Annotated in this window: 95 protein-coding genes and 1 tRNA gene (1 of these 96 cut by a window edge); 63 read left to right on the top strand and 33 right to left on the bottom strand. The window is 52.6% G+C overall.

The features are described 5' to 3' along the window. Nucleotides 1-172: 172 nt before the first annotated feature. The gene (locus BZK40_RS10270) at nt 173-2071 is read left to right on the top strand and encodes a methyl-accepting chemotaxis protein (protein WP_079934590.1); all 1899 of its coding nucleotides are present in this window, start codon (nt 173-175) and stop codon (nt 2069-2071) included. Nucleotides 2072-2147: 76 nt separating this feature from the next. Here BZK40_RS10270 and BZK40_RS10265 read toward each other — a convergent pair whose 3' ends face one another. Continuing rightward, on the bottom strand, nt 2148-2756 hold the full coding sequence (locus BZK40_RS10265; protein ID WP_079934589.1) for a DUF1062 domain-containing protein: 609 nt from the start codon (nt 2754-2756) through the stop codon (nt 2148-2150). Nucleotides 2757-3099: 343 nt separating this feature from the next. Next, nucleotides 3100-4131, bottom strand: coding sequence for an isoaspartyl peptidase/L-asparaginase family protein (locus tag BZK40_RS10260; protein ID WP_079934588.1), 1032 nt, complete (start codon nt 4129-4131; stop codon nt 3100-3102). A gap of 327 nt (nt 4132-4458) precedes the next feature. On the opposite strand from BZK40_RS10260, the gene BZK40_RS10255 reads away from it, so the two are divergent. Further along, complete coding sequence (locus BZK40_RS10255; RefSeq protein WP_048234804.1) at nt 4459-5091, top strand: ECs1377 family protein; 633 nt, start codon at nt 4459-4461, stop codon at nt 5089-5091. Between the two features lie 46 nt (nt 5092-5137). On the opposite strand, the gene BZK40_RS10250 is transcribed toward BZK40_RS10255, so the two are convergent. Beyond that, nucleotides 5138-5212: transfer RNA gene (locus BZK40_RS10250), tRNA-Arg, on the bottom strand. Between the two features lie 75 nt (nt 5213-5287). Continuing rightward, on the bottom strand, nt 5288-6229 hold the full coding sequence (locus tag BZK40_RS10245; protein WP_048215842.1) for a formate/nitrite transporter family protein: 942 nt from the start codon (nt 6227-6229) through the stop codon (nt 5288-5290). Between the two features lie 288 nt (nt 6230-6517). Here BZK40_RS10245 and mlaA point away from each other — a divergent pair, with 288 nt between their 5' ends. Then, a complete protein-coding gene (gene mlaA / locus BZK40_RS10240) occupies nt 6518-7273 on the top strand; it encodes a phospholipid-binding lipoprotein MlaA (protein ID WP_003028190.1) in 756 nt (251 codons plus the stop codon). Between the two features lie 59 nt (nt 7274-7332). Here mlaA and fadL read toward each other — a convergent pair whose 3' ends face one another. Beyond that, entirely contained in the window at nt 7333-8664 is a 1332-nt protein-coding gene (fadL, locus tag BZK40_RS10235; protein WP_020996688.1) for a long-chain fatty acid transporter FadL, read from the bottom strand. Between the two features lie 371 nt (nt 8665-9035). On the opposite strand from fadL, the gene BZK40_RS10225 reads away from it, so the two are divergent. The 4 genes from BZK40_RS10225 to sixA all read left to right on the top strand — a co-directional run bounded on the left by BZK40_RS10225 (nt 9036) and on the right by sixA (nt 13649). Further along, nucleotides 9036-9320: a YfcZ/YiiS family protein gene (locus tag BZK40_RS10225; protein WP_003834838.1), complete on the top strand. Its 285-nt coding sequence runs from the start codon at nt 9036-9038 to the stop codon at nt 9318-9320. Between the two features lie 177 nt (nt 9321-9497). Further along, entirely contained in the window at nt 9498-10808 is a 1311-nt protein-coding gene (gene fadI / locus BZK40_RS10220) for an acetyl-CoA C-acyltransferase FadI (protein WP_008785369.1), read from the top strand. Beyond that, nucleotides 10808-12955, top strand: a complete 2148-nt coding sequence (fadJ, locus tag BZK40_RS10215) for a fatty acid oxidation complex subunit alpha FadJ (RefSeq protein WP_079934587.1) — start codon at nt 10808-10810, stop codon at nt 12953-12955. Before fadI ends, fadJ begins: the two co-directional genes overlap by 1 nt. Nucleotides 12956-13163: 208 nt before the next feature. Beyond that, nucleotides 13164-13649, top strand: a complete 486-nt coding sequence (sixA, locus tag BZK40_RS10210; protein WP_003028179.1) for a phosphohistidine phosphatase SixA — start codon at nt 13164-13166, stop codon at nt 13647-13649. Between the two features lie 74 nt (nt 13650-13723). On the opposite strand, the gene smrB is transcribed toward sixA, so the two are convergent. Next, nucleotides 13724-14275: an endonuclease SmrB gene (smrB, locus tag BZK40_RS10205; RefSeq protein WP_003839296.1), complete on the bottom strand. Its 552-nt coding sequence runs from the start codon at nt 14273-14275 to the stop codon at nt 13724-13726. A 166-nt stretch (nt 14276-14441) separates the two neighbouring features. Here smrB and prmB point away from each other — a divergent pair, with 166 nt between their 5' ends. From prmB to BZK40_RS10175, 6 genes are read left to right on the top strand one after another with little or no spacing between them, the layout of a single operon-like run. Then, nucleotides 14442-15374 (top strand): 50S ribosomal protein L3 N(5)-glutamine methyltransferase, encoded by a 933-nt coding sequence (gene prmB, locus BZK40_RS10200; protein ID WP_038642381.1) that lies wholly within the window; start codon nt 14442-14444, stop codon nt 15372-15374. 39 nt (nt 15375-15413) lie between these two features. Beyond that, the gene (aroC, locus tag BZK40_RS10195) at nt 15414-16499 is read left to right on the top strand and encodes a chorismate synthase (RefSeq protein WP_079934586.1); all 1086 of its coding nucleotides are present in this window, start codon (nt 15414-15416) and stop codon (nt 16497-16499) included. A gap of 3 nt (nt 16500-16502) precedes the next feature. After that, complete coding sequence (mepA, locus tag BZK40_RS10190) at nt 16503-17327, top strand: penicillin-insensitive murein endopeptidase (RefSeq protein ID WP_032944099.1); 825 nt, start codon at nt 16503-16505, stop codon at nt 17325-17327. Further along, nucleotides 17327-18136, top strand: a complete 810-nt coding sequence (locus BZK40_RS10185) for a sulfite exporter TauE/SafE family protein (protein ID WP_003834821.1) — start codon at nt 17327-17329, stop codon at nt 18134-18136. Before mepA ends, BZK40_RS10185 begins: the two co-directional genes overlap by 1 nt. Next, on the top strand, nt 18136-18684 hold the full coding sequence (locus BZK40_RS10180; RefSeq protein ID WP_079934585.1) for an elongation factor P hydroxylase: 549 nt from the start codon (nt 18136-18138) through the stop codon (nt 18682-18684). Before BZK40_RS10185 ends, BZK40_RS10180 begins: the two co-directional genes overlap by 1 nt. 32 nt (nt 18685-18716) lie before the next feature. Next, complete coding sequence (locus BZK40_RS10175; RefSeq protein ID WP_003028163.1) at nt 18717-18992, top strand: YfcL family protein; 276 nt, start codon at nt 18717-18719, stop codon at nt 18990-18992. 114 nt (nt 18993-19106) lie between these two features. Here the strand turns inward: BZK40_RS10175 and mnmC are convergent, their stop codons facing one another. Beyond that, nucleotides 19107-21107 carry a bifunctional tRNA (5-methylaminomethyl-2-thiouridine)(34)-methyltransferase MnmC2/FAD-dependent 5-carboxymethylaminomethyl-2-thiouridine(34) oxidoreductase MnmC1 gene (gene mnmC / locus BZK40_RS10170; protein WP_079934584.1) on the bottom strand — a complete coding sequence of 667 codons (2001 nt, stop codon included), beginning with the start codon at nt 21105-21107 and terminating at the stop codon, nt 19107-19109. 159 nt (nt 21108-21266) lie between these two features. Here mnmC and fabB point away from each other — a divergent pair, with 159 nt between their 5' ends. Beyond that, the gene (gene fabB / locus BZK40_RS10165; RefSeq protein WP_046670107.1) at nt 21267-22487 is read left to right on the top strand and encodes a beta-ketoacyl-ACP synthase I; all 1221 of its coding nucleotides are present in this window, start codon (nt 21267-21269) and stop codon (nt 22485-22487) included. Nucleotides 22488-22539: 52 nt separating this feature from the next. Here the strand turns inward: fabB and BZK40_RS10160 are convergent, their stop codons facing one another. From BZK40_RS10160 to BZK40_RS10150, 3 genes are all read right to left on the bottom strand, one after another. Continuing rightward, the gene (locus BZK40_RS10160) at nt 22540-23058 is read right to left on the bottom strand and encodes a YqhG/Tai3 family protein (RefSeq protein ID WP_071445205.1); all 519 of its coding nucleotides are present in this window, start codon (nt 23056-23058) and stop codon (nt 22540-22542) included. Between the two features lie 2 nt (nt 23059-23060). Next, nucleotides 23061-23426 (bottom strand): CHAP domain-containing protein, encoded by a 366-nt coding sequence (locus tag BZK40_RS10155; RefSeq protein WP_079934583.1) that lies wholly within the window; start codon nt 23424-23426, stop codon nt 23061-23063. A gap of 150 nt (nt 23427-23576) precedes the next feature. Further along, nucleotides 23577-23834 carry a helix-turn-helix domain-containing protein gene (locus tag BZK40_RS10150; protein WP_060683488.1) on the bottom strand — a complete coding sequence of 86 codons (258 nt, stop codon included), beginning with the start codon at nt 23832-23834 and terminating at the stop codon, nt 23577-23579. Nucleotides 23835-24002: 168 nt separating this feature from the next. On the opposite strand from BZK40_RS10150, the gene BZK40_RS10145 reads away from it, so the two are divergent. Beyond that, nucleotides 24003-24377, top strand: coding sequence for a MerR family transcriptional regulator (locus BZK40_RS10145; protein WP_079934601.1), 375 nt, complete (start codon nt 24003-24005; stop codon nt 24375-24377). A gap of 179 nt (nt 24378-24556) precedes the next feature. Continuing rightward, entirely contained in the window at nt 24557-25735 is a 1179-nt protein-coding gene (locus tag BZK40_RS10140) for an MFS transporter (protein WP_079934582.1), read from the top strand. Here BZK40_RS10140 and flk read toward each other — a convergent pair. Further along, the gene (gene flk / locus BZK40_RS10135) at nt 25732-26733 is read right to left on the bottom strand and encodes a flagella biosynthesis regulator Flk (protein ID WP_008785362.1); all 1002 of its coding nucleotides are present in this window, start codon (nt 26731-26733) and stop codon (nt 25732-25734) included. The genes BZK40_RS10140 and flk overlap by 4 nt on opposite strands. Nucleotides 26734-26841: 108 nt before the next feature. Here flk and pdxB point away from each other — a divergent pair, with 108 nt between their 5' ends. The 15 genes from pdxB (at nt 26842) to hisP (ending at nt 41122) form a co-directional block, all read left to right on the top strand. Then, nucleotides 26842-27978 carry a 4-phosphoerythronate dehydrogenase PdxB gene (gene pdxB, locus BZK40_RS10130; protein WP_032944094.1) on the top strand — a complete coding sequence of 379 codons (1137 nt, stop codon included), beginning with the start codon at nt 26842-26844 and terminating at the stop codon, nt 27976-27978. A gap of 68 nt (nt 27979-28046) precedes the next feature. Beyond that, entirely contained in the window at nt 28047-29060 is a 1014-nt protein-coding gene (locus BZK40_RS10125) for an aspartate-semialdehyde dehydrogenase (protein ID WP_008785360.1), read from the top strand. Then, nucleotides 29060-29872, top strand: a complete 813-nt coding sequence (truA, locus tag BZK40_RS10120; protein WP_003028142.1) for a tRNA pseudouridine(38-40) synthase TruA — start codon at nt 29060-29062, stop codon at nt 29870-29872. The genes BZK40_RS10125 and truA overlap by 1 nt, the downstream gene beginning before the upstream one ends. Nucleotides 29873-29896: 24 nt before the next feature. Next, nucleotides 29897-30556 carry a DedA family protein gene (locus BZK40_RS10115; protein ID WP_003028140.1) on the top strand — a complete coding sequence of 220 codons (660 nt, stop codon included), beginning with the start codon at nt 29897-29899 and terminating at the stop codon, nt 30554-30556. A gap of 149 nt (nt 30557-30705) precedes the next feature. Continuing rightward, nucleotides 30706-31620, top strand: coding sequence for an acetyl-CoA carboxylase, carboxyltransferase subunit beta (gene accD / locus BZK40_RS10110; RefSeq protein WP_003834797.1), 915 nt, complete (start codon nt 30706-30708; stop codon nt 31618-31620). A gap of 192 nt (nt 31621-31812) precedes the next feature. Continuing rightward, a complete protein-coding gene (gene folC, locus BZK40_RS10105) occupies nt 31813-33081 on the top strand; it encodes a bifunctional tetrahydrofolate synthase/dihydrofolate synthase (RefSeq protein WP_079934581.1) in 1269 nt (422 codons plus the stop codon). Then, nucleotides 33071-33739, top strand: coding sequence for a cell division protein DedD (gene dedD / locus BZK40_RS10100; protein ID WP_008785357.1), 669 nt, complete (start codon nt 33071-33073; stop codon nt 33737-33739). Before folC ends, dedD begins: the two co-directional genes overlap by 11 nt. Before the next feature lie 213 nt (nt 33740-33952). Then, nucleotides 33953-34441: a colicin V production protein gene (gene cvpA, locus BZK40_RS10095; protein ID WP_003028129.1), complete on the top strand. Its 489-nt coding sequence runs from the start codon at nt 33953-33955 to the stop codon at nt 34439-34441. A 33-nt stretch (nt 34442-34474) separates the two neighbouring features. Next, nucleotides 34475-35992 (top strand): amidophosphoribosyltransferase, encoded by a 1518-nt coding sequence (gene purF / locus BZK40_RS10090; RefSeq protein ID WP_003028127.1) that lies wholly within the window; start codon nt 34475-34477, stop codon nt 35990-35992. A 96-nt stretch (nt 35993-36088) separates the two neighbouring features. Continuing rightward, nucleotides 36089-36658: a UbiX family flavin prenyltransferase gene (locus tag BZK40_RS10085; RefSeq protein WP_003028125.1), complete on the top strand. Its 570-nt coding sequence runs from the start codon at nt 36089-36091 to the stop codon at nt 36656-36658. A 287-nt stretch (nt 36659-36945) separates the two neighbouring features. Next, on the top strand, nt 36946-37728 hold the full coding sequence (gene argT / locus BZK40_RS10080; protein ID WP_006683634.1) for a lysine/arginine/ornithine ABC transporter substrate-binding protein ArgT: 783 nt from the start codon (nt 36946-36948) through the stop codon (nt 37726-37728). Between the two features lie 247 nt (nt 37729-37975). Next, the gene (gene hisJ / locus BZK40_RS10075) at nt 37976-38758 is read left to right on the top strand and encodes a histidine ABC transporter substrate-binding protein HisJ (RefSeq protein ID WP_003028120.1); all 783 of its coding nucleotides are present in this window, start codon (nt 37976-37978) and stop codon (nt 38756-38758) included. 186 nt (nt 38759-38944) lie between these two features. Continuing rightward, nucleotides 38945-39631 carry a histidine ABC transporter permease HisQ gene (locus BZK40_RS10070; RefSeq protein ID WP_003028118.1) on the top strand — a complete coding sequence of 229 codons (687 nt, stop codon included), beginning with the start codon at nt 38945-38947 and terminating at the stop codon, nt 39629-39631. Further along, a complete protein-coding gene (gene hisM, locus BZK40_RS10065; protein ID WP_003028116.1) occupies nt 39628-40335 on the top strand; it encodes a histidine ABC transporter permease HisM in 708 nt (235 codons plus the stop codon). The genes BZK40_RS10070 and hisM overlap by 4 nt, the downstream gene beginning before the upstream one ends. Nucleotides 40336-40348: 13 nt before the next feature. After that, the gene (gene hisP / locus BZK40_RS10060; RefSeq protein WP_003028114.1) at nt 40349-41122 is read left to right on the top strand and encodes a histidine ABC transporter ATP-binding protein HisP; all 774 of its coding nucleotides are present in this window, start codon (nt 40349-40351) and stop codon (nt 41120-41122) included. A 33-nt stretch (nt 41123-41155) separates the two neighbouring features. Here the strand turns inward: hisP and BZK40_RS10055 are convergent, their stop codons facing one another. The 4 genes from BZK40_RS10055 to yfcG form a co-directional block, all read right to left on the bottom strand. Then, on the bottom strand, nt 41156-41671 hold the full coding sequence (locus BZK40_RS10055) for a GNAT family N-acetyltransferase (RefSeq protein ID WP_079934580.1): 516 nt from the start codon (nt 41669-41671) through the stop codon (nt 41156-41158). A gap of 72 nt (nt 41672-41743) precedes the next feature. Beyond that, a complete protein-coding gene (locus BZK40_RS10050) occupies nt 41744-42637 on the bottom strand; it encodes a TIGR01777 family oxidoreductase (protein WP_079934579.1) in 894 nt (297 codons plus the stop codon). Nucleotides 42638-42657: 20 nt separating this feature from the next. Further along, a complete protein-coding gene (gene folX / locus BZK40_RS10045; protein WP_003028107.1) occupies nt 42658-43020 on the bottom strand; it encodes a dihydroneopterin triphosphate 2'-epimerase in 363 nt (120 codons plus the stop codon). Nucleotides 43021-43074: 54 nt separating this feature from the next. Continuing rightward, nucleotides 43075-43710, bottom strand: a complete 636-nt coding sequence (yfcG, locus tag BZK40_RS10040) for a GSH-dependent disulfide bond oxidoreductase (RefSeq protein WP_020996685.1) — start codon at nt 43708-43710, stop codon at nt 43075-43077. Nucleotides 43711-43844: 134 nt separating this feature from the next. Between yfcG and yfcF the strand changes: the two genes are divergently transcribed. From yfcF to yfcD, 3 genes are read left to right on the top strand one after another with little or no spacing between them, the layout of a single operon-like run. Then, a complete protein-coding gene (gene yfcF, locus BZK40_RS10035) occupies nt 43845-44489 on the top strand; it encodes a glutathione transferase (RefSeq protein ID WP_079934578.1) in 645 nt (214 codons plus the stop codon). 55 nt (nt 44490-44544) lie between these two features. Then, complete coding sequence (yfcE, locus tag BZK40_RS10030) at nt 44545-45096, top strand: phosphodiesterase (RefSeq protein ID WP_008785353.1); 552 nt, start codon at nt 44545-44547, stop codon at nt 45094-45096. A 56-nt stretch (nt 45097-45152) separates the two neighbouring features. Next, nucleotides 45153-45707 carry an NUDIX hydrolase YfcD gene (gene yfcD, locus BZK40_RS10025; RefSeq protein ID WP_003834775.1) on the top strand — a complete coding sequence of 185 codons (555 nt, stop codon included), beginning with the start codon at nt 45153-45155 and terminating at the stop codon, nt 45705-45707. A gap of 56 nt (nt 45708-45763) precedes the next feature. Here the strand turns inward: yfcD and yfcC are convergent, their stop codons facing one another. From yfcC to ackA, 3 genes are all read right to left on the bottom strand, one after another. Further along, nucleotides 45764-47284 carry a putative basic amino acid antiporter YfcC gene (gene yfcC, locus BZK40_RS10020; protein WP_079934577.1) on the bottom strand — a complete coding sequence of 507 codons (1521 nt, stop codon included), beginning with the start codon at nt 47282-47284 and terminating at the stop codon, nt 45764-45766. 199 nt (nt 47285-47483) lie between these two features. Then, the gene (gene pta / locus BZK40_RS10015) at nt 47484-49628 is read right to left on the bottom strand and encodes a phosphate acetyltransferase (protein ID WP_008785351.1); all 2145 of its coding nucleotides are present in this window, start codon (nt 49626-49628) and stop codon (nt 47484-47486) included. 75 nt (nt 49629-49703) lie between these two features. Next, nucleotides 49704-50906, bottom strand: a complete 1203-nt coding sequence (gene ackA / locus BZK40_RS10010; protein ID WP_003834770.1) for an acetate kinase — start codon at nt 50904-50906, stop codon at nt 49704-49706. Between the two features lie 339 nt (nt 50907-51245). Here ackA and yfbV point away from each other — a divergent pair, with 339 nt between their 5' ends. From yfbV to BZK40_RS09990, 4 genes are all read left to right on the top strand, one after another. Further along, nucleotides 51246-51701, top strand: coding sequence for a terminus macrodomain insulation protein YfbV (gene yfbV, locus BZK40_RS10005; protein ID WP_003028087.1), 456 nt, complete (start codon nt 51246-51248; stop codon nt 51699-51701). A gap of 83 nt (nt 51702-51784) precedes the next feature. Continuing rightward, nucleotides 51785-52279: a YfbU family protein gene (locus BZK40_RS10000; RefSeq protein WP_003028086.1), complete on the top strand. Its 495-nt coding sequence runs from the start codon at nt 51785-51787 to the stop codon at nt 52277-52279. Continuing rightward, entirely contained in the window at nt 52272-52949 is a 678-nt protein-coding gene (locus BZK40_RS09995) for a sugar phosphatase (RefSeq protein ID WP_008785348.1), read from the top strand. Before BZK40_RS10000 ends, BZK40_RS09995 begins: the two co-directional genes overlap by 8 nt. A gap of 77 nt (nt 52950-53026) precedes the next feature. Continuing rightward, the gene (locus BZK40_RS09990) at nt 53027-54859 is read left to right on the top strand and encodes an SLC13 family permease (protein WP_048224738.1); all 1833 of its coding nucleotides are present in this window, start codon (nt 53027-53029) and stop codon (nt 54857-54859) included. 63 nt (nt 54860-54922) lie between these two features. On the opposite strand, the gene yfbR is transcribed toward BZK40_RS09990, so the two are convergent. Continuing rightward, complete coding sequence (gene yfbR, locus BZK40_RS09985; RefSeq protein WP_003028083.1) at nt 54923-55522, bottom strand: 5'-deoxynucleotidase; 600 nt, start codon at nt 55520-55522, stop codon at nt 54923-54925. An 83-nt stretch (nt 55523-55605) separates the two neighbouring features. Continuing rightward, nucleotides 55606-56823: an alanine transaminase AlaA gene (gene alaA, locus BZK40_RS09980; RefSeq protein WP_003028082.1), complete on the bottom strand. Its 1218-nt coding sequence runs from the start codon at nt 56821-56823 to the stop codon at nt 55606-55608. 926 nt (nt 56824-57749) lie between these two features. Here alaA and lrhA point away from each other — a divergent pair. From lrhA to nuoN, 14 genes are all read left to right on the top strand, one after another. Beyond that, nucleotides 57750-58688, top strand: a complete 939-nt coding sequence (lrhA, locus tag BZK40_RS09975; RefSeq protein WP_003834760.1) for a transcriptional regulator LrhA — start codon at nt 57750-57752, stop codon at nt 58686-58688. A 627-nt stretch (nt 58689-59315) separates the two neighbouring features. Beyond that, nucleotides 59316-59759, top strand: a complete 444-nt coding sequence (gene nuoA / locus BZK40_RS09970) for an NADH-quinone oxidoreductase subunit NuoA (RefSeq protein ID WP_003028077.1) — start codon at nt 59316-59318, stop codon at nt 59757-59759. 15 nt (nt 59760-59774) lie between these two features. Next, complete coding sequence (nuoB, locus tag BZK40_RS09965; protein ID WP_003028075.1) at nt 59775-60437, top strand: NADH-quinone oxidoreductase subunit NuoB; 663 nt, start codon at nt 59775-59777, stop codon at nt 60435-60437. Nucleotides 60438-60522: 85 nt separating this feature from the next. Continuing rightward, nucleotides 60523-62325 carry an NADH-quinone oxidoreductase subunit C/D gene (nuoC, locus tag BZK40_RS09960; RefSeq protein WP_003834757.1) on the top strand — a complete coding sequence of 601 codons (1803 nt, stop codon included), beginning with the start codon at nt 60523-60525 and terminating at the stop codon, nt 62323-62325. A 2-nt stretch (nt 62326-62327) separates the two neighbouring features. After that, entirely contained in the window at nt 62328-62828 is a 501-nt protein-coding gene (gene nuoE / locus BZK40_RS09955) for an NADH-quinone oxidoreductase subunit NuoE (protein WP_003028069.1), read from the top strand. After that, nucleotides 62825-64162 (top strand): NADH-quinone oxidoreductase subunit NuoF, encoded by a 1338-nt coding sequence (nuoF, locus tag BZK40_RS09950; protein ID WP_079934576.1) that lies wholly within the window; start codon nt 62825-62827, stop codon nt 64160-64162. Before nuoE ends, nuoF begins: the two co-directional genes overlap by 4 nt. Before the next feature lie 80 nt (nt 64163-64242). Continuing rightward, the gene (gene nuoG, locus BZK40_RS09945; protein ID WP_079934600.1) at nt 64243-66969 is read left to right on the top strand and encodes an NADH-quinone oxidoreductase subunit NuoG; all 2727 of its coding nucleotides are present in this window, start codon (nt 64243-64245) and stop codon (nt 66967-66969) included. Further along, entirely contained in the window at nt 66966-67943 is a 978-nt protein-coding gene (gene nuoH / locus BZK40_RS09940; protein WP_079934575.1) for an NADH-quinone oxidoreductase subunit NuoH, read from the top strand. Before nuoG ends, nuoH begins: the two co-directional genes overlap by 4 nt. A gap of 14 nt (nt 67944-67957) precedes the next feature. After that, on the top strand, nt 67958-68500 hold the full coding sequence (gene nuoI / locus BZK40_RS09935; RefSeq protein ID WP_003028062.1) for an NADH-quinone oxidoreductase subunit NuoI: 543 nt from the start codon (nt 67958-67960) through the stop codon (nt 68498-68500). Nucleotides 68501-68511: 11 nt separating this feature from the next. After that, nucleotides 68512-69066: an NADH-quinone oxidoreductase subunit J gene (nuoJ, locus tag BZK40_RS09930; RefSeq protein WP_003028059.1), complete on the top strand. Its 555-nt coding sequence runs from the start codon at nt 68512-68514 to the stop codon at nt 69064-69066. After that, nucleotides 69063-69365, top strand: coding sequence for an NADH-quinone oxidoreductase subunit NuoK (gene nuoK, locus BZK40_RS09925; RefSeq protein ID WP_000612644.1), 303 nt, complete (start codon nt 69063-69065; stop codon nt 69363-69365). The genes nuoJ and nuoK overlap by 4 nt, the downstream gene beginning before the upstream one ends. Then, complete coding sequence (nuoL, locus tag BZK40_RS09920; protein ID WP_003834744.1) at nt 69362-71203, top strand: NADH-quinone oxidoreductase subunit L; 1842 nt, start codon at nt 69362-69364, stop codon at nt 71201-71203. The genes nuoK and nuoL overlap by 4 nt, the downstream gene beginning before the upstream one ends. Before the next feature lie 251 nt (nt 71204-71454). After that, nucleotides 71455-72984, top strand: a complete 1530-nt coding sequence (gene nuoM / locus BZK40_RS09915; RefSeq protein ID WP_003027692.1) for an NADH-quinone oxidoreductase subunit M — start codon at nt 71455-71457, stop codon at nt 72982-72984. Nucleotides 72985-72990: 6 nt separating this feature from the next. Next, entirely contained in the window at nt 72991-74448 is a 1458-nt protein-coding gene (nuoN, locus tag BZK40_RS09910; RefSeq protein WP_003027689.1) for an NADH-quinone oxidoreductase subunit NuoN, read from the top strand. Nucleotides 74449-74506: 58 nt separating this feature from the next. On the opposite strand, the gene BZK40_RS09905 is transcribed toward nuoN, so the two are convergent. Then, nucleotides 74507-75511 (bottom strand): chemotaxis protein, encoded by a 1005-nt coding sequence (locus tag BZK40_RS09905; RefSeq protein ID WP_032944079.1) that lies wholly within the window; start codon nt 75509-75511, stop codon nt 74507-74509. A 64-nt stretch (nt 75512-75575) separates the two neighbouring features. Beyond that, nucleotides 75576-76493: a ribonuclease BN gene (gene rbn / locus BZK40_RS09900; protein WP_079934574.1), complete on the bottom strand. Its 918-nt coding sequence runs from the start codon at nt 76491-76493 to the stop codon at nt 75576-75578. Nucleotides 76494-76560: 67 nt separating this feature from the next. Between rbn and BZK40_RS09895 the strand changes: the two genes are divergently transcribed. From BZK40_RS09895 to pmrD, 9 genes are all read left to right on the top strand, one after another. Beyond that, nucleotides 76561-77022: a GNAT family N-acetyltransferase gene (locus BZK40_RS09895; RefSeq protein ID WP_008785342.1), complete on the top strand. Its 462-nt coding sequence runs from the start codon at nt 76561-76563 to the stop codon at nt 77020-77022. A gap of 63 nt (nt 77023-77085) precedes the next feature. Further along, nucleotides 77086-77391 carry a stress response protein ElaB gene (gene elaB, locus BZK40_RS09890; protein WP_003027683.1) on the top strand — a complete coding sequence of 102 codons (306 nt, stop codon included), beginning with the start codon at nt 77086-77088 and terminating at the stop codon, nt 77389-77391. 104 nt (nt 77392-77495) lie between these two features. After that, the gene (gene menF, locus BZK40_RS09885; RefSeq protein WP_008785341.1) at nt 77496-78794 is read left to right on the top strand and encodes an isochorismate synthase MenF; all 1299 of its coding nucleotides are present in this window, start codon (nt 77496-77498) and stop codon (nt 78792-78794) included. Nucleotides 78795-78881: 87 nt separating this feature from the next. Continuing rightward, complete coding sequence (menD, locus tag BZK40_RS09880) at nt 78882-80552, top strand: 2-succinyl-5-enolpyruvyl-6-hydroxy-3-cyclohexene-1-carboxylic-acid synthase (RefSeq protein WP_079934573.1); 1671 nt, start codon at nt 78882-78884, stop codon at nt 80550-80552. Beyond that, nucleotides 80549-81307 (top strand): 2-succinyl-6-hydroxy-2,4-cyclohexadiene-1-carboxylate synthase, encoded by a 759-nt coding sequence (menH, locus tag BZK40_RS09875; protein WP_079934572.1) that lies wholly within the window; start codon nt 80549-80551, stop codon nt 81305-81307. Before menD ends, menH begins: the two co-directional genes overlap by 4 nt. Nucleotides 81308-81321: 14 nt before the next feature. Beyond that, on the top strand, nt 81322-82179 hold the full coding sequence (gene menB / locus BZK40_RS09870; protein WP_003027671.1) for a 1,4-dihydroxy-2-naphthoyl-CoA synthase: 858 nt from the start codon (nt 81322-81324) through the stop codon (nt 82177-82179). Then, complete coding sequence (gene menC, locus BZK40_RS09865; RefSeq protein WP_079934571.1) at nt 82179-83141, top strand: o-succinylbenzoate synthase; 963 nt, start codon at nt 82179-82181, stop codon at nt 83139-83141. Before menB ends, menC begins: the two co-directional genes overlap by 1 nt. After that, nucleotides 83138-84562, top strand: coding sequence for an o-succinylbenzoate--CoA ligase (menE, locus tag BZK40_RS09860; RefSeq protein WP_060683505.1), 1425 nt, complete (start codon nt 83138-83140; stop codon nt 84560-84562). Before menC ends, menE begins: the two co-directional genes overlap by 4 nt. A 95-nt stretch (nt 84563-84657) precedes the next feature. Continuing rightward, entirely contained in the window at nt 84658-84921 is a 264-nt protein-coding gene (pmrD, locus tag BZK40_RS09855; RefSeq protein WP_079934570.1) for a signal transduction protein PmrD, read from the top strand. Nucleotides 84922-84923: 2 nt separating this feature from the next. On the opposite strand, the gene arnF is transcribed toward pmrD, so the two are convergent. From arnF to nudI, 8 genes are all read right to left on the bottom strand, one after another. Continuing rightward, on the bottom strand, nt 84924-85310 hold the full coding sequence (gene arnF / locus BZK40_RS09850) for a 4-amino-4-deoxy-L-arabinose-phosphoundecaprenol flippase subunit ArnF (protein ID WP_048224714.1): 387 nt from the start codon (nt 85308-85310) through the stop codon (nt 84924-84926). Then, nucleotides 85310-85645 (bottom strand): 4-amino-4-deoxy-L-arabinose-phosphoundecaprenol flippase subunit ArnE, encoded by a 336-nt coding sequence (arnE, locus tag BZK40_RS09845; RefSeq protein WP_003834709.1) that lies wholly within the window; start codon nt 85643-85645, stop codon nt 85310-85312. Before arnE ends, arnF begins: the two co-directional genes overlap by 1 nt. Beyond that, entirely contained in the window at nt 85642-87300 is a 1659-nt protein-coding gene (gene arnT / locus BZK40_RS09840; protein WP_079934569.1) for a lipid IV(A) 4-amino-4-deoxy-L-arabinosyltransferase, read from the bottom strand. The genes arnE and arnT overlap by 4 nt, the downstream gene beginning before the upstream one ends. Then, complete coding sequence (gene arnD / locus BZK40_RS09835; protein ID WP_079934568.1) at nt 87297-88199, bottom strand: 4-deoxy-4-formamido-L-arabinose-phosphoundecaprenol deformylase; 903 nt, start codon at nt 88197-88199, stop codon at nt 87297-87299. Before arnD ends, arnT begins: the two co-directional genes overlap by 4 nt. Next, entirely contained in the window at nt 88196-90178 is a 1983-nt protein-coding gene (gene arnA / locus BZK40_RS09830) for a bifunctional UDP-4-amino-4-deoxy-L-arabinose formyltransferase/UDP-glucuronic acid oxidase ArnA (RefSeq protein ID WP_079934567.1), read from the bottom strand. Before arnA ends, arnD begins: the two co-directional genes overlap by 4 nt. Further along, entirely contained in the window at nt 90175-91158 is a 984-nt protein-coding gene (gene arnC / locus BZK40_RS09825; RefSeq protein ID WP_079934566.1) for an undecaprenyl-phosphate 4-deoxy-4-formamido-L-arabinose transferase, read from the bottom strand. Before arnC ends, arnA begins: the two co-directional genes overlap by 4 nt. A gap of 2 nt (nt 91159-91160) precedes the next feature. After that, nucleotides 91161-92300 (bottom strand): UDP-4-amino-4-deoxy-L-arabinose aminotransferase, encoded by a 1140-nt coding sequence (gene arnB, locus BZK40_RS09820; protein ID WP_079934565.1) that lies wholly within the window; start codon nt 92298-92300, stop codon nt 91161-91163. Between the two features lie 284 nt (nt 92301-92584). Next, complete coding sequence (gene nudI / locus BZK40_RS09815) at nt 92585-93010, bottom strand: nucleoside triphosphatase NudI (protein WP_048215870.1); 426 nt, start codon at nt 93008-93010, stop codon at nt 92585-92587. 317 nt (nt 93011-93327) lie between these two features. Between nudI and BZK40_RS09810 the strand changes: the two genes are divergently transcribed. Then, on the top strand, nt 93328-93870 hold the full coding sequence (locus tag BZK40_RS09810) for a YfaZ family outer membrane protein (protein WP_048215871.1): 543 nt from the start codon (nt 93328-93330) through the stop codon (nt 93868-93870). 79 nt (nt 93871-93949) lie between these two features. Further along, nucleotides 93950-95146, top strand: coding sequence for a nicotinamide mononucleotide deamidase-related protein YfaY (locus BZK40_RS09805; protein ID WP_079934564.1), 1197 nt, complete (start codon nt 93950-93952; stop codon nt 95144-95146). Between the two features lie 38 nt (nt 95147-95184). On the opposite strand, the gene BZK40_RS09800 is transcribed toward BZK40_RS09805, so the two are convergent. The 3 genes from BZK40_RS09800 to glpB form a co-directional block, all read right to left on the bottom strand. Beyond that, nucleotides 95185-96114 (bottom strand): Rpn family recombination-promoting nuclease/putative transposase, encoded by a 930-nt coding sequence (locus BZK40_RS09800; RefSeq protein ID WP_079934563.1) that lies wholly within the window; start codon nt 96112-96114, stop codon nt 95185-95187. 183 nt (nt 96115-96297) lie between these two features. Next, nucleotides 96298-97488: an anaerobic glycerol-3-phosphate dehydrogenase subunit GlpC gene (gene glpC, locus BZK40_RS09795; protein WP_003834686.1), complete on the bottom strand. Its 1191-nt coding sequence runs from the start codon at nt 97486-97488 to the stop codon at nt 96298-96300. Beyond that, nucleotides 97485-98597: the 3' portion of a glycerol-3-phosphate dehydrogenase subunit GlpB gene (gene glpB, locus BZK40_RS09790; RefSeq protein WP_071445255.1), read on the bottom strand. The gene runs 147 nt beyond the window's last position; only the last 1113 of its 1260 coding nucleotides appear in the window; its start codon lies off the right edge, out of view — the gene reads right to left on this strand; it ends in the stop codon at nt 97485-97487. The genes glpC and glpB overlap by 4 nt, the downstream gene beginning before the upstream one ends.

The following is a 98597-nucleotide window of genomic DNA, read 5'->3' as shown; positions in this document are numbered from 1 at the left end:
GGTTTACAAATCCGTATTAGTCAGGGTTTTATTCTGATTGAAGTAATTAAATAGAGTTATTCTGGCAAAAATTTAATCTAAAAAACAAACGGTTGCCCATTGTTCAAATTTAAAGAGCCGCTTCTTTACGCCGATAACCATAATGAAAATATGGATAATGGAGGGAAGTGGCATGTGGTGGGTTTATCGAATGCCGATGAAAATGAAGTTAATAATTGCGCTACAACCATTATTACTGGCGTTATGTTGGTTTGCTGGTTCAGGAATATTAACGCGCATTGAGACAGAACGGCAGATGGAGAATATTGCCCAACTGACAGCGCTCGCACGCAGTGCCGGAAATGTAGTGCATGAATTGCAAAAAGAACGCGGCATGAGTGTCGGGTTTCTGGGGGCTGAAGGGAAGACGTTCAAAGATGAGTTAAACGCACAGCGGGCTTTGACCGATCGCGAGATCGAGGTATTTGTGCGGTCACTGTCCGATACTGCCTTACCGGAAGGGGATGTCGCCACTTCTGTCGCTGCGTTTAAGAAAAATATTCTTTCGCTCGCTACCATCCGCGAAAACGTCACGCAGTTGGGGCTTCCGGCTTCAGATGTGGTTAAGTTTTATACCAACGTCATTGCTGATGTACTGAATTTTGTGGGTAGATTGGGGCAGTTGACGGATTCTGGTGAGATGGCAAACGCATTCGCCGCCTACTACAACATGCTGAATTTGAAAGAACAGGCAGGTATTGAACGGGCGCTGTTATCAAATATCTTTTCCTCCGGTCATTTCGCCGACGGACAGTTACATCAACTCAGTGATGTCGTCAGTAAACAGAACGTTTGGTTGGCAGAATCGTTACGCCTGAGTTCACCGGAACAGGCGGCCATGTTGAAAAGCCGCTTACAGTCAGCAGAAGCGTCAAAAGCCCTCTCATTTCGCGAGATCGCGTTTAACCATGTCGAGAACGGTGGATTTGGTATCGATCCTACTACCTGGTTTAAAGTACAAACCCAGCGTATTGAAGTGATGCGGCAGATAGAAAATGTGACGGCGAATCGTCTGTTGGCGAATGCAGAAAAACTCGCGCAGGATGCACGAAAAAACTGGCAAATATATATGGCTGTTAGCCTGTTAGCGCTCCTGGCATCATTGACGTTCGCTGGGGCCATCGCAATCAATATGCACCGTCAGTTTAGTGACACGCTACGCAAGATTGCGGGTATGAATGGCGATCTGACTCAACGTCTGGCGACCCCGGGCAAAGATGAGCTTTCCTCACTTAATCGTGCCTATAACACGATGCTGGAAAGTATTCAGCATATCGTACAGGAGATTAAGCAAGGCTCCGTGGTTTTGTCCGATGCCAGTAGCAGTATTACGGCGGGAAATCAGGATCTGGCTCAACGTACAGATGAACAGGCTGCATCAATAGTAGAAGCTGTGGCCAGTATGGAGCAGTTATCAACTGCGATTACGCAAACGGCGGATAATGCCCGCGAAGCTGAGCATCTGACAATCAGACTGGAAAAAGAGGTCCGACAGGCCAGTAACGTTGCCAGTGCGGCGAACCAGAGCATGGGGGATATTCGCGCTTCCAGTGAGAAAATCTCGAATATTGTGACCTCGATTGATGATATTTCGTTTCAGACTAACTTACTGGCGCTGAATGCGGCAGTGGAAGCTGCTCGGGCAGGAGAGATGGGCAGGGGGTTTGCTGTCGTAGCCAGTGAAGTGAGAAATCTTTCGCAGCGTTGCGCCAAAGAGGCTAACCAAATCCGTGAGTTGGTCGCGCACAATATGGTCAAAATTAGTGAGGGCGTTGAGCGGGTTACTGCATCTGCTACCGCGCTGGAAGCCGCGGCGGATAATACCACCAGTATGAAGCAATATATTGCGGATATCGCTCGTGTGGCGACGGAGCAGTCGCAAGGGGTAACCCAGATAAACCTGGCATTGCGACCGATGGAGCAGGTAACACAGCAAAATGCGGCGTTGGTATCACAGGCTGCGAGCGACAGCCAGCGGCTGGACAATCTGTCGGCAACCATGAAGGATCTGGTTAACCGTTTTGTTGTCTGACGTGACGCCCTTTAACCGACCCGGACAACATACCGGGTTGGTTAAGTCTCATCGCCTTATTGTAAGTTGCATACTGTTAACGCTGGCTCAGAACAACTTTTCGCTGAGCACATAATATGACTACTGACAGCTTAAAATCCAATTGTCTTGTCATGAGTTTTCGGGATTTAAGTTCTTTCATCGTAACACCGCGAATATGACCTTCATCTATCAGTTTCTTTATCTCCGCAGTGCTGAGTAAAAGCTGTCGCTTCAATATCGATAGCACATTAATCTGAAAAGAATGGGAAAGTCTGATGCTGACGGTGACGTTCTGGCCGCTGTTGATGCTGACCTGCCACTGTTCCTGAATACGAAAATCAGGTTTACCTGCAAACTCAGCATTATTCCGGTTCAGGGTCGCTTTATCATTGGCAAAATAGTGAACTGTACTGGCATCGTTAGTGATAAATCGATGATACAGCTCGCGATTGATTTTGCTGACGTGAAGCCGTGAAAACAGCGAGATGTTCCATGTGTATTCGCAGTGGATGCATTTATAAATGCTCCAGATATCGAGCACTTTCTTTTGCGAATTGACTCTGAATGCTCCGGAAGGTGCGAATTCGCGTTTTACATTACATGATGGACAACGCTTAGCTATGCGCTGGTACCCGACAGGGGTGACAGTCCATGTGACTTTCATACCATACCTTTTTTAACCCAAATAAATTCGGATCCGTTTTGAACGAACCATCGTTTTTATGTGAGAAAAATATTTTTTAAATATTTTTCAGTGGGTTAAGAAAAGATTTCTAACACAGTGACCCTTTCTGCCAACAAATGAATCTCGCGAGATTATCAGTGTGGATACACTCAAGTATATGAGTTCAATCAATATTTATTATGTTGCCCGGAGGGAGTGCAACTTATGGTGTCGGTCATCCTGGTAATTTCTTCCTGTAGGTATTCGAGGGGAGGTTGTTGAAAAGAGAAAGGGACTGACGTGAGTCACAGAGCATCCCCGCCTTTATGGCGGGGAAACATCATTAACGATAAATGGCTACAACAGGTTTTCCGTCATTACCTATGGTTCCCCGGTACATCCCTTCAGAGTTGAAGGACATGGTGTAATTACCTGCTTTATCAAGCACAATAACCCCACCGCTGCCATTCAGCGCCTTAACTTCATCCAGGGCATTCTGTGCTGCGTCCTTTAAAGGGATATTGCGGTATTTCACTTGGGCTGCAATGTTATAAGCGGTAAGCGTGCGGATAAACATTTCTCCTGAACCGGTTGCGGATACCGCCACGGTTTCATTGTCGGCATAATTACCTGCGCCAATGATAGGTGAATCTCCTACTCGTCCGTAACGTTTGTTGGTCATTCCGCCTGTAGACGTTCCGGCAGCCAGATTACCTTCTTTATCCAGTGCAACAGCACCGACAGTGCCATATTTATAGTCATACATCATCGGATCAGCAAACAGAGCTGCGCTCTTTCCGTCGTGATCCAGGATCACTTTTTCTTTTTTAATTGCATTCTGTAATTGCTGCCAGCGAAAATCAGTTTTGAAATAAGCCGGATCAACGATTGCGAGTCCCTGTTCTTTTGCAAAGGTATCCGCGCCTGTCGAGACCATGAGAACATGTGGACTTTGCGTCATAACGGCATACGCCGCATTAATTGGGTTTTTAACAGTGGTTACACCGGCAACGGCACCGGCTTTTCGGCTTTTCCCGTCCATAATGGACGCATCCAGTTCATTGCGGCCATCGTGGGTAAACACGGCGCCTTTACCTGCGTTGAAGAGAGGGGAATCCTCCATAACATTAATCGCTTTCTGAACGGCTTCCAGGCTGCTACCGCCTTTATTCAGAACGGCATAGCCAGCATTCAGAGCTTCAGTGAGTTTTTCTGTATACTGCTTTTCTTGTTCTGGTGTGATGGTATCTTTTGTAATAGTACCGGCACCACCATGGATCACCAGCCGTATCGGCGATTGCGTGTCTCCCCATGCGGGAGTAGTTAGTAAGGTACATAGGGTCAAGGTAGCGATACAGGTCTTGATTCTGATCATATGAATAAATTCCTTTTTTCTAGGCGATGAATCATTTCGGACAATGTCACCGGTAATTTTTATTATTACCGGTATTAATCAGCCTGCTTGGGAGAAGTTCCCCTGATGAGCTGGCTAAAAATTAATCATGACTATATTTCAATAGTCATAACTCATGTGAATTGATTTTAGTCATAAAATATTTTTAATGATTGATTTACCAAATAATGAAGCGTTTCCGCAGAAGTTTCTCTTATTCCACTGACAATGCCTGCAGGCTTCTGGTTGCAGCCTGTCGCTGGTAAAGTGAGCAACCAATACCGAAATCTGGCCAGAAGGGAATTCAGTGTGACCGAGCGTATTGATTATCAGGCTGAAAAATACAGTTTTACTGAGGCGAGAGAGTGTTCCCGTCTTACCGGCCAGTGGGCTGATGTTATTGCTGAATGCCGGGAAATGAAGGCGGGGCCCCAAGAACGTCTGCGTATTGCTTTATTGAATGTGGACTACGTGACCAGCTTTGAGCTGCCTTTCCGCCTGTTATTACTCCGTACCCCGCAACTGATTGCCAGTGTGCGTGAAGAGCTGCAGCTTAGTCAGAAAAACGTCATCTTTAACGGCAAACGCTTTGGCTGTGTTTACAGCCTGAAAGCGAGTCTCGGCGGGATCCCGGATGAATTTCAGTACCACCTGTCACATCGCATCCGGCGCATTAGTCCTGCAGGTTCAAGCGAAGCGCCATATCAGCAGATTGCTAAAACAGTAAAAGCGCCGCGTGAACGTCTGAAGCTGGCACTGGAATCGGGCCTTGATGTCACTGCGCTGGACGGGCTTTTCTGGTTTGGCAGCCAGCGTATTGCCGCTGATGTGTTGAGGCTGAGAAAAGCAGGGATGCGGATAGCGACAAAGCAGACAATGGTGTCCGACAATCTTACTGCAACAGTGAGGAATGTGCCTTTTTATCGCCTGGCACAGGGATGAACTGACTGGTAAATGAAGGAATTATAACGGGGAGCATAAGAATTCATGGTGTCCCCTGCAGGAATCGAACCTGCAACTAGCCCTTAGGAGGGGCTCGTTATATCCATTTAACTAAGGGGACGAAGCGGCACGAGTATAGCGTTTTTTACTCACAACGGTAAGTCTCAGGCCGCCCGACTGCTCAAACAGTCACCATTCAGGCCTGTTTTTTCTGGTTTTTCTGCGTTTGCTCATCACGCTTTGCTTGCAACCGGGCTTCTTCCTTGCGTTTGTTGCTCATATCATTGCGGATCTGCGCATGGCTCATCAGCGCGAAAATAAACGTTCCGCCACAGATATTCCCGGCGAGCGTTGGTAGCGCAAAGGGCCAAAAAAAATCACTCCAGTGCAGCGTGCCATTAAAGACCAAATAGAGAATTTCCACCGAGCCGACGACGATATGCGTGGTATCACCGAGGGCAATCAGCCAGGTCATCAGAATAATGACCACAATTTTTGCCGCTCCGGCAGCCGGAAACATCCACACCATGGTGGCAATTAACCAGCCAGAAATGATGGCGTTGGAAAACATCTCTGTTGGCGTATTTTTCATCACATCCATGCCGATTTTGACAAAAGCATCGCGGGTCTCTTCATCAAAAATCGGCATATGTTCAAACGCCCATGCTGCAACCCCAGTGCCAATAATATTACCCAGCAGAACCACGCTCCACAGGCGCATCAACAGGCCAAAATTGCCGAGGGTAGGGTTTTGCATCACCGGCAGTACAGCGGTGACGGTATTTTCGGTAAAGAGTTGCTGGCGGGCCATAATGACAATAATAAAGCCGAAGGTATAACCGAGGTTCTCGAGTAAAAATCCCCCTGGCACACCTTCCAGCTGTACGTGAAAAATCCCTTTTGCCAGTAGCGAGGCGCCCATCGACAGTCCTGCTGCGATGGCTGACCACAGTAGCGCCATCGCGTCACGCTCCATCTCTTTCTCCCCATCCTGGCGAATATGTTCATGGATTGCCATGGCGCGGGAGGGGAGTCTGTCCTCATCAAGCTCTATCTTTTTCCCTGTTAGCTTTTCATCGCTTTCCACCTCGAGTTCGTCGCTGTGTCGATCGATCTTATCTTTCTTGATGTCATTCATGGCCGAATCCTGAATAAGCACGTATTGCTAAAGCGTAGCGGCTTTTGTCTGAAAATCAGCGGGAGAAAGTCTGAGATAGCAAAAATAGTAACGTTTGTTTTTATCGGGTTAGTTAGAATAGAACCGCCGCGGAGTGCGCATTACCAGGCTATGATCAAATCAGTAAGACAGGGTATATAGACATCATTTGACGTGCTGTTACAATCGCTCACATCTAAACAGGCGGATACGTCATCGTTCCGTCATGGATGGCAATCAGCGATAGCCATAAAACACAGGGAGACACTTATGAAGCTTCGCCTGTCGGCGCTTGCGCTGGGAACCACACTTTTGGTGGGGTGTGCGAGCTCCGGTACTGAACAGCAGGGGCGTTCGGACCCATTTGAAGGGTTCAACCGCACCATGTACAACTTCAACTTTAATGTTTTAGATCCATACGTTGTTAGACCCGTAGCTGTTGCCTGGCGTGACTATGTTCCGCAGCCGGCGCGTAATGGTTTAAGCAACTTTACGGGGAACCTTGAAGAGCCGGCCGTCATGGTCAACTATTTCCTGCAAGGCGATCCTTATCAGGGGATGGTGCACTTTACCCGTTTCTTCCTGAATACCCTGTTAGGTATGGGCGGCTTTATCGATGTGGCAGGTATGGCTAATCCGAAGTTGCAGCGCGTTGAACCACACCGCTTTGGCAGTACGTTAGGCCACTATGATGTTGGTTACGGGCCGTATATGCAGCTTCCGTTCTACGGTAGTTTCACGCTGCGTGATGACGGTGGTGATATGGTCGATACGCTGTATCCGGTACTGTCCTGGCTGACCTGGCCGTTGTCGATAGGCAAATGGACGGTTGAAGGGATTGAAACTCGCGCGCAATTGCTCGACTCTGACGGTCTGCTGCGTCAGTCTTCCGATCCTTACATCATGGTGCGTGAAGCTTACTTCCAGCGTCATGACTTTATTGCGAACGGCGGGAAACTCAAACCAGAAGAAAACCCGAACGCGAAAGATATTCAGGATGATTTAAAAGAGATCGATTCTGAGTAAGGAATTGGGCAAATAAAAAGGTGAGCTAAAAAGCTCACCTTTTTTACGTCTGAAGAAAATCAGAATGCGTAGTTCAAGTTCATACCGTACAACCAGGCTTTCCCTTCAGATTCAAAGGAGTATGGGCCTTCTTCGAATTTCACTTTCTGACCGTGCATATAAGAGATACCAACATCCAACGATGCATCCTTATTAAAGGCGTAGGTTGTACCCGCGCTCAGCCAGAAGCGGTCCTGATCCGGAATAGAGATGGAACGACGGTTTGCCGGAACCGGGCTATCATCAAAGGCGATACCGGTACGGAACGTCCAGGTATCATCATAGTAATAGGTAGTACCGAGCGCGATGCGATAGGAGTCTTTGAAGCCTTCTTCTTTATAGAACAAGGTTTGGCCGTTGTTGCCTTTTGCTTTCAGCTCCTGGAACTGACTCCAGCTGGTATAAGCCATGCTGTAGTGAACCGCCCACTGTGGTGCAACGCGGTTATAGCCTGAAAACTCCCACATTTCTGGCAGGTTCAGATCAAGTGAACCATCGATCGTACTGCCGTTGGTTCCTGCTGGCAGGCTGGCGAACACCGGACGCAACTGCGCAGGAATACGGTCCATTGATGGCAGATTGCTGCGGTAATCACCGTTGAAGTCAATTTTTACTTCAGAACGGTAGGTGAAACCGTAGCGGTTATCTTTATCTACTTCATAAAGAAGGCCAGCATTCCAACCGAAGCCCCACTCGTCACCTTTCAGGCGCGCAATCTGTGTATCTGCCGGATATTGCGCGGCCAGTGATGGAGGGATTCTGCCCCCGGAGCCTGCAACGATCTGCTGTGGTAAATCGCCAGCATAGCGTTCAAGCTTCGCTTTTGCATAGACGGCGTTTAAACCGAGACCGAAGCTAAAATGATTATTCAGGCGATAAGCACCGCTCAGGTTTAGATTGAGCGTTTCCAGATCGGTTTTCCCGCCCATCGAGCCTGCTGTGTAATTATTGTTAAACTCCGTAGCCAGGCCGTAGTTAGAGGTGACTGAGGCCCCCCAACCAAACTGATCGTTAATTGGAGCAACAAAATGCACGTTCGGTATCCAGGCTGTTGGGGCGATATTATCCTGGCTGGCGTCATTGCCAATACGCGAGCGACCGGAAATATCTACATCCGGGTCAACGAAAATTGCACCTGCTGAGAAAGTAGGGCGATCGAACATCATAATCAGTGCCGGGTTACGACTGGCGTTACCTGCATCATCTGCAATTGCGCCTTCACCCGAATATGCCCGGCCAAGGCCAGAGGAAGAAAATTCGTTTAACTGAAAGCCTGCAGACCAGGCCTGTGTGGAGATAATTGCCACTGCGACTGCGAGAGCAGACTTTGTAAACAGGGTTTTCTGGCTCATGACCATAACCTCATAGATTTATTTTTATACAAACAATGTTACATGCCGTAACAGGAGCGCGAAGTGTAGGGTCTGAGGTACGACTTAGAAATCAGACCAGTGGCGTGAGTATAGGTCGGACCAGCTGGAATGTTGCAAGTATGTTTATAAATATTTTCAAATTTGATCAGAGAAACGCGATCCAGCTGGCAAAATTGCGGGGGTGCGCACTCACCTGTTTGGGCGATTTTTGTTTTAGATCATTTTTAAGTGTGATTTCGGTCACTTATCGCATTTCATACAATTAACGACTGGAGAGGCGAATAATGGGAGCGTAAAATATCCCTATCGTTTATCTGGCACCTCAGGTGCGAATACAGAGGAAATCTACAATGAGTAAATGCAGTGCTGATGAAACCCCGGTTTGCTGCTGTATGGATGTTGGCACCATCATGGACAACTCCGATTGCACCGCGTCCTACAGCCGTGTGTTCGCGAACCGCGCAGAGGCAGAAGAAACGCTGGCTGCTCTGACCGAAAAGGCGCGTGGCGTGGAATCTGAGCCTTGCCAAATCACCTCGACCTTTACTGAAGAGTCAGAAGGTGTGCGTCTGGATATCGACTTTGTTTTTGCCTGTGAAGCTGAAACGCTGATCTTCCAGCTGGGCCTGCGTTAATCCCCCTCTGCAAAAGCCCTTGCTATCAGATAGCAAGGGCTTTTTCGTAACTGTCAGTGATTATTCACTGTGTCTTAGCTCCCACTTTCTTTTCTCTCCGCTTGGCTAAATGTAAAAAATTGGTTAAGACTATGATCAGGTCAGACCACTTATTTTATTTTTTTACAGGGGAGTGTTATGAGTCAGGCTTTACCGCTGGTTACCCGCCAGGGCGACCGTATTGCCATTGTAAGTGGGTTGCGTACGCCATTTGCTCGTCAGGCTACCGCGTTTCATGGCATTCCCGCCGTTGATTTAGGAAAAATGGTCGTCGGTGAGCTGCTGGCGCGCAGCGAAATACCTGCTGATGTGATTGAGCAACTGGTTTTTGGTCAGGTGGTGCAAATGCCTGAAGCGCCAAATATTGCTCGTGAAATCGTGCTGGGAACCGGCATGAATGTGCATACGGATGCCTATAGCGTAAGCCGAGCCTGCGCGACCAGTTTTCAGGCAGTGGCGAATGTCGCGGAAAGCCTGATGGCGGGGTCTATTCGTGCGGGAATTGCGGGTGGTGCGGACTCCTCGTCAGTCTTGCCTATTGGCGTTAGTAAAAAGCTGGCGCGGGTGCTGGTGGATGTTAATAAGGCCCGGACTACCGGTCAACGCCTTAAACTCTTTTCCCGACTGCGTTTACGTGACCTGATGCCTGTGCCGCCAGCCGTCGCTGAGTATTCCACCGGTTTGCGTATGGGGGATACGGCTGAGCAAATGGCCAAAACCTATGGTATTACCCGAGAACAGCAGGACGCTCTGGCGCACCGCTCTCATCAGCGTGCCGCTCAGGCGTGGGCTGAAGGAAAGCTGGCAGATGAGGTAATGACTACCTACGCGCCACCGTTTAAAGATCCTTTTTCAGAAGATAACAATATTCGCGGTAACTCTACGCTGGCCGATTACGCCAAACTACGTCCGGCGTTTGACCGCAAGCACGGCACTGTCACCGCAGCAAACAGTACCCCGCTGACGGACGGTGCAGCCGCCGTGATCATGATGACGGAGTCGCGTGCGAAAGAGTTGGGGCTGGTGCCGCTGGGATACCTGCGTAGTTTTGCTTTTACCGCCATCGATGTCTGGCAGGACATGCTGCTGGGACCTGCGTGGTCAACGCCGCTTGCCCTGGAGAGAGCGGGTCTGACCATGGCAGATTTAACCCTAATCGATATGCATGAAGCCTTTGCCGCTCAAACGCTGGCGAATATTCAGTTGCTGGGTAGCGAACGTTTTGCCCGCGACGTGCTGGGCAGAGCACATGCCACTGGCGAAGTTGATGACAGTAAATTTAACGTGCTGGGTGGATCGATTGCCTATGGACACCCCTTCGCCGCCACTGGTGCGCGCATGATTACCCAAACCCTCCATGAGTTACGACGTCGTGGCGGTGGTTTTGGTTTAGTGACCGCCTGTGCAGCTGGTGGTTTGGGTGCAGCCATGGTTCTGGAGGCGGAATAATGGAAATGGCATCGGCTTTTACACTAAACGTACGTCTGGATAACGTTGCTGTTGTCACCATTGATGTGCCCGGAGAGAAAATGAACACCCTGAAAGCGGAGTTTGCTTCTCAGGTACGGGCCATTCTGAAACAAATCCGCGATAACAAAGCATTGCGTGGTGTGGTGTTTATTTCGGCTAAACCCGATAACTTCATTGCCGGGGCAGATATCAACATGATTGGTAGCTGTCGCAGCGCGCAGGAAGCCGAAACGTTGGCCCGTCAGGGGCAGCAGATGATGGCGGAAATCAATGCCTTGCCGATCCCGGTTATCGCCGCGATTCATGGCGCATGCCTCGGCGGTGGCCTGGAGATGGCGCTGGCGTGCCACAACCGTATTTGTACCGATGATGTTAAAACCGTTCTGGGTTTACCGGAAGTACAACTTGGCTTGTTGCCCGGCTCCGGTGGTACGCAGCGGCTGCCGCGCCTGATTGGCGTCAGTACCGCACTGGATATGATCCTCACCGGAAAACAATTACGCGCAAAACAGGCGCTGAAAGTTGGTTTAGTGGATGAAGTTGTACCGCATTCCATTTTGCTGGAAGCAGCCGTTGAACTGGCTAAAAAGGACAGTTCTGCGCATCGAACACTGCCCGTGAGAGAGCGAGTGCTGGCGGGGCCGCTAGGGCGGGCGCTGTTGTTCCGCATGGCCAGTAAAAAGACGGCGCAAAAAACGCAAGGTAACTACCCTGCAACAGAACGTATCCTTGAGGTTATAGAAACCGGGCTAGCGCAAGGCAGCAGTAGCGGTTACGACGCTGAGGCACGCGCGTTTGGTGAGCTGGCGATGACATCCCAGTCTCAGGCGCTACGGCACATCTTTTTTGCCAACACCGATGTGAAAAAAGATCCCGGAAGTAATGCAAAACCTGGCCCGCTAAACAGCGTAGGTATTTTGGGCGGCGGTCTGATGGGCGGCGGTATTGCCTACGTGACGGCCTGTAAAGGCGGCTTGCCTGTGCGCATCAAAGATATAAACGCTAAGGGAATCAACCACGCGCTGAAGTACAGCTGGGATCAGCTTGAAACGAAGGTTCGCCGCCGTCATATCAAAGCCAGCGAACGCGATAAACAGCTGGCGCTGATTTCGGGATCAATCGACTACCGTGGCTTTGCGCATCGCGATCTAATTATTGAAGCCGTGTTTGAAGATCTGTCGCTAAAACAACGGATGGTGGCAGAAGTTGAGCAAAATTGCGCACCTCATACCATTTTTGCTTCTAACACCTCATCTTTGCCCATTGGCGATATTGCTGCGAACGCTGCAAGGCCCGAACAAGTGATTGGTTTACACTTTTTTAGTCCGGTGGAAAAAATGCCGTTGGTCGAAGTGATCCCGCATGCCACGACCTCTGAGCAGACGATTGCAACTACCGTTAAGTTAGCGAAAAAACAGGGCAAAACGCCGATAGTGGTCAGAGATAAGGCCGGCTTTTACGTTAACCGCATTTTAGCGCCTTATATTAACGAAGCGATTCGCATGTTGACCGAAGGCGAGCGGGTCGAAACCATAGACGCCGCGCTGGTTAAGTTTGGTTTTCCAGTTGGGCCAATCCAACTTTTGGATGAGGTCGGAATTGATACGGGCACTAAAATTATACCAGTGCTTGAGGCTGCATATGGAGAACGTTTTAGCGCGCCTGCAAATGTTGTTGCTTCAATTTTGAATGACGATCGCAAAGGTAGAAAAAATGGTCGGGGTTTCTATCTTTATGGTGCGAAAGGGCGTAAAAGCAAAAAACAGGTCGACCCTGCAATTTATACGCTTATTGGCGTCCAGGGTCAGGGCCGACTTACCGCTGCGCAGATAGCAGAGCGGTGCGTTATGTTAATGCTCAATGAAGCAGCCCGTTGTTTCGACGAGAAGATAGTCCGCAGCGCACGTGATGGCGACATAGGCGCTGTATTTGGTATTGGTTTTCCGCCATTCCTCGGCGGCCCGTTCAGGTATATGGACTCTCTCGGCGCGGGTGAAGTGGTTGCGGTTCTGCAACGGCTGACCACGCAGTACGGCTCGCGGTTTACACCGTGTGAGCAGTTATTGCAGATGGCGGAACGCAGTGAAAGATTCTGGAATATTGGGGAAACTGACCTGAATTCATGAGGTCAAACGTAGGATGAATCCGCACTGAATGTATGGGGCGCGCTCAAAATGTAAACAGAGATTGACTATACTTACGCCGTTGAGGTAAAAAACAGCGTTTCATTCGGTGAATGGATAAGGCACAATGCCGGCCACCATATCGTTACTACAGCCAATAGGGGCTGTGAATAAAGGTAGTGGTGATTCTGGTTAACAAAAGCGGTGCAATATGCAAGTTTTTATCATGCGTCACGGCGACGCGGCCCTCGATGCCGCCAGTGATTCGGTTCGTCCCTTAACCTCCTGTGGTTGTGACGAATCTCGCCTGATGGCGAACTGGCTGAAAGGTCAAAAAGTGGATATCGAACGTGTTCTGGTGAGCCCGTTCCTACGAGCCGAACAAACGCTGGATGTGGTGGGGGAGTGTATGAACCTGCCAACCGGTGTTGATGTTTTGCCGGAGCTGACTCCCTGCGGCGATGTCGGTCTGGTCAGCGCCTATTTACAGGCTCTGGCCAATGAAGGTATCGCCACCGCACTGGTTATCTCTCACTTGCCTTTAGTGGGATATCTGGTGTCTGAGCTTTGCCCAGGTGAAACACCGCCGATGTTTACCACATCAGCGATTGCCAGCGTTACGCTTGATGAGAGCGGGAAGGGTACTTTTAACTGGCAGATGAGCCCGTGTAACCTGAAAATGGCAAAAGCGATTTAAACAGGCCGGATAAGGCGCAGCCGCCACCCGGAAAATCAAAGAGCCGCAAATGCGGCTCTTTTTGTTTTTTTGCATCACGGAAGTTCGGGCGGTAGCCACTCTTCCACTTCAATCAGCACCAGCAGCGCGGCGTCGCCACCGTACTCTTTCGGTGCCTGATGAAAGGCCATTACGTGCGGATGCTGGGCCAGCCAGAGCGGCGTCTGCTGTTTCAGAATATGTTTTCCGTGGCCATGCATCACGCAGGCGCAAAACACATGCTCACGGCGACAGGCGGCAATCAGCGCGCCTAACTCTTGTTTGGCCTGTTGCTGGGTCAGCCCATGCAGATCGAGAAACAGCTCCGGAGAGTAATCGCCACGGCGCATTTTCTTCAGCTCGAAATGGCTGACGTCGGCGCGCAGGTATCTTACCGGGCCGTCCGTATTCAGCAGCGGCTGAAACTCATCCGAGAAATAGTGGCTGGCATCAGCCTGCTCCTGTAGCAGTCTTTTAACCGGAACCTCGGCAATTTTTTTACGTGGAGGTCGGTGAACGATGGTGTCCTGTTTAATTTTACGCGTGCCGGTCATCAGCTGGCGAAACAGCGTCTGATCCTCCTCGCTGAGCGATGTTTTCTTTTTCATTCGAGAGTCTCAACTTTTATTTTCCGTTAGTTTAACCCGACTCGGCGGGCATCCGATCGCTTAAAACGCAATTTTCGCGTTCAGGCCCCGTGTGAATGCTGATTTATCGCCGTCTTCGTGGCAAACTAGCCGCCGAAATTAATACGAGCATGCCCTGGAGGAATACGTGGATAAAATTTTCGTCGATGAAGCAGTGAGTGAACTGCATACCATTCAGGACATGTTGCGTTGGGCGGTCAGCCGTTTTAGCGCGGCGAACATCTGGTATGGCCATGGCACGGATAACCCATGGGACGAGGCCGTACAACTGGTGCTGCCGTCACTTTATTTGCCGTTGGATATTCCAGAAGATATGCGTACCGCGCGTCTGACCTCCAGCGAGCGTCATCGTATTGTTGAACGCGTGATTCGCCGCGTCAACGAGCGCATTCCGGTTGCTTATCTGACCAACAAAGCCTGGTTCTGCGGGCATGAATTTTATGTTGATGAACGCGTGCTGGTTCCACGTTCACCGATTGGCGAGCTTATCAATAACCGCTTTGCGGGCCTTATTAATGAGCAACCGCAGCATATCCTCGATATGTGTACTGGCAGCGGCTGTATCGCCATTGCCTGCGCGTATGCCTTCCCGGAAGCCGAAGTCGATGCGGTGGATATTTCCACTGACGCGCTGGCGGTGACCGAACACAATATTGAAGAACACGGCCTGATCCATCACGTCACGCCGATCCGTTCCGATCTGTTCCGCGATCTGCTGAAAGTCCAGTATGACCTGATTGTGACCAACCCGCCGTATGTCGATGCGGAAGATATGTCCGATCTGCCAAACGAATATCGTCACGAACCTGAGCTGGGTCTGGCGTCCGGCAGCGATGGGCTGAAACTTACCCGCCGCATTCTGGGGAACGCCCCGGACTACCTGGCAGATAACGGTATTCTGATTTGTGAAGTCGGAAACAGCATGGTACATCTGATAGAGCAATATCCGGATGTACCGTTCACCTGGCTGGAGTTCGACAACGGCGGTGACGGCGTATTCATGCTGACCAAAGAGCAGTTAGTTGCTGCTCGCGAGCACTTCAGCATTTATAAAGACTAATTACACGCGCACATACACAACACGCATAACGGAGCCGTGATGGCAGGAAACACAATTGGGCAACTCTTTCGCGTAACCACTTTCGGCGAATCACACGGGCTGGCGCTCGGTTGTATTGTCGATGGTGTTCCGCCGGGCATTTCTCTGACAGAAGCTGACCTGCAGCACGATCTCGACAGACGCCGTCCGGGCACATCGCGCTACACTACGCAGCGTCGTGAGCCGGATCAGGTGAAAATCCTCTCCGGGGTGTTCGAGGGCGTTACCACAGGCACCAGCATTGGCCTGCTGATCGAAAATACCGATCAGCGTTCACAGGATTATGGCGCGATTAAGGACGTTTTTCGTCCGGGACACGCCGACTATACCTATGAGCAAAAATATGGCCTGCGCGACTACCGTGGCGGCGGACGTTCATCCGCACGTGAAACGGCGATGCGCGTGGCGGCCGGAGCGATAGCCAAAAAATATCTGGCGGAAAAATTCGGCGTTGAGATCCGCGGCTGCCTGACGCAGATGGGTGATATTCCGCTGGAGATCAAAGACTGGCCCCAGGTGGAACTTAACCCGTTCTTTTGCCCGGACCCGGATAAACTCGAAGCGCTGGATGAACTGATGCGCGGGCTGAAGAAAGAAGGTGACTCCATCGGAGCGAAGGTGACCGTTGTTGCACGCGGTGTACCTGCGGGTCTCGGCGAACCTGTATTCGACCGCCTGGATGCCGACATCGCCCATGCGCTGATGAGTATTAACGCCGTTAAGGGCGTTGAGATTGGTGATGGATTTGACGTTGTTGCGCTGCGCGGCAGCCAGAACCGTGACGAAATCACCAAAGAAGGTTTCCAGAGTAACCATGCGGGCGGCATTCTGGGCGGGATCAGCAGCGGGCAACAAATCATTGCTCATATGGCGCTGAAACCGACGTCCAGTATTACCGTTCCTGGGCGCACTATTAACCGCTTTGGTGAAGAAGTCGAAATGATCACTAAAGGTCGCCACGATCCGTGCGTTGGGATCCGCGCCGTACCGATCGCCGAGGCGATGCTGGCGATCGTATTGATGGATCACCTGCTGCGTCAGCGGGCGCAAAATGCGGACGTGAAGACTGATATTCCACGCTGGTAAGAGATGAAAAAAACGGCACTTGCGGCGCTGGCTCTGTTTGCCAGTACCGCCTGTCTGGCGGCGACGCCCTGGCAGAAAATTACCCATCCGGTTGCGGGCAGCGCGCAGTCTATCGGCGCGTTTTCCAATGGCTGTATTGTTGGTGCAGATACGCTGCCTGTACAGTCAGAACACTATCAGGTGATGCGCACCGATCAGCGTCGTTACTTTGGCCATCCGGATTTGGTGAGGTTTATCCAGCGTCTGAGTTATCAGGCCAATAGTCAGGGACTGGGCACGGTGTTAATCGGCGATATGGGTATGCCGGCCGGTGGGCGATTCAATGGCGGTCACGCCAGCCACCAGACGGGACTGGATGTGGATATTTTCCTGCAACTGCCGAAAACGCGCTGGACCCAGTCGCAACTGCTGCGGCCGCAGGCGTTAGATCTGGTCTCACAGGATGGTAAACGTGTTGTGCCGTCACTGTGGAAACCGGAGATTTTCAGCCTGATCAGGCTGGCTGCAAAAGATAATGAAGTAACGCGTATTTTCGTGAATCCGGCGATTAAGCAACAACTTTGTCTGGATGCAGGGACCGACAGGGACTGGTTGCGTAAAGTGCGGCCGTGGTTCCAGCATCGTGCGCATATGCACGTGCGGTTACGTTGTCCTGCCGACAGCCTTGAGTGCGAAGATCAACCGTTACCGCCACCGGGTGACGGCTGTGGCGCAGAGCTGCAAAGCTGGTTCGAACCTCCAAAACCTGGAACCACCAAGCCTGAGAAGAAGACACCGCCGCCGTTGCCGCCTTCCTGCCAGGCGTTACTGGACGAGCATGTACTCTAATGGATCATTTTGCCTCTCTGTTTATGGTGTCGCCACTGCTGTTAGGTGTGCTTTTTTTTGTGGCGATGCTGGCAGGTTTTATTGATTCTCTGGCCGGAGGTGGTGGTCTACTCACCATCCCGGCATTGATGGCGGCTGGGATGCCACCTGCGCAAGCGCTGGCGACCAATAAGCTGCAGGCCTGCGGGGGATCTATCTCTTCCTCCCTCTATTTTATTCGTCGTGGTGTGGTTAATCTGGCGGATCAGAAGCTCAATATCTTCATGACCTTTATCGGCTCAATGAGCGGCGCGCTGTTGGTTCAGCACGTGCAGTCAGATGTTCTGCGCCAGATCCTGCCGGTTTTGGTTATCTGTATTGGCCTTTACTTCCTGTTGATGCCGAAAATCGGGGAAGAGGACCGACAGCGCCGACTGCACGGTTTGCCTTTCGCGCTGGTGGCCGGGGGCTGCGTCGGCTTTTACGATGGCTTTTTTGGTCCGGCGGCAGGGTCGTTCTACGCGCTGGCTTTTGTCATGCTGTGCGGATACAACCTGGCGAAATCGACGGCCCACGCCAAAGTATTAAATGCCACATCGAATATCGGTGGGTTGTTGCTGTTTGCCCTCGGCGGCAAAGTGATTTGGGCGACCGGGTTTGTGATGCTCATTGGCCAGTTTATTGGCGCACGGATGGGCTCTCGACTGGTGCTCAGCAAAGGACAAAAACTCATTCGGCCAATGATCGTTATTGTCTCCGCCGTGATGAGCGCAAAGCTACTTTATGATAATCATGGACAGGAGATTCTCCACTGGCTGGGGATGAACTAATGAATAATACGCATCACTACGAACAGTTGATTGAGATTTTTAACGGCTGCTTTGCCGATGAATTTAATACCCGTCTGATTAAAGGCGACGACGAACCGATCTATCTTCCAGCGGATGCGGAATTACCGTATCACCGTATCGTTTTTGCGCATGGTTATTACGCCAGTGCGTTACACGAAATTTCACACTGGTGTATCGCCGGTAAAGCCCGTCGTGAACTGGTCGATTTCGGTTACTGGTACTGCCCGGACGGACGCGACGCGAAGACACAATGCCAGTTTGAAGATGTGGAAGTGAAGCCGCAGGCGTTTGACTGGTTGTTTTGCATGGCGGCGGGCTACCCGTTTAACGTCAGTTGCGACAACCTGGAAGGGGACTTTGAACCGGATCGCGTGGTATTCCAGCGCCGTGTTCATACTCAGGTGATGGAGTACCTGGAAAAGGGGATCCCTGAACGTCCGGCGCGTTTCATTAACGCGTTACAGAATTATTATCACACGCCTGAACTTACGGCGGAACAATTCCCGTGGCCCGAAGCGCTCAACTGAAGCCGCTGCCACGTTTACAATGAGGAAATAAGATGATCGCGGAGTTTGAATCACGCATTCTGGCATTAATCGACGATATGGTAGAGCACGCCAGCGATGATGAGTTGTTTGCCAGTGGCTATTTGCGTGGGCACCTGACGCTGGCTGTGGCTGAGCTGGATGCTGGCGAGGACCATTCCGCTGAGGCATTGTACGCCAATGTGACCAGCAGCCTGGAAAAAGCCATCAGCGCAGGCGAACTCTCGCCGCGTGACCAGGCGTTAGTGAAAGAGATGTGGGACACACTGTTCCAGAAGGCAACGCAATAATAATTGCAGTGGATTGTGCCGGATGGCGACGCGAAGGCGTCTTATCCGGCCTACGCGGACGGGGGTTGTAGGCCGGATAAGCGTAGCGCCATCAGGCAATGGCGAGATGGTATCTTATTTCACCGCTTTACCCTTCAATAACTTCCTTACCCACAGACGATTCGGATTCAGCGCTGCCAGCGTGTTGGCATCCATTGGTAGGGGTTCATTGCTCATTTGCGATGCCAGAATTTCTGCACACAGCGGGGCAGTACACAGCCCGCGCGAGCCCAGTGCACCTAACATAAATAAATCGGAATACACCGGGGCGTTTACGGCGTGCTCTTTGTCTTCGGCAAGAGTGGCATACTGGCTGAGCGTGGCGTCATAATCCGCGACGTTGCCGACCATTGGCATGTGATCGCGCGTGGCGCAGCGCACTCCACAACGGGCGGCATTGCCACTAACGTCTACTTCTTTTGCCCACGAGGCATTCGGGAAACAATCTATTAAGCGCTGACGGTTTTGCTGCTGATCGTCCGCGCGATACAGCGTTTCTTCACTTCCGCGATGATAGCTGGCGCCAATGCAGTGCTGCTGGTTTTGCGGGTTATGCGGCGTGAGGTAGCCGTCATAGCACAGCACCTGACGCAGCGCTGAAAGCGAAGGCGTGGTAGGAATGTGACTCACCTGACCGCCTACGGAGTACACCGGTAGCGACTGCGTTTGCTCAACGCCATTAATGCGATGCCCGTTAGCCAGAACCACCGCAGCGTGAGTGGCGGTTTCGCCACTGGCAAACGTCAATTGCCAGTGTTCTGTCTGCCGAGACAGCGAGGCCAACGTATGTTGATACCGGGTGCGTAATCCCAGCGTTGCGGCGTAGTCGAATACGGCGGCGGTTAATTGTGCCGGACACAGCCATCCTCCGGCAGGGTACTGAATCCCGCCGCATCCGGTTTCTACGCCGGTCGTTTGTAAAACCTGCTCTGCGTTAACGCTGACGGCGAGCGCATCAGGCAATTCAAGGGACAGCATTTGGTCGATTTTTTGCTGGCTTTTTTCATCCCACGCCAGTTGTGTCACACCGCACCAGTCATGCGCGAACTCAACGGGGAGGGCGTCATACAGTCGACGAGCGAAGGTAAACGCGGTGGGGAAAAAGAGATTAATAGCCGCGTCATGCTTGCTGAGTAGCGGATAAAGCGCGCCCTGGCGATTGCCGGATGCCCCCCCGGCTGGATTATCGTCGGTGCAATAGAGTGTGACCTGCCAGCCGCGACGCAGTAACGCCAACGACAGCAATGCGCTGGCAATCCCCCCACCAATAATGGCGGCCTCACGTTTATCTGTTCCGGAACGTGCAAACCAGGGAGCCGAGGAGGGGCGCGCCAGCGTCTGTTCCATTACGCCACAGAGCATTTCGCGTTTGCGACCAAAGCCTTTGCATTTTTGCATCGTAAACCCGGCTTCCTGCAACCCCCGACGCACAAAGCCCGCTGAGGTGAAGGTCGCCAGCGTACCCCCCGGACGAGCCAGACGGGCCATTGCGTTAAACAGCGTTGGCGTCCACATATCCGGATTTTTTGCCGGTGCGAAACCGTCCAGAAACCAGGCGTCCACTTTTTGATTCAGGGAGTCATCGAGCTTACTGGTCAGTTCGTTAATATCGCCAAACCACAGATCCAGCGTGACGCGTCCTTCATCAAGGAGCAGGCGATGGCATCCCGCCAACGGCAGCGGCCATTGCTCTTGCAGCGCCGTGGCCCATGGGGCAAGTTCTGGCCAGTGCTGATGGGCTAAGGTGAGATCTTCACGCGTTAGCGGATATTTTTCAAAACTGATGAAATGTAATCTTTCCAGGGTAGCTTCAGGATGGGTATCGCGAAAATCGGTAAATGCCTGCCAGAGCGTCAGGAAGTTAAGTCCGGTGCCAAACCCGCTTTCTGCCACCACGAAGAGGGGACGTGAATGCGCAGGGAATCGCTGGGCGAGATGATTCCCGCCGAGAAAGACGTAACGTGTCTCTTCCAGCCCGTTATCATTAGAAAAATAGACATCGTCAAAATCTCGGGAAACAGGTGTACCCTCAGCGTTGAATTCAAGGTTTGCAGGTTGTATAGCGTATTGTTTCACGTAAGTTACTCGTCTGGCAGGCTGTGCCCCGATCTTAGCGATGAGTGCCTGGCTGCGCAAATTTCCACATTAAATGGCTGATCGGACTTGTTCGGCGTACAAGTGTACGCTATTGTGCCACTCGAAACTTTAAAATAGTGCGACTTACAGAGGTATTGAATGAAACGTGCAGTGATTACTGGCTTGGGCATCGTTTCCAGCATCGGTAATAACCAGCAGGAAGTCCTGGCATCTCTGCGTGAAGGACGTTCAGGGATCACTTTCTCTCAGGAGCTGAAGGACTCCGGCATGCGTAGCCACGTTTGGGGCAACGTAAAACTGGATACCACTGGCCTCATTGACCGCAAAGTAGTGCGCTTTATGAGCGACGCATCCATCTATGCATTCCTTTCTATGGAACAGGCAGTGGCTGATGCCGGCCTTGCAGCAGAAGATTACCAGAACAACCCGCGCGTTGGCCTGATTGCAGGTTCCGGCGGCGGTTCCCCGCGTTTTCAGGTGTTCGGTGCTGACGCAATGCGTAGCCCGCGTGGTCTGAAAGCGGTTGGCCCGTATGTGGTCACCAAAGCGATGGCGTCCGGCGTTTCTGCCTGCCTCGCAACGCCGTTCAAAATCCACGGCGTAAACTACTCTATCAGCTCTGCCTGTGCGACATCTGCGCACTGTATCGGTAACGCGGTAGAACAAATTCAGCTGGGCAAACAGGACATCGTTTTTGCTGGCGGCGGCGAAGAGCTGTGCTGGGAAATGGCGTGTGAATTCGACGCCATGGGCGCGCTGTCTACTAAATACAACGACGATCCGTCCAAAGCTTCCCGTACCTATGACGCACACCGTGACGGTTTCGTTATTGCAGGCGGCGGCGGTATGGTCGTGGTTGAAGAGCTGGAACACGCGCTGGCACGTGGCGCGCATATCTACGCGGAAATCGTCGGTTACGGCGCAACGTCCGATGGCGCAGACATGGTTGCTCCGTCTGGTGAAGGCGCAGTACGTTGCATGCAAATGGCGATGCACGGTGTAGACACCCCGATCGACTACCTGAACTCTCACGGTACCTCTACCCCGGTAGGCGACGTGAAAGAGCTGGGTGCAATTCGTGAAGTGTTTGGCGACAACAGCCCGGCAATCTCTGCGACTAAAGCAATGACCGGCCACTCCCTGGGCGCAGCTGGCGTACAGGAAGCTATCTACTCTCTGCTGATGCTGGAACACGGCTTTATCGCGCCGAGCATCAACATTGAAGAGCTGGATGAGCAGGCGGCAGGTCTGAACATCGTGACCAAACCGACCGAGCAGGCGCTGACTACCGTGATGTCCAACAGCTTCGGCTTTGGCGGCACTAACGCAACGCTGGTTATGCGTAAGCTGAAAGCATAATTCTGCAAAATGAAAAATGAGATGCAAAGGGGAGCCTGATGGCTCCCCTTTTTTATCTATTCATCTTTTCGTACTCCGGTGCGATCTCCGCAGACCATGCCTTGGCGTGTGCGATATCACCGGCGCTGTAGATTGGCTGTTCAAATTGATTGCCCAGATCCCGCACGCGATAAATTTTCCAGCGACCCTCTTCCCAACGCGTATACACTTCCAGTTGCATGGGCGCTTCGCCTGCCGGTCCACCTAATTGTACTTCCACCTTTTCGCCACCGAGAAAGGGCTGAACTGCTCCAACCCGTAGCCGCGGGATCCATTCAGGGTCATAATCCTGCACGTACATAAAGTAGTCAGAATTTATTATTTCCTGCTCGTAAAGGCTGCCAATCAGCGCCAGACGGTCGATAACGTCTTTCGCCACATAACGTTGCATGAGCGCGGACGTATCTCGATCTTGTGTGTAGGCGGACATCCACGCGAGATAGAATTGTTTAACATCCTGAGTGCTGTCACTGCGTGATGAAGAACAGCTACAAAGTAACAAAACTAGAGCAATCAATGGGAACGCTTTCATTACTACTTCCTGTAAATAGTGTATGAAGGCTTTGCCGCCCGATAGCCTGGCCCCGCCCACATATCACGTTGTCTAAAATCGGAGTACCACTCCTGACCGTCAAATATCGCCATATGCCCGCTTGGGTTTCCTCCCTCATAAGGTTGAATGACGACGACATCTCCTGCTCTGGGTTGTTCAAATGTGCCGATAGGACGGAATCCTGCGTTTTTTAACAGCAGTCCATAATCTTTAGCATGGTAGGTATTCCCAAGAGAGATACCTCCTGCCTGAATGGCTTTGCGGGTAAATTCTGCACAGCGCTTCTGAGAATGCGCGCCTGCATGTGATTTCGCATAATTTGTTGCTGCTGTTTTATTCCAGCTCATCATGACTCCTGTTAAAAGAATATGTAATAAGTTCGTGTATTGCTTTAACAGGATTTAATCTGATGGGCATGACCGATAGTGCTATTAATATCGGGAATATATTTGGTTGAGATATAAATTAATCTGCCATGCAAATTATGGGTAACGCATTTATAGTTTATGGTTATTTTTTGTGACGGTTATTTTTTCTGATTTCGAGAGGTAGCGCGATGGCCAAATCATGTCCGGCGTGGTTTCCAGCGCCTGTGCGATGATCTGTTCTGCTCTGGGCCAGTTGCGGGTAAATACATTTCGTAGCGAATCAGGAGACAAGCCCGCAGAACGTGACAATTCTCTGAGCGTAATGCCTCTTTTTTCCAGTGCACTTTTAATATCTGCACGATGCCAGTCTTGGCTTTTGTGTTCCATTCTGTAATCCTAAGAAGATGTGTTATCGGTGCCGATATTTTTCAGGGTATAAATTAGAAAAAAAGAACGTTACTTTCTTTTTGTCGTAGGAATATTGCCAGAATTAATTTGAAATTTCGCGAAAAAGAAAAAATATTTTTATTTCATCAGCAGAAAGGAAAGAAACTGATGGTAAAAGAGTGGTTCACGGTAAAGGAGTGTCTTGAATTACCGGGGTTTCCTGGAAGCGCACCAGCTGTACGTCTGCGCTTAAATACCTACAGTGAAGGGAAGGAGGGCGTTAAGCGCAAGCGCGCGAAATCTAAGGCCGAGGAATTTCATATTTCTGTGTTCCCACTGTATGTACGCTCGTATCTGAATGAAAATGAGAAAACAGAGGCGCCTGATCGCAACATTGTGCAGGAAGCCGAGCCCAAAGATATTTGGGATATGATGTTCCGGCTCCTGACGCCGCAGCAGCGTGAACAGGTAACCGGGAGGTTTAGAGCGAAAGGCATTGATGCGGTATTTCCCTTTTTGTTCGTTGCGAAGTCACCGCTTTGAAACACACAGCTATGCTTTCACAGTTGACAGCCAGGGTCACTCGCAGGCAGACTCCAGCTTCAACATTATCCTCTTGATAATGCGTAAGCGTTTAACGTTATCCAACGCACCTTAATCCTGATAGTCAGGTAGAGGGGGCGTGGACATTCCTCGCCTTACTCTGCATTTTGGAGTAACGCATGACAGCTGTAACCCAACAAGAAAAAACACCTTCGGCGAACTTTTCGCTGTTTCGTATCGCTTTTGCAGTTTTCCTGACCTATATGACGGTCGGTCTCCCTTTGCCCGTGATTCCTCTGTTTGTGCATCAGGAACTGGGCTATGGCAACACCATGGTCGGTATCGCCGTAGGTGTACAGTTTCTGGCGACGGTATTAACGCGCGGCTACGCCGGGCGCTTAGCCGATCAATATGGTGCTAAACGCTCGGCGCTACAGGGGATGTTTGCCTGTGGGCTGGCGGGCGCGGCGTGGCTTTTAGCCGCGCTATTGCCTGTTTCTGTCCCTATAAAATTTGCGTTGTTAATCGTCGGGCGTTTGATCCTCGGCTTTGGCGAAAGCCAACTGCTCACCGGTACGCTGACCTGGGGGTTGGGGCTGGTCGGCCCAACACGCTCCGGTAAGGTGATGTCGTGGAACGGAATGGCGATTTACGGTGCGCTGGCCGCTGGTGCACCGCTGGGCCTGTTGATCCACAGCCACTTTGGCTTCGCGGCGCTGGCGGGAACGACGATGGTATTACCGCTGCTGGCATGGGCATTCAACGGCACCGTGCGTAAAGTGCCTGCGCATGCAGGAGAACGTCCTTCTTTATGGAGCGTAGTCGGGCTTATATGGAAACCGGGCCTGGGCCTGGCGCTGCAGGGCGTTGGCTTTGCGGTGATCGGTACCTTTATTTCACTCTATTTTGTCAGCAACGGCTGGACGATGGCGGGGTTCACCCTGACTGCGTTTGGTGGGGCGTTTGTGCTGATGCGCATTCTGTTTGGCTGGATGCCGGACCGTTTCGGCGGCGTGAAGGTTGCCGTTGTCTCTTTGCTGGTGGAAACTGCGGGGCTGATTTTGCTGTGGCAGGCCCCATCGGCCTGGATTGCGCTGCTCGGGGCGGCATTAACCGGGGCCGGGTGTTCGCTTATCTTCCCGGCATTGGGCGTCGAAGTGGTGAAGCGAGTGCCCGCGCAGGTTCGCGGTACGGCGCTGGGCGGTTACGCCGCGTTTCAGGATATCTCCTACGGTATAAGCGGTCCGGTCGCCGGGGTGCTGGCCACCGCGTACGGTTATCCCTCAGTGTTCCTTGCCGGGGCGATATCCGCCGTGGTGGGGATTATTGTAACGTTGCTTACGCTGCGTAAAGGTTAAGCGACCAGCCAGAAAATGGCTAACGCAATTATCAACGCAACAAACAGCAGTCCCGGTCGTGCCGACAGAGATTTAACCGTTTCAATCATCGGCGCGAACGGGCTGTAAATGGGCTGCAGATGACGCGGCTCGCTGAGCTCACGTTCTCGTTCCACGCGACGCAGGAAAATTTGATTGAGCAAGTCCTGCACCTGCACCGTGGTCAGAATCGATTGTGGTTGGATCTGATACGTCTGCTGCGCGTATTCTTTTATCGCTGTCAGCTCATTCGGCTCTAATGGCAGCTTCAGCGCCGCCTGGAGCGTTTGTAGCGTTGGTGCGCTTTGCAGGCTGAGCGTCTGGCGCGCCTGCAGCCAGGTGACCAGGTGCGTAAACTGTTTGGCAGGGATCAGCTCACCGCTTTTTACGCCAGACAACTCCAGCATCGACTGCCAGATCATCTTCCCGGATTCTCCCGTGGCCGCCGCCAGTTTGGTAACTAACTGGTTCAGCGTATTGTGCTCTGCGGGGAGCAAAGGGCGATCGGTAGCCGGGCGCTGCTGCGGCTGCGGTATCGACAGCTGTCCTTGTTGCAGCAGCGTGAGCACGTTCTTCAACTGCTCAGGCGTGAGCTGGCTGAGCGCCGTTTGCCCATACTGCTGACGGATAAAATCACTCACCGCCTGGCGATTATTTCCCTGGCTCAGTAATTCAGTGAGCTGCGAAAGCACCTGACGATTAACATGATTTTGCTGAGCAACCCCCAGTCGTTGGTTAAGGTTTTGCTCAGCGGCAGGAAAGTGACGTGATTGCAGCGGCGTATCACTTTTGACGCCCAGATCGTGCTTCATTCCGGCCCACACCTCAGCGCTTTGCTGCTGGGTGAGTGAAATCAAACGGGTAATTAGCCGTTCCAGCACAGTACGTTGTTGCGTGGATAGCGGTTGTTCACCCGCAGCGGAAGGGGCATTTTGGCCTTCGCCGGGAGGGCGTGCGGGCGTACCTGAAATGGGCTGCATCATCTCTGTTCCTTAAATCTGTGCTGACCAGGTCTCGCAGTATGCCTGGCGGCGAGATTATGGCACACTTGCCCGGTTAACTCTCGTTCTCAAACAGGTGCGAAAGACGTGAAAATCCTCGTTGATGAAAATATGCCCTATGCCCGCGAACTGTTCAGTCGTTTGGGGGAGGTCAAAGCGGTTCCCGGTCGTCCGATTCCCGTTGCTGAACTGGATGATGCGGATGCTTTAATGGTGCGCTCGGTGACGAAAGTAAATGAATCACTGCTTGGCGGAAAACCGGTTAAATTTGTCGGTACGGCAACCGCTGGCACAGACCATGTAGATGACGCCTGGCTTGCGCAGGCGGGGATCGGTTTTTCCGCCGCGCCCGGTTGTAACGCAATAGCGGTCGTAGAATATGTTTTTTCAGCGTTGCTGATGCTGGCGGAGCGCGACGGGTTTGCGTTACGCGATCGCACCGTAGGCATTGTGGGTGTGGGCAATGTGGGCGGGCGTTTGCAGGCGCGTCTGGAAGCGCTGGGGATCCGCACGCTGTTGTGCGATCCACCGCGAGCCGATCGCGGTGACGAAGGCAATTTCTGCTCGCTGGATGAACTGGTTGAGCAAGCCGATGTGCTGACTTTCCATACCCCGCTGTTTAAAGACGGGCCGTACAAAACACTGCACATGGCGGATGACGCGCTAATTAGCCGGTTGAAGCCGGGCACCATTCTGATCAACGCCTGCCGTGGGGCGGTCATCGACAATACGGCATTGCTGAACCGATTGAATGCCGGTCAGTCGCTGAGCGTTGTGCTGGATGTCTGGGAAGGAGAGCCGGATCTCAATGTGGCGTTGCTGGAGAAAGCCGATATCGGCACGGCGCACATTGCCGGGTATACCCTCGAAGGAAAAGCGCGTGGCACCACGCAGGTCTTTGAGGCCTATAGTAAGTTTATTGGTCACGAGCAGCACGTTGCGCTCAGTACCCTGTTACCCGCGCCGGAATTTGGTCGTATCACCCTGCATGGCCCGTTAGATCAGCCAACGCTGAAAAGGCTGGTGCATTTAGTGTATGATGTGCGCCGCGATGATGCGCCGCTGCGCAAAGTCGCTGGAATTCCGGGTGAGTTTGATAAACTGCGTAAAAATTACCTTGAGCGTCGTGAATGGTCGTCTTTATATGTGATGTGTGACGACGCAACGGCTGCTGCCTTATTGTGTAAGCTGGGTTTTAACGCTGTTCATCATCCGGCACATTAATGTCTTCTTAATGCTCCCTGTCGAATAATGCGACAGGGACGCTTACGTATTTCTTGGAGTAAATCACCATGTCTGAAGGCTGGAATATTGCCATTCTGGGCGCAACGGGCGCCGTAGGCGAAGCCCTGCTCGATACGCTGGCTGAACGCCAGTTCCCGGTCGGTGAAATTTATGCGCTGGCGCGTAATGAAAGCGCCGGCGAACATCTGCGTTTTAACGGTAAATCGGTCATAGTGCAGGACGTTGCAGACTTTGACTGGACGCAGGCGCAGTTGGCATTTTTTGTTGCGGGCGCTGAAGCCACCGCCGCCTGGGTAGAAGAAGCCACTAATGCGGGTTGCCTGGTGATCGACAGCAGCGGTCTGTTCGCGCTTGAGCCAGACGTTCCGCTGGTGGTTCCGGACGTTAACCCGTTCGTGCTGGCGGATTACCGTAACCGCAATGTGATTGCGGTGCCTAACAGTCTGACCAGCCAACTGCTGTCTGCGCTGAAACCGTTGATTGATGACGGTGGGCTTTCGCGTATTACGGTGACCAATATTATCTCAGCTTCCGCTCATGGCAAAAAAGCGGTGGATGCGCTGGCCGGACAGAGTGCAAAACTGCTTAACGGCATCCCGATTGACGAAGATGATTTCTTTGGCCGTCAGTTGGCATTCAACATGCTGCCGCTGCTGCCCGATCGTGAAGGTAGCGTGCGTGAAGAACGTCGTATCGTTGATGAAGTGCGCAAAATTATGCAGGATGATGGTCTGCTCATCTCTGCCAGCATCGTGCAGTCCCCGGTATTTTATGGCCACGCGCAGATGGTTAATTTTGAGGCCCTGCGCCCGTTGGCGGCGGAAGAAGCGCGCGATGCGTTTTCACGCGGTGAAGACGTGGTGTTGTCGGAAGAGACCGATTTCCCGACCCAGGTTGGCGATGCATCGGGCACGCCGCACCTTTCTATTGGCTGCGTGCATAATGATTACGGTATGCCAGAGCAGGTTCAGTTCTGGTCTGTGGCGGACAACGTACGCTTTGGCGGCGCGTTAATGGCGGTGAAAATTGCGGAAAAACTGGTGCAGGAGTACCTGTACTAATGTCTGACCAGCAACAGCCGTCAACCCATAAAATTGCGCTGGGCATTGAGTATGACGGCAGCAAATATTATGGCTGGCAGCGCCAGAACGAAGTGCGTAGCGTTCAGGAAAAACTGGAAAAAGCGCTCTCTCAGGTGGCGAATGAACGCATCAATGTTTTTTGTGCAGGACGCACGGATGCGGGCGTTCATGGCACTGGGCAGGTCGTGCATTTTGAAACCACTGCCCAGCGTAAAGATGCGGCCTGGACACTGGGGGTAAATGCGAATTTACCTGGTGACATCGCCGTGCGCTGGGTTAAAGCTGTACCCGATGATTTTCATGCCCGATTTAGCGCCACGGCTCGCCGTTATCGCTACATCATCTACAATCATCGGTTGCGCCCTGCTGTTTTGGGTAAAGGGGTAACCCATTACTATGAACCGCTGGACGCTGAGCGTATGCATCGTGCGGCCCAGTGTCTGATTGGCGAAAATGATTTTACCTCGTTTCGAGCGGTGCAGTGTCAGTCGCGCACGCCGTGGCGAAACGTGATGCACATTAACGTCGAACGTTTCGGTGCATATGTGGTGGTGGATATTAAAGCGAATGCCTTTGTACATCATATGGTCAGGAATATTGTCGGCAGCCTGATGGAAGTTGGCGCCAACAACCAGCCGGAGAGCTGGATAGCAGAACTGTTAGCGGCAAAGGACAGAACGCTGGCAGCGGCAACGGCGAAAGCGGAAGGATTGTATCTGGTTGCGGTAGATTACCCGGACCGGTTCGACCTGCCAAAACCGCCAATGGGCCCGCTATTTCTGGCGGACTAATTTGAGTCGTATAAAGGCAAAACTATGGACCTGATTTACTTTCTTATCGATTTTATCCTGCACATTGATGTGCACCTGGCGGAGCTGGTTGCGGAATACGGTATCTGGGTATACGCCATTCTGTTTCTGATCCTGTTCTGTGAAACCGGGCTGGTGGTGACACCATTCCTGCCAGGGGATTCGCTGCTGTTTGTTGCGGGTGCGCTTTCTGCGCTGCCAACCAACGATCTTAATGTTCATCTGATGGTGGCACTGATGATTGTGGCGGCGATTGTGGGCGATGCGGTGAACTACACGATTGGCCGATTGTTCGGGGAAAAACTTTTCAGTAACCCGAACTCCAAAATTTTCCGCCGCAGCTACCTAGATAAAACCCATGCGTTCTACGAGCGTCATGGCGGTAAGACGATTATCCTGGCGCGTTTCGTGCCAATCGTGCGTACATTTGCGCCGTTTGTTGCCGGTATGGGACATATGTCCTACCGTCACTTTGCGATGTATAACGTCGTAGGCGCATTGCTGTGGGTATTGTTGTTCACCTACGCAGGCTACCTGTTCGGCGATCTGCCGATCGTCCAGGAAAACCTGAAATTATTGATTGTGGCGATTATCGTCCTTTCCGTATTGCCGGGGGTGATTGAAGTAATTCGCCATAAGCGTGCTGCGTCACGGGCTGCAAAATAGAAAGTAACTCAGCGGTTCGACCACTTTTTTATCCAAAGTTTCGGGCTGTTATGTTTTAATGTGCAACATTCATGGTCTGTTAGGGGCAAAAATGGCATTATGCGCCCCTTATAACAAAGCTGACTAGGGTTCAGGCAGAAAGGTCACCAATGAGCTGGATTGAACGAATTAAAAGCAACATTACTCCCACCCGCAAGGCAAGCATTCCTGAAGGGGTGTGGACCAAGTGTGATAGCTGCGGTCAGGTTTTATACCGTGCTGAGCTGGAACGTAATCTTGAGGTCTGTCCGAAGTGTGACCATCATATGCGCATGTCGGCGCGCAATCGCCTGCATAGCCTGTTAGATGAAGGTTCTCTTGTGGAACTGGGTAGCGAGCTTGAGCCGAAAGACGTGCTGAAGTTTCGTGACTCCAAAAAATACAAAGACAGACTGGCTTCTGCGCAGAAAGAAACCGGCGAGAAAGATGCGCTGGTGGTGATGAAAGGCACGCTCCACGGTATGCCGGTCGTTGCTGCTGCATTCGAGTTCGCGTTTATGGGCGGCTCCATGGGCTCTGTGGTCGGCGCGCGTTTTGTCCGTGCCGTTGAGCAGGCGCTGGAAGACAACTGTCCACTGATCTGCTTCTCTGCTTCTGGCGGGGCGCGTATGCAGGAAGCGCTGATGTCTTTGATGCAGATGGCGAAAACCTCTGCTGCGCTGGCGAAAATGCAGGAACGCGGTTTACCGTATATTTCTGTACTGACCGACCCAACAATGGGTGGTGTTTCCGCAAGCTTCGCGATGCTGGGCGATCTCAACATTGCAGAACCGAAAGCACTGATCGGCTTCGCTGGTCCGCGTGTTATCGAGCAAACCGTACGTGAGAAACTGCCGCCGGGATTCCAGCGCAGCGAGTTCCTGATTGAAAAAGGCGCTATCGATATGATCGTTCGCCGTCCGGAAATGCGCCTGAAACTGGCAAGCATCCTGGCGAAGCTGATGAATCTTCCTGCGCCGAATCCGGATGAGCCGCGTGAAGGCGAAGTGGTACCTCCGGTTCCCGATCAGGAACCAGAGGCCTGATAGTTTACGCTATGGGTTTCGGGTTGCAGGCAGGCGACAAGAGTGTTAATCCCGATGAACTTACACCGTTAAGTGATTCGGGAGTGCGAGTACAGCCAACACATCTGCAACGTGGAAAACGACGTGTAAAAAAGGGCAGGCCGGTTGGCGCTGCCCTTTTGCTTTTCTCAACGTAAAGAATCTACAGGCATCATGGACAATAAACGTATCCCTCAAGCCGCGTCGCCCCTGGCGTCGTGGCTTTCTTATCTTGAAAACCTGCACAGTAAAACCATCGATCTGGGCCTTGAACGCGTCAGCGAGGTGGCGCGTAAACTGGGTGTGTTGAAACCTGCGCCATTTGTTTTTACGGTGGCAGGAACCAATGGGAAAGGCACAACCTGTCGTACGCTGGAATCTGTGCTGACTGCGGCAGGCTATAAAGTTGGGGTGTACAGTTCGCCTCATCTGGTGCGCTACACGGAACGCGTACGCGTGCAGGGGCGTGAACTGCCGGAATCAGCTCATACCGCCTCGTTTGCTGAGATTGAAGACGCACGTGGTGACATTTCCCTGACTTACTTTGAATACGGTACGTTATCGGCACTCTGGCTGTTTAAACAGGCCCAACTGGATGTTGTTATTCTGGAAGTGGGGTTAGGCGGCCGCCTTGACGCCACCAATATCGTCGATGCCGATGTCGCAGTAGTCACCAGTATTGCGCTTGACCATACTGACTGGCTGGGCCCGGATCGCGAAAGTATTGGTCGTGAGAAGGCAGGGATTTTCCGCGCAGAGAAACCGGCCATCGTCGGCGAACCGGAAATGCCTTACACCATCGCGGATGTCGCTCAGGAGAGCGGGGCGATTTTGCAACGTTGCGGTGTGGACTGGCGCTATGCGGTCACGGAGAACGACTGGTCGTTTACTGATGCTCATGGAACGCTGGCGCACCTGCCGTTGCCGCAGGTGCCACAACCTAATGCTGCAACCGCACTGGCCGCACTGCGCGCAAGCGGCCTTAACGTCAGCGAGCAGGCCATTCGTGACGGTATCGAACAAGCGATTTTACCGGGACGCTTCCAGATTGTGAGCGAGTCGCCGCGGGTGATTTTTGATGTTGCCCATAACCCGCATGCGGCGGAGTATCTGACCGGACGTCTGAAAAAGTTAGTGAAAAGCGGGCGTGTACTTGCGGTTATCGGTATGCTACATGATAAAGATATTGCCGGTACGTTGGCCTGGCTGAAAAGTGTGGTTGACGACTGGTACTGTGCGCCCCTGGAAGGGCCGCGTGGTGCAACGGCAGAACAGCTGCTGGAGCACCTGGGCAAAGGCAACGCTTATGACAGCGTGGCGCAGGCATGGGCTGCGGCACTTGCTGAGGCGAAGCCAGAAGATACCGTGTTGGTGTGTGGATCGTTTCACACTGTCGCACATGTCATGGAAGTAATAGACGTGGGGAGAAGCGGTGGCGAGTAAGTTTCAGAACCGATTAGTCGGCACAATTGTGCTGGTCGCGCTCGGGGTAATTGTGCTTCCCGGGCTGCTTGACGGCCAGAAAAAGCATTATCAGGATGAATTTGCAGCGATCCCACTGGTGCCTAAACCCGGCGATCGCGATGAACCAGACATGATGCCAGCAGCAACGCAGGCGCTGCCGACTCAGCCGCCGGAAGGGGCGGCAGAAGAGGTGCGTGCGGGTGATGCTGCCGCGCCATCGTTGGATCCATCACGTTTGACGACGGCAAACAGCGCAGAGTTAGATCCTGTCCCTGCGCCTGTGGAACCACCGAAACCTAAACCGAAGCCGCAGCCTGTTGCTGTCGCCCCGACGCCAACGCCGGCACCGACTCCAGCGCTGAAACCGGCCGCTGAGGAAGCGCCAGCCCCAACCGGCAAAGCGTATGTTGTACAGCTCGGTGCATTGAAAAACGCGGATAAGGTCAATGAGATCGTGGGTAAACTTCGTGGCGCGGGCTTCCGGGTATATACTTCCCCGTCAACGCCGGTGCAGGGTAAAATAACCCGCATTCTCGTAGGACCTGACGCCTCCAAAGATAAGCTGAAGAACTCGCTGGGCGAGCTGCAGAAGATCTCTGGTTTGAGCGGGGTGGTGATGGGGTATACCCCTAACTAAGGGATTGCGTTACGTTGCTCTGATGTAGGCCGGACAAGGCGTTTACACCGCCATCCGGCAGTGCCCGAAGAGGCATAAAATCGTATGGCGTTGAAGATTTTTTCAGCGCCATTTTTATTTACGCGTGGAAAGGAAATCCCTACGCAAACGTTTTCTTTTTCTGTTAGAATGCGCCCCGAACAGGACGACAGGGCGTAAAATCGTGGGACACATATGGTCTGGATTGATTACGCCATTATCGCGGTGATTGGTTTTTCCTGTCTGGTTAGCCTGATCCGTGGCTTTGTTCGTGAAGCATTATCGTTGGTGACTTGGGGTTGTGCTTTCTTTGTCGCCAGCCATTACTACACTTACCTGTCTGTCTGGTTTACGGGCTTTGAAGACGAACTGGTTCGAAATGGGATTGCTATCGCGATACTGTTCATCGCGACACTTATCGTCGGCGCTATCGTTAACTTTGTGATAGGCCAACTGGTAGAGAAAACAGGACTGTCGGGTACCGACAGGGTGTTGGGGATCTGCTTCGGTGCTTTGCGTGGAGCGTTGATCGTCGCCGCCATACTGTTCTTTCTCGATACCTTTACCGGTCTGTCGAAAAGTGAAGACTGGGGTAAGTCACAGCTGATCCCGCAGTTCAGTTTCATCATCAGATGGTTCTTTGACTATCTGCAAAGCTCGTCAAGTTTCTTGCCCAAAGTATAAACTTTGGGTCGTTGCTGAACGAGGAAAAGACGTATGTGCGGTATTGTCGGTATCGCCGGTGTTATGCCGGTAAACCAGTCGATTTATGACGCGTTAACGGTGCTCCAGCATCGTGGTCAGGATGCTGCGGGCATCATCACCATTGATGCCAACAACTGCTTCCGCTTGCGTAAAGCAAACGGAATGGTGAGCGATATTTTTGAAGCGCGCCATATGCAGCGTTTGCAGGGCAATATGGGCATCGGTCATGTGCGTTACCCAACGGCTGGCAGCTCCAGCGCCTCCGAAGCTCAACCTTTTTACGTCAACTCACCGTATGGCATTACGCTTGCCCACAATGGCAACCTGACCAACGCGCATGAGTTGCGTAAAAAGCTGTTTGAAGAAAAGCGCCGCCACATCAATACCACTTCAGATTCTGAAATTCTGCTGAATATTTTCGCCAGCGAGCTGGATAACTTCCGTCATTACCCGCTGGAAGCCGACAATATTTTTGCTGCCATTGCGGCAACCAACCGCCAGATTCGCGGCGCCTATGCCTGCGTGGCGATGATTATCGGTCACGGTATGGTTGCCTTCCGCGACCCTAACGGTATCCGTCCGCTGGTGATGGGCAAACGCGATATTGGCGATGGCCGTACCGAGTACATGGTGGCGTCTGAGAGCGTAGCGCTGGATACGCTGGGCTTTGAATTCTTGCGTGACGTAGCACCTGGCGAAGCGGTGTACATCACCGAAAAAGGCCAGCTGTTTACCCGTCAGTGTGCCGATAACCCGGTGAGCAATCCATGTCTGTTTGAATACGTTTACTTCGCACGTCCTGACTCCTTTATCGACAAGATTTCCGTCTACAGCGCCCGTGTGAATATGGGGACTAAGCTTGGCGAAAAAATTGCCCGTGAGTGGGAAGATCTGGACATCGACGTAGTAATCCCAATCCCGGAAACCTCCTGTGATATCGCGCTGGAAATTGCCCGTATTCTCGGTAAGCCGTACCGCCAGGGGTTTGTGAAAAACCGCTATGTGGGCCGTACCTTTATCATGCCGGGCCAGCAGTTGCGTCGTAAATCTGTGCGCCGTAAGCTGAATGCTAACCGTGCGGAATTCCGTGATAAAAACGTGCTGCTGGTGGATGACTCCATCGTGCGTGGCACCACCTCAGAACAGATTATCGAGATGGCGCGTGAAGCCGGAGCGAAGAAGGTGTATCTGGCCTCTGCCGCCCCGGAAATTCGCTTCCCGAACGTTTATGGCATCGATATGCCTACGGCGACGGAGCTGATTGCGCATGGTCGTGAAGTGGACGAGATTCGCCAGATAATCGGCGCAGATGGTCTGATCTTCCAGGATCTGAACGATCTGATTGAAGCTGTCCGTGCTGAGAACCCGGATATTCAGCAGTTTGAATGTTCAGTATTTAACGGCGTGTACGTTACCAAAGACGTCGACCAGCAATATCTCGATTTCCTCGACTCCCTGCGTAATGACGATGCCAAAGCGGTATTGCGTCAGAACGAAGCGGAAAACCTTGAGATGCACAACGAAGGTTAATGTTTGCTCGCAAGCAAGGGCGCAACCTGCGTCCTTGCTTGCAACTCACAGTAATTTCCTGCAAAGTCGGCCCTGAGCAAGTAAGGGCGATTACACATGAAACGACTCATCATTGGTATTTCTGGTGCAAGCGGGGCAATTTACGGCGTGCGCCTGTTGCAGGTATTGCGTGACGTCACTGATGTGGAAACCCACCTGGTGATGAGTGCCGCTGCCCGACAGACGCTGGCGCTGGAAACGGACCTCTCTGTGCGCGACGTGCAGGCGCTGGCAAATGTGAATCATGATACCCGTGATATCGCCGCCAGTATCTCCTCCGGCTCTTTTCAGACCGCCGGAATGGTTATTCTGCCTTGTTCAATCAAAACGCTTTCTGGCATCGTCCACAGTTACACCGATGGGTTGCTTACCCGTGCGGCGGATGTGGTGTTGAAAGAACGCCGTCCGTTGGTGCTGTGTGTACGCGAAACGCCGCTGCATTTGGGGCATTTGCGATTGATGACGCAGGCGGCAGAAATTGGGGCGGTAATTATGCCACCAGTCCCGGCGTTTTATCATCGTCCGCAAACGCTCGATGATGTGATTAATCAAACGGTTAATCGCGTGCTTGACCAGTTTGATATTACCCTTCCGCAGGACCTGTTCACCCGCTGGCAAGGGGCGTAAGCCGTTCCATCAGCGTGCAAAGAATCATCCGTTGCCCTGTTTCAGGGCAATTTTGTAACCGCGATCATATCCTCAACATTTAATTCGTTAAAACTCAACGAAACGCTGCGGTTCAACCGCCAGACCTGCTATCTTCAAAATCAGGACATTATTGCAACGTTTTATTAACATATTTAACGTCGAATATCCTCATCGACGTGAAAATGGCATAAGACATGCATGAAAAAGTCTGCAAACACACAACACAACGTAAAACATAATAAAATTACGCCACTTGAGGGTTATGTATGAAGAAGACGGTTCTTGCTTTGTCTTTGCTGGTAGGACTCTCCGCCACCGCGGCCAGCTACGCAGCACTTCCGCAGACGGTTCGTATTGGTACAGATACAACGTACGCTCCTTTTTCCTCTAAAGATGCCAAAGGCGACTTTGTCGGCTTTGATATCGATCTGGGAAATGAGATGTGTAAGCGCATGCAGATCAAATGTACCTGGGTTGCCAGTGACTTTGATGCGCTGATCCCATCGCTGAAAGCGAAAAAAATTGATGCCATCATCTCCTCGCTTTCTATCACCGAAAAGCGTCAGCAAGAGATTGCGTTCTCAGACAAACTTTACGCTGCAGACTCACGTCTGATCGCCGCGAAAGGTTCCCCAATTCAGCCGACTCTGGATTCCCTCAAGGGTAAACACGTTGGCGTCCTGCAAGGCTCTACTCAGGAAGCCTATGCAAATGACAACTGGCGCAGCAAAGGCGTGGACGTGGTGGCCTATGCGAACCAGGACCTCATCTATTCTGACCTGACGGCAGGCCGTCTGGACGCGGCATTGCAAGATGAAGTCGCGGCCAGCGAAGGCTTCCTGAAGCAGCCTGCTGGTAAGGATTACGCTTTTGCCGGTCCGTCGGTGAAAGATAAAAAATACTTTGGTGACGGAACCGGGATTGGCTTGCGCAAAGATGATGCAGAGCTGAAAGCCGCTTTCGACAAAGCGCTGGGCGAACTGCGTAAAGACGGCACCTACGACAAAATGGCGAGCAAATATTTTAATTTTAATGTCTACGGCGATTAATACAGCGGCGTGGGGAATTGACTGCACCATTGCGGGTAACCATTTCGGTGCATAATAAATTCAGTGCACTGTTTTGGTGCTTTTATCGCTGACTTAATAAGCATGAGTGCATACTTAAGCGCTTTTCATGCAAATAAATACCGCCGACAGGGTAGAATGCTTTGCCTTGTCGGCCTGATTAATGGCACGATAACTGCACCTGGTCCTGTAAAGATCCCCTATAAAAGACAGTCTGTTGAGGATAGTTATGAAAAAACTGGTGTTGTCTCTTTCTCTGGTTCTGGCTTTCTCCAGTGCTACCGCAGCATTTGCAGCCATTCCGCAAAAAATTCGTATCGGTACCGATCCCACTTATGCGCCGTTCGAATCGAAGAATGCGCAGGGTGAATTAGTCGGTTTTGATATCGATCTGGCTAAAGAGCTGTGCAAACGTATCAATACGCAATGTACCTTCGTGGAAAACCCGCTGGACGCGCTGATCCCTTCGCTAAAAGCGAAGAAAATCGATGCCATCATGTCCTCGCTTTCCATTACTGAAAAACGTCAGCAGGAAATCGCATTTACCGACAAGCTTTATGCAGCCGATTCGCGTCTGGTTGTCGCTAAAGATTCTGCTATTCAGCCGACCATTGAGTCGCTGAAAGGTAAACGTGTTGGTGTGCTGCAGGGCACTACCCAGGAAACGTTCGGTAACGAACACTGGGCGCCAAAAGGTATTGAGATTGTCTCTTATCAGGGGCAGGACAATATCTATTCTGACCTGACTGCCGGGCGTATTGACGCCGCGTTCCAGGATGAAGTCGCGGCTAGCGAAGGCTTCCTGAAACAGCCAGTCGGTAAAGATTACAAATTCGGCGGCCCGTCTGTGAAAGACGAGAAGTTGTTCGGCGTGGGTACCGGTATGGGGCTGCGCAAAGACGATAACGAACTGCGCGAAGCGCTGAATAAAGCCTTTGCCGAAATGCGAGCTGACGGTACTTACGAGAAGCTGGCGAAAAAGTACTTCGATTTTGATGTTTACGGCGGTTAATTACCGCAGGTGCTGATAAAGCCCGTAGATTTTTGACGCGTTGAATTTATGCCCGATGGCACCGCGCTTATCTGGCCTACGGTGATTTTGTAGGCCGGATAAGGCAAGGCCGCCATCCGGCATTTAACGGTTAGTCTGAAATCAAAAGAGGCTTACTACTCCACCACACACGACAGGACAGGCAGCATGTTGTATGGCTTTTCAGGTGTTATTTTACAGGGCGCAATTGTTACGCTGGAGCTGGCACTCAGCTCGGTGGTACTGGCGGTTCTGATAGGTCTTGTCGGCGCAGCAGCAAAGCTGTCGCAAAGCCGGGCAATGGGGCTTATTTTCGAAGGGTACACAACGCTAATCCGCGGCGTGCCCGATCTGGTCTTAATGCTGCTCATCTTCTACGGATTACAAATCGCGCTGAATACCATTACCGATGCCATCGGTATCGGCCAGATTGATATTGATCCGATGGTTGCGGGCATTATCACCCTTGGATTTATCTACGGTGCCTACTTTACCGAAACTTTTCGCGGTGCGTTTATGGCTGTACCAAAAGGCCATATTGAAGCCGCGACGGCGTTTGGCTTTACCAGCTCACAAATATTTCGTCGCATTATGTTCCCGGCGATGATGCGATATGCCTTACCGGGAATCGGCAATAACTGGCAGGTTATTCTTAAGGCTACGGCGCTGGTATCGTTGCTTGGACTTGAAGACGTGGTGAAAGCGACTCAGCTTGCCGGGAAGAGTACCTGGGAGCCGTTCTATTTTGCCGTCGTGTGCGGGGTCATCTATCTGGTGTTTACCACTGTTTCTAATGGTGTGCTGCTGTACCTTGAGCGCCGCTATTCCGTGGGTGTGAAGAGGGCTGACCTGTGATCGAGATTATTCAGGAATACTGGAAGTCCCTGCTGTGGACCGACGGATATCGCTACACTGGCGTCGCTATCACCCTGTGGCTTTTGATTTCGTCAGTGGTGATGGGCGGGATACTGGCGCTGTTTTTGGCAATTGGTCGTGTTTCCAGTAATAAATTTATCCAGTTCCCTATCTGGCTATTCACCTATATTTTTCGTGGGACGCCGCTGTACGTACAGCTACTGGTGTTTTATTCCGGGATGTATACGCTGGAAATAGTTAAAGGCACGGACTTCCTCAACGCGTTTTTCCGCAGCGGGCTGAATTGCACCGTGCTGGCGCTGACGCTGAATACCTGCGCCTATACCACGGAGATTTTCGCCGGGGCTATTCGTTCCGTGCCTCACGGTGAGATTGAGGCTGCGCGCGCATACGGTTTCTCGTCATTCAAACTGTATCGCTGCATTATTTTACCTTCCGCGCTGCGTATTGCGCTGCCGGCATACAGCAATGAAGTCATTTTAATGCTGCACTCCACGGCGCTGGCATTTACTGCAACGGTACCTGATTTGTTGAAAATCGCTCGCGATATCAACTCGGCAACGTATCAGCCGTTTACCGCCTTCGGTATTGCCGCTGTGCTGTATTTGATTATTTCGTATGTCCTGATCAGTCTGTTCCGTAAAGCGGAAAAACGCTGGTTGCAGCATGTATCCTCTAAATGATTCGAGTAACACGATGTCTGAAAATAAATTAAACGTTATCGATTTACATAAGCACTACGGCGAACATGAAGTGCTGAAAGGGGTATCGCTGCAGGCCAACGCGGGTGATGTTATCAGCATTATTGGCTCGTCAGGTTCCGGTAAAAGTACCTTCCTGCGCTGCATTAACTTTCTCGAGAAACCGAGTGCCGGGTCGATTGTCGTCAGCGGTCAGAACATTGGTCTGGTGCGCGACAAAGACGGCCAGTTGAAGGTTGCGGACAAAAATCAGCTACGCCTGCTGCGTACGCGTCTGACGATGGTCTTTCAGCACTTTAATCTGTGGAGTCACATGACAGTGCTGGAAAACGTCATGGAAGCGCCGATTCAGGTGTTGGGGCTGAGCAAGCAGGAAGCTCGCGACCGTGCGGTGAAGTATCTGGCTAAAGTGGGCATTGATGAGCGCGCACAGGGCAAATATCCGGTGCACCTGTCCGGTGGTCAGCAGCAGCGTGTTTCCATTGCCCGTGCGCTGGCGATGGAACCGGAAGTGTTGCTGTTTGATGAACCTACGTCGGCGCTTGATCCTGAGCTGGTGGGTGAAGTGCTGCGCATTATGCAACAGCTGGCTGAAGAGGGGAAAACCATGGTGGTGGTGACCCACGAAATGGGGTTTGCTCGTCATGTTTCCACGCACGTGATTTTCCTGCATCAGGGGAAAATTGAGGAAGAGGGCGACCCGGAGCAGGTATTCGGTAATCCGCAAAGCCCGCGTTTGCAGCAGTTCCTTAAAGGATCGCTGAAGTAAGTCAACAGCCCGGAGGCGCTACGCTTTCCGGGCTTACAATTTTAGCGCGTCGCGCTCCAGCCGAAACACCCAGTCGTCGTAGGCGATGCCGTCAATCTCATACGCCTTTTCCAGTACCTGCGTACGTACAAAGCCTGTCTTTTCCAGAATACGGATTGAACCCTTGTTATCCGCCAGCGCGTATGCGTTTATCGCCGTCACACCTGCATGATCGAAGGCATACTGGCACACCGCGCGGACGGCTTCGCTGGCAATACCTTTCCCCTGAGCCTGTGGCATGATGGCGTAGCCGAGGTCGGCTTCCTGCGGGTAAAGATGGCTGATTTGCAGACCAATATCGCCAAGTGGCATCGGGCTGTTATGTTCGCGGATGACGAAAGTGTGCTGTGCGGCCAGACGTCTGGCGAATAACAGCCGCGTATCTTTCGCCGGGGCGATGTTGCCCATATAGCGCATGACTTCAGGACATTCACGGAGTTTCTGGAAAAATGACCAGTCAGAAAATTGAAACAAAGAGAGGGTAAGTCGGGGAGTCGATATTATCGCCATAACGTCGCCATTGCGGAAATCCTAGTCTATAACCTTACCACCACAACGGCGACTGTGAATAGCGCTTAGGGGTTATCGGATGACATCCGCCAGCGCTTCTTCTAAATCGTACCAGCGAAACGTAAAACCGGAAGCTTCCAGGCGTTTGGGCAATGCGCGTTGTCCACCAAGGACCAGTACTGACGATTCCCCCATCAGCAGTCGCATAGCGGTGGCGGGAATGCGCAGAATGGCAGGGCGGTTCAGAGCGTGACCCAGCGCGTGGGCAAACTGCTCATTGTGCACTGGGTATGGCGAAACCATATTGAAGGGACCGCGTAGATCGTTATTCAGCAGCCAGATAATTCCGTTGACCATATCATCAACATGGATCCAGGCCATATACTGGCGTCCATTACCGATCGGGCCGCCTAAGCCAAGACGAAACGGCGGAACCATTTTTGCCAGAATGCCGCCTGCTGAGGCCAGTACCACGCCGGTACGCAGCATACACACGCGGGTTTTGTCGCTTTGCGCAGTGCTGGCAATTTGCTCCCAGCGGACGCACAGCTTGTGGGTAAATTCGTTATGCGGTGGCTCTTCTTCCGTAACCACAACTTCGCCCAAATCACCGTAGTAACCGGTAGCGGAACCGGAGATTAACACTGAGGGCGGCGTCTCGCTGGCATTGATTAAATCGACCAGTTTCTGCGTAATGCCCCAACGGCTCTGGCACAAGCGTTCCTTTTGCTGTGCGCTCCAGCGCTTATCTGCAATAGGCTCTCCGGCAAGGTTAATCACGGCATCAATATTATTGAGATGTTGCCGCTCTTCCAGTCCTTTCCATAACGTGACCCGAGAGTCGAGAATCTGACGAGCCTTATCAGGGGTACGTGTCACTACGATTATCTGATGCCCCAGTTCCAGCAGGCAGGGGATCAGATGACGTCCAATCAGGCCAGTACCGCCGGTAATCAGAATCTGCATGTCGCCTCCCGGGTTACGTTTTAGCGCTGCCAGCTCAGCGTCATTGATACTGAGTCGGCGTAACGCAATGCGTGAAGTTTATCTATCTCGACTTCAGCATAAGTGACCCAGTGATGTTCGCGTGCGATATCGAGCACATCTTGAGTTAATTTTTCTAACAATGAGAAGCGGTTACCCTCCACGTGGGCAATGATGCTTTTGGTTATAGTGCGGTAATTCAGCGCGTCGTTGATATCTTCGCTGGTACGCGCTTTGTCTGCCGGATAGTGAATGGCAATGTTGATGACGATATCCTGGCGGTTAAGGATCTCCTCTTCTTTAATGCCGATAAAGGTGCGCAGACGAAGGTTTTTTATACGAATAATAGCGTCAGGTTGTGACATTGCAGGTTTCCTCCATGTATGAACCTCTGCATGATACACGAGAACCGAATTGCGTCACCGCTTCTCACTCAGTGCTTGCTGCATGGCGCGTTCCGTGGCAGGACGCGTACGGATGCGTTCGTGCCAGTTATTGACCGCCGGGTAATTGTCGAGGTCGATGCGCTGACGCTGATGGGCGTGGATCCACGGCCAGCAGGCAATGTCAGCAATGCTGTAGTGATCGCCTCCCAGCCAGGGTGACGTTTCCAGACGTTTATTCATCACGTTGTACAGGCGCTGGGTTTCAACCTGATATCTTTCAATAGCGTAAGGGATCGTTTGCGGAGCGTAATGACTGAAATGATGATTCTGTCCCAGCATGGGGCCCAAACCGCTGACCTGCCAGAAAAGCCACTGCAGCGTGGTGTGGCGTTCGCGTAATTCACCGCTGAGCAGCTTACCGCTCTTCTCCGCCAGATAGAGTAAAATTTCTCCGGACTCAAACAAGCTGATGGGCCTTCCGCCATCTTCCGGCGCATGATCGATAATGGCCGGGATTTTATTGTTCGGCGAGATCAGCAGAAAATCGGGGCGAAACTGGCTGCCTTTGCTGATATCGACATGAATCAGACGGTATTGCAGCTGTGCCTCTTCAAGAAACAGCGTGATTTTGTGACCGTTTGGCGATGGCGTGTAATAGAGATCGATCATTTTCAGCATCCGTTTTGTCATGAACCGGGTCATTACAAGTATAGAGCCTGTTGGCGTGCGTGAGTTTTCATCAAGTGACAGCGAGAGAAAGACTCTATATTTTGAAGGCAAGCCAATACACTTCAGAGGACATTATGAGCAAATCTGCAATTACGCTGTGGTCAGATGCCAATTTTTTCTCCCCCTACGTGCTGTCTGTTTATGTCGCTCTGCAAGAGAAGGGGCTACCTTTCACGCTGAAAACCGTTGATCTCAATAGTGGTGAACACTTGCATCCTTCATGGCAAGGTTACGCCTTGACGCGCCGCGTACCGGTTCTTGAGATCGTTGGTTTTGAACTGAGCGAATCATCAGCGATTACGGAATTCCTGGAAGAGAGCTTTGCACCGCCACAGTGGGAGCGTATCTACCCACACGATGTACAAAAGCGCGCTCGGGCGCGCCAGGTTCAGGCGTGGATCCGCAGCGATTTAATGCCTATCCGTGAGGAACGATCAACAGATGTCGTTTTTGCTGGCGTGAAGAAAGGACCGTTAAGCGAAGCGGGAAAAGCCAGTGCGGAAAAACTGTTCGCTACTGCGAGCAGTTTACTGAGCCACGGTAAGCAGAATTTATTTGGCGAATGGTGTATCGCTGACTGTGATTTAGCGCTAATGCTTAATCGCCTGGTCCTGAATGGTGATGAGGTTCCAGAAGCGCTTGCGGAATACGCCGCCTTCCAGTGGCAGCGCGCTTCAGTACAGCGTTTTATCGCGCTTTCAGCGAAGCGTTCCTGCTGAAAAACGGGCCGTAATCCAGTATCATTACAAGGTGATTTTCAGCGAGGAGTGAGTGATGAAACTGATGTTCGCATCGGACATTCATGGTTCGTTGCCAGCCACGGAACGCGTACTCGAACGGTTTGCTGCAAGCGGCGCGCAATGGCTGGTGATATTGGGTGATGTTTTAAACCACGGGCCGCGTAATGCGCTTCCAGAAGGCTATGCACCTGCGCAGGTTGCTGAACGGCTGAATGAGCTGGCATCGCGAATTATTGCGGTGCGTGGTAATTGCGACAGCGAAGTGGATCAGATGCTCCTGCATTTTCCGATGACTGCGCCGTGGCAGCAAATTCTGACAGAAAACCAGCGACTCTTTTTGACGCACGGACACCTTTTTGGCCCGCAAAATATGCCGGTGCTCAATGCGGGCGATGTTCTGGTTTATGGGCATACTCATCTGCCGGTTGCTGAGCGGCGCGAGGGTATCTATCATTTCAATCCCGGCTCGGTAAGCATCCCGAAAGGGGGCTTTGCGGCAAGTTACGGGATTCTGGATGATAATGTTCTCAGCGTAATGGCACTCAATGATCAAAGTGTTATTGCACAGGTCGAGATTAATCCGTAATTTACCCCACAAACATAAACGCGCCGTAAGAGCGCCAGAAAAAAGAAGGTTTCCTGATGGTGGAACAGCGTCGTTTGGCAAGTACTGAATGGGTGGATATTGTGAATGAAGACAACGAAGTCATTGCACAGTCCAGCCGGGAACAAATGCGGGCGCAACGCTTACGCCATCGTGCAACGTATATCGTTGTGCATGATGGTATGGGCAAAATTCTGGTTCAACGTCGCACTGAGACAAAAGATTTTTTGCCCGGCATGCTGGATGCCACCGCAGGCGGTGTGGTTCAGGCTGACGAGCAGATGCTGGAATCAGCGCGTCGTGAAGCAGAAGAGGAACTGGGGATTGCGGGCGTGCCGTTTGCCGAGCATGGTCAGTTTTACTTTGAAGACCAGAACTGTCGCGTATGGGGTGGGTTGTTTAGCTGCGTTTCCCACGGACCGTTTGCGCTTCAGGAAGATGAGGTCAGTGAAGTTTGCTGGTTGACGCCGGAAGAAATTACCGCGCGCTGCGACGAATTTACACCGGACTCCCTGAAAGCCCTGGCGCTGTGGATGACCCGCAACGCCAAGAATGAAGGGGCGAAAGCCGAAAAGCAGGAAGAAGCTGAGTAAACTCTGTTCATCCGGCCTACTGCGTCGAGAAATCGAGTAGGCCGGACGCACACTTTTTAATGGTAACCCATCATCTGCGCGCCAATCACCACCACGCTGGACATAATAAACAGCAGTCCCAACAGTGTAGCACCTACCTTCAGCCAGTTACGAAAATCCACCCGACAAACGCCTAACGTAGCCATCAGAGATGCTGACGTCGGATAGATAATATGACTGAATCCGTCGCCAAACTGGAAGGCCAGGACTGTGACCTGACGGTTTACGCCAACCAGATCGCCCAACGGTGCCAGTAGCGGCATGGTTAACGCAGCCTGACCAGAGCCGGAAGTGACGAAGAAATTAAAAACTGCCTGGAACAACAGCATAAACCAAGCCGCGATGGCGTTATCCAGCCCGCTGATGCCATTGGCAATGCTGTGCAGCAGAGTGTTTAACATGCTGGCTTCACCCGCCTCTCCATTACCGACCAGCAGTAAAATGCCTTTGGCAAAACCAACCAGCAGGGCAGGGGCAATCATCATTCGTGCACCCTCAGTGAATGAGGAGGCCATGATGTTGACCGTCATGCCGTTGAGCCGAAACACGACGCCGATAATGCCAATCACCAGACCCATCGTGAAGAACTGACTGGCGATCTCAGGAATAAACCACGCGTTGACGATAACGCCCCAGACAACCCAAATCATCACCGCGGTCAGCACCAGTAGCACTAACCAGTCGCCCAGCGTGAAGCGTCGTTCCACGACTTCGTCCTGTTGCTCGCGAAAGAAGCGGTCGGATTCATGTACCCGGGACAAAAGCGGATTCTTTTTGATTCGCGCCGCATAGGCCAGCGTGAAGGTCAGCCCGATTAGTGTAGCGATCACCCAGACCACGATGCGTAGCCCGGAACCAGAGAGCACCGGTACCCCCGCAATACCTTGCGCGACCACCACGCAAAATGGGTTCATCCATGAGCTGGCGAAACCAATCTGAGTCGCGATATAGGTAACCAGCACGGTGGTGATACTGTCGTAACCTAGCCGTACCATCAAAGGCGCGATGATAATGGCAAAGGCAACAGCCTCTTCCCCCATGCCAAACACCGCGCCGCCTAAGGAGAAGAGAATAAACAGCACTGGGATAAACAGGACCTCGTTGCCCCGCGTATGGCGAATGAGCGCCAGGATGCCGTTATCAATGGTGCCGGTACGCATAACGATGCCGAATGCGCCGCCAATGACCAGCATAAACATAATGATGCCGACAGCAGTGCCGAATTTCGAGCCGGAAGTTAATCCTTCAAACGGGAAATTCATCAGGCCTGGGCGTTCATCTCCGGTGGTGAATAACTGCACCCGGTGATACTGCTCTTCACCTGCGTCGTTGGTCAGAATACGAAAGGAATGGGGGTCAACCACCTTACGGGTTTTGGTTTGTCCATCAACCTGATACTGAACTTCCTGGCTGTCGAACAACCCGACGGGAACAACCCATGTTGCCAGACTGGTTAAAATGGCGACGAAAAAAATAATCACCAGCGTGTCGGGCATCGCCCATTTTTTAGCTGGCTGTGATTCTGTTACTGCTGACATGAAAGACTATCCCTGTTGCAACGCAAAAGAGAGTAAGTATGCGAACAGAAGAATAGTTATTCATTGATGCAGCGCATCCAGGCAAATGTTTCAGATTATGCCAAAGGGGAAAAAGACATAAAAAAACCGGAAATATCAGCTATTTCCGGTTTGATAAGCAGATGTGTTGCCGGATAAGAGATCCGGCACACTCGGCAGATTATTGCTGCTGCTGGGAAGACTGGATCGCGGTCAGTGCGATGGTGTAGACGATATCGTCTACCAGCGCGCCACGAGACAGGTCGTTCACCGGCTTGCGCATACCCTGCAGCATTGGCCCGATGGAGATCAGGTCGGCAGAACGCTGTACCGCTTTGTAAGTGGTGTTACCGGTGTTCAGATCCGGGAAGATGAACACGGTAGCGCGACCTGCAACCGGAGAGTTCGGCGCTTTGGATTTCGCTACGTCAGCCATAACAGCGGCGTCGTACTGCAGCGGACCGTCGATCATCAGGTCAGGACGTTTTTCCTGTGCCAGACGGGTTGCTTCGCGAACTTTCTCTACGTCACTACCTGCACCAGAAGTACCGGTGGAGTAGGAGAGCATCGCTACTCGCGGTTCGATACCGAAGGCAATTGCGGAATCAGCGGACTGAATCGCGATTTCTGCCAGCTGCTCTGCAGTCGGATCCGGGTTGATCGCGCAGTCGCCGTAAACGTAAACCTGATCCGGCAGCAGCATGAAGAACACGGAAGACACCAGAGAGCTACCCGGTGCAGTTTTGATCAGCTGCAGCGGCGGACGGATGGTGTTCGCGGTGGTGTGTACTGCACCAGAAACCAGACCGTCAACATCGTCCTGTTCCAGCATCAGGGTACCGAGAACCACGTTGTCTTCCAGCTGTTCGCGGGCAACGGTTTCGGTCATACCTTTGTTTTTACGCAGTTCGACCAGGCGAGCAACGTAGCTTTCGCGAACCACATCTGGATCAACGATTTCTACACCAGCGCCCAGTTCAACGCCCTGAGAGGCTGCAACGCGGGTGATCTCATCCGGGTTACCCAGCAGTACGCAGGTTGCGATACCACGTTCAGCACAGATGGCTGCCGCTTTAACGGTGCGCGGTTCGTCACCTTCCGGCAGAACAACGCGTTTGCCCGCTTTGCGCGCCAGCTCGGTCAACTGATAACGGAACGCTGGCGGAGACAGACGACGGCTACGCTCAGAGGTTGCCGTCAGGGATTCAATCCAGTCAGCGTTGATGTAGTTAGCAACGTATTCCTGAACTTTCTCAATGCGCTCGTGATCGTCAACCGGAACTTCCAGGTTGAAGCTCTGCAGGCTCAGAGAGGTCTGCCAGGTGTTGGTGTTCACCATGAATACCGGCAGGCCGGTTTCAAATGCACGTTCGCACAGTTTAGTGATGCGCGCGTCCATTTCGTAGCCGCCAGTCAGCAGCAGGGCACCGATTTCCACGCCGTTCATGGCCGCCAGGCATGCTGCAACCAGCACGTCAGGACGATCTGCGGAAGTTACCAGCAGGGAGCCTGCGCGGAAGTGTTCCAGCATATGTGGAATGCTGCGTGCGCAGAACGTCACAGACTTCACGCGACGGGTGTTGATATCGCCTTCGTTAACGATGGTGGCGTTCAGATGACGCGCCATATCGATTGCACGAGTAGCGATCAGATCGAAGCTCCATGGCACCGCGCCCAGAACCGGCAGCGGACTGGATTCTTGCAGTTTAGCCGGATCAACTTTGATCACTTTCGCTTTGGAAGAGTCGTCGAAAATCTCGGACAGATCCGGGCGAGTACGGCCCTGCTCATCAACCGGTGCGTTCAGTTTGTTAACGATTACGCCGGTGATGTTGGTGTTTTTCGCGCCGCCGAAGCTGCTGCGAGTCAGTTCAATACGCTCGTTCAGCTGTTCCGGGGTGTCGGTACCCTGAGACATAACGAAGACGATTTCCGCGTTCAGCGTTTTCGCGATTTCGTAGTTCAGAGACTGCGCGAACTGATGTTTACGGGTTGGGACCAGGCCTTCAACCAGTACAACTTCAGCGTCTTTGGTGTTCGCGTGGTAGTTAGCGATGATCTCTTCCATCAGCACATCTTTCTGATTGCTGGACAGCAGAGATTCAACGTGGCTCATCTTCAGCGGCTCTGCGGCTGGCAGAGAAGAGTTAGCACGGACGATGCTGGTAGTCTGGTCTGGCGCATCGCCACCGGCACGCGGTTGAGCGATCGGCTTAAAGACGCTCAGACGAACGCCTTTGCGTTCCATTGCGCGGATCACGCCAAGGCTGACGCTGGTCAGGCCGACGCTGGTTCCGGTAGGGATCAGCATAATAATACGGGACACGGTTTATCCTCTTTCGTTACCGCCAATTTAGACGGGTTACAAAACAGCACCGCCAGCTAGGCTGGCGGTGTGAAATCAGGCAGTCAGGCGGCTCGCGTCTTGCGCGATAACCAGTTCTTCGTTGGTTGGGATAACCAGCGCAGGACGGGTACCTTCTTTGTTGATGAAACCAGATTTGCCGAAACGTGCGGCCAGGTTACGTTCGTGGTCAACTTCAAAGCCCAGAACGCCCAGTTTGCCCAGAGACAGTTCACGAACCATCGCTGCGTTTTCACCGATACCACCGGTGAAGACAACTGCATCCAGACGACCATCCATCAGCGCAGTGTAAGAACCGATGTATTTCGCCAGACGGTGGCAGTAAACGTCCATTGCACGTTTAGCGTCTTCTTTAGTAGCGTAGTTATCTTCAACATAACGGCAGTCGCTGGTGACTTCGGTCAGACCCAGCAGGCCGGACTCTTTGGTCAGCATTTTGTTGATCTGGTCAACGCTCATGCCCAGGGTATCGTGCAGGTGGAAGATGATCGCCGGGTCGATGTCACCGGAACGCGTACCCATCACCAGACCTTCCAGCGGGGTTAGACCCATGGAGGTATCAACACATTTACCGTTACGGATAGCAGATACAGAACCGCCATTGCCCAGGTGGCAAGTGATGATGTTCAGCTCTTCAACCGGTTTGTTCAGCACTTTTGCCGCTTCCTGAGTGACGAAGAAGTGGCTGGTACCGTGCGCGCCGTAACGACGAACGCCGTGTTCTTTGTACAGGCTGTACGGCAGAGCATAGAGGTAAGACTCTTCCGGCATAGTCTGATGGAACGCGGTGTCGAATACAGCCACGTTTTTGTCTTTCAGATTAGGGAAGGATTTCAGCGCTTCTGCGATACCGATCAGGTGAGCCGGGTTATGCAGTGGTGCGAAAGAGGCAGAATCTTTGATGCCCTGAATAACGGAATCATCGATAACCACGGAGCTGGTGTACTTCTCGCCGCCGTGTACGATACGGTGACCAATAGCGGTCAATTGCGCAGACAATTCTGGTTTTTGTGCCAGAATAGTGTTAACGATAAAGTTCAGCGCTTCACTGTGAGCGGCGCCTGCACCTAAAGCCGCTTCTTGTTTACCGCCGTCCATTTTCCACTTGATACGTGCTTCTGGGAGATGGAAACATTCGGCTAAACCAGAGAGGTATTCTTCACCGTTTACTGCATCGATGATGGCAAATTTCAGTGAGGAGCTACCGCAGTTCAGAACCAGTACTAACTTACTCGACATGGAAGTACCTATTTATGATACGTGGCTAAAAAAACGTCAGGGAGTCATAGAGCGTAGCGCATGATGACACCGACGTTTATGATTAACATCATGCGCCATAGTCTTTTTGGGCACGATGGAATAAATACCTTTGAGTCTATGTCATTTTGCGTATTTTTCAGGCAATGGCATAATGTATGCCAATTTGACGACTCAATGATTTTGGACTACAGGCCTTACAGGCCGGCACAGGATACCTGAATGTGGGTATCAAAGACAAAATGTTTTGAACGATGTCCCTTGTAGTTGTTGTTTTGCACAAATTTTTTAATTTTTATATGTGAAGTTGAGGTAACCGCCATGTCGACACCGGATAATCGCTCCGTCAATTTTTTCAGCTTGTTTCGCCGGGGGCAGCACTATGCAAAGACGTGGCCAATGGAAAAGCGCCTTGCGCCCGTGTTTGTTGAGAACCGCGTGATCCGCATGACGCGTTACGCGATCCGTTTTATGCCGCCTATCGCCGTCTTCACCTTATGTTGGCAAATTGCGTTAGGGGGGCAGTTGGGCCCGGCCGTGGCGACTGCGCTGTTTGCGCTTAGCCTGCCGATGCAGGGGATGTGGTGGCTGGGAAAACGTTCTGTAACGCCGCTGCCGCCTTCAATTCTCAATTGGTTCTACGAAGTTCGGGGTAAATTGCAAGAAGCTGGGCAGGCGCTCTCTCCGGTAGAAGGAAAGCCGGATTACCAGGCGCTGGCTGACACGCTTAAGCGCGCCTTCAAACAACTGGATAAAACTTTCCTTGATGATTTGTAATTGACCCCTGATTACGCATATAAAAGAAGGCACAAAATGCCTTCTTTTTTTTCATCTCAGTAGTAGTGATACAGGAGTCCCAAATGGAAATGACCAACGCTCAACGTCTGATTTTGTCGAATCAGTACAAAATGATGACTATGCTCGATCCAACTAACGCCGAGCGTTATCGTCGTTTGCAGACGATTATTGAACGCGGTTACGGCTTGCAGATGCGTGAGCTGGATCGTGAGTTTGGTGAACTGACGGAAGAAACCTGTCGTACGATTATCGATATTATGGAGATGTATCACGCATTACATGTGTCCTGGACTAATCTTAAGGATGCGCAGGCTATTGATGAGCGTCGCGTGACCTTCCTCGGTTTTGACGCCGCAACGGAAGCCCGTTTCCTCGGGTACGTTCGTTTTATGGTCAATGTGGAAGGTCGTTACACCCACTTTGATGCGGGTACGCATGGCTTCAACGCCCAGACCCCAATGTGGGAAAAATATCAGCGTATGCTGAATGTTTGGCACTCTTGCCCGCGTCAGTATCACCTGAGCGCGAATGAAATTAACCAAATCATTAATGCCTGAGGGGGCGAGCGTGCAGTGCAAAGGTTTTCTGTTTGATCTGGATGGAACGTTGGTCGATTCCTTACCCGCAGTAGAGCGTGCGTGGTGCAACTGGGCCGATCGCTTCGGCCTCGATCACGCCGAGGTACTCGGCTTTATTCATGGCAAGCAGGCCATTACCTCCCTGCGACACTTTATGGTGGGCAAGTCTGAGGCAGAGATCGCCGCGGAATTTACCCGTCTGGAACAGATCGAAGCGACGGAAACCGCCGGGATCACCGCGCTGCCGGGGGCAGTTGATTTACTCAACCATCTCAATAAAGCAGGTATTCCATGGGCGATTGTGACCTCCGGTTCTATGCCGGTCGCACGTGCGCGTCATCGTGTTGCCGGGCTTCCTGCTCCTGAAGTGTTTGTCACCGCCGAGCGGGTAAAAAGAGGGAAACCAGAGCCAGACGCGTATCTGTTAGGCGCTCAGCTTCTGGGCCTGGCACCGCAGGAATGTGCAGTCGTGGAAGATGCCCCCGCCGGGGTGCTCTCAGGACTGGCTGCTGGGTGTCATGTCATCGCGGTTAACGCGCCAGCGGATACGCCGCGTCTGGACGAAGTTGATTTTTCGCTGACCAGTCTGGAACATATTTCTGTGACCAAACAACCCAACGGAAATGTGGTCGTTATAAGAAATACCTGATCATGATTTAGCCCCAGATTGTTGGGGCTTTTTTATGGCAGAATCAGTCCATCCCTCTCATTTAACAAGGATATGTTGTGAACGGTGAATTGATATGGGTTCTCTCATTGCTGGCGATTGCCGTCGTCTTGTTTGCAACTGGCAGAGTGCGTATGGACGCGGTCGCTTTGCTGGTCATTATTGCCTTTGTTCTGAGCGGAACATTGAGCATCACAGAGGCTTTTTCCGGGTTCAGCGATCCTAACGTTATTTTGATAGCGGCTTTATTCATTATCGGCGACGGCCTGGTGCGTACCGGCGTGGCGACGGTAATGGGGGCCTGGCTGGTGAAGGTCGCCGGCAGCAGTGAAGTCAAAATGCTGGTGTTGCTGATGATAACCGTAGCCGGACTCGGTGCCTTCATGAGTTCGACCGGTGTGGTCGCCATCTTTATTCCGGTTGTCTTAAGCGTTTCCATGCGCATGCAAATCTCCCCCTCACGGCTGATGATGCCGTTGAGCTTTGCCGGATTGATAAGCGGCATGATGACGCTGGTGGCAACGCCGCCGAACCTGGTCGTCAACAGTGAATTGTTACGTGAAGGACTTAACGGTTTTAGCTTTTTTAGCGTAACCCCACTGGGACTGGTGGTGTTGGTACTCGGCATAATTTATATGCTGGTGATGCGTTTTATGCTGAAAGGTGAAGACTCCGGGCAGCCGGGAGACGGCTGGAAGCGCCGGACCTTTCGCGATCTGATCAAAGAATATCGCCTGACAGGGCGTGCCCGTCGCCTGGCGATTCGCCCGGGTTCTCCCATGATTGGCCAACGTCTGGATGACCTGAAATTGCGTGAACGCTACGGGGCAAACGTGATTGGTGTTGAACGCTGGCGGCGTTTTCGCCGCGTGATTGTCGATGTTAACGGGGTTTCTGAGTTCCGTGCCCGTGACGTATTGCTGATCGATATGTCAGCGGCCGACGTTGACCTGCGTGAGTTTTGCAGCGAGCAACTGTTGGAGCCGATGGTGCTGCGTGGTGAATACTTCTCCGAGCAGGCGCTTGATGTGGGTATGGCCGAGATTTCATTGATTCCTGAATCGGAATTGATCGGCAAAACGGTACGGGAAATCGCTTTTCGTTCGCGTTACGGGCTTAATGTCGTCGGACTGAAGCGTGATGGTACGGCACTGGCCGGAGCGGTGGTTGATGAACCACTACTGATGGGCGATATCATTCTGGTGGTGGGCAACTGGAAACTCATCACTTTGTTGGGGCAAAAAGGGCGCGATTTCGTGGTGCTGAATATGCCCGTGGAAGTCAGTGAAGCTTCTCCGGCGCACAGCCAGGCGCCGCATGCGATTTTCTGTCTGGTGCTGATGGTCGCGTTAATGCTCACCGATGAAATCCCTAATACAGTTGCCGCGATTATCGCCTGTTTGCTGATGGGAAAATTCCGCTGCATCGATGCCGAAAGCGCCTACAAAGCCATTCACTGGCCAAGTATTATTTTGATTGTCGGAATGATGCCTTTTGCGCTGGCATTACAAAAAACGGGCGGTGTTGATCTGGTGGTTAAAGGGCTAATGGACGTTGGTGGAGGGTACGGCCCGTATATGATGCTGGGCTGTCTGTTCGTGCTGTGCGCGACCATTGGGTTATTTATCTCTAACACTGCGACGGCGGTACTGATGGCGCCGATTGCGCTGGCGGCAGCAAAGTCGATGGGCGTTTCGCCGTATCCTTTTGCAATGGTGATTGCGATGGCGGCTTCCGCAGCCTTTATGACGCCAGTTTCTTCACCGGTAAACACACTGGTACTCGGGCCGGGTAACTACAGCTTTAGCGATTTCGTAAAAATTGGCGTGCCGTTTACCATCATTGTGATGGTGGTGTGCGTGGTGATGATCCCAATGCTGTTTCCGTTTTGATTTTTATGTGCCGGATGGCGGCTAACGCCTTATCCGGCCTACAAAGGTAACGTCGTCGCAAACTTACAATGGAGAATCCTGACTGATTTCATCTAATGAAAGGTGAAAACTCGGGACGAACACGTCCATAAAGTAGTCCATCTCTTCGCTGCGTCGTGACTCCAGCGTTTTTTCCAGACGTGTTTTCGCCAGCAGAAATTCGTTGTTACCGGCAGAGAGTTCTTCCAGGCACTTCAGATACGCGCACAGGGCATCGGCCTGTTTAACAATCGACCTCTCTTCTTCACTTAAGGCATGTTCATCAATGAGCGGCGCAAAAATATCGCGCAGCTCATCGGGAACCATATCGACCAGTTTTTGTTGGGCAATTTTCTCTATCGCTTTATATTCTTGGGCAATCTGCGAGTTGAAATATTTCACTGGGGTAGGGAGATCGCCGGTTAACACCTCTGACGCATCGTGATACATCGCCAGCAGGGCAATACGCTCAGCATTAACCTGACCACCAAATTTACGGTTTTTAATTGCGGCCAGCGCATGGGCAACCATGGCAACCTGCAGACTGTGTTCGGACACGTTTTCGGTGCGCACGTTGCGCATCAGCGGCCAGCGGTTAATGAGTTTCAGACGGGAGAGGTGGGCAAAAAAGTGGCTCTGCTTCATAACGACCCTTACTCAGTGACTTCAGTAACGGTATTTTGCGCAGAGAGTGCTACCGGATGCAAACCCGGCAGCACTTTGCGTGGTTACAGCTGGCGATACCCTGACAGGAAACGCTCAAATTTACTCAGCGACATTTCGATATCGTCAATGCGCGGTAGCGTGACGATGCGGAAATGATCCGGCCACGGCCAGTTGAATGCCGTCCCCTGGACCAGCAGTACTTTTTCCTGCAACAGGAAGTCGAGTACCATTTTCTGGTCGTCATGAATATTGAAGCGTTTAGCATCAATTTTCGGGAACATATACAGCGCACCGCGCGGTTTTACGCAAGAGACGCCGGGGATGTCATTAAGCAGTTCCCAGGCGCGGTTACGTTGCTCATACAGACGCCCGCCTGGCATGATGAATTCGCTGATGCTCTGATATCCACCCAGTGCGGTCTGAATGGCATGTTGTGCCGGAACGTTGGCACACAGGCGCATAGAAGCCAGCATCTCAAGGCCTTCGATATACCCTTTGGCATGTTTCTTCGGTCCGTTCAGTACCATCCAGCCCTGGCGGAAACCGGCAACACGATAGGTTTTTGACAGGCCGTTAAAGGTAATAGTCAGCAGGTCAGGGGCCATTGCCGCAATCGAGTGGTGCTCGGCGTCATCGTAAAGAATTTTGTCGTAAATCTCGTCCGCAAAGATGATGAGATTGTTTTGGCGGGCAATCTCAACAATCTCCATCAGCAGCTCTTTAGAATACACCGCGCCAGTAGGGTTGTTTGGGTTGATGATGACGATCCCACGGGTACGCGGCGTAATTTTGGCGCGGATATCATCCAGGTCCGGGAACCAGTCTGACGATTCGTCACACAGGTAGTGCACGGCATTACCACCAGAGAGCGAAACCGCCGCCGTCCACAGTGGATAATCAGGTGCAGGAACCAGCATTTCGTCCCCACTGTTTAGCAATGCCTGCATGGCCTGCACAATCAATTCAGATACGCCGTTACCGATATAGATATCTTCCACGGTTACGTCGCGCATCCCACGGGCCTGGTAATGCTGCATGATTGCTTTGCGGGCTGAATAAAGGCCTTTGGAATCGCAATATCCTTGCGCAGTTGGCAAATTGCGGATCACATCCACCAAAATTTCATCTGGCGCTTCAAACCCGAAAGGCGCAGGGTTGCCGATGTTCAGTTTCAGAACTTTGTTGCCTTCTTCTTCCAGGCGCTTTGCTTCCTTCAGAACCGGGCCGCGAATGTCATAACAGACGTTTTCTAATTTGCTGGATTTTTCAATGGGGGACATGAACGTTGACCTTTTTAGCTGTGAATGCCACTCCCTGCCGTGGAAGTCAGCCCAGCACAATGTACTCCCACGACGGTGAGTTTTGAAGGGTCTTTAGTAGAAGATTTTGGAAAGCAGGAGGATTATAATTCACTGTTAATGACTAAATAATGTGATTTTTGTAGAGTAATAATCTTGATTATTGTGTTTTTTGTGGTTTATGTTTTGCTTTGTTGGTGTGGGTATGGTGATTTGTCTGGTCAAAAAAAGTTAGGCCTGTAAAGAAAAAGTAGCTGAGATCTCAGCTGAATGGCGTAATTCGAAAATACTGAGGTTTGGCCTGCGAAATCTGTTATCGGTCTGATCCCTACGTGATGCGGTGTGAATCCATTGTTAAGCATAATTAATGAATTGAGAGATTCTTAATTAATTATTATTTATTATTTAAACGACATCAAATTGAGTTGGCCAATAATACGAAAACCGTTGCACTGACATAACACCAATTTGCCCGGAATTATTCGCGATAACACTTATAAATATAGTGGTTTTAGGTTAAGATAACTCCTATGAAATGGTGTGTAGTACGAATTTTACGATAATTCAAATGTTTGTTGGTTGTTCCTAACATCCTGAAAAGTTAGTTTTTAATGTGTAAATTATTGTTCGTTAACTATTTTTTAAATTTACAAAATTTACATGTTTCCCATTAGTCAGAATCATCCAGCAGCTAAAAATACGGCTCTTTCTCGTTGCTATATTCCGATGAATATCACGGGTATTAAAATAGCTCAGAAAGAGAATTGTTTCGTTTGTTAAACCAAATACATCCTTATTTTCACTTGGTTACACTAAGCGAAACTGAAGGGAGGCACATTACAAATGGAGTTGTTTGATTCTGAATGCACAGCATTAACCCGGTATGACCCGCGAGTAAGTGAAAAACTATGATAAATGCAAATCGTCCGATAATTAACCTCGACCTCGATCTGCTGAGAACCTTTGTTGCTGTTGCCGACCTGAATACCTTTGCGGCTGCGGCAGCTGCGGTATGTCGAACTCAGTCTGCGGTAAGTCAGCAAATGCAGCGTCTTGAACAACTTGTGGGGAAAGAGTTGTTCGCGCGCCATGGACGCAACAAACTGCTGACCGAGCATGGTATCCAGCTGTTGGGTTACGCCAGGAAAATACTGCGATTTAATGATGAGGCATGCTCATCATTGATGTTTAACAATCTTCAGGGGGTGTTAACTATCGGTGCTTCTGATGAATCCGCCGATACCATACTCCCTTTTCTGCTTAACCGTATAAGTTCGGTTTATCCGAAACTTGCACTGGATGTCAGAGTGAAACGCAACGCCTACATGGTGGAGATGCTTAAGTCGCAAGAAGTGGATTTAGTGGTCACCACTAACCGACCTGGCGATTTTGAGTGCCTGAATTTGCGAACTTCACCGACGCACTGGTATTGCGCAGCCGAATATATCCTGCAAAAAGGGGAACCGGTGCCGTTAGTTCTGCTGGACGATCCCAGCCCGTTTCGCGATATCGTGCTGGCGACGTTGAATGCCGCACAGATCCCGTGGCGTTTGGCTTATGTCGCTTCAACATTGCCTGCGGTCCGCGCGGCGGTAAAAGCAGGGCTGGGCGTTACTGCCCGTCCTGTCGAAATGATGAGCCCGGATTTACGCGTACTGGGTGCGGCGGACGGATTGCCACCTCTGCCTGATACCGAGTATCTGTTGTGCAGCGATCCGGCCACGCAAAATGAATTAGCTCAGGTTATCTTTAAGTCGATGCAGACATATCAAAATCCTTGGCAATACAATCAGTTTACCCCTGAAGGGGGAGATGACTCGCTGATTGTTGAAGGCGACTTTGAGTAAAGCGTCACAAAAAAACGTTTTAAAATGTAAGTGTAAAAAAGAGCCACTGATGATGAAAAAACATCCAGCGGCTCTTTTTTTATGCAAATATTACTGCTTTCTGTTCATTGATATACTAAAACTTAACAAAATCAGCAGGTAAAAAAACAGACTGACAATAGAGTGAAAAATAATCAGCTGAGTTACCAAATGTTTCCATGTTAAAAAACTAGAGAAATTGTTGCTGTTTTTTATGGTGAATTAACAAAAGCGTGTCACAGATCAAGAAAATACTCCCATTTAGGGGGAGGCATCTGGGTGAATTCCTGTCAAAATAGACGTGTATTATCTTTTTTACTTCACTACGGACACGATTCAACAACATTAAAAATGACCGATGATGCAATCGAAATGGGTCTAAAGAGCACTTTATGTTAATGAAGTTGGAACAGTGTAAAATAATGTGAGGAAACTTTTGTTAAAGTTGACAAAAGGTTATAGAAAGGAGTAAAAAACCCCATCAATTAGCTGTCTAAAATGATTTTTCACAGTGATTGTAAGGTTTTTTTTATTCCTCCCCATGAATCGATGTGGCGTTCATCTGCCGAAAAGAGCAGAGAATTTGGCGCTACTTTTGATGAGTAAGCAATGAGTATGTCAACATCCACTGAAATCATCGCTCATCACTGGGCATTCGCTATCTTTCTTATCGTTGCCATTGGCCTGTGCTGCCTGATGCTCGTCGGCGGCTGGTTTTTAGGGGGTCGCGCACGCGCGAGATCTAAAAACGTGCCGTTTGAATCAGGTATCGACTCGGTCGGCACCGCCCGCCTGCGCCTGTCTGCCAAGTTTTATCTGGTAGCCATGTTCTTCGTTATCTTCGACGTTGAAGCGCTGTATCTGTTCGCATGGTCAACTTCTATCCGTGAAAGCGGTTGGATTGGCTTTGTGGAAGCTGCAATTTTTATTTTTGTGTTACTGGCAGGTCTGGTTTATCTGGTGCGTATTGGCGCGCTGGACTGGACGCCCGCGCGTTCACGCCGCGAGCGTATGAACCCGGAAACGAACAGTATCGCTAATCGTCAACGCTAACCGCGAGGCATTAAGATGGATTATACGCTCACCCGCATAGATCCTAACGGTGAGAACGACCGTTACCCCCTGCAAAAACAGGAGATCGTAACCGACCCCCTGGAACAAGAAGTTAACAAAAACGTGTTCATGGGCAAACTGCATGACATGGTTAACTGGGGCCGTAAAAACTCAATTTGGCCATATAACTTTGGCCTTTCCTGCTGCTACGTTGAGATGGTGACCTCGTTTACCGCCGTGCACGATGTGGCCCGTTTTGGTGCGGAAGTACTGCGTGCATCGCCGCGTCAGGCTGACCTGATGGTCGTAGCCGGAACCTGCTTTACCAAAATGGCGCCAGTTATTCAGCGCCTCTACGATCAGATGCTGGAACCGAAATGGGTTATTTCCATGGGCGCATGCGCCAACTCCGGCGGTATGTACGACATCTATTCTGTGGTGCAGGGCGTTGATAAATTTATTCCGGTCGATGTGTACATCCCGGGATGTCCGCCGCGCCCAGAAGCGTATATGCAGGCTCTGATGCTGCTGCAAGATTCCATTGGCAAAGAACGCCGTCCGCTCTCCTGGGTGGTTGGCGATCAGGGCGTTTATCGCGCCAATATGCAGTCAGAACGCGAGCGTAAACGCGGCGAACGTATTGCTGTAACGAATCTTCGTACACCAGACGAGATTTAATTTGCGCCTGTCGGCAGCAGCACTTCCTTCGCTTATCACTACATAAATAGCGCGAAGCACTGCCGACCACCACGGACCATTTGCAATGGTGAACAATATGACCGACTTAACCGCGCAAGACGCCGTATGGCAAACACGGGATCACCTTGATGACCCGGTCATTGGCGAACTGCGCAACCGTTTTGGGCCGGATGCCTTTACCGTTCAGGCGACTCGCACCGGGGTACCCGTTGTTTGGGTCAAGCGTGAACAATTACTGGAAGTTGGCGATTTCTTAAAGAGACTGCCGAAACCTTACGTCATGCTGTTTGACTTACACGGCATGGACGAACGTCTGCGTACGCACCGCGAAGGGTTACCTGCCGCGGATTTTTCCGTTTTCTATCACCTGATCTCCATTGAACGCAATCGCGATATCATGCTCAAGGTGGCTTTGTCTGAAAACGATCTGCGCGTACCGACTTTCACCAAACTGTTCCCGAACGCCAACTGGTATGAGCGTGAAACCTGGGAAATGTTTGGCATCGATATCGAAGGTCACCCGCACCTGACGCGTCTGCTGATGCCGCATACCTGGGAAGGTCATCCGCTGCGTAAAGACTACCCGGCGCGTGCGACCGAATTCGATCCGTTTGAGCTGACTAAAGCCAAACAGGATCTGGAAATGGAAGCGCTGACCTTCAAACCAGAAGATTGGGGTATGAAGCGTAGCACCGAAAATGAGGACTTCATGTTCCTCAACCTCGGTCCTAACCATCCGTCTTCTCACGGTGCTTTCCGTATTGTGCTGCAGCTTGATGGCGAAGAAATCGTCGACTGCGTACCTGACATCGGCTACCACCACCGTGGCGCTGAAAAGATGGGTGAACGTCAGTCCTGGCACAGCTACATTCCGTACACCGACCGTATTGAGTACCTCGGCGGCTGCGTAAACGAAATGCCTTACGTACTGGCCGTTGAGAAGCTGGCTGGTATCACCACGCCGGATCGCGTCAACGTGATTCGCGTGATGTTGTCCGAACTGTTCCGTATCAACAGCCACCTGCTGTACATCTCCACGTTCATTCAGGACGTCGGCGCGATGACCCCGGTATTCTTCGCCTTTACCGACCGTCAGAAAATCTATGACGTGGTGGAAGCGATCACCGGTTTCCGTATGCACCCGGCCTGGTTCCGTATCGGCGGTGTGGCACACGATCTGCCGCGCGGTTGGGACAAGCTGCTGCGTGACTTCCTCGACTGGATGCCAAAACGTCTGGATTCTTACGAGAAAGCCGCACTGCGTAACACCATCCTGAAAGGCCGTTCGCAGGGCGTTGCCGCTTACGGTAAGAAAGAAGCGCTGGACTGGGGTTGTACCGGTGCTGCGCTGCGCGCGACCGGTATTGATTTCGACGTGCGTAAAGCGCGTCCGTACTCTGGCTACGAAAACTTTGACTTTGAAGTCCCGGTTGGCGGCGGCGTTTCTGACTGCTATACCCGCGTGATGCTGAAAGTTGAAGAGCTGCGCCAGAGTCTGCGCATCCTTGAGCAGTGCCTCAATAATATGCCGGAAGGCCCGTTCAAAGCGGATCACCCGCTGACGACGCCGCCGCCGAAAGAGCGCACGCTGCAACATATCGAAACCCTTATCACCCACTTCCTGCAGGTTTCGTGGGGTCCGGTTATGCCGGCAAACGAGTCCTTCCAGATGGTGGAAGCGACCAAGGGTATCAACAGTTACTACCTGACCAGCGATGGCAGCACCATGAGTTACCGTACCCGTATCCGTACCCCGAGCTATGCGCACCTGCAGCAGATCCCGGTAGCGGTACGTGGCAGCCTGGTGTCCGACTTAATCGTCCATCTGGGTAGTATCGATTTTGTTATGTCAGATGTGGACCGCTAATTATGCACGAGAATCAACAACCACAAACCGAGGCTTTTGAGCTGAGTGCGGCTGAGCGTGAAGCGATTGAGCACGAGAAGCACCACTACGAAGACCCGCGTGCGGCGTCCATTGAAGCGCTGAAAATCGTTCAGAAACAGCGTGGCTGGGTGCCGGATGGGGCGATCTATGCGATCGCTGATGTGCTGGGTATTCCGGCAAGCGACGTAGAAGGTGTTGCTACGTTTTATAGCCAGATCTTCCGCCAGCCGGTAGGTCGCCACGTGATCCGCTATTGCGACAGCGTGGTGTGCCATATCAACGGCTACCAGGGGATCCAGGCCGCGCTTGAGAAAAAACTCAACATCAAGCCGGGGCAGACGACCTTTGATGGTCGCTTTACGCTGCTGCCGACCTGTTGCCTGGGGAACTGCGATAAAGGGCCAAACATGATGATCGATGAAGATACTCATGCTCACCTGACCCCGGAAGGCATTCCCGAACTACTGGAGCGGTATAAATGAAAGACATTATCCGTACTCCCGAAACCCATCCGCTGACCTGGCGTCTGCGTGATGACAAACAGCCGGTCTGGCTGGACGAATACCGTAGCAAGAACGGCTACGAAGGTGCGCATAAGGCCCTGACCGGGTTGTCACCGGACGAAATCGTTAATCAGGTAAAAGACGCTGGCCTGAAAGGGCGCGGCGGTGCGGGCTTTTCCACCGGTCTGAAGTGGAGCCTGATGCCGAAAGACGAATCCATGAACATCCGTTACCTGCTGTGTAACGCCGATGAAATGGAGCCGGGCACCTATAAAGACCGTCTGCTGATGGAACAGCTGCCGCACCTGCTGGTGGAAGGTATGCTGATTTCCGCGTTTGCGCTGAAAGCGTACCGTGGTTACATCTTCCTGCGCGGTGAATATATCGAAGCAGCCGTGCATCTGCGTCGCGCGATCGCCGAAGCGACCGAAGCCGGTCTGCTTGGCAAAAACATCATGGGCACCGGTTTCGACTTCGAACTGTTTGTCCACACCGGGGCAGGGCGTTACATCTGCGGTGAAGAAACCGCGCTGATCAACTCCCTCGAAGGTCGCCGTGCTAACCCACGTTCCAAGCCGCCGTTCCCGGCAAGCTCTGGCGCATGGGGCAAACCGACCTGCGTAAACAACGTCGAAACCCTGTGTAACGTACCGGCTATCCTCGCGAACGGCGTGGAGTGGTACCAGAACATTTCGAAGAGCAAAGACGCGGGCACCAAGCTGATGGGCTTCTCTGGTCGCGTGAAGAATCCTGGCTTGTGGGAACTGCCTTTCGGTACTACCGCGCGTGAGATCCTCGAAGATTACGCGGGCGGCATGCGCGATGGACTGAAGTTCAAAGCCTGGCAGCCAGGCGGCGCAGGGACTGACTTCCTGACCGAAGCACACCTCGATCTGCCGATGGAATTCGAAAGCATTGGTAAAGCAGGTAGCCGTCTGGGCACCGCGCTGGCCATGGCTGTCGATCACGAGATTGGCATGGTTCCTCTGGTGCGTAACCTCGAAGAGTTCTTTGCCCGCGAGTCCTGCGGCTGGTGTACGCCGTGCCGTGACGGTCTGCCGTGGAGTGTGAAAATTCTGCGCGCGCTGGAGCGTGGCGAAGGCCAGCCAGGGGATATCGAGACACTTGAGCAATTGTGTCGTTTCCTCGGCCCGGGTAAAACCTTCTGTGCACACGCACCGGGCGCAGTGGAACCGCTGCAGAGCGCCATTAAATATTTCCGCGAAGAATTCGAAGCTGGCATCAAGCAGTCCTTCAGCAATACCCATCAGATTGGTGGTATTCAGCCGAACCTGCTGAAAGAGCGCTGGTGATTACAGGGTTAGCCCTGTGTCGCGATAAGAAATTCGATTAACGCTCGGTTACGACCGAGCCAACTGGAAGCATGCTGACTATGGCTACGATTCATGTAGACGGCAAAGAATATGAGGTCAACGGAGCGGACAACCTGCTGGAAGCTTGTCTGTCTCTCGGCCTTGATATTCCGTACTTTTGCTGGCACCCGGCGCTGGGAAGCGTCGGTGCTTGCCGCCAGTGTGCGGTGAAGCAATATCAAAACGCGGAAGACACGCGTGGTCGCCTGGTGATGTCTTGTATGACACCGGCCACCGAAGGCACCTTTATTTCTATTGATGATGAAGAAGCGAAACAGTTCCGCGAAAGCGTCGTGGAGTGGTTGATGACTAACCACCCGCACGACTGTCCGGTCTGTGAAGAGGGCGGCAACTGCCACCTGCAGGATATGACCGTCATGACCGGTCACAGCTTCCGTCGCTACCGCTTCACGAAGCGTACTCACCGTAACCAGGACCTGGGGCCGTTCATCTCTCACGAAATGAACCGCTGCATCGCCTGCTATCGCTGCGTACGTTACTACAAAGATTACGCCGATGGCGCGGATCTGGGCGTCTATGGCGCACATGACAACGTCTACTTCGGTCGCCCGGAAGACGGTACGCTCGAAAGCGAGTTCTCTGGTAACCTGGTAGAAATTTGCCCGACCGGCGTCTTCACTGATAAAACGCACTCCGAGCGTTATAACCGTAAATGGGACATGCAGTTTGCGCCGAGCATCTGCCAGCAGTGTTCCATCGGCTGTAACACCAGCCCGGGCGAACGCTACGGTGAACTGCGTCGTATCGAAAACCGTTATAACGGTACCGTTAACCACTACTTCCTCTGCGACCGTGGTCGTTTTGGCTATGGTTACGTGAACCTGAAAGACCGTCCGCGTCAGCCAGTACAGCGTCGTGGCGATGACCTGATCACGCTCAACGCCGAGCAGGCGATGCAGGGCGCGGCAGATATTCTGCGTCAGTCGAAGAAAGTAATTGGTATCGGCTCCCCGCGCGCCAGCGTTGAAAGTAACTTCGCGCTGCGTGAACTGGTGGGTGCGGATAACTTCTATACCGGTATCGCCCAGGGCGAGCAGGAACGTCTGCAACTGGCACTGAGCGTGCTGCGTGACGGCGGGATTCATACTCCGGCACTGCGCGAAATCGAATCTTATGATGCGGTTCTGGTGCTGGGCGAAGATGTCACCCAGACCGGCGCACGCGTTGCGCTGGCAGTGCGTCAGGCGGTGAAAGGTAAAGCGCGTGAAATGGCGGCGGCACAGAAAGTGGCTGACTGGCAGATCGCAGCAATCCTTAACATCGGCCAGCGTGCTAAGCACCCGCTGTTCGTTACCAACGTCGATAACACCCGTCTGGATGACATCGCCGCATGGACCTATCGTGCACCGGTTGAAGATCAGGCGCGTTTAGGTTTCGCTATCGCTCATGCGCTGGATAACAACGCTCCGGCGGTTGACGGTATCGACCGTGACCTGCAAAACAAAATTGACGTTATCGTTCAGGCACTGGCCGGGGCGAAGAAACCACTGATTATTTCCGGCACCAACGCCGGTAGCGCCGAAGTGATTCAGGCGGCTGCCAACGTGGCGAAGGCGCTGAAAGGCCGTGGCGCAGACGTCGGCATCACCATGATTGCTCGCTCTGTTAACAGCATGGGCCTGGGTATGATTGGCGGTGGTTCCCTTGACGATGCGCTGACCGAGCTGGAAACAGGTCGTGCTGACGCCGTTGTGGTGCTGGAGAATGACCTGCATCGCCATGCTTCAGCAACGCGTGTGAACGCAGCGCTGGCGAAAGCACCGCTGGTACTGGTCATTGACCATCAGCGTACGGCAATTATGGAAAACGCTCATCTGGTGCTTTCCGCCGCAAGTTTCGCCGAAAGCGATGGTACGGTGATTAACAACGAAGGCCGCGCTCAGCGTTTCTTCCAGGTCTACGACCCGTCCTACTACGACAGTAACACCGTGATGCTGGAAAGCTGGCGCTGGCTGCACTCGCTGCACAGCACCGTGCAGAGCCGCGAAGTGGATTGGACGCAGCTCGACCACGTTATCGACGCGGTCATTGAGAAGCTGCCGCAACTGGCGGGTATCAAAGATGCCGCTCCGGACGCAAGCTTCCGTATCCGTGGACAGAAATTGGCTCGTGAACCGCACCGCTACAGCGGTCGTACCGCAATGCGCGCCAACATCAGCGTACACGAACCGCGCCAGCCGCAGGACAAAGACACAATGTTCGCCTTCTCTATGGAAGGTAACAACCAACCGTCTGCGCCGCGTTCACAAATTCCGTTTGCCTGGGCTCCGGGCTGGAACTCCCCACAGGCGTGGAACAAGTTCCAGGATGAAGTGGGCGGTAAACTGCGTCATGGCGATCCGGGCGTGCGTCTGATCGAAGCTTCTGCAGATGGTATGGATTACTTCACTACCGTTCCGGCGAGCTTCCAGGCTCAGGATGGTCAGTGGCGTATCGCGCCGTACTACCATCTGTTCGGCAGCGACGAAATGTCCCAGCGTGCGCCGGTCTTCCAGACCCGTATGCCGCAGCCGTACATCAAACTCAACCCGGCTGATGCCGCGAAGTTGGGTGTTAATGCCGGTACGCGCGTTTCTTTCAGCTACGATGGCAACACGGTTACGCTGCCGGTTGAAATCGCTGAAGGATTAACGGCAGGGCAGGTTGGTTTGCCGATGGGTATGCCTGGCATCGCGCCGGTTCTGGCAGGTGCGCGTCTTGAGGATCTGCAGGAGGCACAACAATGAGTTGGATTACACCCGATCTGATTGAGATCGTGCTGAGCATTCTCAAAGCGGTCGTGATCCTGCTGGTGGTGGTCACCTGCGGGGCATTCATGAGCTTTGGCGAACGTCGTCTGCTGGGTCTGTTCCAGAACCGTTACGGACCGAACCGTGTTGGCTGGGGCGGTTCGCTCCAGCTGGTTGCGGACATGATCAAGATGTTCTTTAAAGAAGACTGGATCCCGAAATTCTCGGATCGCGTCATCTTTACCCTGGCACCGATGATCGCCTTTACCTCGCTACTGCTGGCTTTCGCCATCGTGCCGGTGAGTCCGAACTGGGTGGTTGCTGATCTGAACATCGGGATCCTGTTCTTCCTGATGATGGCGGGCCTCGCGGTATACGCGGTGCTGTTCGCCGGCTGGTCCAGTAACAACAAATACTCCCTGCTCGGTGCGATGCGTGCGTCTGCGCAGACGCTGAGTTACGAAGTGTTCCTCGGGCTTTCCCTGATGGGCGTGGTGGCGCAGGCCGGTTCATTTAACATGACCGACATCGTCAATAACCAGGCTGATATCTGGAACGTTATTCCGCAGTTCTTTGGTTTTGTCACCTTTGCCATCGCGGGCGTGGCGGTGTGCCACCGTCACCCGTTTGACCAGCCAGAAGCCGAGCAGGAACTGGCCGACGGTTACCACATTGAATATTCCGGTATGAAATTCGGTTTGTTCTTCGTGGGTGAATACATCGGTATCGTCACCATTTCTGCACTGATGGTTACCCTGTTCTTCGGTGGCTGGCATGGCCCGTTCTTACCGCCATTCGTCTGGTTCGCGCTGAAAACCGCGTTCTTCATGATGATGTTCATTTTGATTCGTGCGTCGTTACCGCGTCCTCGTTATGACCAGGTAATGTCCTTCGGCTGGAAAGTCTGTCTGCCGCTGACGCTCGTCAACTTGCTGGTAACGGCGGCTGTCATTCTCTGGCAGGCGCAATAAGGGACACAAAGACCATGACCTTAAAAGAATTGTTCGTAGGTTTCGGCACCCAGGTACGCAGTATCTGGATGATCGGCCTGCATGCGTTCGCGAAACGCGAAACGCAGATGTATCCGGAAGAGCCGGTCTATCTACCGCCCCGTTTTCGTGGTCGTATCGTTCTGACTCGTGATCCAGACGGTGAAGAGCGCTGCGTTGCCTGTAACCTGTGTGCGGTAGCGTGTCCGGTAGGCTGTATTTCTCTGCAAAAAGCAGAGACCAAAGATGGCCGCTGGTATCCGGAGTTTTTCCGCATTAACTTCTCACGCTGCATTTTCTGCGGCCTGTGCGAAGAAGCCTGTCCGACTACGGCTATTCAGCTGACTCCAGATTTCGAGCTGGGTGAGTACAAGCGCCAGGACCTGGTTTACGAGAAAGAGGATCTGCTGATCTCCGGTCCGGGCAAATACCCGGAATATAACTTCTACCGGATGGCAGGTATGGCAATCGACGGCAAAGATAAGGGCGAAGCAGAGAACGAAGCTAAGCCTATCGACGTCAAGAGCCTGTTACCGTAAGGAGAGGGGCAATGGAGTTCGCTTTTTATATCTGTGGCCTGATAGCCATTCTCGCAACCTTGCGGGTGATCACCCACACCAATCCGGTACACGCGTTGCTGTACCTGATTATTTCGCTGCTGGCGATTTCTGGGGTGTTCTTCTCGTTAGGCGCTTACTTCGCCGGTGCGCTGGAAATTATCGTCTACGCGGGCGCCATCATGGTGCTGTTCGTGTTCGTGGTGATGATGCTCAACCTTGGTGGTTCTGAAATTGAACAGGAACGTCAGTGGCTGAAACCGCAGGTGTGGATTGGTCCGGCGATTCTGTCGGCCATTATGCTGGTGGTTATTGTTTACGCCATTCTGGGCGTTAACGATCAGGGCATCGACGGCACGCCAATTAGCGCGAAAGCAGTCGGTATTTCCCTGTTCGGACCGTATGTACTGGCGGTTGAACTGGCTTCGATGCTGCTGCTGGCGGGTCTGGTTGTGGCCTTCCACGTAGGGCGCGAAGAGCGTTCTGGTGAAGTGCTGAGCAATCGCACCGATGACCGCGCGAAAAGAAAAACGGAGGAGCACGCATGATCCCCTTACAACATGGACTGATCCTCGCTGCGATCTTATTCGTGCTGGGCTTAACAGGTCTGGTTATTCGCCGCAATCTGCTGTTTATGCTGATCGGGCTGGAAATCATGATTAACGCCTCCGCGTTGGCCTTTGTGGTCGCCGGAAGCTACTGGGGCCAGACCGATGGTCAGGTGATGTATATTCTCGCCATCAGCCTTGCGGCTGCCGAAGCGAGCATTGGGCTTGCGCTGTTGCTGCAACTTCATCGCCGTCGCCAGAACCTGAACATCGATTCAGTAAGTGAGATGCGTGGATGAACATGCTTGCCTTAACCATTATTCTGCCATTTATTGGCTTTGTATTACTGGCGTTTTCTCGTGGTCGTTGGTCAGAAAATCTGTCCGCTACCGTGGGTGTCGGGTCGATCGGTCTGGCTGCGCTGGTGACTGCGTTTGTTGGCGTTGATTTCTTTGCCAATGGCCAGCAGGCTTACAGCCAGCCGCTGTGGACGTGGATGTCAGTCGGCGACTTCAACATCGGTTTTAACCTGGTGCTGGACGGCCTGTCGCTGACCATGCTCTCCGTGGTGACCGGCGTTGGTTTCCTGATCCACATGTTCGCCTCCTGGTATATGCGCGGAGAAGAGGGCTATTCTCGTTTCTTCGCCTACACCAACCTGTTTATCGCCAGCATGGTGGTTCTGGTGCTGGCGGATAACCTGCTGCTGATGTACCTCGGCTGGGAAGGCGTGGGCCTGTGCTCCTATCTGCTGATTGGTTTCTACTACACCGATCCGAAGAATGGCGCTGCGGCAATGAAAGCCTTCGTGGTAACCCGCGTTGGTGACGTATTCCTGGCGTTCGCGCTGTTCATCCTCTACAACGAGCTGGGCACGCTGAACTTCCGCGAAATGGTGGAACTGGCGCCTGCGCACTTTGCAGACGGTAACAACATGCTGATGTGGGCAACCCTGATGCTGCTGGGCGGTGCGGTCGGTAAATCTGCACAGCTGCCGTTGCAGACCTGGCTTGCTGATGCGATGGCCGGTCCGACGCCTGTCTCCGCGTTGATCCACGCCGCGACGATGGTTACCGCTGGTGTCTACCTGATAGCACGTACGCACGGCCTGTTCCTGATGACGCCTGAAATCCTGCACCTGGTGGGGATTATCGGTGCGATCACGCTGGTGCTGGCGGGTTTTGCTGCGCTGGTACAGACCGACATCAAACGCGTTCTTGCGTACTCTACCATGAGCCAGATTGGTTATATGTTCCTGGCTCTTGGCGTACAGGCGTGGGATGCGGCGATTTTCCATCTGATGACGCACGCCTTCTTTAAAGCGCTGCTGTTCCTGGCATCCGGCTCGGTTATCCTGGCTTGCCACCACGAACAGAACATCTTCAAGATGGGCGGTCTGCGTAAGTCAATTCCGCTGGTGTATCTCTGCTTCCTGATCGGTGGCGCGGCGCTGTCGGCTCTGCCGCTGATTACCGCTGGCTTCTTCAGTAAGGATGAGATTCTGGCCGGTGCAATGGCGAATGGTCATATTAATCTGATGGTTGCAGGTCTGGTCGGTGCATTCATGACCTCTCTGTACACCTTCCGTATGATTTTCATCGTGTTCCACGGTAAAGAACAAATTCATGCCCACGCAGGGAAGGGGATTACCCATCATCTGCCGCTGATTGTGCTGATGATCCTGTCCACCTTCGTTGGCGCGCTGATTGTGCCGCCGCTGCAGGGTGTACTGCCTGCGACGACCGAGCTTGAGCATGGTCGCGTTATGACGCTGGAAATTACCTCCGGTATCGTAGCGATTGCGGGCATCCTGATCGCAGCATGGCTGTGGCTGGGTAAACGCACGCTGGTGACGTCGATTGCGAACAGTGCGCCGGGCCGCCTGCTGGGTACCTGGTGGTATAACGCCTGGGGCTTCGACTGGCTGTACGACAAAGTGTTCGTCAAGCCGTTCCTGGGTGTTGCCTGGTTGCTGAAACGCGATCCGCTCAACTCAATGATGAACATCCCGGCGATCCTTTCCCGCTTTGCAGGTAAAGGCCTGCTGTTGAGCGAGAACGGTTATCTGCGCTGGTATGTTGCATCAATGAGCATCGGCGCCGTCGTTGTGCTGGCACTGTTGATGGTACTGCGTTGAGTTTGTTGGCTGGATGAACGATTGCCGGATGGCGCTGCGCTTATCCGGCCTACAAACCCAAAAATAATTTTTAGAATTCGTTGAAAATCTGTTCCTGATGTACAGGCGTCATCGGCGTAGTCAGACCGGAGACCGCCAGCGCAGAGCAACCGGAGCGTACTGAAGTACGTGAGGATTGCGAGCACTGCCGGGATTTGGGCTGACGAGTGAGATAGCCTGAGCAGGAGTAAATATAAGGGACATACTTAGCTATGTTATTACCCTGGTTGATATTAATTCCCTTTATCGGTGGCTTCCTGTGCTGGCAGACCGAACGCTTTGGCGTGAAGGTGCCGCGCTGGATCGCGCTGATTACCATGGGATTGACGCTGGCGCTTGGCCTGCAACTGTGGTTGCAGGGCGGCTATTCACTGACGCAATCCGCTGGCATTCCGCAGTGGCAGTCTGAATTTGTCCTGCCGTGGATCCCACGTTTTGGCATCTCTATTCATCTGGCTATCGACGGTCTGTCGCTGCTGATGGTAGTGCTGACCGGTCTGCTCGGTGTTCTGGCGGTACTTTGCTCCTGGAATGAAATCGAAAAATACCAGGGCTTCTTCCATCTGAACCTGATGTGGATCTTAGGCGGCGTGATCGGCGTGTTCCTTGCCATCGACATGTTCCTGTTCTTCTTCTTCTGGGAAATGATGCTGGTGCCGATGTACTTCCTGATCGCGTTGTGGGGCCATAAAGCCTCTGATGGTAAAACGCGTATCACTGCGGCGACCAAGTTCTTCATTTATACCCAGGCGAGTGGTCTGGTGATGTTGATTGCCATCCTGGCGCTGGTGTTTGTGCACTATAAAGCGACCGGTGTGTGGACCTTCAACTATGAAGAGCTGCTGAATACCCCGATGTCCCACGGTGTGGAATATCTGCTGATGCTGGGCTTCTTCATCGCCTTCGCGGTGAAAATGCCGGTAGTTCCGCTGCACGGCTGGTTGCCGGATGCGCACTCCCAGGCGCCGACCGCAGGTTCCGTTGACCTGGCGGGGATCTTGCTGAAAACCGCGGCTTACGGTCTGCTGCGCTTCTCTCTGCCGCTGTTCCCGAACGCGTCGGCTGAGTTTGCACCTATCGCAATGTGGCTGGGCGTTATCGGTATCTTCTACGGCGCGTGGATGGCCTTTAATCAGTACGATATCAAACGTCTGATCGCTTACACCTCCGTATCGCACATGGGCTTCGTACTGATTGCTATCTACACCGGCAGCCAGCTGGCGTACCAGGGTGCTGTTATCCAGATGATTGCGCACGGTCTGTCCGCAGCCGGTCTGTTCATTCTGTGTGGTCAGCTGTACGAACGTCTGCACACGCGTGATATGCGTATGATGGGCGGCCTGTGGGGCAAAATGAAATGGTTGCCTGCGCTGTCGATGTTCTTCGCAGTGTGTACGCTGGGTATGCCGGGTACAGGTAACTTCGTTGGCGAATTTATGATTCTGTTCGGCAGCTACCAGGTGGTTCCGGTCATTACCGTGATCTCGACCTTTGGTCTGGTGTTTGCCTCTGTTTACTCGCTGGCGATGCTGCATCGCGCTTACTTCGGTAAAGCGAAGAGCCAGATTGCCAGTGTTGAACTGCCAGGGATGTCGCTGCGTGAGCTGTTTATCATCCTGTTGCTGGTCGTGCTTCTGGTACTGCTTGGCTTCTATCCGCAGCCGATTCTGGATACCTCGCATTCTGCGATGAGCAACATCCAGCAGTGGTTTGTTAATTCCGTTACTACTACAAGGCCGTAAATCGCCATGACAATAACTCCACAACACCTGATTGCGCTGCTACCGCTGCTGATCGTCGGCTTGACGGTGGTGGTTGTGATGCTCTCCATTGCGTGGCGACGCAATCACTTCCTCAATGCCACGCTGTCGGTCATTGGGCTTAACGCCGCGCTTGTTTCGCTCTGGTTTGTTGGCCAGGCGGGCGCCATGGACGTCACCCCGCTGATGCGGGTTGACGGTTTCGCCATGCTCTACACCGGGCTGGTGCTGCTGGCGAGTCTTGCCACCTGTACCTTCGCTTACCCGTGGCTGGAAGGCTACGATGACAACCGGGAAGAGTTCTACCTGTTGGTGCTGATTGCCGCACTTGGCGGTATTCTGCTGGCTAACGCTAACCATCTGGCGGCGCTGTTCCTTGGTATTGAGCTGATCTCTCTGCCGCTGTTTGGTCTGGTTGGCTATGCGTTCCGTCAGAAACGTTCGCTGGAAGCCAGTATCAAATACACCATTCTGTCTGCCGCAGCGTCTTCCTTCCTGCTGTTCGGTATGGCGCTGGTGTACGCGCAGTCTGGTAATCTGTCGTTTGTTGCGCTCGGTAAGAGCCTCGGCGACGGCATGCTGCACGAACCGCTGCTGCTGGCGGGCTTCGGTCTGATGATTGTTGGCCTCGGCTTTAAACTCTCGCTGGTTCCGTTCCACCTGTGGACGCCAGACGTATACCAGGGCGCTCCTGCTCCGGTTTCCACTTTCCTGGCGACGGCGAGCAAAATCGCTATCTTCGGCGTGGTGATGCGTCTGTTCCTGTACGCACCGGTAGGGGATAGCGAAGCGGTACGTATCGTGCTGGGCGTGATTGCCTTTGCTTCCATCATCTTCGGTAACCTGATGGCGCTGAGCCAGACCAATATTAAACGTCTGCTCGGTTACTCTTCGATCTCTCACCTCGGCTACCTGCTGGTGGCGCTGATTGCTCTGCAGAGCGGCGAGATGTCGATGGAAGCGGTTGGCGTTTACCTGGCCGGTTACCTGTTCAGCAGCCTCGGCGCGTTCGGTGTGGTCAGCCTGATGTCCAGCCCGTACCGCGGTCCGGATGCAGACTCTCTGTTCTCCTACCGTGGTCTGTTCTGGCATCGTCCGATCCTCGCGGCAGTGATGACGGTGATGATGCTGTCTCTGGCAGGTATCCCGATGACGCTGGGCTTTATCGGTAAGTTCTACGTACTGGCCGTCGGTGTACAGGCTAACCTGTGGTGGCTGGTTGCCGCGGTGGTGGTCGGTTCCGCGATTGGTTTGTACTACTACCTGCGTGTTGCCGTGAGCCTGTACCTGAGCGCACCGCAGCAGTTGAACCGCGATGCGCCGTCCAACTGGCAGTACAGCGCGGGCGGTATCGTGGTGCTGATTTCTGCTCTGCTGGTACTGGTGCTGGGTATTTACCCGCAACCGCTGATCAGCATTGTGCAGTTAGCGACTCCGCTGATGTAAACGAAATGCAGAAACGAAAAAACCCGCCTTGGCGGGTTTTTTTATGCGTGAAATACGGTCAGTTTAATAGCTGACGGCTCACCAGCGGACCGCTGATGCCTTTCGCTGTGCGATCCATCACTTCCTGGATCACTGAAGAAAGCTCATTGACTTCGAATTTGGCCACGTAGCCATCCGCTTTTACTCGGCGAACGTGATCTTCGTTCGCGCTACCGGAAAGCGAAGAGTGGATAACGACCGGGATTTTCTTCAGACGTTCGTCGGTTTTTATCTTACGGGTAAGCGTAAAACCGTCCATCTCCGGCATTTCGAGATCGGTGAGAACCAGAGCGATCTTCTCACTGACAGGCTTGCCCTCCGCCAGCGCTTCTGCGGAAAGCTGCTGTATTTTTTCCCACGCATCCTGACCTGTTACATGCATCAGATGCGGGATCTCCATGGCGTTAAGCCCTTTTTCCAGCATGGCGCGGGCCACTTTGGAATCATCAGCCACAATCGCCACCGCACCCGGCGTGATGTTGAATTTATTGGTTTTCAGATCGGTTGCGCGCAGGTCGTGGTTCGCCGGTACGATGTCGTACAGGATCTGCTCAACGTCGAGTACCAGCGCCAGGTTGTTGGTCTCTTTGTTGTCGTCCAGGCAAGCGATACTGGTGATATAGCGACCATTGACGGCTTTCTCGGCGGTATGCACCTGTTGCCAGTCCAGGCGCATAATATTTTCCACTGACTCCACCGCAAAAGCCTGGACGCTGCGGGCATATTCTGTGATCAACAGAATATTGAGTCCGGTCTCTGGCTTACAGCCCGCGACGGCGGGCAGGTCAATCACCGGGATCACCTGATCGCGAATGTTAACCATACCCAGTAACGGGGCCTTCATACCCGCCGGACGCGTAAAGGTCGGCATCGGCACGATTTCACGCAGCTTGAATACGTTGATGCCAAACAGCTCTGATTTCTGCTCCTCAACAGATTTGCCGAGGCGAAACAGCAGCAGTTCAAAACGGTTAGACAGGGTTAGGTTTGTCCTGTCATCAATATCTTTCTGGAAATTGTTCATCCTGTCCTCAGTGTGAAAGCCAGCCTTTCCACTGTTATCGGCACTGAGGCGGAAAAATAGAGCGTTAAACGGTGAAAATGGCGAAATCGTGAGCCAGTTCCGTGTCTGGAAATATTGCTTTGCACTCTTCGAGTAATCGCTGACAGCCTTTTTCATCGTAACGTGAGCTAACGTGGGTCATGATCAGGCGTCCCACTCCGGCATCCAGCGCCAGCTGTGCGGCTTGTCGGGTCGAGCTGTGCCCGCGACTGTTGGCTTTTTCCTCCATTGAAGCGTCCAGCGTGGTTTCGTGTACCATGACATCTACACCTCGAGCCAGTTCAATGGCGGACGCGCAGGGTCCTGTGTCACCGAAAATAGCGACTGATTTTCCCCTGGTGGGCGGGGAAAGAAAATCGGCACCGTTAATCGCTCGACCATCCTCCAGCACGATGGTTTTTCCGGCTTTCAAATCCTGAAACCACGGGCCCGCTTTAACGCCTGCCGCCTTCAGGGCGCTAGCGTCAAGCGCACCCGGTTTGTCGTGCTCTTGAATGCGAAAACCGTAGCATTCCAGCGGATGCACCAGCGGGTACGCCGTTACTTTTCGCAGGCCGTCATCCACAATCTCACCCGCGGTGATTTCTACAATATCCAGCGGATAATCGGTCCAGGAGCCGCTCAGACGCAATGCGGTTTCGGTAAACTCTCGCAACCCTTTTGGCCCGTAGAGCGTCAGAGGCTGGACATTGCCGGCCATTGAGCGACTGCACAGTAACCCCGGTAAACCAAACAGGTGATCGCCGTGCAGATGGCTGATAAAAATACGATCGAGTTTTCCTGGATTGAAAGGCGTGGTGAGCATCTGATGCTGTGTCCCTTCGCCGCAATCAAAAAGCCACAGCCCCGCCTGAGTCGGGTGTTGCAGATTCAGTAAAATTGCCGTTACATTGCGTGAGCGCGTGGGGACTCCCGCAGACGTGCCTAAAAATAGTAATTCCATCTTTGCGTTACACTTTTCGCCATCAATAAGGCAGGATGTTCAGGTTATCACAACATAGGGGCAGACAATGATTCACTGGCAAGATCTCCACCATGCAAAGCTGAGTACCCAACAACTGTACGCACTACTTCAGCTACGATGCGCGGTGTTTGTAGTTGAGCAACAGTGTCCGTACCAGGATGTGGATGGCGATGACCTGGCTGGAGAGAATCGGCATATTCTGGGCTGGCATAACGATGAGCTGGTGGCGTATGCGAGGATTCTGAAAAGCGATGACGAGCTGGAGCCGGTAGTGATTGGTCGGGTGATTGTAAGCGAAGCGCTGCGTGGTGAAAAACTGGGGCAACAGCTAATGGCCCAGACGCTAGCATCCTGCGCGCAACACTGGCCGCACAAGGCGTTGTATCTGGGCGCGCAGGCGCATCTGCAATCATTCTATGCACGCTTTGGCTTTGTTCCTGTTACGGATATCTATGACGAAGATGGTATTCCACACGTCGGAATGGCGCGGGAAGCACATCAGGCGTAAACAGGCGCAATCAGTCCAGGTTGTCTATAGTTAGCGGGTACGTCAATAGAAAGGGAGAATATAATGTCTTTTCATTCTTATGAATCACGTATCGATGATGATCTGGAATTATTAAGTGAAACGCTGGAAGAGGTGCTGCGTTCTTCTGGCGACCCAGCAGATCAAAAATACCTTGAGTTAAAAGCGCGGGCAGAGCGGGCGTTAGAAGAGGTGAGAAATCGCGTCAGCCATGCTTCTGACAGCTACTATTACCGTGCGAAAAAAGCCGTTTGTCGGGCGGATGACTATGTGCACGAAAAACCCTGGCGAGGAATCGGCGTTGGCGCCACGGTCGGTTTAGTGATGGGATTATTGTTAGCGCGGCGATAAATTCCGTTCTGTCATCGCATTTGTACGTACTCCCTAACTGGGGGTACTGCTTTTTCTGCTCAGTACCCCGTATAATGAGAGGTTTTTAACAGGGAGAGGTCCGCGTGCATTCAATCACTACTGCGCTGGAAAGTCTGATGCGTCATTTATCGCAAGAGATGCCAGCAGCACCTGGAATTCGTATTTACGATATACCTTTCCCACTGAATGATGCGTTTGACGCTTTAGGATGGCTGGCCAGTCAACCCGTCTGGCCCCAGTTTTACTGGCAGCAGCGTAACGGCGATGAAGAAGCCGCCGTATTAGGGACCGTCGCCGCATTTTCCTCGCTGGAATCAGCCCAGCAATTTTTACATCAGCATGATAATCATCCCGACCTGCGCATCTGGGGCCTAAATGCCTTTGAGCCTCAGAGTGGCAATTTACTGCTGCCGCGGCTGGAGTGGCGACGTTGCGCCGGAGTGGCGAGCTTACGCTTACATCTCTATAGCGACGTGTCGCTACGTGAAGACGCTGCACAAGCGATCGCCTTCATCTCATCGCTTGCTCCCGTAAAACCGCTCCCTGCGTTGCGTTTGAGTTTGACGGGAGAACAGCACTGGCCGGAGAAAGCTGGCTGGATAGACCTGATAAAACTCGCCACTCAAACGATCGCAGGAGAAGACCTCGATAAGGTCGTGCTGGCGCGGGCGACCGATTTACAATTTTCTCAGTCAGTTAATGCCGCTGCCGTGATGGCTTCCAGCCGTCGCTTAAATCTGAACTGCTACCATTTCTTTATGGCATTCTCCGCCGACACCGCTTTTCTTGGCTCTTCTCCTGAACGTCTGTATCGACGACGTGATACGGCGCTGCGCACCGAGGCGCTGGCCGGAACCGTGGCCAATCACCCTGAGGATCATCGGGCCTGGCAATTGGGCGACTGGCTAATGAAAGATGATAAAAACCAGCGCGAGAATATGCTGGTGGTCGAAGATATTTGCCAGCGTCTGCAAGGCTGTACGCAAACTCTCGATGTGCTGCCACCGCAGGTGCTCAGGCTGCGTAAAGTGCAGCACCTGCGCCGTTGCATCTGGACGGAACTGAATCAGGCCGACGATATGCTTTGCCTGATGCAGCTTCAGCCCACGGCGGCAGTCGCCGGTATTCCGCGTGAGCTGGCGCGTGAATTCATCCAGCAAAATGAACCCTTTGAACGCGAGTGGTATGCCGGTTCAGCGGGTTATCTTTCTTTGCGCCAAAGCGAGTTTTGCGTGTCATTGCGTTCGGCGAAAATTAGTGCAAACGTGGTACGCCTGTATGCCGGGGCAGGGATTGTACGTGGCTCAGATCCTGAGCAGGAATGGCAAGAAATAGACAATAAAGCGGCAGGGTTACGTACTTTATTACAGATGGAAGGATAGTGATTTCGTGTATATTTCCGATTCATATCAAAAATCCATTTATTCGATTCTCTATACTGTGTCGCAATATTGATACCGGACAATCTCATGTCAGTAAGCGCATTTAACCGACGCTGGGCGGCGGTCATTCTGGAAGCACTCACTCGCCACGGCGTCAGGCATGTCTGCATTGCCCCTGGCTCTCGTTCTACACCATTGACGCTGGCGGCAGCGGAAAACCCCGCATTCATCCACCACACCCATTTTGACGAGCGCGGTCTTGGGCATCTGGCTTTAGGTCTGGCAAAAGTCAGCCGTCAGCCTGTCGCCGTGATTGTGACGTCCGGTACCGCGGTGGCGAATTTATATCCCGCGTTGATTGAAGCGGGGCTGACCGGTGAAAAACTGATTTTACTTACCGCTGACAGACCGCCAGAGCTTATCGACTGTGGCGCGAACCAGGCGATTCGTCAGGCCGGAATGTTTGCCTCGCATCCATCGCAAACGCTCTCTTTACCGCGTCCTACTCAGGACATTCCGGCAAGCTGGCTGGTGTCCACGATTGATAATGCGTTAGCTGCCCTGCATAGCGGGGCGGTTCATATCAATTGCCCGTTTGCGGAACCGCTGTATGGCGATATGGACGAAACGGGGATTGCCTGGCAGCAGCGCCTCGGCGACTGGTGGCAGGACGATAAACCCTGGCTGCGAGAAGCGCGTCGGCTGGAAAGCGACAAACAACGCGACTGGTTTTTCTGGCGACAAAAACGCGGCGTAGTCATTGCGGGCCGCATGAGCGCGGAAGAAGGTAAGAAGGTTGCGCAGTGGGCGCAGACGTTAGGCTGGCCGCTGATTGGCGATGTTCTGTCGCAAACCGGACAACCGCTGCCGTGCGCCGACCTGTGGCTGGGAAATGCGAAAGCTGTAGCTGAATTGCAGCAGGCGCAGATTGTGGTGCAGCTTGGTAGCAGCCTGACTGGAAAACGTCTGCTGCAATGGCAGGCCAGCTGCGATCCGCAGGAATACTGGATTGTCGATAATATCGAAGGCCGCCTCGATCCGGCCCATCATCGCGGCCGCAGGTTGGTGGCGAAAGTTGGCGACTGGCTGGAGCTGCATCCGGCGGAGAAACGTCAGCCCTGGTGTATTGAGATCCCTCATCTGGCGCAACAGGCCTGGCAGGCGGTAGAAGCCCGTCGTGAGGCGTTTGGTGAAGCGCAATTAGCCCACCGTATCCGCGAATACTTGCCGGAGCAGGGGCAGCTGTTCGTGGGTAACAGTCTGGTGGTACGCCTGATTGATGCGCTGTCGCAGCTTCCGGCTGGTTACCCGGTCTATAGCAACCGTGGCGCGAGCGGAATTGACGGCCTGCTGTCAACGGCAGCTGGTGTACAGCGTGCCAGCGCGAAATCGACGCTGGCGATTGTTGGCGATTTATCTGCGTTGTATGACCTGAATGCGCTGGCGTTATTGCGCCAGGTTTCTGCACCGTTTGTCCTGATAGTGGTCAACAATAACGGCGGGCAGATTTTTTCCCTGCTGCCGACACCAGCCAGCGAACGCGAACGGTTCTATCTGATGCCGCAGAACGTACATTTCGAGCATGCTGCCGCCATGTTTAACCTTAAATACCAGCGCCCGGAAAACTGGGAGCAGTTGGAGAGCGCGTTGACTAACGCGTGGCGTACACCTGCGGCCACGGTGATTGAGCTGGTGGTGAACGAAACTGACGGGGCGCAAACCTTGCAGCAACTGCTGGCGCAGGTAAGTCACCTATGATCCTGCATGCGCAGGCGAAAGAGGGCCAAACGGGATTTCCCTGGCTGGTTTTCCTGCACGGTTTCTCTGGCGATTGCCAGGAATGGCAGACGGTCGGCGAAGCGTTTCAGGATTATTCGCGGCTATACATCGACCTGCCGGGACACGGTGGCTCCGCTGACATCAGCGTGAGCGGGTTCGATGATGTCAGCGTTTTGCTGCGTAATACTCTACTTAGTTACAACATACTTAACTACTGGCTGGTGGGATACTCTCTTGGCGGCAGAGTCGCGATGATGGCGGCCTGTCAGGAGATGCCTGGGCTTTGTGGTCTGGTGGTTGAAGGCGGACATCCCGGCTTGCAAAGCGAGGAGGCGCTCGTTCAGCGTCGTCTCTCGGATGGCCGCTGGGCTGCACGTTTTCGCGCAGAGCCGCTACGTGAGGTGTTTAATGACTGGTATCAACAGCCCGTTTTTTCCTCGCTGAACGCGGCACAAAGAGAGGCGCTGGTCGCTCTGCGTAGCCAGAATAATGGGCAAACGCTGGCGGCAATGCTGGAGGCCACCTCGCTTGCCGTACAGCCTGATTTACGTGCGCAACTCACGACGCGCACATTTCCGTTTTATTATTTATGTGGTGAACGTGACGAAAAATTCCGCGCCCTGGCGGCGGAAATATCAGTACCAAACCATGTGATTCGTAATGCCGGACACAACGCGCATCGGGACAACCCCGCGGGCGTAGTGGATTGTCTGGCTCAGATTCTGCGTCGCTGACTATAGGACATTTTATGATCTATCCTGATGAAACAATGCTTTACGCACCGGTAGAATGGCACGATTGCTCTGAAGGCTATACCGACATTCTTTACGAGAAATCCACCGACGGTATTGCAAAAATCACCATTAATCGTCCACAGGTACGCAATGCCTTCCGTCCGGTCACCGTGAAAGAGATGATCCAGGCGCTGGCGGATGCCCGCTATGATGACAACATCGGCGTAATTATTCTGACCGGTGCTGGCGACAAAGCGTTCTGCGCAGGCGGCGATCAGAAAGTGCGTGGTGACTACGGCGGATACCAGGATGACTCCGGTGTGCATCACCTGAACGTACTGGACTTCCAGCGCCAGATTCGTACCTGTCCGAAACCGGTAGTAGCGATGGTTGCAGGTTTCTCCATTGGTGGTGGCCATGTGCTGCACATGATGTGTGACCTGACCATTGCGGCTGAAAACGCCATCTTTGGTCAGACCGGCCCGAAAGTCGGTTCTTTCGACGGCGGTTGGGGCGCTTCCTACATGGCGCGCATCGTCGGTCAGAAAAAAGCGCGTGAAATCTGGTTCCTGTGCCGTCAGTACGATGCAAAACAGGCGCTGGATATGGGTCTGGTCAACACCGTGGTTCCGCTGGCGGATCTGGAAAAAGAGACCGTACGCTGGTGCCGTGAAATGCTGCAAAACAGCCCAATGGCGCTGCGCTGCCTGAAAGCCGCACTGAACGCCGACTGTGATGGTCAGGCTGGTCTGCAGGAGCTGGCAGGTAACGCCACTATGCTGTTCTACATGACGGAAGAAGGTCAGGAAGGCCGTAACGCCTTTAACCAAAAACGTCAGCCTGATTTCAGCAAATTCAAACGGAATCCGTAATGCGTAGCGCGCAGGTATACCGCTGGCAGATCCCCATGGACGCGGGGGTGATTCTGCGCGACAGGCGGTTAAAAACGCGTGACGGGCTGTACGTTTGTCTTTGTGACGGCGAGCGCGAAGGGTGGGGAGAAATTTCCCCACTGCCGGGCTTCAGTCAGGAAAGCTGGGAAGAGGCACAAACCGAGCTGCTGGCCTGGGTGAAAGGCTGGTTGCAAGGGGATGACTCCTTACCGCAACTGCCTTCGGTCGCCTTTGGCATAAGCTGTGCGCTTGCCGAACTGACTGGCGTATTGCCACAGGACGCGGACTATCGTGCTGCGCCGCTGTGCACGGGCGATCCTGACGATCTGGTGCTACAACTGGCGGATATGCCGGGCGAAAAAGTGGCGAAGATCAAGGTCGGTCTGTATGAAGCGGTCCGCGACGGCATGGTAGCCAATCTGCTGCTTGAGGCGATCCCGGAGCTGCATTTGCGACTTGACGCCAACCGGGCATGGACGCCGTTGAAAGCACAGCAGTTCGCGAAATACGTTAATCCGGAATATCGTGGACGCATTGCCTTCCTCGAAGAACCGTGCAAAACCCGCGATGATTCTCGTGCCTTCGCGCGTGAAACCGGCATTGCCATCGCCTGGGATGAAAGTCTGCGTGAAGCGGATTTCACCTTCGAAGCCGAAGAAGGCGTCAGGGCCGTGGTTATCAAACCTACGCTGACCGGCAGTCTCGATAAAGTCCGTGAACAGGTGGCTGCGGCGCATGCGCTCGGTCTTACTGCCGTTATCAGTTCGTCAATCGAGTCGAGTCTGGGCTTAACCCAGCTGGCGAGAATTGCCGCCTGGTTAACGCCGCAGACCATTCCGGGTCTGGATACCCTGAGTCTGATGCAGTGCCAGCAGGTACGCACCTGGCCGGGTAGCACGTTGCCGTGTATCGACGTTGATGCGCTGGAACGTGTGCTATGACCCAGCAGGAAATGCCCGATAGCGTGAGCTTATCGGGCCTGGTGCAGTTCAGTGACTGGCCGTGGCGTCACTGGCAACAGGTTCGTGCGAAGGCGCTAGCCTTACGCCTCAACGATGAGGTATTAAGCTGGAGCGATCTTTGCACACGTGTAGATCATCTGGCCTGCGGTTTTGCCGCCCAGGGCGTGGAAGAGGGCGATGGTGTTCTGCTTCGCGCCTGGAATCATCCTCGCGCTTTGCTGGCCTGGCTCGCGCTGCTGCAATGTGGGGCGCGGGTTTTACCTGTGAACCCACAGTTGCCTCAGCCGCTGCTTGATGCGCTGATCCCGGACTTAACGCTACGTTTTGCGCTGGATCTGGAGGCCGCTATCGCACTTCCGGAACTCAGCCCGTTGCAGATGCGGTCGTTACCAGGCGATCGCGCCGCGGCGTGGTTGCCTGAACGTTTGAGCACGATGACGTTAACTTCAGGTTCTACCGGATTGCCAAAAGCGGCTGTTCATACCTGTCAGGCGCATCTGGCAAGCGCGCAGGGCGTCCTGTCATTAATGCCGTTTGGTGCTGAGGATGACTGGCTGCTCTCGCTGCCGCTGTTTCATGTTTCCGGCCAGGGTATTTTGTGGCGCTGGTTGTTCGCCGGAGCGCGAATGACCGTGCGCGACAAGCAGCCGCTGGAGCAAATGCTGGCTGGATGTACCCACGCTTCACTGGTGCCCACGCAGCTGTGGCGCTTGCTGGTCAACAACACGCCGGTCACGCTCAAAGCGGTACTGCTGGGCGGCGCGGCTATTCCTGTTGAGTTGACGGAGCAGGCGCACGAGCAGGGGATTCGCTGTTGGTGCGGTTACGGATTAACGGAATTCGCTTCTACGGTCTGTGCGAAAGAGGCGGATGGTCTGGCAGATGTGGGTTCCCCTCTGGTAGGCAGAGAAGTCAGAATCGTTGATGATGAAGTCTGGTTACGGGCTGCCAGCATGGCGCAAGGTTACTGGCGTAACGGACAGCTTATTCCTTTAGTGAACGCGGAAGGCTGGTTTGCAACCCGCGATCGTGGGGTGTTAAAGGACGGCAAGTTAACCATTATCGGTCGTATGGACAATCTGTTTTTTAGCGGCGGGGAAGGTATACAGCCGGAAGAAGTGGAACGCGTGATTGCAGCGCATCCGCATGTTCTGCAGGCCTTTATTATACCAATTGAAGACAAAGAGTTTGGCCATCGCCCGGTGGCGGTCATTGAGTATGACGCTAATGCTGGAGAAACTAATCTGGCTGAGTGGGTAAACGATAAGCTGGCCCGCTTTCAACAACCGGTATGTTGGCTGACATTGCCGCCCGAGCTCAAAGCAGGAGGAATTAAAATTTCGCGCCGTGCGTTGTCGGATTGGGTAAGCGCTTCATCGTTAACATTAAGAAAACATTAATTACATTTCTCATTTCTGTGATTCCGCAGCTATTGTCCTTTTGTTTATGAGCTAATGTGTAACCTATTGTGAAATTTATTAACAATAGGTGCGCTATGGAATGGCATGTGAAGAAGACCTGCTGTCACAAAAAAGCAGGGAGGCTCTATATCGTACTTTGCGATAGCGGTGGTTCGCTCAAGATGCTTGCCCAGGCGCAATCATCTGAGCGGATTAAGCCCGGCGATCTCCTTTCACCGCTGAAGGATGCACAGTATTGTATTAACCGCGATAAATCCCGTGTCATTAAGGTAATTGATGCCAGACAGTACATCTGTGATGAATGGGAACGTCTGTTACGACTGTCTGAAGATAAGTAATCTCAGGGCTGGTGTTTGCGTGAAGGCAGAAAAATCGTCATTAGCCCTGCCATGATGCACAGTACCCCTGCCAGCGCTTTCACTGAAAATGTTCCCTGCCAGCCGGGCAGGATCATTGAGGCAACCCACACCAGCACATAGCTCAGGCTGAGTAGGGCATAGGCTTTGCTCAGCGCGAGTTGGTGTAGGGCTTTATGCCAACAAATCACTGACAGTAAATACCCTGTCAATCCGGCATATAAAGCAAACGCTCCGATACTGACAGAGAATACGGCAGAGATGAACGCCAGCGGCTGCAGCATTGGCGGCAGATTATCCATCGCAAAGCCAAGGCTCAACTGGGCAGCAGAGGTGATAATAACGCTACATAATCCCCAAAATATGCCCATTACACTGCGCTCCCAAGAATAAATATGCCGGTAATGATTAGCCCAACGCCCAGCCAGTGGCGTGTGGTGACGGGTTCGCGCCAGATTTTCCATGCGGCGAGAGTAACCCAGACAAAGTTAAGGCTCAGCATGGGATAGGCAATACCGACAGGAATGTTTTGTAAAACCGCCAGCCATAGCAGCATGGCCAGACCGAGGCTTGCCAGAGCAAGCCCAATCCATTGCGTAATGTAGCGTTTTCGCGCACGAACAGACACCGGTCGGGTCGCCTGCTTCTGGCATAGCTGGCCGCAGACGCTGAGCAGGCTGGCGAGGACTAAGGCTATCCAGATCATTTGGGCCGATACTGAATCAGGACCAGACGCCCCTGATTATCAATGTAGTCAGCGGGAGGGATGGCAAGCTGATTAATATCTTCATCCTTACCGACAGAGAGCACGAGCGTAATGTTTCCTTGTTGACGATGTTGTGCTAACCAGTCGGCAAAGCCTTCCCGGCTGACGAAGCGGCCTTGAGCATCTGGGTAGCTGAGGCCGTATTTTAACTCGCCCGTTTGTCCGTACATCATGATGTCGTCGCGCTTCAGGCTCCAGGCCAGTCCCGCAGCGACGCCAACGCTGTCGGTGAGAATATAACGGCTCGGCTCTAGCGATTCTTTGGTCATCTCGACAAAAAACTGCGGCTGTTTAGATTCCATCACCCGGTCAGGAATGGAGAAGCCAAATAACAGCGCCAGCCCTAATGGGCATAGTGCTGCGAATTTCCAGTTCTTCTCGCGGTTATTTAGCGTATACCAGCCAAAAATCGTCCAGATGATAAAGATGCCCCAGGCACAAAAAACCTTATACGTTTCGATATGCGACCAGACCGGCGTCTTCAATGGTCCCAGCGTGGAAACAATAAACGTAGCGACGATGCCGACGACACCAAATAGCACGTTGATCCAGCCATTGATGCGCAGGGATGCTGAGTCTTTTTCCGCAGCCTGCAGGCCGAAGCGCGCCGTTAATATCGCCAGCGGCGCGAAGCAGGAAAGAATATAGGTCGGCAGTTTTCCTTTCGCGATGCTGAAAAACAGAATTGGCATAATAATCCAGCTTAACAGGTACAGAGCACTGCGCGGAACATCCCGCTCACGCCAGCCCGTACGCAGCGCGCCGGGAAGCAGACCGAGCCACGGTAATGTGCCTGCCACAAATATCGGGATGTAGTACCAGATAGGAGCCTTATGCTGGGCATCATCCTGCGCAAAGCGCTGAATATGTTCAACCCAGAAGAAGTAATGCCAGAAATCCGGCTCGCGTTGTGCAATCGCTATACCCCACGGTAGTACGATCGCGATGCAGCCGATCACCGCCAGCAGACCGTAGAGAATGAGGTCTTTCCAACGCTTTTGTGCAAAAACCCATGGTAATACGCTAAGCACAGGGACGGCGAGTGCCAGAAAACCTTTGGTCATTACACCCATACCGCAGGTTAGCCCAAGCAACAAAAAAGCGATGATTTTGCGTGTTCTGGTGGTGGCCTGCATGCCTTCCCAAAAACAGCACATGCCCGACATCAGCCAAAGCGCTATGATGGGATCAAGTACCGCGTAGGTGCCGATACTGTAAACCGAAAAAAACGTTAAAAAGATAGCGGAGGAGAGTACGGCGGTACGCTTATCATGCCACAGTCGCATGGCATGCCAGGCTACCAGTAATGCGGTCAACAAAGTGGCAAAAATAGCCCCCGCTCTGACACCAAAATTGTTTGCGCCAAACAGCCATTGTCCGATGCTGTTCAACCAGTATCCGGCAATTGGTTTTTCAAAATAACGCAGCCCTAAAAAGTGTGGAACGATCCAGTCACCAGAGTTGAGCATTTCCCGGCTGATTTCAGCATAGCGCGTTTCATCAGGCTGCCAGAGCATACGGCTGTTGATAGGTAAAATAAAATACAGTGCGATTAAAGCGATAAATGCCAGAGTGTAGCGGGCAGCAGGTTTCATGGTGTCACACTCACCGGTTGTTGGCAGCCGAGCCATCCCTCTCTGCCGGGTATTTTTCCACGTACTATCTGTCCTAACGGCAGCGTACTGATGTCGTCAGGTAACAGCTCGCCAAGCGGGCAGAATGTCATCCCCATGTCCGCGGCGCGAGTAAGCAGCTCGTCAAAGTTCTGATGAAAGGCGATGCCTTCAACTTCCGCATGAATGGTGTACACCGGTGTTCCTCTGCTCATCTGGATGTGGGAGAGAATATAGGAGTTGAAGTCCACCGCCTGGACCTCCTGACCAACCACTTCATCCCATGTTGGTAGGGTGACGGGAATTTGTGGCGTCCCCGTTTTCCCGGATTCCAGCACCGGACGAAATAACGACGTTCCCCGACAGTCACTGTTATAGCGCAGATGGAATGCTTCTTTGGCATGGACGACACGGTTGTCGGCACGCCATCCGGCAACGGCAGAGCAGGTGACTGGCTGACCGATGATGGCTTCAAGTGTGGTGATACCTTGTGAAATATCATCAATCAGCTGTTTGTCATTCCAGTTTCCGCTTCGCGCCTGCCAGGCGTGATGATCCCAGGCATGCAAACCGGTTTCATGAATCTGGGCGGTTTGTGCAATGATTGCTGCGTTGGCCTGGCCGATCTCTTTTCCCGGCCATGCGGTTCCCGCCAATAAAATATCCCATCCGTAGAGCGATGCTGCGTTTGAACGCAGCATTTTCCACAGAAATTGCGGCTTCACAAGACGCCAGAGATGGCGTCCCATGTTGTCAGGCCCAACGCTAAAGAAAAAACTTGCCCGAACGTTATGTCGGTTTAATGTCTCCAGCAGGCGGGGCACGCCTTCGCGCGTCCCCCTGAATGTATCGACATCAATGCGCAAGCCTACTTTGGTCATGATGTGTGTTCCGTGATATCCACACTGCGTAAGAAGAAGTCCAGCGTCTCTTCTACCGTTTCCTGCATCTCAATGGTCGGTTCCCAGTTCAGGCAGCGTTTTGCATTGCGAATGTTAGGCTTACGATGCTCAACGTCTTGATAACCTTTACCGTAGTAGCTGCTGCTTTCGACGTCACGGAAACCGGCAAACGGCGGGAAGTGGTTACGCAACGGATGTTTTTCAAAGCAGGAAAGCAGCATTTCTGCCAGTTCCTGAATACTTGCTTCGTTCTGCGGATTACCGATGTTGATAATCTCACCGTCACAGCGGCCGCCTTCGTTTTCAATGATGCGGTACAGGGCTTCGATACCATCGCGAATGTCGGTAAAGCAGCGTTTTTGCTTACCGCCTTCAATCAGCTTGATCGGTGAACCTTCCACGAGGTTGAGGATCAGCTGTGTAATGGCGCGTGAGCTGCCGATACGCGCGGCGTTAAGGCTGTCCAGACGCGGTCCCATCCAGTTAAACGGGCGGAACAGGGTGAAGCGCAATCCCTCTTTTTCGCCGTATGCCCAGATAACACGGTCCAGCAACTGCTTGGATACGGAGTAGATCCAGCGTGGTTTATTGACCGGACCGACGATCAGATTCGAACTGTCTTCATCAAAGACTTTGTCGGTACACATGCCGTAGACTTCGGAGGTTGACGGGAAAATGATGCGCTTGCGGTATTTCACGCAGTAACGAATGATTTTCAGGTTCTCTTCAAAATCGAGCTCAAATACGCGCAGCGGGTTGCGGGTATATTCGATAGGCGTTGCGATCGCCACCAGAGGCAGCACAACGTCGCATTTTTTCACATGATATTCAATCCATTCGGAGTGAATGCTGATATCACCTTCGACAAAATGGAATCGCGGATGTTGCAGGAAACGCCCAATGGCGTCGCTGCCAATATCGAGTCCATACACTTCGTAATTATCTTCTTGCAGCAGGCGCTCGGTCAGATGGTTACCAATGAAGCCGTTAACGCCGAGGATCAGTACGCGAGTACGGCGTTTGCTGGTGGTCACTGACTGGCTGTTCAGGCGAGAACCTGGCACCAGACCCAGAACTTGCGCCAGTTGTGAACCCTGCATTGCAATACCATCGCCAGCTTGTCCGGTAATAATCTCCAGTGCGCCATCGGCACAGGCGATAAGTAAAGGAGACACGGAGATGACGGTACCCGGCTGGGCCGCAATGTCGTTTGTGCAAACGCGCGATGACCAGACGGTGAACTTTTGCGTGCCGACATAGCTAAATGCACCCGGCCATGGATCGCTGACGGCACGGACCTGGTTATGTAATTCCGCAGTAGGCTTGTTCCAGTCGAGGAAGCTATCTTCCGGTGTGCGGCGACCAAAACAGGTCGCCTCTGCTTCCTGTTGGGGGAGTTCTGCATAATCTCCCGTTTTAATCGCGGGCAGCGCCTCTTCCAGCAGGTGACGCGCAGCCTGGCACAGCTTATGGTGCAGCGTTAACGCCACATCATCCGGTGAAATAGCGACACGCTGCTGGGCAACTATGGCACCAGCATCCGCGCGTTTAACCATGCGGTGAAGCGTGACGCCGGTTTCGGTTTCACCATTGACCAATACCCAGTTCAGCGGTGCGCGACCACGGTATTTCGGCAGCAGCGAGCCGTGCAGATTAAATGCACCCTTAGGGGCAAGACTGAGGATCTCATCACTCAGTAAATGGCGATAGTAGAACGAGAAGATAACATCGGGTGCCAGTTGGCTAATGCGCTCAATCCACAGGGGATGATTAACCTCGTCTGGGGCGTAAACCGGAATACCGGCGCTGGCCGCGAGGCGGGAAACAGATCCAAAAAACGCTTTTTCACCCGGGTTGTCGGTGTGCGTAAAAATGGCAGCGATTTCATAACCTGCATCCATCAAGGCCTGGACACCCTGACATCCCATATCGTGATAGGCAAATACGACGGCTTTCATGCGCGGTTTTCCTCGGTTGACTGCGTAGTTTGTGGGCGGATAACGTGTTGAACAAAATAGCGGGGGCGGGCGCGGACATCGTTATAGATGCGACCGATATATTCGCCGAGTAAACCCATGCCAATAAACTGTGCGCCGATAAAGGTAAACAGGACGGCAAACAGCATGAATACCCCTTCTGCTGCCCACTGTGGGCCGAGCGTCAGGCGCAGAACAACAAGCAGGACTGATAAGGTAAAGCCCGTGGCAGCGATCACGCTGCCCAGCAGGCTCAACATGCGAAGCGGTGTTGTGGTAAGGCAAGTCACCAGGTCATACATCAGGTTGATCAGACGCATGAAGCTGTATTTGGAGTCACCAAATTCACGCTCTGCATGATGTACCGGGATCTCCGTGGCGCGACGGGCAAAAATGTTGGCCAGAATAGGGATAAAGGTGCTGCGCTCCTGGCAATGCAGCATGGCATCGACGATGTGACGGCGATAGGCGCGTAGCATGCAGCCGTAGTCGCCCATTGCTTTACCGGTGGTTCGTTGGATCAGATGGTTGATCATTCGTGAGGCGGTCTTACGAAATACGCTATCCTGACGGTTCTGGCGTACCGTGCCTACCACATCGAAACCCTCATCTGCAGTGGCGACCAACCGTGGGATCTCCTCCGGCGGGTTTTGCAAATCAGCATCCAGCGTGATGATCAAGTCTCCGGTGACATGGCTGAAACCGGCCATAATCGCCGAGTGCTGTCCGTAATTACGATTCAGTAAAATAGAGACAATATGGCTGTTCGGTGCCTGAGAGGCGTCCATCATCAACTGAGCGGAACGGTCGCTGCTGCCGTCGTCGATTAGCAGAATTTCATAGTCTTTGCCCAATTTCTCGCAGGCCTCGCTGGTGCGTCTGATTAACTCTGGCAGGCTTTCCTGTTCATTAAAAACGGGAATAACAACCGAGACTTTTTTAATCGGTGTGGCTTCAAACATGCTCATTGTCCTGCTATCTCGCGAAGCGCCGTAATGACCCGCTGAGTGTCAGCGTCGGTCATGTCGGGGAATAACGGCAGCGAACAGATGCGTGCGCTATTCCATTCTGTATTTGGGAGCGAAAGGGTAGTGAAGCGTTCGCGATAATATTTTTGCGTATGGGCTGCACGAAAATGCAGGCCGGTGCCGATATCTTTGGTCTTCAGCGTTTCCATCAGGGCATCTCTGCTCAACCCGCAGCGCGTTTCATCAACACGAATGATGAATAAGTGCCAGGCATGAACGTGCGACCACTGCGGTAGGCTCAGCGGCTGGAATGGCGTATCGGCCAGCGCTTTTTGATAGTGCTGGGCAATTTGCGCTCGGCGTGAGTTCAGTTGCTCCAGCTTATTGAGCTGTACCAGCGCAATAGCGGCGTTAATATCCGTCAGGTTGTATTTGTATCCAGGTGCAAGCACTTCGGCTTGTGGTGCCCGGCCGTAGGTTTGTCGATCAAAAGCATCAACGCCCAGACCGTGAAACTTCAGGCTGCGAAGCCGCTGAGCGAGCTGGCTGTCGTCGGTAACGATCAGTCCACCTTCCGCACAGGTGATATTTTTAATAGCGTGAAACGAGAAGATTGCCGTGCCGCGAGCACCGACATGACGGCCCTTATACAATGTCCCTACGGCATGGGCTGCGTCTTCTATTACCGGGATTCCATAACGCTCGCCAATGGCATAAATTGCGTCGAGGTCGGCGGGGGCGCCAGCATAATGTACTGGAACAATGGCTTTGGTTCGTGGGGTGATAGCGGCTTCAATTTGCTCAGGTGTCACCATAAGCGTATCGCGGTCGACGTCGATCATGACGGGCGATGCACCCAGCAGCACAATCATGTTGAGGGTCGAAACCCACGTCATCGACGGCGTTATGACCTCGTCGCCTGCACCAATGCCCAGCGCCATCAGCGTAATGTGCATTCCTGCAGTGGCGGAGCAAACGGCGATGGCATGCTTATTCCCCGTGAGCTGGCAAAAAGCCTCTTCCAACTGTTGATTTTTCGGGCCGGTGGTTATCCATCCAGAGTCCAGAACCGCCTTCACTGCGGCAAGTTCTTCAGCGCCCATGGCCGGGCGAGAGAAAGGCAAAAAGTCAGACATCATTATTCCTTCAAGCCATTTAACGCCACCGAAGTTTTATTTTTAGTGATAAACAGGGGCGTCGTTAATTATTTCATCAGGCTATAAAGGTTAATGACTGAAGGTTAATTTATCCTTAAGAGTTTAAGGTTTGGGAACGATAGCTAAATAGAGGTGTTTTTTTGTTTATCTTAATGAAATTAAGTGTTTTTTTAGGTTTTTGCGACATTGCTGTTTGCTATAAGTTGATGAGTGCAATGCCGCTATTAAGAGGGGAATATATATGTCGTTATTAAAATGATAACTTAAAGTAACCCCTTCAAGGTCAACGTCTTACGTGTGGCGATATTTAAATCGTAGGCACTGAGATCTTCCGGTTTAACCCAGGCGAATGCCTGGAACTCTTCGTTAATCTTCACTTCACGATTCGCCGCGACACAATCGAAGATAAGATAAATCATGTAAATCTCTTCCTGACTGCCATCAGCATAGGTTTTAGTGCGAATATCATCACTGAAGGTCCAGGGGGTAATCTCTGATAACACCAGTTGTTCGCCCAGCTCTTCCCTCACTTCACGGCGCAGAGCTTCTTCAATACGTTCACCCGGTTCAACACCGCCGCCAGAAAGCGCCCACTGACCGGGAAACACACCGCGGTCATCAGCCATTTTGCAGAGTAAATAACAGCCATCGTTTTGAATTAATGGGCAAACAATCGTTCTTTGGCGCATCAGTCGAGTCCTTGTTGGGGAGGTAGAGAAAATTCCGTCATGCACGCATCTTACCTTTTGCTGGCGGCAGAAAAAATGTTTCATCGGTGATCAAGAGCGCTTTGGCAGGGAAAACAGGATGTTTGTTGAAAATGACGTTCTGGGACGTCCGACTGTGTAATTGGCACAAGAATTTAACCTTAAATAAATCTTGTGAGTAGTATTTAGTTACAATATGTCATTGCATCGCTTTTTTAGCTCATTGATTCCTCGCCATCTGACAGTACAATTCATCGGTTTTGGGGCTATGTTTTGATTCTTGCTGGAAAGGATAGAAAATGAAAAAAAGTTTAATGTTGGGTTTTGCCGGAATGCTGTTTGTTTCCGCGTCGGCGAGCGCGATTAGCATCAGCGGCCAGGCTGGCGAAGACTACACCAACCTGGGATTCGGTATGGGCACTGAGAGTACTGGTCTGGCCGTCAGCGGTAACTGGATGCATAACGATGACGACGGTGATGTTGCCGGGCTGGGTTTAGGTTTGAATATCCCACTGGGGCCGCTGATGGCGACCGTTGGTGGTAAAGGTGTTTATACTAATCCAAACGATGGCGATGAAGGCTATGCTGCTGCTGTCGGTGGTGGTTTACAATGGCCAATTGGCGATAGCTTCCGTCTGTTTGGTGAGTATTATTACTCTCCTGATTCACTTTCCAGCGGTATCGACAGCTATGAAGAAGCGAATGCCGGTGCGCGTCTGACCATTATGCGTCCGCTGAGCATCGAAGCCGGTTATCGTTACCTGAACCTGGCAGGCAAAGACGGCAACCGTGATAACGCGATTGCTGATGGCCCGTACGTTGGGGTTAACGCCAGCTTCTAACATTTCTGGCGCGGCGTTCAGTCGCGCCTTCCCCCCTCCATGCGTTATAGTGTTTTCATCATAAAAGCAGGAGAACACGATGTTAAACGTGGAGATGCTATCCACAGGGGATGAAGTGTTGCACGGACAAATCGTCGACACCAATGCCGCCTGGCTGGCCGATTTTTTCTTTAATCAGGGTTTACCGCTAACACGCCGCAACACGGTAGGTGACAATCTTAACGATTTGGTCGCCGTTTTGCGTGAGCGTAGCGAGCACGCCGATGTACTGATCGTTAATGGCGGTCTGGGACCTACCAGCGATGATTTGAGCGCGCTGGCAGCGGCAACGGCAAAAGGCGAAGGGCTGATGCTGCATGAAGCATGGCTGGCCGAGATGGAGCGATATTTCCGCGATCGTGGCCGCGTGATGGCGCCGAGCAACCGCAAACAGGCTGAACTTCCGGCCAGCGCTGAGTTTATCAATAATCCGGTGGGTACCGCGTGTGGGTTCGCCCTGAAGCTTAACCGCTGCCTGATGTTCTTTACACCGGGTGTACCGTCAGAATTCAAAGTCATGGTGGAGCATGAGATCCTGCCTCGTTTGCGTGAGCGTTTCTCTTTGGCTCAGCCCCCGTTATGCCTGCGATTAACCACCTTTGGCCGTTCTGAAAGCGACCTGGCGCAGAGCCTGGATCCGCTCCCGTTGCCACCGGGAGTGACAATGGGCTACCGCTCCTCAATGCCGATTATTGAGCTGAAGCTGACCGGGCCGGATTCTCAACGGGAAGCGATGCTGGCGCTGTGGCCAGAAGTTAAGCGGGTTGCCGGGCAGAATATGATTTTTGAAGGTACGGAAGGCTTACCCGCGCAAATCGCCCGCACGTTGCAAGAACGGCAATTCAGCCTGACGCTGAGCGAACAATTCACCAGTGGTCTGGTGGCATTGCAGCTTTCTCGTGCGAATGCGCCACTGTTGGCGAGTGAAGTGGTTCCGCCTCAGGAAGAAACGCTGGCGCAAACGGCGCATTGGATAACCGAGCGACGCAGCAAGCATTATGCTGGATTGGCACTCGCGATATCGGCTTTCGAAAACGAACATATTAACTTTGCGCTGGCCACGGCTGATGGGACACACGCCTTGCGCGTACGGCTGAATGCAAATCGCTACAGCCTGGCGATTCGTCAGGAAGTGTGTGCGATGATGGCGCTAAATATGCTGCGCCGCTGGCTTAACAATCTGGAAATCGCTAGCGAACACGGCTGGATCGAAGTGGTTGAGTCGTTGACGATTTAATCACAGATTGGGAAGGCTAAATGCCTTCCCAATCTGGCTCATGCGGTGGTATCGCCAGGCAATAGCCCGGTAATTAACTGAACTAAATCACGATCAATACCTTGTTCCAGCATTATGTGAGCGATACGTAAGGCTTCTTCTTGCGTACCTTTTTGCACCCCTTGTTCTAACCCTTGCTGTATCCCTTCTTGCAGTCCATTTTGGTGGCCTTCCTGCCTGAGCCTCTCTGCAATTGTCATCAGCTTCTCCTTGTGATGGGGGGATCGTTCGGCAACTTCGCGGATAAACTCACTGACGCGAGAAACGTCGCCGTACCGTATCAGGTAATTAAATAGCGTTTGTAGCTGGCTGTCATTAGCAGTGCTTGTAACTAATAGCGAGACCAGTCGATCCACTAACCCCATTAAGTCACGATCGCGGATATGTTTTTGCATCAATTCAAGCAGCGCAACCCTGCGATGCTGCGCGATTTCATCGTCAGGTATTACGGTAATGTCGACCAGCGGAAAAGCCTCTGAATACAGTTGTCGCGCCAGTTGCGGATTATCAAATTCATCCAGCCAGTTGAGCGACCAGGGATAGGGACTTTGTTGACCGTGATAAAATAGCATGGGGATCACCAGCGGCAGCGTTTTATTCCCGGCATCAAGATGATGCTGCATCGCCGCGGTGGCATAACGCATCAGGCGAAATGCCATATGCGGTACCGCGGTACTCTGATGTTCAATAACACAATAAATATAGCCCTGACCTTCGCGGGTTTTTAGTGACCACACTACGTCGGAGTAGTATGCGCGGAGATCTTGTTCGATAAAACTGGTGGACTCCAGCTTCAGCGTTTGTAAATCACATATCTCACGTAATGCGATAGGAAGATGTATATCCAGAAAATCCCGAGCCATCTCAGGGTAAGACATTATCTTTTTAAAAACGGCATCATGCGGTGTAGATGTAGTGGATTTAGCCATGGTAGTCCGTCACCAGAAAGAGAAGATGGCGTGACGGTATCCACTTTTAATATGCGCTGCATGCGGGAAATGGGTTCTTTGCGTGGATGAATCAGAGATAAATACGTCCGACTGCAACGTATTCAATTAAGCAGAACGGGCTACGTAAAAATGCCCGGTAGCAAACGCCACCGGGCAACAGAGTTAACCCAACGCTTTGGCAAGCAGGGTGATAGGATGTTCGCAGCGTTTGCTTGTAGACATCTCAATCTGCCATTTACAGGTTTCGCAGTCGGTGACGACGATATCAGCGCCGCTTTCTTCAATTTGGCGGAATAACGGTGCGCCAATAGACTGTGAAGTCGGATAGTTTTCCTTTTTAAAGCCGTAAGTCCCGGCAATCCCGCAACACTGAGAATCCAGCACCGTCAGCTCCAGCCCTGGAATTTGTCGCAGTAGCTCCAGCGTATAGAGCGTCCAGCCCATTTTCTCCATGTGACATGGCGTGTGATAGACCACCTTCAGCGGCAGCGTCTTCAGCGGCAGCGTTTTACCTTCATCCAGCTTGCGCCATAGCCAGCGGGTTGCCAGTTCAATGTGTTCACGCAGGCCTGAGTTGTCGACATCCAGCACTTCCGGATATTCATCACGTAGCGCAAAGGTACAGGTTGATGAGGTGGCGATCACCGGAATGCCTTTGCCATCAATCGCCTCCCTGAGTGAGGCCACGTTGCTTACTGCCTGCTTACGCGCTTTATCGGTAAAACCGTTGGCAATCAGCGGCACGCCACAGCATTTCTCTTTACTCAGCAGTTGCACGCCAGTACCCATCGCATTCAACACCTTGATCAGGTCTTTGCCGAGCTGGGGATGGTTGTAATTCACAAAACAGCCGTGGAAAAAGGCGACCTGATCCTGGTACTGCGCCTGCTGTGCGGCAACGCTGCGATACCAGCGGCGGAAGGTGCCAAAGGAGTACTTCGGCAGCGTACGGCGATGATCGATTTTTAACGCGTAATCCAGCAGTTGACGCACCGGTTTTAATGAGGTGGCGGTATTCACTATAGGGGCGAAGGGGGTGGATACGCTGCCCATTAAATCGGTATGACTTAAGACAAAGTTACGCAACGATGGGCGCGTCGTGTCGTATTTGGCGCGCGCGCGCTGGATGATATCGCCGATTTTCACGTCTGACGGACAGGCCACTTCGCAGCGTTTACAGTTGATGCAGTATTTCAGCGCGTCGTCATATAGCGCGCCATCTTTCAGGCGCAGACGTTCACCGTCCGGGCCGGCCTGCTTAGGGCCCGGGTAGCTCGGATTGACGCGGCTTACCGGGCAGGCGGTGGTGCACACCGTACATTTGATACAACTTTCAAAACGTGTGTCGCTCATTGCTGTCCTCCTGCACGTTTCGCAATATGATGCGCGGCATGTAAGGCGCTAACTGCGCACACGCCGCCTCCGCAACCCTGGGCGATAGGGTCGAATCCGCCGAGGACGGAACCGATGGCATACATGTTCTCTATCGTTTTTCCCGCCAGTGATGGACGCAATGCGGAATCGGTTGTTACGCCAAACTGTTGCCACGGTTGTGGATCGAAAACATCACGCTTATACCACTCGGCGCGGGTCGCTGTTTGCTGTACATCCAGTCCCAGGATTGGTTCATGGATTGCCTCACGCGTGGCGACCAGCCCGCTACTGAAGAAGCTGCCGCTGGCGAGCACGGCGAAACGTGGCCGCAAGGGGATATCGGCATGATTTCGGGTCCAGATTTCGCTGACCACGCCATCCTGACAGGTGATTTTTTTCACTTCATCACCCGGCATCCACACACCGCCCTGGCGCACAAACTGGCGCTGTAATTTGTTGTGCAAACGCATGCCCAGTACCGAAGGTGGTAGGGTCGGTAATAGTGTCAGCGAGCAGGGGAGGCGCTCGTTAAGCCACTGCCAGAGCCGCTCATCGGCCAGACCAAAGCATGCCGGCATGATTATCATGTCGCAGGTTTTTGCCATTGGCAGCAATGCGTCATAGAGCAGCGACCATTTATCTTCGTTATCCAGCAGGCGCGCAATATTAACGGCACGAAACTCGGTTGGGTTATCACGCAGGACATCCAGCTCCGGTAGCTCGATTTCTGCCGTCTCGACGCTGAGATTGCGTTGGCGTAATGACGCCGCGGCGAGATGCGCCTGAAAATCCAGTAACCCGCTAATCCCTACAACGCAGATACGCTGCGCGGACAGCGGCCAGACCGGCACTTCCGGGGAACTTAACCAGGTTGAGCGCAGGGTGCCCAGCGGGGTAACACGTTGATGTGCCTGATGCACTTTGCCCTGCAAATGCGTTCCGCATTCTTCCAGTAAATTTTGCGCCTGTTGGGCCAGTTCCAGAACGTTCTGCGTTCCGATGGTGCTATACGGATGTGCGGGTGCCTGAGTGCGCAGCGCATTCAAACCCGCTTCTATATCCGTCACCGGCTGACCATCGGGTAAGCT

The sequence above is a fragment of the Citrobacter portucalensis genome (genome assembly GCF_002042885.1).
Classification (GTDB): domain Bacteria; phylum Pseudomonadota; class Gammaproteobacteria; order Enterobacterales; family Enterobacteriaceae; genus Citrobacter; species Citrobacter portucalensis.
This window is presented reverse-complemented; position numbering and strand designations above follow the sequence as displayed.

Bases quoted from the DNA above. Each gene is read 5' to 3' on its own strand.
- yfcC (WP_079934577.1), bottom strand. From the start codon at position 47,284: ATGTCAGCAGTAACAGAATCACAGCCAGCTAAAAAATGGGCGATGCCC.
- alaA (WP_003028082.1), bottom strand. From the start codon at position 56,823: ATGTCCCCCATTGAAAAATCCAGCAAATTAGAAAACGTCTGTTATGAC.
- BZK40_RS09995 (WP_008785348.1), top strand. From the start codon at position 52,272: ATGCCTGAGGGGGCGAGCGTGCAGTGCAAAGGTTTTCTGTTTGATCTG.
- menD (WP_079934573.1), top strand. From the start codon at position 78,882: ATGTCAGTAAGCGCATTTAACCGACGCTGGGCGGCGGTCATTCTGGAA.
- folX (WP_003028107.1), bottom strand. From the start codon at position 43,020: ATGTCACAACCTGACGCTATTATTCGTATAAAAAACCTTCGTCTGCGC.
- sixA (WP_003028179.1), top strand. From the start codon at position 13,164: ATGCAAGTTTTTATCATGCGTCACGGCGACGCGGCCCTCGATGCCGCC.
- yfcG (WP_020996685.1), bottom strand. From the start codon at position 43,710: ATGATCGATCTCTATTACACGCCATCGCCAAACGGTCACAAAATCACG.
- menB (WP_003027671.1), top strand. From the start codon at position 81,322: ATGATCTATCCTGATGAAACAATGCTTTACGCACCGGTAGAATGGCAC.
- nuoL (WP_003834744.1), top strand. From the start codon at position 69,362: ATGAACATGCTTGCCTTAACCATTATTCTGCCATTTATTGGCTTTGTA.
- mlaA (WP_003028190.1), top strand. From the start codon at position 6,518: ATGAAGCTTCGCCTGTCGGCGCTTGCGCTGGGAACCACACTTTTGGTG.
- yfcD (WP_003834775.1), top strand. From the start codon at position 45,153: ATGGTGGAACAGCGTCGTTTGGCAAGTACTGAATGGGTGGATATTGTG.
- mepA (WP_032944099.1), top strand. From the start codon at position 16,503: ATGAAAAAAACGGCACTTGCGGCGCTGGCTCTGTTTGCCAGTACCGCC.
- BZK40_RS10260 (WP_079934588.1), bottom strand. From the start codon at position 4,131: ATGATCAGAATCAAGACCTGTATCGCTACCTTGACCCTATGTACCTTA.
- BZK40_RS10245 (WP_048215842.1), bottom strand. From the start codon at position 6,229: ATGAATGACATCAAGAAAGATAAGATCGATCGACACAGCGACGAACTC.
- yfbV (WP_003028087.1), top strand. From the start codon at position 51,246: ATGTCGACACCGGATAATCGCTCCGTCAATTTTTTCAGCTTGTTTCGC.
- truA (WP_003028142.1), top strand. From the start codon at position 29,060: ATGTCTGACCAGCAACAGCCGTCAACCCATAAAATTGCGCTGGGCATT.
- pmrD (WP_079934570.1), top strand. From the start codon at position 84,658: ATGGAATGGCATGTGAAGAAGACCTGCTGTCACAAAAAAGCAGGGAGG.
- fadJ (WP_079934587.1), top strand. From the start codon at position 10,808: ATGGAAATGGCATCGGCTTTTACACTAAACGTACGTCTGGATAACGTT.
- BZK40_RS09800 (WP_079934563.1), bottom strand. From the start codon at position 96,114: ATGGCTAAATCCACTACATCTACACCGCATGATGCCGTTTTTAAAAAG.
- BZK40_RS10050 (WP_079934579.1), bottom strand. From the start codon at position 42,637: ATGCAGATTCTGATTACCGGCGGTACTGGCCTGATTGGACGTCATCTG.
- nuoK (WP_000612644.1), top strand. From the start codon at position 69,063: ATGATCCCCTTACAACATGGACTGATCCTCGCTGCGATCTTATTCGTG.
- glpC (WP_003834686.1), bottom strand. From the start codon at position 97,488: ATGAGCGACACACGTTTTGAAAGTTGTATCAAATGTACGGTGTGCACC.
- BZK40_RS10265 (WP_079934589.1), bottom strand. From the start codon at position 2,756: ATGAAAGTCACATGGACTGTCACCCCTGTCGGGTACCAGCGCATAGCT.
- BZK40_RS10270 (WP_079934590.1), top strand. From the start codon at position 173: ATGTGGTGGGTTTATCGAATGCCGATGAAAATGAAGTTAATAATTGCG.
- BZK40_RS10150 (WP_060683488.1), bottom strand. From the start codon at position 23,834: ATGGAACACAAAAGCCAAGACTGGCATCGTGCAGATATTAAAAGTGCA.
- argT (WP_006683634.1), top strand. From the start codon at position 36,946: ATGAAGAAGACGGTTCTTGCTTTGTCTTTGCTGGTAGGACTCTCCGCC.
- rbn (WP_079934574.1), bottom strand. From the start codon at position 76,493: ATGGAATTACTATTTTTAGGCACGTCTGCGGGAGTCCCCACGCGCTCA.
- nuoC (WP_003834757.1), top strand. From the start codon at position 60,523: ATGGTGAACAATATGACCGACTTAACCGCGCAAGACGCCGTATGGCAA.
- nuoB (WP_003028075.1), top strand. From the start codon at position 59,775: ATGGATTATACGCTCACCCGCATAGATCCTAACGGTGAGAACGACCGT.
- BZK40_RS10070 (WP_003028118.1), top strand. From the start codon at position 38,945: ATGTTGTATGGCTTTTCAGGTGTTATTTTACAGGGCGCAATTGTTACG.
- BZK40_RS10160 (WP_071445205.1), bottom strand. From the start codon at position 23,058: ATGAAAGCGTTCCCATTGATTGCTCTAGTTTTGTTACTTTGTAGCTGT.
- smrB (WP_003839296.1), bottom strand. From the start codon at position 14,275: ATGAAAAAGAAAACATCGCTCAGCGAGGAGGATCAGACGCTGTTTCGC.
- fadI (WP_008785369.1), top strand. From the start codon at position 9,498: ATGAGTCAGGCTTTACCGCTGGTTACCCGCCAGGGCGACCGTATTGCC.
- nuoN (WP_003027689.1), top strand. From the start codon at position 72,991: ATGACAATAACTCCACAACACCTGATTGCGCTGCTACCGCTGCTGATC.
- hisJ (WP_003028120.1), top strand. From the start codon at position 37,976: ATGAAAAAACTGGTGTTGTCTCTTTCTCTGGTTCTGGCTTTCTCCAGT.
- nuoF (WP_079934576.1), top strand. From the start codon at position 62,825: ATGAAAGACATTATCCGTACTCCCGAAACCCATCCGCTGACCTGGCGT.
- yfbR (WP_003028083.1), bottom strand. From the start codon at position 55,522: ATGAAGCAGAGCCACTTTTTTGCCCACCTCTCCCGTCTGAAACTCATT.
- nuoE (WP_003028069.1), top strand. From the start codon at position 62,328: ATGCACGAGAATCAACAACCACAAACCGAGGCTTTTGAGCTGAGTGCG.
- arnB (WP_079934565.1), bottom strand. From the start codon at position 92,300: ATGTCTGACTTTTTGCCTTTCTCTCGCCCGGCCATGGGCGCTGAAGAA.
- nuoA (WP_003028077.1), top strand. From the start codon at position 59,316: ATGAGTATGTCAACATCCACTGAAATCATCGCTCATCACTGGGCATTC.
- nuoI (WP_003028062.1), top strand. From the start codon at position 67,958: ATGACCTTAAAAGAATTGTTCGTAGGTTTCGGCACCCAGGTACGCAGT.
- nudI (WP_048215870.1), bottom strand. From the start codon at position 93,010: ATGCGCCAAAGAACGATTGTTTGCCCATTAATTCAAAACGATGGCTGT.
- BZK40_RS09810 (WP_048215871.1), top strand. From the start codon at position 93,328: ATGAAAAAAAGTTTAATGTTGGGTTTTGCCGGAATGCTGTTTGTTTCC.
- flk (WP_008785362.1), bottom strand. From the start codon at position 26,733: ATGCAGCCCATTTCAGGTACGCCCGCACGCCCTCCCGGCGAAGGCCAA.
- cvpA (WP_003028129.1), top strand. From the start codon at position 33,953: ATGGTCTGGATTGATTACGCCATTATCGCGGTGATTGGTTTTTCCTGT.
- BZK40_RS10175 (WP_003028163.1), top strand. From the start codon at position 18,717: ATGATCGCGGAGTTTGAATCACGCATTCTGGCATTAATCGACGATATG.
- yfcF (WP_079934578.1), top strand. From the start codon at position 43,845: ATGAGCAAATCTGCAATTACGCTGTGGTCAGATGCCAATTTTTTCTCC.
- hisP (WP_003028114.1), top strand. From the start codon at position 40,349: ATGTCTGAAAATAAATTAAACGTTATCGATTTACATAAGCACTACGGC.
- nuoG (WP_079934600.1), top strand. From the start codon at position 64,243: ATGGCTACGATTCATGTAGACGGCAAAGAATATGAGGTCAACGGAGCG.
- fabB (WP_046670107.1), top strand. From the start codon at position 21,267: ATGAAACGTGCAGTGATTACTGGCTTGGGCATCGTTTCCAGCATCGGT.
- aroC (WP_079934586.1), top strand. From the start codon at position 15,414: ATGGCAGGAAACACAATTGGGCAACTCTTTCGCGTAACCACTTTCGGC.
- BZK40_RS09905 (WP_032944079.1), bottom strand. From the start codon at position 75,511: ATGAACAATTTCCAGAAAGATATTGATGACAGGACAAACCTAACCCTG.
- elaB (WP_003027683.1), top strand. From the start codon at position 77,086: ATGTCTTTTCATTCTTATGAATCACGTATCGATGATGATCTGGAATTA.
- BZK40_RS10140 (WP_079934582.1), top strand. From the start codon at position 24,557: ATGACAGCTGTAACCCAACAAGAAAAAACACCTTCGGCGAACTTTTCG.
- arnF (WP_048224714.1), bottom strand. From the start codon at position 85,310: ATGGGCATATTTTGGGGATTATGTAGCGTTATTATCACCTCTGCTGCC.
- BZK40_RS10155 (WP_079934583.1), bottom strand. From the start codon at position 23,426: ATGAGCTGGAATAAAACAGCAGCAACAAATTATGCGAAATCACATGCA.
- arnE (WP_003834709.1), bottom strand. From the start codon at position 85,645: ATGATCTGGATAGCCTTAGTCCTCGCCAGCCTGCTCAGCGTCTGCGGC.
- arnD (WP_079934568.1), bottom strand. From the start codon at position 88,199: ATGACCAAAGTAGGCTTGCGCATTGATGTCGATACATTCAGGGGGACG.
- BZK40_RS10180 (WP_079934585.1), top strand. From the start codon at position 18,136: ATGAATAATACGCATCACTACGAACAGTTGATTGAGATTTTTAACGGC.
- lrhA (WP_003834760.1), top strand. From the start codon at position 57,750: ATGATAAATGCAAATCGTCCGATAATTAACCTCGACCTCGATCTGCTG.
- accD (WP_003834797.1), top strand. From the start codon at position 30,706: ATGAGCTGGATTGAACGAATTAAAAGCAACATTACTCCCACCCGCAAG.
- BZK40_RS10055 (WP_079934580.1), bottom strand. From the start codon at position 41,671: ATGGCGATAATATCGACTCCCCGACTTACCCTCTCTTTGTTTCAATTT.
- arnA (WP_079934567.1), bottom strand. From the start codon at position 90,178: ATGAAAGCCGTCGTATTTGCCTATCACGATATGGGATGTCAGGGTGTC.
- fadL (WP_020996688.1), bottom strand. From the start codon at position 8,664: ATGAGCCAGAAAACCCTGTTTACAAAGTCTGCTCTCGCAGTCGCAGTG.
- BZK40_RS10225 (WP_003834838.1), top strand. From the start codon at position 9,036: ATGAGTAAATGCAGTGCTGATGAAACCCCGGTTTGCTGCTGTATGGAT.
- purF (WP_003028127.1), top strand. From the start codon at position 34,475: ATGTGCGGTATTGTCGGTATCGCCGGTGTTATGCCGGTAAACCAGTCG.
- BZK40_RS10145 (WP_079934601.1), top strand. From the start codon at position 24,003: ATGGTAAAAGAGTGGTTCACGGTAAAGGAGTGTCTTGAATTACCGGGG.
- ackA (WP_003834770.1), bottom strand. From the start codon at position 50,906: ATGTCGAGTAAGTTAGTACTGGTTCTGAACTGCGGTAGCTCCTCACTG.
- nuoJ (WP_003028059.1), top strand. From the start codon at position 68,512: ATGGAGTTCGCTTTTTATATCTGTGGCCTGATAGCCATTCTCGCAACC.
- folC (WP_079934581.1), top strand. From the start codon at position 31,813: ATGGACAATAAACGTATCCCTCAAGCCGCGTCGCCCCTGGCGTCGTGG.
- BZK40_RS09805 (WP_079934564.1), top strand. From the start codon at position 93,950: ATGTTAAACGTGGAGATGCTATCCACAGGGGATGAAGTGTTGCACGGA.
- BZK40_RS09895 (WP_008785342.1), top strand. From the start codon at position 76,561: ATGATTCACTGGCAAGATCTCCACCATGCAAAGCTGAGTACCCAACAA.
- yfcE (WP_008785353.1), top strand. From the start codon at position 44,545: ATGAAACTGATGTTCGCATCGGACATTCATGGTTCGTTGCCAGCCACG.
- BZK40_RS10185 (WP_003834821.1), top strand. From the start codon at position 17,327: ATGGATCATTTTGCCTCTCTGTTTATGGTGTCGCCACTGCTGTTAGGT.
- BZK40_RS10000 (WP_003028086.1), top strand. From the start codon at position 51,785: ATGGAAATGACCAACGCTCAACGTCTGATTTTGTCGAATCAGTACAAA.
- arnC (WP_079934566.1), bottom strand. From the start codon at position 91,158: ATGTTTGAAGCCACACCGATTAAAAAAGTCTCGGTTGTTATTCCCGTT.
- BZK40_RS10085 (WP_003028125.1), top strand. From the start codon at position 36,089: ATGAAACGACTCATCATTGGTATTTCTGGTGCAAGCGGGGCAATTTAC.
- BZK40_RS10125 (WP_008785360.1), top strand. From the start codon at position 28,047: ATGTCTGAAGGCTGGAATATTGCCATTCTGGGCGCAACGGGCGCCGTA.
- nuoM (WP_003027692.1), top strand. From the start codon at position 71,455: ATGTTATTACCCTGGTTGATATTAATTCCCTTTATCGGTGGCTTCCTG.
- menH (WP_079934572.1), top strand. From the start codon at position 80,549: ATGATCCTGCATGCGCAGGCGAAAGAGGGCCAAACGGGATTTCCCTGG.
- menC (WP_079934571.1), top strand. From the start codon at position 82,179: ATGCGTAGCGCGCAGGTATACCGCTGGCAGATCCCCATGGACGCGGGG.
- arnT (WP_079934569.1), bottom strand. From the start codon at position 87,300: ATGAAACCTGCTGCCCGCTACACTCTGGCATTTATCGCTTTAATCGCA.
- BZK40_RS10115 (WP_003028140.1), top strand. From the start codon at position 29,897: ATGGACCTGATTTACTTTCTTATCGATTTTATCCTGCACATTGATGTG.
- menE (WP_060683505.1), top strand. From the start codon at position 83,138: ATGACCCAGCAGGAAATGCCCGATAGCGTGAGCTTATCGGGCCTGGTG.
- nuoH (WP_079934575.1), top strand. From the start codon at position 66,966: ATGAGTTGGATTACACCCGATCTGATTGAGATCGTGCTGAGCATTCTC.